This window comes from Streptomyces sp. HmicA12, assembly GCF_000373565.1.
Taxonomy (GTDB): domain Bacteria; phylum Actinomycetota; class Actinomycetes; order Streptomycetales; family Streptomycetaceae; genus Streptomyces.
Genome location: NZ_KB891850.1, coordinates 285,980 through 384,528, shown reverse-complemented (window position 1 = coordinate 384,528; position 98,549 = coordinate 285,980). Strand labels below are relative to the sequence as shown.

The following is a 98,549-nucleotide window of genomic DNA, read 5'->3' as shown; positions in this document are numbered from 1 at the left end:
ATGCTGGAGACGGGGTATCAACATATCTGGCGTTGATTTTTGGCACGCTGTTGAGTTCTCAAGGAACGGACGCTTCCTTTGTACTCACCCTCTCGGGCTTTCCTCCGGGCGCTTCCCTTCGGTCTTGCTTTCTTGCGTTTCCGACTCTATCAGACCGTTTTACCGGCCGATTTCCTCGGGGTCTTGCTTCGCTTTCCGGCCTTTCGGCTTTCCGGCGAGTCCGACTCTATCAGATCCTTTCGGGCCTGATTCCCAGTCAGCGGGGCTTGTCTTCCCGGCTGTTGGGCCGTTCCGACGTCCCAAACTTTAGCGGATCTGCGGGGCAGTTCCTAATCGGCCTCTTCGAATTGAATTCGGGCACGCCGAATTCAGTCCCGTGAAGAGATCTTGCTGTGGCTTGGGTGCCGCGTCAGCGGCGGAAGGTGCCGCCCCGGAACCTTGCGGCTCCGTGACAACTCGAAGGACCCTACGCCACCGGCGTCGGTAGTACAAAAGCGGGGTCCGGTGCAGGTGCACCGGACCCCGCTTCCTGGGGTGTTCAGGCTCCGACGGGCTCCTTCGTGCCGCCGTCGCGCGGCGCAGGCACGTCCTTGTCGTCGTCGGCCGAGTCGAGGAGCGTGCGCTCGTCGAAGGGGAGATCTCCGGCGAGGACGCGCTGTACGCGGTCGCGGTCGACCTCTCCGGTCCAGGTGCCGATGAGCAGCGTGGCCACCGCGTTGCCGGCGAAGTTCGTCAGGGCGCGGGCCTCGCTCATGAAGCGGTCGATGCCGATGATGAGGCCGACTCCGTCGACCAGGGCGGGCTTGTGGGACTGGAGGCCGCTGGCGAGGACCGCGATACCGGAGCCGGAGACGCCTGCCGCCCCCTTCGACGCGATCATCATGAAGAGGAGCAGGCCGATCTGCTGGCCGATGTTCATCGGCTGGTCCATGGCGTCGGCGATGAAGAGGGACGCCATGGTCAGGTAGATCATGGTGCCGTCGAGGTTGAAGGAGTAGCCCGTCGGGACGGTGATGCCGACGACCGGCCGGGAGACGCCGAGGTGCTCCATCTTCGCGATCAGGCGCGGGAGCGCCGACTCCGACGAGGACGTAGAGAGGATGAGGAGGAACTCGCGGCCCAGGTACTTCAGCAGCGAGAAGATGTTGAAGCCCGTCGCCAGGCGCAGGATCGCCGCCAGGACGATGCCCACGAACAGGGCGCAGGTGACGTAGAAGCCGACCATGATGGTGGCCAGGGCCTTGAGCGCGTCGACGCCCGTTTCGCCGATGACGGCCGCCATCGCGCCGAACGCACCGACCGGAGCGGCCCACATGATCATGCCGAGGACCCGGAAGACCAGCTTCTGGATGTGCTCGACGCCGCGCAGGACCGGCTCGCCGGAGCGGCCCATCGCCTGGAGTGCGAAGCCGACCAGCAGTGCCACCAGGAGGGTCTGGAGGACCTCGCCCTGCGTGAAGGCGGACACCAGGGTGGTGGGGATGACGCCCAGGACGAAGTCGACCGGGCCTTCGGCGGCGTCCTCTGCCGCCGTGTGGCCGACGTCCTTCGTGGCGTCGGTCAGGTGCATACCGGTGCCGGGGTCGAGGATGTTGCCGACGATCAGGCCGATGGCGAGCGCGACCATCGACATCACGATGAAGTAGGCGAGGGCGAGACCGCCCACCTTGCCGATCTTGGCGGCCTTGCGGACCGAACCGACGCCCAGGACGATCGTGCAGAAGATGATGGGCGAGATCATCATCTTGATCAGGTTCACGAAGCCCGTGCCGATGGGCTTGAGCTCCTTGGCGAAGTCCGGCCAGATGAAGCCGACCGCGATGCCCAGGAGCACCGCCACGATGACGGCGATGTAGAGGTAGTGGGTGCGGTCCCGCTTCGCGGCGGGCTGCGGGGGTTGCTCGGTGGTCGCGGTCCCGTTCTCGGCCACGGTGTCCTCCTGGCTGCTGACGACGGCGTCGGCGTACTGGAATCTCCGGACAGCGCAGGGGGTGCGGCTCACGTCCTGCGGCTGCGGATCCCGGTGACTATCTCCCAGGCCGTGAGCACCGTCACCCTTCCGTTCATTGAGTTCCCACCGGTTACTTCCCGCCCGGAGCGGCGGGCAGACTGGCGGCATGCGCCCCCTGCGTCTCCCCCGCCCCCGCAGCCTGGCCGGCCAGCTCTTCGCCATGCAGGTCGTGCTGGTCGCCGTCGTCGTCGCCGGGTGCGCGCTGTTCACTTACCTCAGTGACCGGGGGCAGGCGGAGGCGTCGGCGCGACGGCAGGCGACCGCCGCGGCGACCGCGGTCGCCGACGCCGACTCCGTGCGGGAGGCGATCACCGAGGACGCCGATCCGACGGTGCGGCTGCAGCCGTACGCGAGGAACGTGCAGACGCACACCGGGGTCGACTTCGTGACGATCATGGACACGCACGGGATCCGCTGGACACACCCCGAGCCGCGGCGTATCGGCGAACGGTTCCTCGGGCACATAGGGCCCGCGCTGAAGGGCGGGACGTTCTCGGAGACGTACACGGGCACGCTCGGCCCGTCGGTACGGGTGGTCACTCCGGTCTACGACGACGGGCACCGGGTCGTCGGGCTCGTCAGTGCCGGGATCACCATCGACGAGATCACCGCGCAGGCGCGCGGGCAGGTGCTCGCCGTGGCCGGGGTCGCGGGCGCCGCGCTCGTGCTCGGCGGCATCGGGACGTACGTGATCAACGCGCGGCTGCGCCGGCACACGCACGGCATGAACGCCGGTGAGCTGAGCCGCATGCACGCGTATCACCAGGCCGCGCTGCACGCCGTACGCGAGGGGCTGCTGATGCTCGACGGGCAGCGGCGGGTCGCGCTGATGAACGACGGGGCGCGGATGCTGCTCGGGGTCGGGCGAGATGGTGACGGGGACGTGGTCGGGCGGTCGGTGGCCGAGCTGGGGCTGCCGGCGCCGCTGACCGGGGCGCTGCTCGCCACCGAGCCGCGGGTCGACGAGGTGCATCTGACGGCCGACCGGGTCGTGGTCGTGAATACGTCGCCGGTCGCCAGTGGGGAGCGGCGCGGCACCGTCGTCACCCTGCGGGATCACACCGAACTGCAGGCGGTGATGGGCGAGTTGGACTCGGAGCGCGGGTTCACGCAGGCGCTGCGGTCGCAGGCGCACGAGGCCGCCAACCGGCTGCACACCGTGGTGTCGCTGATCGAGCTGGGGCGGGCCGACGAGGCCGTCGAGTTCGCGACCGCCGAGCTGGAGCTGGCGCAGGCCCTGACCGACCAGGTGGTGGGCGCGGTGAGCGAGCCGGTCCTTGCCGCGCTGCTCCTCGGCAAGGCCGCGCAGGCCAATGAGCGGGGCGTCGAGCTCGTCGTCTCCGGGGACACCCGGGTCGAGGAGAGCGAGGTCGGGCTGCTCGCGCGGGTGCTGCCCGCGCGGGATCTGGTCACGGTGCTCGGCAATCTCGTCGACAACGCCGTCGACGCCGCGCAGGGTTCGCCGCGCGCCCGCGTCACCGTCACCGCCCGCACGGAGGGGGACGCCCTGCTGCTGCGGGTGGCGGACTCGGGGCCGGGCGTCGACCCGGAGCACGCCGACGCGGTGTTCGAGCGCGGCTGGTCGACGAAGCCGGCCGGTCCCGGCGGGCGGGGTCTCGGCCTCGCGCTGGTGCGGCAGGCCGTGACGCGTCACGATGGGGCGCTCGCGCTCGACCGGGACCCGGACGGGGGCGCCGCGTTCACCGTCCGGCTGCCGCTGACGGTCGGGGGCGCCGCGATCCCGGGTCCGCGCGGCCCCCTGACCATCACCCCGACCACCGTGGAAGGCAGCACCTCATGAGCGACGACACCGCCCCGCGCATCCGGGTCCTGGTCGTCGAGGACGATCCGGTGGCCGCCGACGCCCACGCGCTCTACGTCGACCGGGTGCCCGGCTTCGCGACCGTCGCCCGGGCGCACTCCGCCGCCGAGGCGCGCCGCGCCCTGGACCGGATGCCGGTGGACCTGATCCTGCTCGATCTGCACCTGCCCGACGGGCACGGTCTGGCCCTGGCCCGGACGCTGCGCGCCGCCGGGCACCAGGCCGACGTCATCGCGGTGACATCGGCGCGGGACCTGACGGTCGTACGGGAAGGGGTGTCGCTCGGGGTCGTGCAGTACGTCCTGAAGCCGTTCACCTTCGCGACGCTGCGGGACCGGCTCGCGCGTTACGCCGAGTACCGGACGTCCAGCGGGGAGGCGGCCGGGCAGGACGAGGTCGACCGGGCGCTCGCCAATCTGCGCTCGCCCGCGCCGGCCGCGCTGCCGAAGGGGTTGAGCGCGCCGACCCTGGAGCGGGTCACGCACACGCTGCGGGAGGCCGCGCCGGAAGGGGTGACGGCGGCGTCCGCCGCCGAGACGGTGGGCATCTCGCGGATCACGGCGCGGCGCTATCTGGAGCATCTGGTCGACGCGGGGCGCGCAGCGCGCAGTCCGCAGTACGGGCAGGTGGGCCGGCCCGAGCTGATCTACACCTGGAACTGACGGCCGGCGGGTTACGCGCGGTCCGGTGGGGGCTGGCCGCGCAGTTCCCCGCGCCCTTGAAGGCATGCGCTCCGCGCAGCCTTTCCCTGGGCGAGCGGAGCTCGCATCCAGGGGCGCGGGGAACTGCGCGAGAAGCCCCACCGGGCCGCACCCGACGGACAGCCGAACCCCGCAGGGCGCCTACCGCACCCTGAACCGCGTCACCTGGTCCTCCCCGGAGGGCCCCGTGCCCGACTTGTCGGCGACGTACGCCGTGCCGTGCGTGATCTCGACATGGTTGGGGTTGGCCCCGGTCGCGACCGTGGTGACGACCGCGCCCTTGCGCGGGTCGACCACCGTCGCCGTCGCCGCCGTGCGGTTCACCGCGACGACCTTCCCGGAGCGGTGGTCGGCCGCCACGGAGAGGGTCCCCGCGCCGGTCGGCACGGACTTGGTGACGACTCCCTTGTCGAGGTCGATGATGTCGACGGCGCCGGTCGGAATTAGGCGCGGGGTCGCCGACTTCCTCGCGACCTCGATGAGTTGATTGTTCGTCAGGTCTGTGGCATAGACCGTACCGGTGCGTTCGTTCACGGCGAGGCCGGTCGGGCCCGCGCCCTCGACGGTGACGCGCTTCTACTCCTTGTACGTACGGCTGTCGAAGCCGACGACGCTGCCGTCCCCGAAGCCGGACGCCCACACCGTGTCGTGCCGTTCGTCGACGACGATCTCGCGGGCGTGCGCGACGTTCGGGAGGGTGGCGAGGTGCGCGCCATTGCGCTGGCCGTAGACGGCCACGCTGTTGTTGCGGGTGTTGGTGACCCAGACGGTGTTGTGCTCGTCGTCGAGGGCGATGCCGTAGACCGCCTCGACGGCGCCGGTGTCGGTGTCGGTGGCGGTGTCGGTGTCGGTGACGGGCGGCGTGTACGTCGCCTCGACCGCGAGGGTGCCCTGGTCGAGCCGGGTGAGCGCGGAGGTCGTCACCGGCGGGCGGCCCACCGCCGACGCGGTCCACAGGGCGTGGTTCCGCTCGGAGTACGTCGACTGGTAGAGGCCTTTGGTGGCGGGGACGGAGGTGGCGGCGGCCGCGGCGGCACCGCTGTCGGCCTGGGCGGCAGGGGCCAGTGCGCCGCCCGCGACGAGGGCCACCGCGAGGGCGGCGGTACGACGGATCCTGGGCGTGATTCGAGGCATGCCGCGCCAATCTCCTTTGCGGGTGGGCCCGTTGTGGCACCACTCGAAGATTCGCTTAGGTTAGCCTTACTTAAGTTGCTAGCTGGCCCCGGGATCGGCATCTGTCCGGATAGCAACGTTGTCACGGCCCCCGCTCGGGCCCCTGCACACCCATTGACCCTGCTCCGAGCCGGAACGTACGTTCACGTCCAGCCACGCGCGGCAACGCAGCCCGCGACGGTCCGTAGGAGGTCGTGCCCGTGCGCCCCACCGCCCCGCTCCTCACCGCCACCGCCCTGCTCCTGGCCGCCGGAACCCTCACCGCGTGCGGCGGTGGCTCCGGCAGCGACGCGAACACGGTCAAGGTTTCGTACAAGCAGTCCACGGACAACAAGAGCAAGGTCCCGGACACCTACCTGGCCGCCATGAAGAAGCAGTTCGAGAAGGACCACCCGGGCAAGAAGGTCGAGCTCGTCCCGATCAAGGCCCCGGACGCCGAGTACTACACGAAGCTCCAGCAGATGCTGCGCTCGCCGAAGACCGCGCCCGACCTGGTCTACGAGGACACGTTCCTCGTCAACTCCGACATCACCAGCGGGTACTTGAGACCCCTGGACAAGTACCTCGCCAAGTGGGCGGACTGGGACCAGTTCATCGACGCCGCCAAGGCGGCCGCGCAGGGGCAGGACGGGAAGACGTACGGTGTGCCCGACGGCACCGACACCCGCGGGCTCTGGTACGACAAGGCCGTCCTGAAGAAGGCGGGCATCAAGACCCCCTGGCAGCCGAAGAGTTGGGACGAACTGCTCGACGCGGCCCGCTCCATCAAGGAGAAGGTCCCCGGCGTCACCCCGCTGAACGTCTACACCGGAAAGCCGGGCGGCGAGCAGTCCACGATGCAGGGCTTCGAGATGCTGTTGTACGGCACCGGCGACGGCACGGCCGATCCGCTCTACGACCAGTCGAGCCGCAAGTGGGTGTCCGGCTCGCGGGCCTTCAAGGACAGCCTGAAATTCGTCGAGACGGTCTACAAGGAGAAGCTCGGCCCCGACGTCTCCGACGCCCTCGACCCGAACATCGGCACCACCATCCGCGGCGACCGCCTGCCCAAGGGCAAGGTCGGCATCGACCTCGACGGCTCCTGGCTCCCGCAGGACTGGATCGAGGGCGCGGGCCACGAATGGCCCGAGTGGTCGCAGAAGCTGGGCCTCGCCCACATGCCGACGCAGAACGGCCAGGCGCCCGGCAAGGTCTCCATGTCCGGCGGCTGGACCTGGGCGATCCCGGCCAAGTCGGCCAACCCCGACCTCGCCTTCGAGTTCATCAAGACGATGCAGACGAAGGAGAACGCCCAGCGCTGGTACATCGCCAACTCCGGCATCTCCGTCCGCAAGGACGTGGCGGCCGACCCGGAGTACATCAAGGCGCAGCCCGGCATCAAGTTCTTCACGGACCTGGTGAGTTCGACTCACTACCGGCCCGCGTACCCCGCGTACCCGAAGGTGTCGACGGCGATCCAGGAGGCGATGGAGTCGGTGACCACCGGGGACGCCTCGGTGGACAAGGCGGCGTCCACGTACGACGAGCAGCTGAAGACGGCGGCGGACGGTGACGTTGTCGACAAGCCTTGAGCCGACGTCCGGAGTCGGCGCGCCGGCCGGCCGGAAGAGTGCCTCGGGGGCCCGGGGACTGCTCCGCGCGCTCCCCCTCGCCCCCGCCACGATCATCATGGCCCTCTTCCTGGCCGGGCCCATCGCCTACTGCGTCTACATCGCCTTCACCGACCTCCAGCTGACCGGCCAGGCGAAGTCGTCCTTCGTCGGCTTCGACAACTTCAGGACCGCATTCCGGGACGAGGCCTTCCTGAACGCGGTCCGGCTCACCCTCGTCTTCACGTTCCTGTCGTCGATCGTGGGCCAGAACACCCTGGGCCTCGCCCTCGCGGCGCTCATGAAGCGCGCCTCGAAGCCGGTCAGGACCGTCACGGGCGCCGTCGTCGTCACGGCGTGGGTGCTGCCGGAGGTCGTCGCGGGATTCCTGCTGTACGCGTTCTTCCGCCGCGAGGGCACCTTGAACGCGATCCTCGACTGGCTCGGACTCCCGTCCCAGAACTGGCTGTTCACGCTACCGATCCTCGCGGTGTCGTTCGCGAACGTGTGGCGCGGGACCGCCTTCTCGATGCTCGTGTACTCGGCGGCGCTCGACGAGATCCCGAAGGAGATCACGGAGGCCGCCGAGGTCGACGGCGCGAACGGGTGGCAGCGTCTGTGGCGCGTCACGCTGCCGATGATCCGCCGCTCCATCGGCACGAACCTGATGCTGAACACGCTGCAGACCCTGTCCGTCTTCGGCCTGATCTGGGTGATGACCCGGGGCGGCCCGGGCAATCACAGCCAGACGCTGCCGCTCTTCATGTACGAGCAGGCCTTCCAGAAGAGCATGATCGGCTACGGCACCGCGGTCGCCCTGCTCCTGCTGGTGGTCGGCTCCCTGTTCTCGGTGGTCTACATGCGCCTGCTGCGCACAGAGGCATGACGGAGGCACACGTGACCACCGACCGCACCACCCCCACGCGTCGCACCACACCCCTGCGCCGTGCCACCCCCACGCGTCGCACCACACCCCTGCGCCGTGCCACCCGCAATCGGCTCACCGCCGACGCGACGCTGACCCTCGTCCTCGTCGCCTTCGCGCTGCCACTCGCCTGGGTGGTCCTGTCCTCCCTCGACGCCGACGCGAACCTGAGGGTGAAGTGGCCCTCGCACGCCACGCTCGACAACTTCGACGCGGTGCTGAAGCCGGACATCACCTTCACCCCGCTGCTCAACTCGCTGATCCTGTGCGGCGGCGCGACGGCGCTCACGGTGGCCTGCGCCGCGCTCGCCGCGTACCCGCTCTCGCGCTACCGCTCGCGCCTGAACAACCCGTACCTGACGACGATCCTGTTCGCGACGTGCCTGCCGATCACGGCGGTCATGGTCCCGGTGTACGCGCTGTTCGTGCAGGTGGACCTGATCGACACGATGGCGGGCACGATCTACTTCTTCGCGGCGTCCCAACTCCCTTTCGCCATATGGCTGATGAAGAACTTCATGGACGGCGTGCCGAAGGAACTGGAGGAGGCGGCCTGGACGGACGGCGCGGGCACCTTCCAGTCGCTGCTGCGGATCGTGCTGCCGCTGATGGGCCCCGGGATCGCCGTCGTCACGGTGTTCTGCTTCGCCATGATGTGGGGGAACTTCTTCGTCCCGTTCATGCTGCTGCTCTCCCCCGACCAGATGCCGGCGTCGGTCAGCATCAACGACTTCTTCGGCAACCGCGGGACGGTCGTGTACGGGCAGCTGGCGGCGTTCTCGATCATCTACTCGACGCCCGTGATCCTGCTGTACGTCCTGGTTTCGCGGCGGTTCGGCGGCGGCTTCGCGCTCGGCGGCGCGGTGAAGGGCTGACGCCGCCGGCACCTGTACGTTCCTACGACATGTCACGGAGGACGAACACACCGTAGCCAAGCGGCCCGTCGCCCCCTACTTTGTGCCCGTGCAGCACATGGCCGCAGCGAACCAGCCCACCCCGCCCTTCAACGCCCCCGCCGCCCGCCGCCTCCGCGAGGCGCTCGGGATGGCGCCGGGGCACGTCGCGTACGGCATGCGTGCCTCGTACGGGCTCGCCCACGTCACACCGGACATCGTCATCGCCTGGGAACGCGGTGACGCGACCCCCACGGCGGCTGAACTCACCGCGCTGGCAGGTGCGTTGTGGTGCTCACCGGGTGAACTCATCGGCGCGCCGAGGACGTTGCGTGAGCACCGGCTCGCGCTCGGGCTCGCCCCGGAGGACGTGGCGCGGTTCGTGGGCCTGGAGATCCAGTCGTATCTGCGCATGGAGGAGACGGGTGTGTGGCGGGCCGGCGAGCGGCAGTCGTCGGCGCTCGCCGAGGTGCTGCGGCTGACCCCGCGCGCGTTCGCGACGGTGACCGGCCGGGACGGGCAGCTGGCGGAGCTGCTGCGCAACGCGGCGACGACCCGCTGGCAGGGGTACGCGAAGCCGATCAGCCGGCTGGTCCCGGTGCAGCGGCGGGAGCTGGAGGACGTGCTCCACGAGATGCACCTGGAGTACCAGGCGCTGATGGCCGCGACGCTGAGCTGGGGCGGCGGCTCGTCGCCCGGGTCCGGGGACGCCGGGCGGGAGTTCCTGGAGCGGATCCTGGACGAGTTCTGGTCCAGGATCCGCAATCCGTGACGGGCGACGGGTCTGCGTGACGGCGGCCGGGTCTGCGTGACGGCGGCCGGGTCTAGAAGACCGACTCCGCCTCGTCCATCCGGTCCTTGGGGACCGTCTTCAGCTCGGTGACCGCCTCCGCGAGGGGCACCATCGAGATGTCGGTGCCACGCAGCGCCGTCATCTTGCCGAACTCGCCCTGGTGCACGGCCTCCACCGCGTACCAGCCGAACCGGGTGGCGAGCACGCGGTCGTACGCGGTGGGGGTGCCGCCGCGCTGCACGTGACCGAGGATGACCGGCCGGGCCTCCTTGCCGAGGCGGCTCTCCAGCTCGTAGGCGAGAGCGGTGCCGATGCCCTGGAAGCGCTCGTGGCCGAACTGGTCGATGGCGCCCGTGCCGTAGTCCATGGTGCCCTCGGCGGGGTGCGCGCCCTCGGCGACGCAGATGACGGCGAACTTCTTGCCGCGCGAGAACCGCTCCTCGACCATCTTGACCAGGTCGGCCGGGTCGAAGGGCCGCTCGGGCAGGCAGATGCCGTGGGCGCCGCCGGCCATGCCGGACTCCAGGGCGATCCAGCCCGCGTGCCGGCCCATGACCTCGACGACCATCACCCGCTGGTGGGACTCGGCGGTGGTCTTGAGGCGGTCCATCGCCTCCGTCGCGACGCCGACGGCCGTGTCGAAGCCGAAGGTGCGGTCGGTGGAGGAGATGTCGTTGTCGATCGTCTTGGGGACGCCGACCACGGGGACGCCGGCGTCGGACAGCATCCGGGCGGCGGTCAGGGTGCCCTCGCCGCCGATCGGGATGAGCGCGTCGAAGCCGCTCTTGTCGATGAGGTCCTTGGCGTTGTCGCAGGCCGCGCGAAACTTGTCTCGCTCCAGGCGGGACGAGCCGAGGATCGTGCCGCCGCGGGCGAGGATGCCGCTGACCGCGTTCAGGTCGAGGGAGCGGAAGCGGCCGTCCAGCAGGCCCGCGTAACCGTCCTCGAAGCCGATGACCTCGTCCCCGTAGTGCGTGACCGCTCGGTGCACGACCGACCGGATCACTGCGTTCAGACCAGGACAGTCGCCGCCTGCGGTGAGAACTCCGATGCGCATCGTGCTGTGTCTCCTGCTCGCTTCTGATTCGTCTGAGCCACCGCAATTCTTCCACGCTCCGCGGGGCGACGCGTTCGCGCGGAGGCACAAGAGGCGCTTGGTCATGCCGCGAGGGGGCTTTGAGACCCTGCTGTACAGGCCCTTTGTCCGGCGGGCGACTTAGCCAGGCCCGGAGGTATTGTCAAGAGGGCACAGCTTTCGATACGGCCATATTTTTCGGCCCCACGAGCCCCGCGGCAGCCCCGTGACCAGGGACGCGACAGGGGTACGGCAGGGGCCCCACGGAGGAAACGGAGAGCACGCGTGACGCGCAGCGTGTACGTGACCGGGATCGACCGGGGCGACGGCCGGCAGGTCGTCGAACTGGGGGTCATGGAACTTCTGACCCGCCAGGTCGACCGGGTGGGTGTCTTCCGCCCGCTCGTCCACGACGGCCCCGACCGGCTCTTCGACCTCCTGCGGGCGCGCTACCGCCTGTCGCAGGACCCGGCGAGCGTCTACGGCCTCGACTATCACGAGGCGTCCACGGTCCAGGCCGAGCAGGGCACGGACGAACTGGTCTCGCTGCTCGTCGACCGGTTCCACGCGGTGGCCCGTGACTACGACGTCGTCCTGGTGCTCGGCACGGACTTCGCGGACACCCAGCTGCCCGACGAGCTGGCGCTCAACGCCCGCCTCGCGAACGAGTTCGGCGCTTCTGTCCTCCCGGTCGTCGGCGGCAAGAAGCAGACCGAGGAATCGGTGCGCGCCGAGGTCCGCAACGCCTATCGGGCCTACGACGGCCTGGGCTGCGACGTCCTCGCGATGGTCGTCAACCGGGTGCGGCCGAGCGACCGCGACGAGATCCACGAGCGGCTGAGCAATCGGCTGCCCGTCCCCTGTTACGTCCTGCCCGACGACGGCGCCCTCTCCGCGCCGACCGTCGCCCAGATCACCCACGCCCTCGGCGGCACGGTACTGCTCGGCGACGACTCGGGCCTCGCGCGCGACGCCCTGGACTTCGTCTTCGGCGGCGCCATGCTGCCGAACTTCCTCAACGCCCTGACCCCGGGCTGCATGGTCGTCACCCCCGGCGACCGCGCGGACCTGGTCGTCGGCTCGCTCGCCGCGCACAGCGCCGGTACCCCGCCGATCGCGGGCGTGCTCCTCACGCTGAACGAGCGGCCCGGGGAGGCGATCCTCACGCTCGCCGACCGGCTGGCACCCGGCACCCCCGTCGTCGCCGTCTCCGGCGGCTCCTTCCCCACCGCGGCCGAACTCTTCGCCCTGGAGGGCAAGTTGAACGCCGCGACACCGCGCAAGGCGGAGACGGCACTCGGCCTCTTCGAGCGCTACGTCGACACGGCGGGCCTGCTGCGGACCATCCAGGCCCCCTCGTCCGACCGCGTCACGCCGATGATGTTCGAGCACAAGCTGCTGGAGCAGGCCCGCTCGGACAAGCGTCGCGTCGTGCTGCCCGAGGGCACGGAGGAGCGCGTGCTGCGCGCCGCCGACGTGCTGCTGCGCCGCGGCGTCTGCGACCTGACCCTCCTCGGCCCGGTCGAGCAGATCCGCAAGAAGGCCGCCGACCTCGGGGTGGACCTCGCCGACAGCGAGCTGATCGACCCGGCCACCTCCGAGCTGCGGGACCGTTTCGCCGCCGCGTACGCGCAGATGCGTGCCCACAAGGGCGTCACCGTCGAGCTCGCGCACGACGTCGTGGCCGACGTGAACTACTTCGGCACGCTGATGGTCCAGGAGGGCCTGGCCGACGGCATGGTCTCCGGCTCCGTGCACTCCACGGCCGCCACCATCCGCCCCGCCTTCGAGATCATCAAGACCAAGCCGGACGCCGCGATCGTGTCGTCCGTCTTCTTCATGTGCCTGGCCGACAAGGTCCTCGTGTACGGCGACTGCGCCGTGAACCCGGACCCGAACGCCCAGCAGCTCGCCGACATCGCCGTCCAGTCCGCGGGCACCGCGTCCCAGTTCGGCGTGGAGCCGCGGATCGCGATGCTGTCGTACTCGACCGGCACCTCCGGCTCCGGCGCCGACGTCGACAAGGTCCGCGAGGCCACCGATCTCGTACGGGAGCACCGCTCCGACCTGAAGATCGAGGGGCCGATCCAGTACGACGCCGCCGTGGAGCCCTCGGTCGCGGCCACCAAGCTGCCCGGCTCCGAGGTCGCGGGCCAGGCGAGCGTGCTGATCTTCCCCGACCTCAACACCGGCAACAACACGTACAAGGCCGTGCAGCGCTCGGCCGGCGCGATCGCCGTCGGCCCGGTCCTGCAGGGGCTGCGCAAGCCGGTCAACGACCTGTCCCGCGGCGCGCTCGTCCAGGACATCGTCAACACGGTCGCCATCACGGCGATCCAGGCCCAGTCCCCCACCGAAAAGGCTTCCGACCTGTGAGCGCCACCCGCATCCTCGTCCTGAACTCCGGCTCCTCGTCGGTGAAGTACCAGCTCCTCGACATGGCGGACACGCAGTCGACCAGCGGCTCCGCCGCGGGGCGCCTCGCGGTCGGCCTGGTCGAGCGCATCGGCGAGGAGACCTCGCGTCTCAAGCACACGCCGCTGGCCACCGGCGGGGACGCCCGTGAGCAGAACCGGCCGATCGCCGACCACGAGGAGGCCCTCAAGGCGGTCGCCGACGAGCTGGCCGAGGACGGGCTCGGCCTGGACTCCCCCGAGCTGGCCGCGATCGGCCACCGGGTGGTGCACGGCGGCCTGCGGTTCACCGAGCCGACCGTGATCGACGACGCCGTGCTCACCGAGATCGAGCGGCTCATCCCGGTCGCGCCGCTGCACAACCCGGCGAACCTGACCGGCATCCGCACGGCCCAGGCGCTCCGCCCCGACCTGCCGCAGGTCGCCGTCTTCGACACCGCGTTCCACACGACGATGCCGGAGTCGGCCGCGCGCTACGCGATCGACGTCGCCACCGCCGACGAGCACCGCATCCGCCGCTACGGCTTCCACGGCACGTCGCACGCGTACGTGTCCCGCAAGACGGCCGAGCTGCTCGGCAAGGACCCGTCCGAGGTCAACGTCATCGTGCTGCACCTGGGCAACGGTGCCTCCGCGTCGGCCGTGCGCGGCGGCGAGTGCGTGGACACCTCGATGGGTCTCACGCCGCTTGAGGGGCTCGTGATGGGTACCCGTTCAGGAGACGTCGACCCGGCCGTCATCTTCCATCTGATGCGGGTGGGCAAGATGTCCGCGGACGAGATCGACGTCCTGCTCAACAAGAAGTCCGGCCTGATCGGCCTGTGCGGCGACAACGACATGCGCGAGATCCGCCGCCGGATCGACGAGGGCGACGAGCGGGCGCGGCTCGCCTTCGACATCTACATCCACCGCCTGAAGAAGTACATCGGCTCGTACTACGCGGTGCTCGGCCGGGTGGACGCGATCGCGTTCACGGCCGGCGTCGGCGAGAACGCGGCTCCGGTGCGCGAGGCTGCGGTGGCCGGTCTGGAGGAGCTGGGTCTGGCGGTCGACGGGGAGCTCAATTCCGTACGTTCCGACGAGGCCCGGATCATCTCGCCGGAGTACGCCCGGGTGGCCGTCGCCGTGGTGCCCACCGACGAGGAGCTGGAGATCGCCCAGCAGACGTACGCGCTGGTCGAGCACAGTGACAGCCGTCACGCCTGAGCGCACATCCGCCCATTTGTAGATTCCACCAGACGGAATATTCCGTAGCGAAACAAACCGATAGGATCGCCCCCATGCGCCGTTCCAAAATCGTCTGCACGCTGGGCCCCGCCGTCGACTCCGAAGAGCAGCTCGTCTCGCTGATCGAGGCCGGCATGAATGTGGCCCGCTTCAACTTCAGCCACGGCACGCACGCCGAACACCAGGGTCGCTACGACCGTGTTCGCGCCGCCGCCGAGAAGACGGGCCGCGCGGTGGGCGTGCTCGCCGACCTCCAGGGCCCCAAGATCCGCCTGGAGACCTTCGCCGAGGGCCCCGTCGAGCTGGTGCGCGGTGACGAGTTCACCATCACCACCGAGGACGTCCAGGGCGACAAGTCGATCTGTGGCACGACGTACAAGGGTCTGCCCGGCGACGTCTCGCGCGGCGACCAGGTCCTGATCAACGACGGCAACGTCGAGCTCAAGGTGATGGACGTCGAGGGCCCCCGGGTCAAGACGATCGTCATCGAGGGCGGTGTCATCTCCGACCACAAGGGCATCAACCTGCCCGGCGCGGCCGTCAACGTGCCGGCGCTGTCCGAGAAGGACATCGATGACCTGCGCTTCGCCCTGAGGATGGGCTGCGACATGGTCGCCCTGTCCTTCGTGCGCGACGCCAACGACGTGAAGGACGTCCACAAGGTGATGGACGAGGAGGGCCGTCGGGTCCCCGTCATCGCCAAGGTGGAGAAGCCGCAGGCCGTCGCCAACATGGAGGGCGTCGTCGCGGCGTTCGACGCGGTGATGGTGGCCCGTGGCGACCTCGCCGTGGAGTACCCGCTCGAGAAGGTCCCGATGGTGCAGAAGCGCCTCGTGGAGATGTGCCGCCGCAACGCCAAGCCGGTGATCGTCGCGACCCAGATGATGGAGTCGATGATCACCAACTCGCGCCCGACGCGCGCCGAGGCGTCCGACGTCGCGAACGCGATCCTGGACGGTGCCGACGCGGTCATGCTGTCCGCCGAGTCGTCGGTCGGCGCCTACCCGATCGAGACCGTCAAGACGATGTCGAAGATCGTCCAGGCGGCCGAGGAGGAGCTGCTCTCCAAGGGCCTGCAGCCGCTCGTCCCGGGCAAGAAGCCGCGTACGCAGGGTGGTTCGGTCGCCCGCGCCGCGTGCGAGATCGCGGACTTCCTGGACGGCAAGGCGCTGGTCGCCTTCACGCAGTCCGGCGACACCGCGCGCCGCCTGTCGCGCTACCGCGCCTGCCAGCCGATCCTCGCCTTCACCACCGACGAGGCCACCCGCAACCAGCTCTCGCTGACCTGGGGCGTCGAGACGTACGTCGTCCCGCACGTGGACTCCACCGACGCGATGGTCGACCTGGTCGACGCCGAGCTGCAGAAGCTCTCCCGCTTCAACGACGGCGACACCGTGGTCATCACGGCCGGTTCGCCCCCCGGTGTCCCCGGCACCACCAACATGGTCCGGGTGCACCAGCTGGGCGGCGCCAACTAGCCGGTCCCGCACGCACACGCACCGAGGGCGCCTCCTGTACGAGACAGGGGGCGCCCTCGGTTCTTTGCGGTGTTGCGGCTCCCGGAGAGGTCTTCGGCGACCGAGGTCAGCTGTCCTCGATCGTGGTGTGCAGCCCGGGCACGTGCAGGTTGCCGCCGAACTGCGCGGCCTGCGTGACCTTCACGTTGGTGAAGTAGAGCAGCGGCAGGTTGATCGGCGGCGGGTTCTTGGCGTTGAACGTCAAGGGGATGAGCCCGAGCAGATTGCCCGAGAGCTCCTCCGTGTACATGATCGTCTTCCCGCCGCGAATGGTGGACGTGGAGCCCTTGTCCGAGCGGATGTGGAAGTACTTGCCGTTCGGCCCCGGCGCGATCTGGTGCAGATCACCGATGTCGGTGCCGTCGGAAATGATGTACTTCATGACCCGCTTGGTGGTGCCGTCGGCCATCCGGACGTCGACCAGGCCCTTGTAGTCCGCACCCTTGAGCAGGAGCGAACTGGCCTGCAGCTTCCAGGACTTGTCCGGGAGCTGAGCCGGGGTGTCCTCGTTGGCACCCGCCGCGTCCGTCGCCGCCTCGCAGTTGTCCGGCAGCTCGGTCGAGCTCGGCGACGGGGTGGCCGTCGCGGCGTCCTCCAGAGCCTTGGCGGCCTTGTCGGTCGCCTTGTCGGCCTCGCTCTCGGCGCCCTTGACCGCGTCGCCGGCCTTGTCGGTCGTGTCCTTGACCGTGTCGCCCAGCTTGTCGGTCGTGTCCTTCACCGCGTCGCCGACGCCGTCGGTGGCCTTGGTCGCCGAGGCGGACGGGCTCGGGGTCGGGGTGGCCGACTCCTTGTCGTCCGGGGTGAAGAGATCCTTGAGCGCGTCACCGACGCCCAGCGGGTCGAGCGGGTTCTTGGTCTCCGAAGCGGAGGGCGACGGCGTGGCCGCGTCCTTGCTGTCGGTTTCCGAACCGCCCGAAGACGCGGACGGCGACGGAGTCGGCTCGGCCTTGTCGCCGCCGGCCTCGTCCTTGGACTTGTCCGTGTTCTCGGAGTCCTTGGAGTCCTTGGAGTCCGCGGAGTCCTCGGAATCCTTGGACGCCGAGGCGGACGGCGACGGCGTCGGGGACGCCGTCGTGTCCTTGCCGTCCTTGGCATCCTGCTGCGCCTCGACCGCGTCCGCGCACGCCTTGTAGTCGTCCGCGGAGAACCCGGTCGGGTTGTCCTTGGCCGACGCCAGCGTGGGCGTCATACCGAGACCCATCAGCACGGCCGTGGGCATGGCCGCGATGGCTATCGCCTTGCCCGCGGGCATGTGCAGCCTGGTGAACAGATGCTTCCTAGGTGCTGCATGCCGCGGCCCGGTTCTCGCACGGGACTCCGGTGCGGAGTCCTCGTGGTGCACCTCGTCAGCCGGCACGGTGCCTCCCGTTCGTCCCGTTGTTCGGGCTCGTCCCTGACTCGTCGTCGATTGCGCCCGAGACCTGGTAGGTGGCACCCGCGACCGGCGGCACGACGCCCAGATCCTGCGTACCGGCGCCGTCACCACCCTGCGCCGCCGTGTTGCCGGTCCCCTGATCGGTCGCGCCGGCCTGCTTGCCCGGTGCCCAGGAGACGCCGAGGGCGCCGCCGACGAGCGAGAGCAGGAAGCCGATGACGAAGCCACCGAAGTTGGAGACCACCAGAGAGACAAGGGCGAGGAGAATCGCCGCCACACCCGCGAAGACCCGGGAGTGCGGCTGGAACCACATCGTCAGACCGAGCACGACCAGCAGTACGCCGATGATGAGCGACCCCGCGCCCGCTGTCGTCGCCATGCGGATCGTCATGGTGCCGAGCGTCAGGTTCGCGTACGGGAAGTACATGATCGGGATGCCGCCGAGGATGGCCAGCAGACCACCCCAGAACGGGCGCTGACCGCGCCACCCTCGGAACGATTGGCGCATGTGACCAAGCTTGGGGCCCAGCCCTGCGTGCGCTTCGGCGCTCATGTCGTACAGCTCCTCGGGAATGGCGTTGTTCTGTGGTGATGATGGCTGTCCGGATACGGGCACGGGGACGGCCCGGAGCGATCCCCCGCGCGTCCCCGCGCCCGGCCGTTCAGCGCATCAAGTGCCGGACCCCGGACCCGAGTTCGGGCCCTTGCGGCCTAGTAGCACTCGTGCTTGCCCTTCTTGACGCTCATCTTGAGGCCCGAGAGCTTGAAGGTGCCGGCCGTGGTGGCCCACGCACGCTGCTGGACGTTCTCGAAGTGCACCGAGTCGGCCTGCTGGGCGAACGAGTTCGGGTCGGCCTTGTCGCCCTGGTGGATACCGGGGCCCTTGCTGGCGTCACCTGCCGCCACACCGATGTCGATGTTCTCGAAGGTCGCGTCGGCCTTCAGGTCATCGGCGTCGATGTAGAGGGTCTTGGCCTCGACCGGGTTGTTCTTGTCCGCGCCGGCCGACAGCTTCATCGACACGTCGCCGAAGACCGGGACCGGAACGACCACGGACTGGCACAGGTTGTTGATCGTCGCCGTCTTCATGCCGACGACGGCAACCGGGTGGGCACCCGTCTTACCCGTGTCGATGGCTCCGTACTGGACGAAGTTCTTGCCATCGAGAGAGTCCGCCGTCACCTTGAACGACTGACCCGAAACACTGAACGACGCCGCGAGCGCACCCTGGGACAGGGCCACGCCTATCGCGGCAGTCGCCGCGACGCTGGGCACCATGACGACGGCGAACCGCTTCCATCTGGTACCGCCACGAGTCACGGACTTCATGACTTTCCTCCTTCTCGGACGTACATCTCCGGCCCTGACTGCCCCTTGCGGCGGCTCAGCCGGGCAGGGATGGGAGAAGTGCTACGTCCTCGGGAAGGAGAGCGCCCGCATCGGAGGCGCGAGTCCGCACCCTGATCACCGGCGATCACCCCCGAGCGACAACCACTGGTCGCACCTGAGCCATCACGCGCAACCTGCCGGACAGGCTCAGCCGAAATGGCCGAGACCCCCCTGCCCTGAGACCGACGGCGCTCCCCTTGGTTCACCGCCGACCTGCCCGGTGGGGACCCAGATCCCCGCGTTCCGAATGGCTGTCGGACGAGTGGGGAGTGGACCGAGCGTGCCCGATCGTGGTGCATTCCCGGCGCTCGCACAAGGGGGTTCGTTACTCACGGGTAACGGACGGATAACCGAACCACGACCGCCCGGCATCGACCGACAACGCAGGGTGCTGTCAAGGGAGTTACCAAAGGGGTTGAATCCAGAAGGAAACCGGACAGAGGTACGACCCCGACTTACTCCAAGTAACAGCGGCCGCGTTTACCAAGTTTTGGTAAAGCGCGACCGCTGTGTACCTCTGGGGACCGAATTTTCACCTCGGCACCACAAGCCGTGGCGTTTAGGAACTGGTCACGGATGGCTCAGAAGAGAACCCGGGCCAGAGCCGTACGCGCCGTGGTCACCCGGGGGTCGTCGCCCCCGACGACCTCGAACAATTCGAGCAGACGTACCCGTGCCGCGTCCCGGTCGTCGCCGGCCGAGCGGGCCACCGCGTCGACGAGGCGGCCGAAAGCGTCCTCGACGTGCCCACCGACCAGGTCCAGGTCGGCCGCGGCGATCTGTGCCGGTACGTCCCCGGGGTTCTGGGCGGCCTCCGCGCGCACCTTCTGCGGGTCCATGCCCTGGACCCGCTGGAGCAGTTCGGCCTGGCCGAGCCCGAGCTTGGCCTCGGTGTTGCCGGGGTCGTCGGAGAGCACGTTCTTGTACGCCTGGACCGCGCCCGCCAGGTCACCGGCGTCAAGGGCCTGCACGGCCGCTTCGAGGAGTGCGTCGTAGGGACCGGCCGGGGTCTCCACGACCGGGGCGGCGCCTTCCGCATCCGACGCGTCCGGGTCGACGACGATGCCGGTGAGCCCGAAGCGCTCCTCGCCGACCTGGATCAGCTGGTCGAGGGTGCCCCGGATCTGGGCCTCGGGGGCGGCTCCCTGGAAGAGCGGCAGCGCCTGACCGGCGACCACCGCGAAGACGGCCGGGATCCCCTGGACCCCGAACTGCTGCATCAACATCTGGTTCGCGTCGACATCGATCTTGGCGAGCACGAAGCGGCCGTTGTACTCGGTGGCGAGGCGCTCGAGAAGCGGGCTCAACTGCTTGCAGGGCTCGCACCACTCGGCCCAGAAGTCGATGACGACGGGCACCTCGGTGGAGCGCTGCAGTACGTCCCGCTCAAAAGCGGCCTCGTCCACGTCGATGACGAGGCTGGCGGGCGGCACGGCGCCGCCGCCGCCCTGACGGGCCGCTTCGGCGCGCGCCTGCTCCGCCTTGGCCTTGGCCTCCTGGGCCGCCTTCACCGCGGCGAGATCGACGACTCCGCTCATGGACATGTTCCGTGGCTGCATGCGTACAGTCTCCCCCCTCCGCGGACAGTTGTGGGCCGGGTCCGCCGCCGTGACCTCCCGCCGGATTGCGAGGTGCGCGACGCGGACTCGGCCGCGGTGTGCGGCGCCGGGTCCCCACCCGGCACCAGTGGTTGCCGCTCGTCGTGGCCGGCCCGGGGTGCAGATCCGGAGCGGTCGTACGAGTTCGAGCTTTCGCTACGGGTCGTAGCGTAACTGTCATGGGTGACGCGTGGGGCACCCCCTCCGGTGATCTGGCTCACCCGGAACGGTCGATCCGGTTTTGTCCTACCGGCCGGTATGGTCATCGACCATGCAGAGCCGTACGCCGTCGTCGCCCCGCACCGGACGTCCCCGATCCGCCGCCGCGGACGAGGCGATCCTGGAGGCCACCCGGGCGGCGCTGGTGGAGCTCGGCTGGTCGAAGCTGACGCTCGGTGACGTGGCGACGCGGGCCGGTGTCGCGAAGACCACGCTGTACCGCCGGTGGGCCGGCAAGAACGAGCTCGTGGTCGACGCGGTCGCCGTCCTCTTCGATGAACTCGAACTGCCCGACAGAGGTTCCCTCGCGGCCGACATCGAGGGCGTGGTGCTGCAGTTCGCCGCGCTGCTCGACCGGCCCGAGACCAAGACGGCGCTGATGGCGGTGGTCGCCGAGTCGACCCGGGACGAGCCGCTGCGGGAGCGGATCCGTACCTCGATCGTGGACCGGCAGAAACGGTTGGTCCTGGAGGGACGCGCTCGGGCCGAGCGCCGCGGGGAGCTTCCCGCGGCGCCGGACCCGGGCACCGCGGCGGCGACGGCGGACCTCATCTTCGATGTCGCGGCCGGGGCGGTGGTGCACCGGACGCTGGTGAGCGCGGAGCCGGTGGACGGGGAGTGGGTCCGTCGGTTCACGGCGCTGCTCCTGGGGGGCCTGGCAGCCGCGGCCGACTAGGAGCTCGGTACGGGGCGGCTCGTCGCCGGGCGCGGGTTGCGTCGTGGCTGGTCGCGCAGTTCCCCGCGCTCCTGTAAGGCCGGCTTCGGCGTCGGCTGACGGCCGATGGGACATCTCGCGCTCCGCGGCGCAGCCGCCGACCGACACAGCCCCGCGCCCCCGAAGCATGCGCTGCGCGCGCTTCCCCTGGGGCGAGCGGAGCTCGCTTCCAGGGGCGCGGGGAACTGCGCGAGCAACCCACCACCACCCGCAGTCGCGAACGATCGCCTCCCGGCAGACGCTCAGGCGGACAGGGGCGCGGGGCTGTATCGATCAGCGGCTCCGCCGCGGGGCGCGAGACGCCCCCCACGCGCCCGCGGGCGGAGATCAGACCTGGTAGCGGCCCGGGGCGAAGAGGCTGAGGTTGGCGGCGACCCAGGCCGACGTGTGCTTCAGGCCCTCCGTGAGGGAGACCTCGGGCTCCCAGCCGGCCCACTCCCGCGCCCGGCGATTGTCCGACAGCAGGCGATGGACCTCGCTCCCCGACGGACGGAGCCGCGCCGGGTCGGAGACGACGCGGGCGTCGCGGCCCGACGCCACGATCAGCGCCTGCGCGAGGTCCCCGATCGAGATCTCCCGCCCGGTACCGAGGTTGACCACCTGCCCCAGCGCCCGCTCGCACTCGGCGACCGCGAGGAACCCGCGCGCGGTGTCCGTGACGTACGTGAAGTCGCGGGTCGGGGTGAGCGACCCGAGCCTGATCTCCCGCGCGCCGGAGTGCAGTTGGGCCAGGATCGCCGGGATCACGGCCCGCGCGGACTGCCGGGGCCCGTACGTGTTGAAGGGGCGGACCACCGTCACCGGCAGCTCGAACGCGTGCCAGTGCGACAGCGCCATCATGTCCGCGCCGATCTTCGACGCGGAGTAGGGGGATTGCGGCTGAAGAGGGTGGTCCTCGGCGATCGGGGCCGTCAGCGCGGTGCCGTAGACCTCGCTCGTGGAGGTGTGGACGAGCCGGCGCACGGAGTGCCGGCGGCAGGCCTCCGCGATGTTCTCGGTGCCGACCACGTTCGTCTGGACGTACGCGCCGGGCGAGTCGTACGAGTACGGGATGCCGATCAGCGCGGCCAGGTGGAACACGGTGTCGCAGCCCGCGACGGCCTCGGACACGCGGCCCGGGTCGCGGACGTCGCCCGCGAGCATCTCGACGCGGGGGTCGTCGAGCAGGTGCGACAGGTGCCCCTTCTCGGCGTACGGCTTGTAGTGGACGAAGGCGCGGACGTGCGCGCCCCGCTCCAGGAGGAGGTCCACCAGCGTCGAGCCGATGAAGCCCTCGGCTCCGGTGACGAGGACGGTGCGTCCGGCCCAGGGGGTGGTGTTCATGTGTACTGCAACTCCCTTTGCTGTGCTGCGAGTTCGATGACGTGGTCCGCCAGGAGGTCGGCCGCCCTGGCGTGCGGCCCGGCGGGCGCGGCCGCCGACATGGCGGCGAGGCGCGCGGGGTCGGCGAGCAGCGGCTCGACGAGCGCCGCGAGGGCTTCGGGGGTGGCCTGTCCGTCCGGGAGCAGGAGGCCCGCCCCGGCGTCGGAGAGGACCCGCGCGTTGTGGGTCTGGTGGTCGCCGGGCGCGTGCGGGTACGGGACGAGGACGGCGGGGACGCGGGTCGTGGCGAGTTCGGCGACGGTCGCCGAGCCCGCCCGGCACACGACGAGGTCGGCGGCGGCGTAGGCGAGGTCCATGCGGTCGAGGTAGGGGACGGCGACGGCGGAGGTGCCGAGCAGGCGGCGGCGCGTCTCCTCCAGGGCGGCCGGTCCTGTCTTGATCAGGAGGTGTACGTCGTCGCGTCCGCGCCACCGCTCGGCGAGGCCCACCGACGCCTCCGTCAGACGCGCCGCGCCCAGGCTGCCGCCGTTGACGAGGACGAGCCGGGCGCCGTCCGGGACGCCGAGTTCCCGGCGCGCGGTGGTCCGCAGCGCGGCCCGGTCGAGGCCGGCGAGGGACGCGGCGATCGGCATGCCGGTGGTCAACGCCCTTGTGCCGCCCGGCAGATGGGCTCTGCTGCGGTCGAAGGCGACGGCGATGTGCGGGGTGAGGCGGGCGGCGAAGCGGTTGGCGCGGCCCGGGACCGCGTTGGACTCGTGGATGAGGCTGGGCAGGCCGGACATGCGGGCGCCGACGATCACCGGCGCGCTCGGGTAGCCGCCCATGCCGACGGCGACCTGGGCGCGCTGCTCGCGCAGGACGGCCCGGCACTGGGCGCCGGACTTCAGCAGGGCCGCGGGCAGCAGGTAGCGGCGGGCGCCGAGCGCCGGGTCGAAGGGGATCATGTCGACGGTGTGCAGCCGGTACCCGGCGTCCGGGATGAGCCGGGTCTCCAGGCCGCGTTCCGTGCCGACGAACGAGATCGCGGCGTCCGGGGCGGCCCGGCGCAGCGCGTCCGCGAGGGCGAGCCCCGGGTAGATGTGGCCCCCGGTGCCGCCCGCGCCGATGACGACGGAGAGAGGTGTTCGCATGACGGTCGAGCGTCACGGAGCGGTCTAAGAGGGTTTTAAGAGCCGCTTTTGACACCTTTGTTCCATGACGACAGGGAACACACCCGCGCCGGCCCGGATCCTGGTCGTGGACGACGACCCGGAGGTCCGTTCGGCCGTCGAGGACGCGCTGACCGTGGAGGGCTACCGGGTCACGGCCGTGGCCGACGGGCAGCGGGCGCTGTCCGCGCTGGCCCGCTCCGAGCCGGACGCGGTCGTCCTCGACGTGATGATGCCGGTCCTCGACGGGCTCGCGGTGTGCCGCCGGATGCGCGCCATAGGGGACCGCACCCCGGTGCTCGTCCTCACCGCGCTCGACTCGGTGAGTGAGCGGGTGGACGGGCTGGACGCGGGCGCCGACGACTATCTGGTCAAGCCGTTCGCGCTCGACGAACTGACCGCGCGGGTGCGGGCGTTGCTGCGCCGGGCCGCTCCCGAACCGGAGCCGGACGACCCTCTCTCCTACGGTGACCTGGTCCTGGACCCGGCGACCCGGACGGGTCGGCGCGGCGGGCGGACCATCGACTTCAGCCGCACCGAGTTCGCCCTCCTGGAGGTCCTGGTGCGCAATGCCGGGCAGGTGCTGCCGCGCGAGGTCGTGCAGGAGGCGGTGTGGGGGCGGGACTTCGGCCCCGACTCCAACTCGCTGGCCGTGTACGTGGGTTATCTGCGGCGCAAGCTGGAGACGGCCGGAGAGTCCCGCCTCCTGCACACGGTCCACGGCGTCGGCTACCGGCTGGGCACGCCGTGACCCGCCCGGCCGGTCGCCCGGCCACGGGTCCGGCCCACCTGCCGCTGCGCACCCGCCTCGCGCTGCTGGCCTGCGCCACGGTCGCGCTCATCACGGTGGGCGTGTGCACGGCCGCGTACGCCGTCATCCGCTACGAGCTCGGCCACCAGCTCGATCTGCAGCTCACCCAGGCGGCGACCCTGGCCACCCAGCAGAACCGGGGTGAGCCGCCCGGGGTGCTGTCCGGCGAGTGCCGCTATCTGGCCGCCCCGGCCTGCGCCCAGCTGGTCCCGGCGGACGCGGCGGACGACCCGTCCGGCGCCTACCTGCTGCCCGTCTCCGACACGGCCCGCGAGGTGGCGGCGGGCACGCACGCGCCCTATTACACGGATCTCACGCTGCACGGGCATCCGGTTCGGATGCTGACCACCCCGTACACGGCCGGCGAGGACAAGGCGCTCCAGGTGGCGCTGCGCTCGGACACGACGGCGAAAGGGGTGCGGCAGGCGACCTGGCTGTTCGCGGCGATCAGCGTGGCGGGCGTCGCGCTCGCGGCGCTCGGCGGCAACTGGATGGCGCGGCGCGGCCTGGCCCCCGTGGCCCGGCTGACGGCGACGGCGGAGCGGATCGCGGCGACCCGCGACGCCCGTACCCGGATCGACCTGCCATCGGGCCGCAGGGACGAAGTCACGCGCCTGGCGGCCTCGTTCAACACGATGCTGGCCGAACTGGAGGACTCGGTGGCGGCCCGCCGACGCCTCGTCGCCGACGCCTCCCACGAACTGCGCACCCCGCTGACCGCGCTCCGCACCAACGCCGAACTCCTGGCCCGCGCGGACCGCCTGACACCGGCTCAGCGGGACCGTGCGTCCACCGCGCTCGGCCGCCAGATCCACGAAGTCACGTCCCTGGTCAACGACTTGATCGAGCTGGCCCGCGACGAGGAGCCGACCCCGCTCGTCGAGGAGGTGCCGCTCGCGCCGCTCGTCGCGCACGCGGTGGAGACGGCGCGGGCACACTGGCCCGGCGTTCCCTTCACCCTGACGGTCACCCCCGAGGCAACCTCGACAACCCTCCCCGGAGTCCCGTCCCGCCTCTCCCGCCTCCTGGCGAACCTGCTCGGCAACGCGGCGAAGTTCAGCCCACCGGGTTCAACGGTCGAGATCACCTTGCTGGTCGGCGAGTTGACGGTACGGGACCACGGCCCGGGCATCGCCCCCGAGGACCTCCCCCACGTCTTCGACCGCTTCTACCGCGCGGAGGCGTCACGGGCGCTGCCCGGTTCGGGGCTGGGCCTGGCGATGGCCCGCCAGATCGCCGAGGCGCACGGCGCGCGACTCTCCGCCGAGCGGGCTCCGGGGGGCGGGGCGCTGTTCCGGCTCGTCTTCGCCGTGACCGGTCCGGACGCGTAGCCGCTGCGACCAGCCCCCACGCACCCGCAGACGACCACGCGCCCCCTAGAACCCGGCAGGCTCCGTGTACACCCCCCACTCGTCCCGCAGCACCCCGCAGATCTCCCCGAGCGTCGCCTCCGCCCGGACCGCGTCGAGCATCGGTCCGATCATGTTCGACCCGTCCCGCGCGGCGGCGAGCATCGTGTCGAGAGCGGCCCGCACCGCCGTGTCGTCCCGGGTCTCCTTGCGCCCGGCGAGGTCCCGCACCTGGTCGCGCTCCACCTCGTGGCTGACCCGCAGGATCTCCAGGTCGCCGGTGACGGAGCCGTGGTGGGCGTTCACGCCGACGACCCGCTTGTCGCCCTTCTCCAGCGACTGCTGGTACTGGAAGGCCGACTCGGCGATCTCGCCGGTGAACCAGCCGTCCTCGATGCCGCGCAGGATCCCGGACGTGATCGGGCCGATCGGGTGCTGCCCGTCGGGGTGCGCCCGCTGCCCGCGCTCCTTGATCTGCTCGAAGATCTTCTCCGCGTCGGCCTCGATGCGGTCGGTCAGCTGCTCGACGTACCAGGAACCGCCCAGCGGGTCCGCGACGTTGGCGACGCCGGTCTCCTCCATGAGCACCTGCTGCGTGCGCAGCGCGATCTCGGCGGCCTGCTCGGACGGGAGCGCCAGGGTCTCGTCCAGCGCGTTCGTGTGCAGGGAGTTGGTGCCGCCGAGGACCGCGGCCAGCGCCTCGACCGCCGTGCGGACGACGTTGTTGTACGGCTGCTGGGCGGTGAGCGAGACACCGGCCGTCTGCGTGTGGAAGCGCAGCCACTGCGCCTTCTCGCTCGACGCCCCGTACACGTCCCGCATCCAGCGGGCCCAAATGCGCCGGGCCGCGCGGAACTTGGCGATCTCCTCGAAGAAGTCGACGTGCGCGTCGAAGAAGAAGGAGAGGCCGGGCGCGAAGACGTCCACGTCCAGGCCGCGGCTCAATCCCAGCTCCACGTAACCGAATCCGTCGGCCAGCGTGTACGCCAGCTCCTGCGCGGCCGTGGAGCCCGCCTCGCGGATGTGGTAGCCGGAGACCGACAGCGGCTTGTACGCGGGGATGGACCGCGCGCAGTGCTCCATCAGGTCGCCGATCAGGCGCAGATGGGGCTCGGGCTGGAAGAGCCACTCCTTCTGCGCGATGTACTCCTTGAAGATGTCGGTCTGGAGCGTGCCGTTGAGGACTGCCGGGTCCACGCCCTGCCGCTCGGCCGCCACCAGGTACATGCAGAAGACGGGCACGGCGGGCCCGCTGATCGTCATCGACGTGGTGACGTCGCCCAGCGGGATGTCCTGGAAGAGGACCTCCATGTCGGCGGCCGAGTCGATGGCGACCCCGCAGTGCCCGACCTCGCCGAGCGAGCGCGGGTCGTCGGAGTCGCGCCCCATCAGCGTGGGCATGTCGAAGGCGACGGAGAGGCCGCCGCCGCCCGCCGCGAGGATCATCTTGTAGCGCTCGTTGGTCTGCTGCGCGTTCCCGAACCCCGCGAACTGGCGGATGGTCCAGGTCCGGCCGCGGTAGCCGGTCGGGTACAGGCCGCGGGTGAACGGGTACTCACCGGGCCAGCCGATCCGCTCGAACCCGTCGTACGTGTCCCCGGGCCGCGGCCCGTAGACCGGGTCGACCGGGTCGCCCGAGAGCGTGGTGAAGTCCGCGTCCCGCTTGCGGGCGGCGTCGAAACGGGCCTGCCAGCGACGGCGGCCCTCGGCAACGGCATCAGCGTCCATGCTTCCCATGCCTTCGAATTTACTAGGACGTCCTAGTAAATGTCGATGGCTGGCGGCCATCGGTACAAGAAGGAACGGGATCTCAGGCCCGCAGCGCCGCCAGATGCGCACCGCGCACCTCGGCCGTCTGCCCCTGGACGACCAGGAACAGCCCTTCGCGGGCGAGTCGCTGCGCGGGCGCCGAAAGGCTGAAGGCGCGGCCGCCGCCGGCCGCGATCGCCGCCGTCGTGGCGGCCCTCATCAGGTCGTACGCGCGGGTCTTCGCGGCGAGCCGGGCGTCGAGCTCCTGCGCCGCGGGCACCTCGTCGACCAGCGCGTAGGCCTCCTTGCGCACCGCGTCGAGGCGGGCGCGCAGCACGCCCGCGGTCTCCACGGCCTCGCCGTCGCCCGCCGCGTCGAGCAGGTCGAGGGCCGCGCGGGCGACGCCGAAGACGGCCGGGTTGGTGTTGGTGTTCTTGGGCCGGTCGGCCTCGGCCCACTCCGCGTACGGCCGGCGTACGACGACGGCGTCGGCCGGGACGACGAGGCCGTCGAGGACCAGGCCGACCGTGCGGGCCCCGGTCAGGGCGGCCATGTGGAGCGGGGCGGTGGGCGTCAGGCCGGGCTGTTCGCGGGGCTCGGCGACCGCGAAGACGACATGGCCGTCCCGCGTCGCGCCGCCCAGCAGGAACACGTCGTTGAGGCCCCAGCCCGTGTACCAGGGCACGCGCCCGTCGAAGCGGACGCCGCCGCCGGGCAGTTCGGTCGCCCGCACCGGCAGCTCCGGGAAGGCCCGCAGGTGCGAGAAGGCGATGCCGGCGAGGGACTCCCCCGAGGCCAGGGCGCGCAGCCACCGCTCACGGGGGGCCTGCGCGCCGGTGGCGAGGTCACGTACGGGCGTGTGGTGCTGCGCCTGCACGAAGAAGGTGGAGCAGCAGGCGCCCGCGAGGATCTCGGCGATCTCCCGGCCGACGGCGGCCGGGGCCCCGGCGCCCCCGTAAGCGGCCGGAGCGTGCACGCCGAGGACGCCCGACGCCTTGACCGCGGCGATCGCCCCGGGCGTGACGCCCTCGCGGTCGTGGGTCTCGGCGGCGGGCGCGAGAACGTCGTCGGCGAGCCGCCGCGCGGCGTCGACGAGCGGGTGCCGGACGGTGCTCAGGTCAGGCCTTGGCGAGGTTCGTGCCGTCGTCGGCGACCTTCGGCTCCAGCTCGGCGGAGATCTTGCGCTCGACGAAGAAGGCGGCGGTGGGGATCGTGCCCGCGATCAGCACCCACAGCTGCTTGCCGACCGGCCACTTCGCCTTGGACCCCAGGTCGAAGGCGAAGACCAGGTAGATCACGTACAGCCAGCCGTGCGCGATGGCGATGACGCGCGTGGCGTCCGCGGCGCCGTCCACGTCGAAGACGTACTTGGCGATCATGCCGAGGCAGAGGAGGACCAGAAGCACGCCGGTGACATAGGCCATGATCCGGTAGCGGGTCAGCACGGATTTCTTCATGGGACGAGCGTAACCGCCTGATTTGCGCGATCTTCAGCCGGGCCCGGGGACGACCGGAACCCGCGGTTCACTCGTCGTCGAAGTCGTTCGCCGCCACCCGCAGGGGCCGCAGCATCGCGAAGAGCTCGCCGCACTCCTCGGCGTCGTAGACCCCGAGCCCGAAGTCCATCGCCATCAGGTCGCGGGTGGCCGACTCGACGACCTCGCGGCCCTTCCCGGTGATGGAGGCGAGGGTGCCGCGGCCGTCGTTCGGGTTGGGGCGCTTGTCGACGAGGCCGGACTTCACGAGCCGGTCGACCGTGTTCGTCACCGAGGTCGGGTGGACCATGAGCCGCTCGCCGATCTTCGACATCGGCAGCTCGCCCTCCTTGGAGAAGGTGAGCAGGACCAGGGCCTCGTAGCGCGCGAAGGTGAGTCCGTACGGCTTGACGACGGCGTCGACCTCGGCGAGCAGGATCTGGTGCGCGCGCATGATCGAGGTGATCGCGGCCATGGACGGCACGGACCCCCAGCGCTGCTTCCAGAGTTCGTCGGCGCGGGCGATCGGATCGAAGGCAAGACTGAGCGGCTTCGGCACGCCCTCGACCTTACCGGCCGGTCACATGGTGGTCAGCCCCGTCTCGCCCATTGGCCGGTTCGCCGCCCCGCAGGCCCGTGCCTCCAGGGCCAGCAGCGCGCAGCACACCGCTCCGAGCGCGCCCACCCCGGCGACCGTGGCACCGACCCCGAAGGCCTCGGCGGCCGCTCCGCCGAGCGCGGCGCCGACGCCCTGGACCGTCATCAGGCCGGCGTTGTGCAGGGTCATGGCGCGGCCGCGCAGGTCCTCGGGGATCGCCTCCACGAACCAGCGGTCGACGCCGAGCGTGTACGCGGATCCGGCCCCGGCGAGCAGCAGGAGCAGCAGGGCCGGTACGAGGCCGGGGGTGACCGCGTACCCGATCAGGGGCAGCAGGGTGACGCAGGCGAGCGGCAGCGCGATGCGGGAACGGGTCGCGGGGGTCAGCACGGACCCGGCGAACAGCTCACTCCCGATGGTGCCCACGGCCATGGCGCACATCAGCAGGCCGACGCCCGCCGTGCCCACCCCGATCTCGTCGGCGTACGCGGCGGCGAGGACCTCCGGGACCACCGAGAACATCGGCGGCACCCAGAGCAGCAGCATCAGCACGCGGACCCGGCGGTGCGCGAACAGGCGCCGGGCCCCGGACAGGGAGGTGCGCAGCAGTGCCCCCTGTCCGCGGGCGCGCGCCGGGCGGCGCCGGGTGCCGAGCCGGAGCAGCGCGGCCGAACCGAGGAAGGTGACGACGGTGATGACGAGCGCACCCCGCGGGGTCACGACGGTGAGGAGCACGCCGCCGAGCGCGAGCCCGCCGAGGACGGAGCTCTGCGAGACGATCCGCAGCAGGGACCTGCCGAGGACGAACAGGTCGCCGTCGCCGAGGACGTCGGTGAGGGTCGCCATGCGGGTGCCGTTGAAGACGGGCGAGACCAGCGCGATGGCGCAGCGCAGGGCGAGCAGCGCGGCGACCGGCGTCAGGGGCAGCGCCATCAGTGCCGCGCAGGCGGCGCAGAGCAGATCGCAGCCGACGAGCACCCGGCGCGGCGGGTACCGGTCGGCGATCCCCGACAGCAGGGTCCCGCCGACCGCGTACGGGAGGAAGCCGAGGGCGAAGGTGAGCGCGCTCAGCAACGGCGACCCGGACAGCCGGTAGACGAGCACGCTGAGCGAGATCTCGGCGACGACCACCCCGAACAGGGACGCGGCGTGCGCGACGAACACGAAGCGGAACTCGCGGACGCGGAAGAGCCGGAGGTAGCCGGCCGGGCCGTCGGACGCGGGTGTCGTGGTGGCGGGCCCGGGGTCCGGCCGCGCGTCGGAGGGGAGGTCGGTCGTCATGGACGCACCCTGGCCCGGCGGGCCGCGGAGTCGTACTGTTTCGGCTCCAGCCGAATGTTCCGGAGAGTACGGGAGCCGTCGATCCATGCCGCTGCACCTTCGCTTCGGGCAGAGCGACCTGGCGCGCTGCCGGTTCGCCCTCTCGCCCCTGTGGGAGACGCAGGAGGCGATCCGGACGCTCAAGCGGCCCGAACGGCACGGGTATCACCTGCCGTGGCTGCGCCGGATCCGCGCCGCGGCCGATGAGCTCGATCTGGCGCGGTTGTGGCTGCTGATGCCGCAGCGCGGCCATACGCCGGACTTCCTCGGGCCGCCGCCGATCGGCCCGGCGGCGACGTTCGACGAGGAGATCGCGCTGGTGCGGGCGACGGATCCGGAGGTCGCGCGGCGGGACTTCGCGCACTCGCTCGCCTGCACCCCGGGCGCCGCCGACTCCCCGGCGGGCCGCGCCCTGCTGGCCGAACCCGCGCGCGCCGTCCGGGAGTTGGCGGACACCATGGAGCGGGCCTGGCACGTCCTGGTGGAGCCCGAGTGGCCGCGCCTGCGCGCCCTGCTGGAGGCCGACGTGGCGTACCACTCCCGGCGCCTGGCCCAGGTCGGCCTGGAAGGGCTGCTCGCCGAGCTGCATCCGCGGATCGGCTGGGACCCGGCGACGCTCACGCTCACCGCCCGCGCCGCCGGCCACCGCCGCAGCCTGGACGGACAGGGCCTGGTGCTGCTGCCCAGCGTGTTCTCCTGGCCGGACGTGGTGAGCGGCTTCGAGGCGCCCTGGCAGCCGACCGTCGCGTACCCGGCGCGCGGTGTGGGCGGCCTGTGGACCCGGGCGGCCGGGACGACGCCCGAAGCGCTCGCCGGTGTCCTCGGCCGCGGTCGCGCCGACGTCCTGTGCGCGCTCGACGCCCCGATGTCGACCAGCGCCCTCGCCCACACGCTGGGCCGCGCCCCGTCCTCCGTCTCCGCGCATCTGACGGCGCTGCGGGACGCGGGCCTGCTCACCGCCCACCGCTATGGCCATCAGGTGCTCTACGAGCGCACCGCGCTGGGCGGCGCGCTCCTGACGGGCGGCAGGGACACCTGACAGGGCGTCTAATACACTGCAACAGCTGACCCTTATGTCACGATTGTCGGAATCGTACGCGCTCCGACCCAGGGGGCAGGATGCCCGTCCCGACCATCCGCACACCGGCCCGAGCCCTCGCGCTCGCCGCCGCCGCACTCCTCGTCTCCGCCCTCGCCACGGGCTGCTCCGGCGATCCCCGGCAGTCCACCGGCGAGGCCGCCGGGCAGACCGCCCCCTCCCCCGACACCGCCGACACCTCCCCGTTCTGGGTCGACCCCGCCTCCGCCGCCGCGGTCCAGGCGGACCGGTGGGAGAAGCAGGGCCGGTCCTCGGACGCCGCGGTGATCCGGCGCATCGCGCAGCACCCGCAGGGCATGTGGGCGCCGGGCGACTACCCGCGCCCGGCGATCGCCGAGGCCGGGGCCAAGGCCAAGAAGGCCGACAAGACGCTGGTCCTGGTCGCGTACAACATTCCGCACCGCGACTGCGGCCAGCACTCGGCGGGCGGCGCGCACAGCGCGGACTTCTACCACCAGTGGGTCGACGCGTTCGCGACGGGCATCGCCGACGCGAAGGCGCTCGTCGTCCTCGAACCCGACGCGCTCGGGCACATCGTCGACGGCTGCACCCCGGCCGAGTACCAGGAGGAGCGCTACGCGCTGATCTCCTCGGCGATCGACCGCCTGAAGCAGCAGCCGAACACCAAGGTCTACGTCGACGCGGGCAACCCCGCCTGGATCCCGGACGCCGCGAAACTCGTCGAGCCGCTGCGCCGGGCCGGTGTCGCGAAGGCCGACGGCTTCTCCCTGAACGTCTCCAACTTCCAGACGGACCAGGAGAGTTCGGCGTACGGCAGCCGCCTGTCCCAGCTGCTCGGCGGCGCCCACTTCGTGGTGGACACCAGCCGCAACGGCTCGGGCCCCTACTCCCCGGGCAGCGCCGACGCCTGGTGCAACCCGCCGGGCCGCGCCCTCGGCTCCGCCCCGACCACCGAGACCGGTGATCCGCTGGTCGACGCGTATCTGTGGGTCAAGCGGCCCGGGGAGTCGGACGGCACCTGCCGCGGCGGACCCGCGGCAGGCACCTGGTGGGCGGAGTACGCGCTGGGCCTGGCCCGTAACGCGCACACCTGACCCGGCCCGGCGCGGACCCCGGACCTCAGTCCTGGCCGTCGCCCACCTTGACCCACTTGGCCTCGGACGAGACGCCGTCCGCGTCCGTGGCGAACAGCATGTACCAGCCCGGCGGGACCAGGGCCGAGTCCTTCGGCACGTCCACCGTGACCTCGCCCTTGCCCTTGGTCAGGCCGAGCTCGATCGACCGCTGCTCCACGTCCGTCGTGTGCGTCACGGACGACGGCCGCATCAGGCGCGCCTTGACGATCCGGTCGGCGTCGGCCGTCCTGTAGGTCGCCTTGTGGTCGTCGGGGAGGGACTCGGGGCCGGTACCGAGCACCGGGCGCTTCTCCCCGCCCTTGTGCAGCGCGGGCGGCGTGAAGATCTCCATGCGTTGCTCGAAGTGACCGAGCTTGGTGTTCTGCTCGTTGTCGTAGAGCGGGTCGGAGCCGAAGGTGGCCACCCGCCCGTCGGGCAGCAGCAGCGCCTCCGAGTGGTAGTTGCGGCCGACCCGGGGGGACGCCGCGTCGTGGAAGGCGTTCTGCTGGGGGTCGTAGAACTGCGCCGCGAGGATGTTGCTCGCGCTGCGTCCGCGGTAGTCGGTGGAACCGTTGGACGTGAAGACCGAGTCGTCGGGCATGATCACGCTGTTCAAGTAGCGCGTCCCCTGCGGGAGTCGGGGCCCGGTCCTGAACTTCGGGCTGTCCTCCTTCAGGTCGACGACCGCGGTGCGCGACGTGGCCTTCTCCGACTCGCCGACACCACCGCCGCCCATGATCATGACCTTCTGGTCCTGCGCCGGGGGCAGCAGCAGGGACGCAGACGTCTCCGTCTGGTCCGTGTCGGTGAGGCCCGGGACCCGCTCGAACTTGTTGGTCTTCAGGTCCCACAGGCCCGGCACGCGCCCCTTGTCGGCGGGGCCGTAACCGGCGTTGGAGGCCGGGTAGAAGAGCTTGCCGCCCTTGGTGAGGAAGAGGGCCGGGTACGTCGGGAAGTACCGCTTCGGGCCCATCTCCCACTTCTTGGTCTTCGGGTCGTAGATCTCGTTGTCGCCGGGGTCGATGACACCGACGTCGTCGAGCCCGGAGACCGCGAGCACCTTGCCGTCCTCCAGGCCGACGAGCGTCGGGTACCAGCGCGCCTTCGCCATCGGGTCGACCGGCACGTACTTCTCGGCGACCGGGTCGAACTCGTAGGCCGCCCTGATCCCCTGGAAGTCCTGCTTGTCCATGGTGATCTTCTCGGAGAGCCCGTACGTGTTGTCGGCGTCCTCGCCCTTGAGGCCCTCGATCTCGTACTGGGCCTGCTTCGACGTCTCGTACTGCTTGCCGTCCGCGGCGGCCTCGACGAAGACGCGGGCCTCGCTCGACTTCACCTTGGTCTTCCACGGCTGCATGACGCCGGCCGCGCTGTAGGAGATGTCGAAGGAGCGCTTGGCCTTCGGCACGGTCACGTCGAACTTCGACACGTACTCGACGCCCGCGGGCGAGCGGAACTTCGTCCCCTTCTTCAGCACGATCGGCTTGTCGGGGTTCTCGTTCTTGACGCGCATGCCGCCGCCGGCCCGGGTCACCTCGCCGTCGAGCTGCTCGTAGCGCGCGGTGCCGCCCGCCACCAGGAGCCGCCCGTCCGGGAGTTGGGCGTGGCCCGAGCAGAAGAAGTCCTCCGGCGTGGAGATCTTCTTGAAGGTGTTGGCCTTCGGGTCCCACAGGACGGTGTCGAAGGACCCGGCGTCGAACTTCTTCTGCTCGTTGCCCGAGCCCGCCACGATCAGCACCTTGCCGGTGTGCAGGAGCGCCGCGTGGATGGCGTTGGTACGGAACTCCTCGGGGATGTCGACCGAGCTCCACGAGCCGTATTTGGCCTTGTAGCCGGGCTGGGCGATCTTCCACTCGTAGTACCGCTCGGACGCGAAGTTCCAGGCGGCCGGCGCGTTGAGGCCGACGAGGAGGGCGATGCCACCCACTCCGAGAACCGTCTTCTTCGTCCGCTGGGAAGGCCGGTAGTTCATGGCAGCCATCGGGTCAGTTCCCTCCTGTGCTCGTGCTGGAGACCGGCGATACGGACGACCCTGAGGACACGGGCGACCCTGACGACACCGCGAGCGCCGCTTCGCGTTCGGCGGCCGGGGCCCGGCCCCGGGCCGGTGCCTGTGCCTGGCGGCGCCGCGTGACGGCCCACACCACGACGGGCGCGACCGAGATGCACAGGGCGAGCACCGCCCAGGTCCGCATGGCCACGTGGGTGTGGTCCAGGACGACGGACGCGACGAGCGACGCGGTCAGCACGGCCGCCCAGAAGAGGTGGATCCGGAAGGTCAGCAGCCGGTCCGCGGTCGCGTCGCCGCCCTTGGGCGTGACGACGAAGCGGGACGGGCGGCGCAGCAGGGCCGCGCCCAGCGACTTCAGGTAGATCGGCGCGGAGATCGCCGACATGCCCATGCCCGCGAGGCCTCCCGACCCCTCCGGTTCGTGCGGCGAGACGTTGTGCCGCCGGTTCCACAGGTACAGCCCGATCTGGAGGGCCGCGGCGTCGCTGTACAGCATCAGCCACACGGACGCCGACACCTGGGTCCCGGACGCGCCGAACCACAGGAACAGCACGCAACTCACCACGCCGAGCAGCCAGTTGACGGCCGTCATCGGGTAGTAGACGAGCATCATCGTGTACGAGAAGAGACGGCCGGGCGGCATCGAGAACGGTGCCTTCCAGTACTGCTTGAACAGCGTCTCGTACGTCCCTCGCGACCAGCGCAGCTGCTGTGTGAAGAAGTCCGTCCAGGAGGCGGGCCCCTCACCGACGGCGAGCACGTCGGGGGTGTAGACGGAGCGCCAGCCGACGCCCGTCTCGGGGTTCTTGTGCCGGTGGATCTCGAACCCGGTCGCCATGTCCTCGGTGATCGAGTCGACGAGTCCGCCGATCTGCTTGAGCGCGGAGATCCGTACGACGTTGTTGGTGCCGACGAACATGGGCGCCCGATAGCGGTTGCCGGCCCGCTGGATCAGCGCGTGGAAGAGGAACTGCTGGGACTCGGCGGCCTTGGTGACCGGCGAGACGTAGTTGCCGTAGACCTGCGGTCCGACGACGAAGGCGACGTCCGGGTCCCGGAAGTACCCCATCATCCGCTCCAGGAACTCCGGCAGCGGTACGTGGTCGGTGTCGACGGACGCGAAGAAGTCGTAGTCGGCGTGGTGCACGGCGAGCCAGGCGTTGTAATTGCCGTGCTTGGTGCGGGTCTTGTGGGCGCCCTTCCTCTGGTTCCACTCCTCGACGCCGAAGCGCGTGAAGTGGCGGACGCCGAGTTCCTCGCACAGGGCCCTGGCCGTGGCGTCGTTGCCCTCGTCGAGCAGCCACACGTCGAACGGCCCGTCGTGCGTGATGCGCACGGCGCCCTCGAGGGTGGCCCGCACCATCGAGAGGGGTTCCTTGCCGGGGACGTACGTCGTCAGGAACGCGACCCGGGTGCCGGGTTCGGGGCGGACCGGGACCGGGTCCCTCGCCACCATCGTCGCGTGGGCGATGGATATGACGTTGACGAGCATGAACAGTTCGATCAGCCCGATGGAGACCAGCATCACGATGTCGAGGTCGACCAGCCAGGCTTCGCCGCCCTCGCGCTCCACCCAGTGACTGGGCCACACGAGATAGACGAGCAGGATCCCGGTCAGGACCGGGGCGAGCGTCATCAGGAGGACGGCTCGTATTCGGTGCGGCTCACGGGAGAGGAGTGAGGTGTACTGCACCCGGTAGCCGTCGTCGCCAGGGGGCTCGGTGAGCGGCCCCGCGAGCCTGCTGTAGGTGTCGTAGTCATAGCCCTCAGGCCGCACAGCGCCCTCCAGGTTCTGGCAGCTCGACCGCGGTGGCCGAGCGTGTCGATACCCTCACAAAAGGTGACTTTCGTCGGCGTGTCGAACCGAAGGAGGCGTACGAGTGAGGTATGGGGGGCGGGTTCCACCTATTGGGGGCAGACGGCCCGGCGCCCCCGAGCGGGCGGAGCTCGCTTCAGGGGCGCCGGGCCGTGTACCGGGAACTACTCGGCGAGATGCCGTTCCACCGTCTCGACCTTGGAGGTCAGGCCGTCGGTCACCCCGGGACGGATGTCGGCCTTCAGGACGACCGAGACGCGGGGAGCCCGCTCCTCGACCACGGCGACGGCACGCTTGACGACGTCCATCACCTCGTCCCACTCTCCCTCGATCGACGTGAACATCGCGTCGGTCCGGTGGGGCAGCCCCGAGGCGCGGACGACCCGCACCGCGTCGGCGACGTACTCCCCCACGTCCTCACCGACGCCGAGCGGCGTCACGGAGAAGGCGACGATCATGCGTTGACGATCCCTTCCTGGCGGGCCCGCGCGGCGATGGCCGCGTCGACGGCGCTCTCGGCCTCGCGCTTCAGCTTCCGCTCGGCGAAGAAGCCGCCGGTGGGCAGCACGGAGAGGACGAAGAAGAGCGCGGCCCGGCCGAGGCTCCACTTCGCGCGGTTCCAGGCGTCCAGCCAGAAGAGCACGTACAGGACGAACAGCACGCCGTGGACCATGCCCATCACGGGCACCGCGTTGAAGTCCGTCGTCCGCTTCAGCACCGAGCAGACGAGCAGCAGGATGAAGGAGACGGCCTCAGGGGCGGAGACCAGGCGGAGTCGGCGGATGGCGGAGGCGGTCTTGATGTCCACGAGGCACCTTCGGCTGAAGTGGGCGGCGAGCTGGAACGGTCCGTTTGATCTTGTGAATACGCGCACAAGCGTTCTCCATTGTGGCATCGCCCCGCTCCCGCCCTGTCGGCGGGCTCCCCCACCCCGCTACCTTCGACCTCGTGGCAACGTTCCGGCTGCAGGGCAGCAAGATGCTCGCCGTCGACATGACGGGCGACGGCGTCAAGGCGAAGAACGGTTCGATGGTCGCGTACGACGGCCGCATGGCGTTCAAGAAGCTGAGCGGGGGTGGCGAGGGGATACGGGGGATGGTGACCCGCCGCATCACGGGTGAGCAGATGACCGTGATGGAGGTGAAGGGTCAGGGGACGTGCTGGTTCGCGGACCGGGCCAGCGAGATCAACCTGGTGGATCTGCGCGGGGACAAGCTGTACGTCGAGGCCAGCAATCTGCTGTGCACGGACGCGGGGCTGCGCACCGGCACCAGTTTCACGGGGATGCGCGGAGCGTCCCAGGGCAACGGTCTGTTCACGACCACGGTCGAGGGGCACGGCCAGGCGGCACTCATGAGCGACGGGCCGGCGGTGGTGCTGCGGGTGAGCCGCGACTACCCGCTGACGGTCGACCCGGGCGCGTACGTCGCGCACCAGGGGAACCTGCGGCAGTCGTTCCAGTCGGGGGTCACCTTCCGTACGTTCCTGGGGGAAGGCGGCGGCGAGGCGTTCCAGATCCTCTTCGAGGGCGACGGCCTGGTCTACGTACAGCCCAGTGAGCGCAACACGATCGCGGGGGATGTCTGAGATGGCGGCGAGCTTCCGCGAGATCAACTCGAAGATGATCGAGGCGACCGTCGTGCCCGGGCAGCGGCTCTACAGCCAGCGCGGCGCGATGCTCGCGTACAAGGGGGACGTCTCCTTCACACCCAACATGCAGGGCGGGCAAGGGGGATTGATGTCGATGCTCGGGCGGCGGGTGGCGGGCGAGGCGACACCGCTGATGACCATCGAGGGCAGCGGCACCGTGCTGTTCGGGCACGGCGGCCACCACGTGCAGGTGATCACCCTGTCCGGCGACACGCTGTACGTGGAGGCGGACCGGCTGCTCGCCTTCGACGGGGCGCTGCAGCAGGGGACCATGTTCATGGGCTCCCAGGGCGGGGTCATGGGCATGGTGCGCGGGCAGGTGAGCGGGCAGGGGCTGTTCACGACCACGCTCAAGGGGCAGGGCGCGGTGGCCGTCATGGCGCACGGCGGTGTCATCGAGGTCCCCATCACCCCGAACAACCCGGTGCACGTCGACCCGCAGGCGTACGTCGCCCACCACGGCGACGTACGCAACAAGCTGTCCACGGCGCTCGGCTGGCGGGACATGGTGGGCCGCGGCAGCGGCGAGGCGTTCCAGCTGGAGCTCAGCGGGAGCGGTGCGGTGTACGTCCAGGCCTCGGAGGAGAAGCTGTGAGCGGCCCGATCGTGTTCGACCCCATGACGCTGCCGGTCGACGACAACGTCAACGCGTACACCTTCTGCGTGGAGCTCAAGAGCAGCCAGTGGTTCCTGCAGAAGGGGAAGATGATCGCCTACTACGGGCGGATCGACTTCAACGGCATCGGGCACGGGCGCCTCGACCGTCTCGTCCGGACCTCCTTCCACTCCCCGCTGCACGCGAGCGACTGGGTGGTGGCGGAGGGCAGCGGCAAGATGCTCCTCGCCGACCGGGCCTTCGACGTGAACTCCTACGACCTGGATGACGGCAACCTGACGATCCGCGCGGGGAATCTGCTCGCTTTTCAGCCAACTCTCGCGCTGAAGCAGTCCATCGTGCCCGGCTTCCTCACACTCATTGGCACCGGCAAATTCGTGGCGGCCTCGAACGGCCCGGTCGTGTTCATGGAACCGCCTATCCGCGTAGATCCGCAGGCGCTCGTCGGCTGGGCTGACTGCCCGTCACCTTGCCACCATTACGACCATGGCTACCTGACAGGTGTCATCGGCGGTCTACGTGCGATGACGGGGATCGGCGGGGTCAGCGGCGAGGAGCACCAGTTCGAGTTCGTCGGCGCGGGGACGGTTCTGCTGCAGTCGAGCGAGGCGCTGATGCAGGAGCTCGCCACGGGTGACGTACCTCACCAGGCGGGCGTACCGGGCGGTAGCCCGGGACCCGGCGCAGGTCAGCCACAGGCGCCGCGCCTTCCCGGACAGCTCGGGGACCTCCAGCGTCGCTTCGGGCTGTGAGCGGTAGTCTGCGGAGTGTGACGTCGAACGCGTGACCCCATTCCTGCACCGCTTTTCGCACACCGGGGTGTGAGGCGTCGCATCCCCCACGTTCGTTCGCCTTTCAACTTCTTAGGTAGAATCGATTTCATGGAGACCGAGACGGCCACACAGTGGCTGACCGACGAGGAACAGTGCGCCTGGCGCACCCACCTGGAGGTCAACAAGCTGCTGAACTACCAGCTGGAGAAAGATCTCCAGCCCTTCGGCCTGACGATGAACGACTACGAGATCCTGGTGAACCTCTCCGAGTCGGAGGACCACCGGATGCGGATGAGCGACCTTGCTGCGGCGACCCTGCAGTCCAAGAGCCGGCTCTCGCACCAGATCACCCGCATGGAGAACGCGGGTCTGGTGCGCCGCGAGAACTGCGAGTCGGACCGGCGCGGCCTGTACACCGTCCTCACCGACTTCGGTCTGGAGACGATGCAGAAGGTCGCCCCGCACCATGTGGCGTCCGTACGGCAGCACTTCATGGACCTCGTCTCGCCGCAGGATCTGAGCGAGCTCCACAAGGCGCTCACGCCCATCGCCGAGCACTTGCGTTCGCAGCGCGGCAAACCGTGACACCTGCGAACACATGAGGGTCCGCGGAGGACCGCCGACCTCCCCCGTGGACGTCCGTGTGGATGTCCGTAACTAGCCTGCGGGCAGCCTGAGCTCGAAGAGGGCCCCGCCCTGCGGAGCGGTGCGCACGGTGAGCGTGCCGCCGTGCCGCGCGGCCACGTCCCGGGCGATGGCGAGGCCGAGTCCGGCCCCGCCGCCGTCCCGGGAGCGTGCGTCGTCGAGCCGTACGAAGCGCTCGAAGATCCGCTCCCGCTCCCGCTCCGGCACCCCGTCGCCGTCGTCGGCGACGGTGAGCACCACGCCGCCCGCGCCCGCGTCCACGTCCACGTCCACGGTGACCCGGACCGCGGTGCGGGCGTGCCGCTGCGCGTTGTCCACGAGGTTGCCGAGGACCCGGGCCAACTGGCCGCGGGATCCGGCGACCTGGGCGGGTCCCGTCGCCGCCACGGTGACGGGGTGCGGGTCGCCGGTGCGCTGCGACAGCTCCTCACGGACCAGCGCCGTGAGGTCCACCCGCGCGCCGCCGGGCTTCTCCCCGGCGTCCAGGCGGGCGAGCAGCAGCAGGTCGGCGGCGAGCTCCTGGAGCCGCACGGTGTCCTCGACGGCGCCGTCCACGTCGAGCAACTCCGGGTGGGCGGCGCCGACTTCGAGCTGGGTGCGCAGCGAGGCGATCGGGCTGCGCAGTTCGTGCGAGGCGTCGGCGACGAAGCGCCGCTGCCGCTCGACCGAGTCCTGGAGCGCGGCCAGGGTCTCGTTGGTGGTGGCGGCCAGGCGGGCCACCTCGTCATGGGTGTCCGGCCGCGGCACCCGGCGGCCCAGGTCCTGGGACGCGGTGATGGCGGCCATCTCGGCGCGAATGCCCTCGACGGGCCGCAGCGCACGCCGGGTGACGAGGTACGTGACACCGCCGACGACCACGAGCAGCACCGGGAATCCGATCAGCATCGCCGTCAACGCCGTTCCGACGGCGCCTTGTTCGGCCGACAGCGAGCCGCCGGCGTAGACCGTCAGATCCCCGTACGCGGTGTCGTCGACCTCGACCGCCGCGAACCGGTAGTCGGCGCTGTCGCCGTCGACGGTGGCGCTGCCGTTCGTGTGGTCGGTGTCGTCGGAGACCGTGCCGCCGCGCTTGCTGTCGTCGCCCCGGTCGTGATCTCCGTCGTCGTCGTCGTCCGTCTGCGGGGCGACGGGCTTGACGGCGGCGGTGCCGGTGCCGCTGATCCGCTCCAGGTCCTCGGAGGCGGCCAGCAGCCTCCCGTCGTCGTCCACGACCTGGACCGGATGATCGTCGTCGTCCAGGTCGAGGTCGGCGGGTGCGGTGCCGCTGACCAGGGACGAGGCGACCCGGCGCGCGGCCGAGTCGGCTCCGGCGCCGGCCTGCTCGCCGAGGTTGGCGCGCAGGGCGAGCAGCACGGCGGCCCCGGCCGCGACCAGGGCGACGGCGACCACGAGGGTCGCGGCGAGAGCGGCACGGGCGCGTACGGAGCTGAAGCGCCTGCGCACCGGGCTCATCGGGGGATCTCCAGCCGGTACCCGGCGCCGCGCACGGTCCGGATCAGGGACGCGTCGAGCTTGCGCCGCAGAGCGCTGATGTACACCTCGACGATGTTCGGGTCGCCCTCGTAGGCGAAGTCCCACACGTGCTCGAGGATGTCGGCCTTCGACACCACCTCACCGGCGCGCGTGACGAGCTGTTCCAGCACCGCGAACTCCTTTGCGGTGAGCGGCACTTCACCGTTCTCGGCGTGGGTGACCCGGTGTGCGGCGGTGTCCACGGCGTACGGCCCGACGGTGTGCACGGGGTTGGCACTGCCCGCGCTCCCCCGCCGCCGCAGCAGCGCCTTGACCCGCGCGACGAGCACGACGTACGAGAACGGCTTGGTCAGGTAGTCGTCGGCGCCCGTGTCGAGCCCCTCGGCCTCGTCGTACTCGCCGTCCTTCGCGGTGAGCATCAGGATCGGCACGTCGTTGCCCGCGGCACGCAGGGCGGCGCAGACCCGGTAGCCGTTCATGCCGGGCAGCATGATGTCGAGGACGATCAGGTCGTACGGGGACTCGCTCGCCCGGTGCAGCCCTTCGAGGCCGTCGTGGACCACGTCGACGGCGTACCCCTCGGCGGTGAGTCCCTTGGCGAGCGACAGGGCGAGCCGCTTCTCGTCCTCCACGATCAACAGGCGCATGTGTCTCAGGGTCGCAGGTGGTTCCTGAAGGCTTCTTCAGGTTCCTTCAGCGGGGCTTCAGGATCACTCGGGCAGATTGATTCCCGTCGGACAACGAACCGCTCAGAACCTGCGAACGGGAGAACCTCATGAAGCGCCGTACGACCGTCATCTCCGCCATCGCCGCCGTCGCGCTGATCGGCGGGGGCACCGCCACGGCGGTCGCCGTCTCCGACGACAGCGGATCGAGCACCGCGTCGAGGTCGAGCGTCCGGGTCGAGGACGACGGCGTCAGTGACGCGCAGGAGAACGCCGCCGAGGCCAAGGGCGCCACGATCAAGGCCGAGGACGCGATCGCCGCCGCCCTGCGGCACACTCCGGGCCTCGCGGTCGGCGCGGACCTCGACTCCGACGACGGCCGGCTGGTCTGGGACGTCGACGTGATCGGCTCCGGCAACACCGCCTGGCACCACGTCGAGGTCGACCCCGGCACGGGCAAGGTGCTGGGCGCGCACGTCGAGAAGGACGACGACGATGACCCGGCGCGGGTCGCCTCCGCGCTGAGGAACGCGTCGACGTCGGCCGAGGACGCGGCGCGGGCCGCTGCCGCGAAGGGGACGGTGACCTCGGTGGACGCCGACGACGACGGCTCGGTGAAGGTCTGGGAGGTCGAGACGACGTCGGCGAACGGGACGCAGCGGGACTGGCACGTGGATCTCGGGTCCAGCACGGTGTCCCCCGACCGGACGTCGGACGACGACGGCAACGACGACTGACCCCCTGTTTGTCTCCGGCTGCGGGCCGTGGGGCTTCTCGCGCAGTTCCCCGCGCCCCTGGAAGGCCTGCGGCCTTCAGGGGCGCGGGGAACTGCGCGACCAGCCACGACGAGACCCGCACTCGCGAGACGAACGCGGCTCGGCAGACGCGAAGGCGAAAGGGGCGCGGGGAACTGCGCGAGAAGCCCCACCGGCCCGCACCCGCGCAGCAGGCGCACCCGGCAGACGAGAAGGCGCGTCAGCCCTGGGTGAGACCCTCGACCAGCTCGTCAGCAGCGCGGTAAGGATCAAGATCCCCGGCCACGATTCGCTCGGCCAGAACCGTGAGACGCCGGTCCCCCCGAAGGTCACCGATCCGCTCCCGCAGCGCGGTCACCGCGATCGTCTCGACCTCCCGGGCCGCCCGCGCCGCCCGCCGCTCGGAGAGCACCCCGTGCTCCTCCATCCACGCCCGGTGCTTCTCCAGCGCCTCGACGACCTCGTCGATGCCCTCGCCCCGCGCCGCGACGGTCTTCACGATCGGCGGCCGCCAGTCACCGGGGCCCCTGGACTCCCCGAGACCCAGCATGTGGTTGAGCTCGCGGGCCGTGGCGTCGGCCCCGTCCCGGTCGGCCTTGTTGACCACGTACACGTCGCCGATCTCCAGGATCCCGGCCTTGGCCGCCTGGATCCCGTCGCCCATGCCGGGCGCGAGCAGCACCACACTCGTGTCGGCCTGCGAGGCGATCTCCACCTCGGACTGCCCGACGCCCACGGTCTCGACGAGGACGACGTCGCACCCGGCCGCGTCCAGCACCCGGATCGCCTGCGGCGCGGCCCACGCCAGCCCGCCGAGGTGCCCGCGCGTGGCCATGGAGCGGATGTACACCCCGGGGTCGGACGCGTGCTCCGACATCCGGACCCGGTCGCCGAGCAGCGCGCCCCCGCTGAACGGCGACGACGGGTCGACGGCGAGGACGCCCACCCGCTTCCCGGCCCGCCGGTACGCGCTCACCAGCGCCGACGTCGATGTCGACTTACCGACACCCGGCGATCCGGTGAGCCCGACCACGTACGCGTTCCCGGTCAGCGGGGCGAGCGCGGCCATGACTTCGCGCAGCTGCGGGGACGCCCCCTCCACCAGCGAGATCAGCCGGGCCACGGCCCGCGGCCTGCCCTCCCTCGCCTGGGCGACCAGCGTGGGGACGTCCTGCATCAACAGCTCCGTTCACTCATGCCCGTACGAAACAAAAGACGGTTATGCCTTGGGTACCCGCACGATGAGCGCGTCACCCTGACCACCGCCGCCGCACAGCGCGGCCGCGCCCGTTCCGCCGCCGCGCCGCTTCAGCTCCAGGGCGAGGTGCAGCACGATGCGGGCGCCGGACATCCCGATCGGGTGACCCAGGGCGATGGCTCCGCCGTTGACGTTCACCTTTTCCGAGGACACCCCGAGGTCCTTCATTGACTGCACGGCGACCGCCGCGAAGGCCTCGTTGATCTCGATGAGGTCGAGGTCCTCGACGCCGATGCCCTCCTTCTTCAGGGCGTGCTGGATCGCGTTCGACGGCTGCGACTGAAGCGAGTTGTCCGGGCCCGCCACGTTGCCGTGCGCGCCGATCTCGGCGATCCAGTCCAGGCCCAGCTCCTCGGCCTTGGCGCGGCTCATGACGACGACCGCGGCGGCGCCGTCCGAGATCTGCGAGGCCGAACCGGCCGTGATCGTGCCGTCCTTGGCGAAGGCGGGGCGCAGCTTGCCCAGCGACTCCGCCGTGGTCTCGCCGCGGATGCCCTCGTCCTTGCTGAACAGGACCGGGTCACCCTTGCGCTGCGGGATCTCGACGGGCGTGATCTCGGCCTCGAACAGGCCGTTCTTCTGCGCGGCGGCGGCCCGCTGGTGCGAGAGCGCCGAGATCTCGTCCTGCTCGGGGCGGGCGATGCCGAGACGGGTGTTGTGCTTCTCCGTCGAGGCGCCCATCGGGATGTTCTCGAAGGAGTCGGTCAGGCCGTCGTACGCCATCGCGTCGAGCATCTCGACGGCGCCGTACTTGTAGCCCTCGCGGGACTTCGGGAGGAGGTGCGGGGCGTTGGTCATGGACTCCTGGCCGCCGGCCACCACAACGTCGAACTCACCCGCGCGGATCAGCTGGTCGGCGAGCGCGATGGCGTCGAGACCGGACAGGCACACCTTGTTGATGGTGAGCGCCGGGACGTTCATCGGGATGCCCGCCTTGACCGCGGCCTGGCGTGCCGGGATCTGCCCTGCCCCGGCCTGCAGCACCTGGCCCATGATCACGTACTGCACCTGGTCGCCACCGATTCCCGCACGGTCGATGGCGGCCTTGATCGCGAAGCCGCCGAGGTCGGCTCCGGAGAAGGACTTGAGGGACCCCAGCAGACGGCCCATGGGCGTCCGAGCGCCCGCGACGATCACTGAGGTGGTACCGGTCGTTCCAGACATGAGGCACGGCCCCTTGGAGATGAGGAGTGAACGAGGGTTTACTCGAATGTACTGAGCAGTACGGCGCACGTCATCGGCCAGTGAATGTGATCGCGCGCACGTTGCGTAACCACCTCGAACCGCGCTGCACTGACAGCATGCTGACGCGAATCGACCACATCGGGATCGCCTGCCATGACCTCGACACGACTGTCGAGTTCTACCGGGCCACGTACGGCTTCGAGGTGTTCCACACCGAGGTCAACGAGGAGCAGGGCGTACGCGAGGCCATGCTCAAGATCAATGAGACGAGCGACGGGGGCGCCTCCTATCTCCAGCTGCTCGAACCGACCCGGGAGGACTCCGCCGTCGGGAAGTGGCTGGCCAAGAACGGCGAGGGTGTGCACCACATCGCCTTCGGTACGGCCGATGTCGACACCGACGCCGACGCCATCAGGGGCAAGGGTGTACGCGTCCTGTACGACGAGCCCCGGATCGGCTCGATGGGGTCCCGCATCACGTTCCTGCACCCCAAGGACTGTCACGGTGTACTGACGGAACTCGTCACCTCCGCACCCCAGGAGTCGACGGAGCACTGACCTCCACATACTCGGGCCGGTAGGGTTGGGGGGCGACTCCCGCCTCGGGCGGGCAGTCGTGGGCCGGGGTCCGGGTATCGGGGGACGAGGGTCGGGGCTGCAGGGCTGAAGTGGGTGAGCCCGAAGCGCCGACTGCGCACTCGCTGTCGATCTGACACCATTCCCCGGGGGCCCCGTTCGGCGGATGGACGGGGCTCGTAAGGAAGAACTTGCGACCAGGGGACGGATGGGACCGCGCAGTGCGGGGCTACGAGAGCCAGGACGGCCGTCGGCCGGCTGAGACCGACCATCTCTCGCGGTTCGAAGCCGAGATGGAGCGGCTGAAGACCGAGCGGGAGAAGGCCGTCCAGCACGCCGAGGACCTGGGCTACCAGGTGGAGGTGTTGCGCGCCAAGCTGCACGAGGCGCGCCGCAGCCTCGCGTCCCGGCCTGCCTATGACGGGGCGGACATCGGCTACCAGGCCGAGCAGTTGCTCCGTAATGCCCAGATCCAGGCCGATCAGCTGCGCGCCGACGCCGAGCGCGAGCTGCGCGAGGCCCGTGCCCAGACGCAGCGGATCCTCCAGGAGCACGCCGAGCAGCAGTCGCGGCTCCAGTCCGAGCTGCACACCGAGGCGGTCAACCGCCGGCAGCAGCTCGACCAGGAACTGGCCGAGCGCCGCCGCACCGTAGAGACGCACGTCAACGAGAACGTGCAGTGGGCCGAGCAGCTGCGCGCCCGCAGCGAGCAGCAGGCCCGCCGCCTCCTCGACGAGTCGCGCGCCGAGGCCGACCAGGCGCTCGCCGCCGCCCGCGCGGAGGCCGAGCGGGTCGCCGCCGAGGCTCGCCAGCGGCTGACCAGCGAGGCCGAGACCGCGCGCAGCGAGGCCCAGGCGATCCTGGCCCGCGCGCGGCAGGACGCCGAGCGCCTGCTGAACGCCGCGTCCACCCAGGCGCAGGAAGCGACCGACCACGCCGAGCAGCTGCGCACGTCCACGACCGCCGAGTCGGACGCCGCGCGCCGCCAGGCCGGCGAGCTGAGCCGGGCCGCCGAGCAGAAGATCGCCGAGGCGGACACCGCGCTGCGCGAGGCCCGCGCCGAGGCCGAGAAGGTCCTCACCGAGGCGAAGGAAGCCGCGGCCAAGCAGCTGTCGAGCGCCGAGTCCGCCAACGAGCAGCGCACGCGTACGGCCAAGGAGCAGGTGGCCCGCCTCGTCCAGGAGGCCACCAAGGAAGCCGAGGTCACCAAGTCGGAGGCCGAGCAGGTCGTCGCCGACGCGAAGGCCGAGGCCGAGAAGCTCATCGCGGACGCCAAGGAGAAGGCCCGCACGGTCACCGCCGAGGAGACCGCGGGCGAGCTCGCGAAGGCCGCCCGTACCGCCGAGGACGTCCTCAACAAGGCGTCTCAGGAAGCCAAGACGACGACGAAGGCCGCCGCCGAGGAGGCCGAGCGGATCCGCACCGAGGCCGAGGCCGAGGCGGACCGGCTGCGCGCCGAGGCGCACGACATCTCCGAGCAGCTCAAGGGCGCGGCCAAGGACGACACCAAGGAGTACCGGGCCAAGACCGTCGAGCTGCAGGAGGAGGCCCGCCGCCTGCGCGGCGAGGCCGAGCAGCTGCGCGCCGAGGCCGTCGAGGAGGGCGAGCGGATCCGGGCCGAGGCCCGCCGCGAGGCCGTCCAGCAGATCGAGGAGGCGGCCCGCACCGCCGAGCAGCTGCTCGGCAAGGCCAGGGCCGACGCGGACGAGCTGCGCCGCGGTGCCACCACCGAGGCCGAGCGGGTGCGCACCGAGGCCATCGAGCGCGCCACCTCCCTGCGCAAGCAGGCCGAGGAGACCCTGGAGCGCACCCGCGCCGAGGCCGACCGGCATCGTGCCGATGCCGAGGAGGCGGCCGAGGCCACCAAGGCCGAGGCGGAGCGCGCGGCGCAGGCCCTCAAGGACGAGGCCGAGCAGGCCATAAAGAACCGGCAGGACGAGGCGGCCCGTGAGCTGACCCGGCTGCACACGGAGGCCGAGGAGCGCCTCACGTCGTCCGAGACGACGCTGAACGACGCCCGCGCGGAGTCCGAGCGACTGCGCCGCGAGGCGGCCGACGAGAGCGAGCGGCTGCGCACCGAGGCCGCCGAGCGGGTCCGGACGCTGCAGGCGCAGGCCGAGACGGAGGCCGAGCGGCTGCGCACGGAGGCCGCCGCCGACGCCTCGACGACGCGTTCCGAGGCCGAGAACATCGCCGTACGACTGCGGTCCGAGGCCGCGTCGGAGGCCGAGCGGCTCAAGGCCGAGGCGCAGGACTCCGCCGACCGGCTGCGCGCCGAGGCGCAGACCTCCGCCGAGCGGATCTCCACCGAGGCCGCCGAGACGCTGGCCGCCGCGCAGGAGGAGGCCGCCCGTCGGCGCCGCGAGGCCGAGGAGACGCTCGGCAGCGCCCGCCAGGAGGCCGACCAGGAGCGCGAGCGGGCCCGCGAGCAGAGCGAGGAGCTGCTCGCCGTCGCCCGCGCCCGGGTCGAGGAGGCGCAGACCGAGGCGGCGCGGCTGGTCGAGGAGGCGGACCAGCGGGCGACCGAGATGGTGAGCACCGCCGAGCAGACCGCACAGCAGGTGCGCGACGCCGTGGCCGGGCTCCAGGAGCAGGCCCAGGAGGAGATCGCGGGCCTGCGCTCGACCGCCGAGCACGTCGCCGACCGTACGAAGCGGGAGGCGCAGGAGGAGGCCGACCGGGTCCGCTCCGACGCCTACGCGGAGCGCGAGCGGGCGGCCGAGGACGCGAACCGCGTCCGCTCCGAGGCCGCCACCGAGTCGGAGGCCGCCAAGTCCCTCGCCGAGCGCACGGTCTCGGAGGCGATCGCCGAGGCCGAGCGGCTGCGCACCGAGGCGTCCGAGCAGGCCCAGCGGGTCCGCACCGAGGTATCCGACCTGCGGCAGTCCGCCGACCAGGACGCCTCGCGCACCCGCGCCGAGGCCCGCGAGGACGCCAACCGCATCCGGACCGACGCGGCGACGCAGGCCGACACCCTGATCGGCGAGGCGCGCTCCGAGGCCGAGCGCCTGACGACGGAGACGAACGCCGAGGCCGAGCGGGTCCGCGCCGAGTCCACCGCGGCGGCCGAGAAGCGCGTCGCCGACGCCGCGGCCGAGGCGGAGCGGCTGACCACCGAGGCGCTCACCGCGGCCGAGCAGCTGACGACGGAGACGAACGCCGAGGCCGAGCGGGTCAGGACCGAGTCCGTCGCCAAGGCGGAGAAGCTGATCGCGGACGCGTCCGGCGACGCCGAGCGGCTGCGCGCCGAGGCCGCCGAGACGGTCGGCTCCGCGCAGCAGCACGCCGAGCGGATCCGCACCGAGTCCGAGCGCGTCAAGGCGGAGGCCGCGGCGGAGGCGGAGCGCATCACGAGCGCCGCACGCGACGAGGCCGAGAGCACCCTGGACGAGGCCCGCAAGGACGCCAACAAGCGCCGTACGGAAGCCGCGGAACAGGTCGACACGCTCATCACGGAGTCCGCCGTCGAGGCCGACAAGCTGACGCGCGAGGCGCAGGAGACGGCGCAGAAGACGACCGCCGAAGCGGAGGCGCAGGCCGACACCATGGTCGGCGCGGCCCGCAAGGAAGCCGAGCGGCTGGTCTCCGAGGCCACCGTCGAGGGCAACTCGACGGTGGAGAAGGCCCGCACGGACGCGGACGAGCTGCTCGTCGGCGCCCGCCGGGACGCGACCCAGATAAGGGAGCGGGCCGAGGAGCTGCGGGACCGCATCACGGGTGAGATCGAGGAGCTGCACGAGCGGGCGCGCCGCGAGTCGTCGGAGGCCATGCGGAACGCGGGCGAGCGCTGCGACGCCCTGGTCAAGGCCGCCGAGGAGCAGCTCTCCGAGGCGCGGGCCAAGGCCAAGGAGCTGCTCAACGACGCCAATTCGGAGGCCGGCAAGGTCCGTATCGCCGCCGTGAAGAAGGCCGAGGGCCTGCTCAAGGAGGCCGAGCAGAAAAAGGCCGAGCTCACGCGCGAGGCGCAGAAGATCAAGGCCGACGCGGAGGAGGAGTCCGCCGCCATGATCGAAAAGGGTCAGCGCGATCTGGACGTCCTGGTCCGGCGCCGCGAGGACATCAATGCCGAGATTTCCCGTGTCCAGGACGTACTGGAGGCGTTGGAATCTTTTGAGGCTCCGTCCGGCTCGGGCAAGGACGGTGGCGTCAAGGCTGGCGCCGCGGCAGGGTCTACACGTTCGGGTGGCAAGGGGTCCGAGGGCTAGCCAGGAGGCCAAGTGACGTGCTTGATAAGGACCTTTGGCCCTCCTCCTGGCAAGAGCTCCGCCGCTACGCCACTCAAAAGGGGTGTCATTCTCCAGATCAAACGGGCATCTGCTCGATGACACGCCGCTTGGACCCCTAGGATTCCCTCTATCACCTCACCGGTCTCATTCGACAGGAACCCCATGAGCGACACTTCCCCCTACGGCTTCGAGCTTGTGCGGCGTGGGTACGACCGCGCTCAGGTGGACGAACGAATCTCCAAGCTCGTCTCCGACCGTGACAGCGCTCTTGCTCGAATCACTGCTCTGGAAAAGCGCATCGAGGAACTCCACCTCGAGACGCAGAACGCCCAGGCGCAGGTGAACGACGCGGAGCCGTCGTACGCCGGCCTCGGCGCTCGCGTCGAGAAGATCCTCCGCCTCGCCGAGGAGGAGGCCAAGGACCTGCGCGAGGAGGCCCGCCGGGCCGCCGAGCAGCACCGCGAGCTCGCCGAGTCGGCGGCCCAGCAGGTGCGCAACGACGCGGAGTCGTTCGCGGCCGAGCGCAAGTCCAAGGCCGAGGACGAGGGCGTCCGGATCGTCGAGAAGGCCAAGGGCGAGGCCACCGCGCTGCGGACCGAGGCGCAGAAGGACGCGCAGTCCAAGCGCGAGGAGGCGGACGCCCTCTTCGAGGAGACCCGCGCCAAGGCCGCCCAGGCCGCCGCCGACTTCGAGACGAACCTGGCCAAGCGCCGCGAGCAGTCCGAGCGCGACCTGGCCTCGCGTCAGGCCAAGGCCGAGAAGCGTCTCGCGGAGATCGAGCACCGCGCGGAGCAGCTCCGCCTGGAGGCCGAGAAGCTGCGCACGGACGCCGAGCGCCGCGCCCGTCAGACGGTGGAGACGGCCCAGCGCCAGGCCGAGGACATCGTGGCCGACGCGAACGCCAAGGCCGATCGCATCCGCTCGGAATCGGAGCGCGAGCTGGCGGCGCTGACGAACCGTCGCGACTCGATCAACGCCCAGCTGACCAACGTCCGCGAGATGCTGGCCACGCTGACCGGTGCCGCTGTCGCTGCCGCCGGTGCGCCCGCCGAGGACGAGCCGATCTCTCGCGGTGTGCCCGCGCAGCAGTCCCGCTGACGCCCGGCGAAAGCCCCCTGCCACCTCTAAGTGGCAGGGGGCTTTCGCCCGTTTTAGCGTGACTTCATGATCGAGCTCGAGGGGCTGACCAAGCGCTACGGCGCCAAGACAGCCGTGAACAACCTGACCTTCAGCGTCAGACCCGGCATCGTCACGGGCTTCCTCGGCCCGAACGGCGCGGGCAAGTCGACCACGATGCGCATGATGCTCGGCCTCGACAACCCGACCGCCGGCACGGCCCACATCGACGGCAAGCGGTACGCGCAGTTGAAGGACCCCCTCAGGTACATCGGCGCGCTCCTCGACGCGAAGGCCATGCACGGCGGCCGCAGCGCCTACAACCACCTCCTGTGCCTGGCGCAGTCCAACGGCATCCCCAAGAGCCGCGTGACCGAGGTCCTGGACACGGTCGGCCTCACCGCGGTGGCGAAGAAGAAGGCCAAGGGCTTCTCGCTCGGCATGGGCCAGCGGCTCGGCATCGCGGGCGCGCTCCTCGGCGACCCGCAGATCCTGATGTTCGACGAGCCGGTCAACGGGCTCGACCCCGAGGGCATCCACTGGATCCGGAATCTGATGAAGTCCCTCGCGGCGGCCGGCCGCACCGTCTTCGTCTCCTCGCACCTGATGAGCGAGATGGCGCTCACCGCCGACCACTTGGTGGTCATCGGCCAGGGCCGGCTGCTCGCCGACACCTCCATGGCGGACTTCATCCGCCAGAACTCACGCAGTTACGTGCGTCTGCGCTCCCCGCAGCGCGAGCGCCTCCTCGACGTACTGCACGAGGCGGGCATCACGGTCGTCGAGTCCGGCAACGGCACCCTCGAGGTGGACGGCGGCTCCACCGAGCAGCTCGGCGAGCTGGCCGCGAGCCACCAGCTCGTCCTGCACGAGCTGAGCCCGCAGCAGGCGTCCCTGGAAGAGGCCTTCATGCAGCTGACGGCGGAGTCCGTCGAGTACCACGCGCACTCGGGCCGGCCGACGCAGCCGCAGCCGCAGCCGCAGAGCTGGGGTTCGTCGTGGAACGGCGGCACGAACGACGAGAAGGGGGCCTGACATGGCCGCGGCCCAGGTCCTCCGGTCCGAGTGGACCAAGATCAAGTCGGTCAACTCGACGGCCCTCACGCTCAGCCTCGCCGTCATCGTCTCGGTCGGGCTCGGCATGCTGATCAGCGCCCTGTCCAAGAACGAGTTCAAGGACCTCTCCACCGAGAACAAGCTGACCTTCGACCCCACCTTCGTCTCCTTCGCCGGCCTCACCCTCGGGCAGCTGGCGATGGTGGTCTTCGGGGTCCTGGTCGTGGCGAGCGAGTACAGCACGGGCATGATCCGCACCTCGCTGGCGGCGGTTCCGCAGCGCGGCAGGTTCCTGTTCAGCAAGATCGCGGTCGCCTCGGCGCTGGTCCTGGTCGTCGCGCTGGTCACCAGCTTCGCCTCGTTCTTCCTCGGCCAGATGATGCTGGGCGAGTACAGCACGGACCTCGGCGCCCCGAACGTGCTGCGCGCGGTGCTCGGCGCCGCCGTCTACATGACGCTGATGGCGATGTTCTCCATGGGCATCGCGTCGATGCTCCGCTCCCCCATGCTGGCGCTCGGCATCCTCATGCCGTTCTTCTTCCTGGTCTCCCCGATTCTCGGCAGCGTCTCGGCGACGAAGAAGGTCGCCCAGTACTTCCCCGACCAGGCGGGCTCCCGGATCATGCAGGTCGTCACCCCGGCGAACGACGTCCCGTACGGCCCGTGGGGCGGGCTGGCGATCCTGCTGGTGTGGGTGGCCGTGGCACTGATGGTGGGCTACGCGCTCTTGAAGAAGAGGGATGCGTAGCGCGGGGCTGTATCGATGTGCGGCTCCGCCGCGTGGGCGCGACCAGCCCCGCACGACCGCCGCGACCCCCTAACCTGCGCCCTTATGGCGCTGAAGAAACCAACCCGCACCCTCAAGGCCCTCGGCCTCGACACGGTCCCGGCCCTGGCCCCGCTCACCTATCCGGGCCGCCCGGTCACCGCCCCCGCCCTCCTCGTCGCCGACGAGCTCCACGACCTCGACCTCGAAACCCCGGGCCTCCTGGACGACGTACTCAGGGACCGCACCCCGGTCCTGGCCGTGGGCTCCAACGCCACCCCCGCCCAGATCGCGTACAAACTGTCCCGCCTGAACCTCCCGGCGACGGTCCCGATGATCCCGGTCGAGACGCACGGCATCGGGATCGGCTGCTCCGCCCACATCGGCCGCAACGGCTATGTCGCGGCGGCCCCCTACGAGGCCCCCGGTGAGCGGCGCACCCTCGTCGTCACCTGGCTCGACGAAGTCCAGCTCAAGGCCGTCGACGCGACCGAGCTGCCGAACTACCGCAGGGTCCCCGTGCCGGGCGCCCCGGTCCCCGGCCTCCAGATCTACGTCAGTGAGTACGGGGTGCTGACCGACCCGGCCACCGGTGCCCCGCGCCCGGTCGGCGACCAGGCGGGCCTGCTCACCGCGCTCATGGACCACTCCCCCGCGCTGCACGCGCTGCTCGGCCCGACCCCGCGGGACTGGGTGCGGCGGGCCGCCGCGTCCCCGGCCGTCCGCGAGCGGGGCACGCTTCTCCTCCAGGAGACCGGACGACGGTCCACTCCTTGGCACCTCTGATCCCTTTACGCACTCTTGGCCGGAACCGTCAGCGCTCGGATACGCTCCTAACCCTTACGGGGGCCTGTGCCCCGACGTCCTGAACCTTGTCGAACCGTTCAGAACTTCCGATTGGGTGCGGAGAATGATCGAGGCAGTCGGCCTGACGAAGCGCTACGGCGCCAAGACAGCCGTGTACAACCTTTCCTTCCAGGTACGGCCGGGAACCGTGACCGGCTTCCTCGGACCGAACGGCTCCGGCAAGTCGACGACGATGCGCATGATCCTCGGCCTCGACCAGCCGACCCAGGGCCGGGTGACCATCGGTGGCCACCCGTACAACCAGCTGCCGAACGCGCCGCGCCAGGTCGGCGCGCTGCTCGACGCGAAGGCCGTGCACGGCGGCCGGACCGCCCGCAGCCATCTGCTGAGCCTGGCGCAGCTCTCCGGCATCCCGGCCCGCAGGGTCGACGAGGTGCTGGGCGTCGTCGGCCTCCAGGAGGTCGCCAGGCAGCGCTCCAAGGGGTTCTCCCTCGGCATGGGCCAGCGGCTCGGCATCGCGGCCGCGCTCCTCGGCGACCCGCAGGTACTACTCTTCGACGAGCCGGTCAACGGCCTCGACCCCGAGGGCATCCTCTGGGTCCGCAACCTGATGAAGTCCCTCGCGGCCGAGGGACGTACGGTCTTCGTCTCCTCGCACCTGATGAGCGAGATGGCGCTCACCGCCGAGCACTTGATCGTGATCGGGCGCGGGCAGCTGCTCGCCGACATGAGCGTCAGGGACTTCATCGCGCACAACTCGGCCGGATTCGCGCGCGTGCGCACCCCGGACACCGAGCCGGAGCAGCGCGAGAAGCTGGGCGCCGCGCTCACCGAGGCGGGCGGCCAGGTGCTGCCCGAGCCGGACGGGGCGCTGCGCGTGACGGGCCTGCTGCTGCCGCGGATCAGCGATCTGGCGCACGAGGCGGACGTGCGGCTGTGGGAGCTCTCCCCGCACCAGGCGTCCCTCGAGGAGGCGTACATGCGGATGACGCAGGGCGCCGTGGACTACCGCTCGACCGCCGACCAGCGGGCGGGGCTCCAGGAGCCGCTCGCGCCGGGCATGATGCCGCCGCCGCAGATGCCGGTGCCGGGCCAGGGGCAGCCGGGCTGGTACGCCCCGCCGCCGCCCCAGGCACAGCCGCAGCAGCCGCCGGCCCCGGCAGAGAATCCTTACGCCACCCCGTCGGCGCCGCCCCAGGCACCCGCGCCTGCGCCCGCTCCTGCGCCTGCACCCACGCCTGCACCCGCGCTCCCGCCCGCGCCGCCCGCACCCGCGCCCGCACCGGCGTCCATGGACAAGACAGAGAAGGACGACGCCCGATGAGCACGCCGCCCCCGCCCTACGCCGCGCCTCAGCAGCAGCCACCGCTGCCGTCGGGCCCCGGGTACGCCTCTCCGATCCCGATCCGGCGCGCGCACCTCGGCGACGCGCTCGCCTCGGAGTGGACGAAGATCCGTTCCGTGCGCTCCACGATGTGGACGCTCGGCGTGATGCTGGTGCTGATGATCGGCATCGGTCTCGCGTCGGCCGCGGTCGTCGCCTCCGCCGACACCAGCTCGATGGAGGGCAACGAGGTGCTCGGCCTCGGCTTCTTCGGCGTGCTGCTCGGCACCATCTGCGTGATCACGCTCGGCGTCCTGACCATCGCGTCGGAGTACGGCACCGGCATGATCCGTACGACGATGACGGCCTGCTCCAGCCGCAGCCGGGTGCTCGCGGCGAAGGCGATCGTGTTCTTCGCGCTGGTCTTCGGGCTGACCACGGTGGTCGCGGCGCTGGTCGGCGCGCTCCAGGTGGGCATCGTGGGCGGCGAGTCGCCGGACGGCGGCATGTGGTTCAAGTCGACCGTCGGCGTGGGCCTGTTCGTCGGCCTGCTCGGCCTGCTGGGGCTCGCGGTCGGCACGCTGGTGCGGCACTCGGCGGGCGCGATCACCATCATGATCGGCGTGGTGCTGCTGCCGCTGGTCCTCGCGATGTTCATGTTCGCGCAGTCGCTGGCGAAGCTGCAGGAGTTCCTGCTCCAGTACTCGATCCCCAGCCAGCTCGCCGTGATCTACGACAACTCGGTGACCGCCGGCTCGGGACCGACCGGCTGGGACCCGCTGTGGATCATGATCGCGGTGACGGCGGTCGCGCTGGGCGGCGCGTTCTACTCGCTCAACAACCGCGACGTGTGAGGGACTTGTCCCCGCCGCGGGGATCGTCCTAGAACCGCGGCGCGTTCCTGGACCGCTGCACCTTCGTGGTGCGGCGGTCCTTCGCGTTCCAGCACGCCTTGTGCCAGTGCCGCCGGTCGTCCACGCCCGCGTACTGCGGCCAGGCCACGACATGTGCGACCCCGGAGGGGATCTCCTGGTCGCAGCCCGGGCAGCGGTACGTCTTCCCGGCCGCGCTCGCGCCCGCCACGTGGCGCACGCTCCACTCCTCGCCCCGCCAGCTCTCGGTGGACTGGAATCCGCCGTAGCGCCGCCCCTCGTCGTCGCTGCTGCCTGACGATCCGCCGGCCTTGGGGCGGTTGCGACGCGGGGACACGGATCACCTCACGGGTGCTGGTACGGAGCAGGGGCCTCGCCCAGCGTACGCCGACGGAACAGGGGTATTCGGCCGTCACGCCTCCCCGCACCGGCCCCTCGCCCGCCGGTGCTTCGCAGAAAATCTGCCAATCTTCATGCCAGGCCGTGTCTTTGGCACTTGCCAACCGTTAATGCCTGCAAGGGGAGTGCCCGCGTCGGTGCCAAGGAGGCAGGAGCGCGATGCGCGTAGGAACGTTTGTACTGGCGGCCCAGTTCCCGGGTCAGGGGCAGGGGGAGGCGCTGCACCGTGCGGTGCGGTCGGCCGAGGTCGCCGAGGAGGCGGGGCTCGAATCCGTATGGCTCGCCGAGCACCATTTCGTGCCGTACGGGACATGCCCGTCGGCGATCACACTGGCCGCGCTGCTGCTCGGCCGCACGCAGACACTGCGGGTCGGCACGGCCGTGAGCGTGCTGCCGACCACGCACCCGGTGGCCCTCGGCGAGCAGGCGGCACTGTTGCATCTGACGTCGGGCGGACGCTTTTCGCTGGGGGTAGGACGGGGCGGCCCCTGGGTCGACCTGGAGGTCTTCGGCGCCGGACTCAAGGCGTACGAAGAGGGGTTCCCGGAATCACTCGATCTGCTGCTGCGCTGGCTGCGCGAGGCGCACGTCGCGAGCGAGGGGGACCGTTTCGCCTTCCGCGAGGTGCCGGTGGTACCTCGCCCCGCCGAGGCGATAGGCGCGACCGACCCGGCCGGACCCGAGGTGGTCGTGGCCTGTACGTCGCCGAAGAGCGTGCGGCTCGCCGCCGAGCGGGGACTGCCGATGCTGCTCGGCATGCACTGCGGGGACAAGGACAAGGCGGAGATGGTCGCCCTGTGGCGGCGCTGCGCCCGCGAGGCCGGGCGGCCCGCCGAGGAGATCCTCTCGGCGCCCCATGTCTCCGCCGGTGTCGCCCAGATCGGTGACGGCAGAGCGGAGGCCGCGGAGACACTCCTGAAGGCGATGCCAGGCTGGCTGAAACAGGGCCTGGACGCCCATGTGACGGTCGACGGCCGGGTACGGGCGATGAGGGACCCGCGCGCCTACACGGAGCTGCTGTGCGGCCTCCACCCGGTCGGCACACCACAGTTGTGCGCGGACCGGCTCGCCGCCACGTCGGAGCGGACCGGCATCACGCGCTTCGCGCTGCTCGTCGAGGGCTCCGGGGATCTCGCGGCGACCGAGGAGAACGTACGCCGTCTGGGAGCCGAGGTACTCCCGCAACTCGGCTGATCCTGACCGGAGTCGAGGCCACGACCAGGGGCCCGGTGCCTGCCGCCCGTACAGATGCACCTCCCGCGCACGGGACGGCAGGCAGACCGAACCAAAGGCGTCAGCTGTCAGCAGTCACGCAACTCCGGTGACTGGTTGAGCAGCTGATTGCGAGCCGAGGTGAAGCGGGCCAGCGTCCCGTCGACCGCGGGGTCCTGCGGAAACACCGCGACCCGGTGGCAGTTCTGGAACGCGAGCCGGACACCGAAGTGCCGCTGCAGTGCGCCACGTATCGCGTCACTCGCGAGCGCACGCAGCAGCTGCCCACGTGCCTGCTCGTCCGGCGGCGGCGTCTGGTTGTCGGCGAAATCTCCGCCGTCGACCTTCAACTGGGCCACCAGGGAGCTGATCATCTCCCATGCGTAAGGCAGGGAGGTCCGGACGCAGTCGACGAAGTCCGCTTCGTCAACCTCGCCTCGCTCGGCCTGTTCCAACAGCGCCGGTGAGACGTCGAGCGACATGGGTTCTCCTCTCGCACCCCCAGGGAGCAGGGGTTCACGGACAGGCCAGGAGTCCACGGCGCACACAGCCCATCGACACGCAGCGTGCACGCGCCACGACCTCCTGCTTCTACGGTAAGCAACGCTTCCGGAGCGCAACAGGGCGTACGGCGCCCTGTTCGCACACAACCGGCCAATAACGAACGACCTTCTTTCGGGGCGAATCGCGTGGACCAGTGCCGGTCGAGTAGCGTTGCCCACCATGCGTCTCGTCATCGCCCGCTGCTCCGTGGACTACGCGGGCAGGCTCACCGCCCATCTTCCGTCGGCTCCCCGCCTCATCCTCGTGAAGGCGGACGGCAGCGTCTCCATCCACGCGGACGACCGGGCCTACAAGCCCCTCAACTGGATGTCGCCGCCCTGCACCTTGAAGGAGGGCACGGGTGACGACGAGGGCACCTGGACCGTCATCAACAAGGCGGGCGAGAAACTCATCATCACGATGGAGGAGATCCTCCACGACTCCTCGCACGAACTCGGCGTCGATCCCGGCCTCATCAAGGACGGCGTGGAAGCACACCTTCAGGAGCTGCTCGCCGACCGCATCGAGACGCTCGGCGAGGGCTACACGCTCATCCGCCGCGAGTACATGACGGCGATCGGCCCCGTCGACATCCTGTGCCGCGACGCCGACGGCGGGACCGTGGCCGTCGAGATCAAGCGCCGCGGTGAGATCGACGGCGTGGAGCAGCTCACGCGCTACCTGGAACTGCTGAACCGGGACCCGCACCTCGCCCCCGTCCGGGGAGTCTTCGCGGCCCAGGAGATCAAGCCGCAGGCGCGCGTCCTGGCGACCGACCGGGGCATCGGCTGCACCGTGCTCGACTACAACGCGATGCGCGGCATCGAGGACGACAAACTGCGGCTGTTCTAGCCGCGCGAGCGACCGGCGAAAAGCCGCGGTCGCGTCCGCTCGTCGACCGAGCGGACGCGACCGCGGCTTTTCTCGTCACCGGCCTCGCATGCCTCACATGACGGAACCGGAACCGCTCGGGGTGCCGGCGTCCGTACTGGTCACCGGGGCGGTGGTCACGGGCCTGCTCGCCGTGTCGGAGGTGTCCGGCGTCGTCGGGTCGTCGGTCGGGTCCGTCGGATCCGGGGTCGTCGGCTCGTCGGTCGGATCCGGGCTCGTCGGATCGTCGCTCGGCGTCGGGGACTTGGTCGGCGGCTTCGTGGGCGACTTGGTCGGGGACTTCGTCGGCTTCTTGGTCGGCGACTTCGTCGGGTCGTCCGGCGACTTGGTGCCGCTCGGCTCGTCCGACGGTTCGTCGGTGCCGCCCGACGACGGCGTCGGGTCGTCCGCCGTGCCCGGGATCCCGTCCTTGCCGGGGTCGGTCGGCTCCGCCGTGGACGCGGAGTCGTCGCCGCCCTTGTCGCCGCCCTGGTCGGCCTTGTCCGCGCCGAGGTCGCCGCCGCTCTCCCCCGCCGTGGCCGACGGGTTGGTGTTCACCTTGTCGGACGGCGGCTGGTCGTTGTTGGACGTGGCGCCGAGGGTGACGACCGTGCCGAGCACCGCCGCGAGCAGCGCGCCCGCGCCGGCCGCGACCAGGTTGCGCCGGGTGCCGGTGACGACCGACTTGCGCGAGGGCGCCGCACCGCCGCCGATGACGGTCGGGGCGGGCGGGGCGGGCGTCGGCGGGACCTGCCGGGTCAGCGACGCGTCCGGCTCGCGCGGCGGTTCGGGCTGCGCGTACGCGGCGGGCACCCCGCCGGGCGGCGACTGCGACTCCTCGTACATCGCGTCCGGGACTTCCTCACCGGCCGCCGTACGCCCACCGGGCAGCGCGCCGCCGGAGCGGTCCGCCACCAGGGCGAGGGCGCGCCGGCCCGCGATCGTGCCGCGCTTGTCGGCGAGGGCGCCGCGCAGGCCGATGGAGGCCTCCAGCTCGGCGCGGGCCCGGTCGAGCTGCCCGCCGAGGAGGGCGAGTATCCCCAACTCGTGGTGGAAATAGGCCTCTTCGTGCACGAGTCCGGCGAGCCGTGCCGCCTCCTGCCCGGAGCGCAGCGCCCGCTCCCAGGCGCTCCAGGCGAGCCCCGCGGCGAACGCGGGCGCGGCCGCGCGGGCCAGCTCCACGGACGCGGGCGGCTCCTCCTCGGCCGGTACGGGCGTCGTCGACGGTACGAGGGCGAGGAGCGCGGCGAGCAGTGCGTCGCCCTCGGCGGCGACCCGCTCGGGCCCGACCGACGGGTGCCCGGCCCACCAGGCGTAGTGCCGGGCCGCGGTGTCGGCCCGCTCGACGGTGTCGTCCCCGTATCCGGCGGCCTCCAGCTGCACCTGCACGCCGGTCGCGAGGCGGTAGCGCCCGCCGACCGTGGTGACGAGCGCGCAGGAGACGAGCTCGGCGAGGGCGGCGTCCGCGTGCTGGTCGCCGACGAGCGCGGGCAGATGCGCCTGGTGCGGGATCTCGCCGCCGAGCGTGACGGCGAACCGCAGGGTGGCACGGGCCGATCCGCTCAGCCGGGAGGCGAGCAGCGCGGCGGGCGCGGCGCCCTCGGCGAGCGAGGGCAGCGGTACGTCGTGTCCGTCGTCGGAGTCGAAGGGGGCGTCCACCGGGGCGGCCCCCGGTCCCTCGTAGTAGCCGAACGCGTCGAAGGTGTCCGGGTCGGCGCGCAGTTGGTCGCGCTGCCGCAGCAGGGCACCGGCCTGCGCGAACCGCAACGGCAGCCCTTCGGACTCGAACCACAGGTCGCCGGCCCACTGGGCCTCTTCGTCGGTCAGGACGCGGCCGACGGCCCGCTCGAGCAGCTCCAGGCTGCTGCCGCGGCCGAGCCCGCCGAGGAAGACCTCCTCCACGTGGGAGTCGGCGGACGGCGCGGCCACGTCGGGCGTCGCGGCGAGCAGGAAGGCGCACTCGGGGGTGGCTTCGAGGAGTTCGTCGAGCTGGGCGCCGCCGAACTCCAGGTCGTCGAGGACGACGACGGCGCCGACCTCGTGGACGAGTTCGAGCAGCAGGGCGCGGTCGGGGCGGTGCAGCGGCGCGTTGTACACGGCGCCGAACAGGTCGTGCAGCAGGTCGTCGGCGGAGCGCCGGTGCCCGGACAGGCGGACGACGCCGTCGGGCGCTATGTCGAGGCAGTCCTCGGCGACCTGGTCGAGCAGCGCGGTACGCCCGGATCCCGAAGGGCCGGTGAGGCGGACGGAGCGTCCGCGGGCGAGCAGCCGCACCAGCCGCTCACGGTCCTCCTGGCGCTCCAGGAGCGGCAGCCGGGGCAGCGCGGGCCCGGGCGGCAGCGGCGGGCGCGTGGCGCGGGCGAGCTCGATGCGCTCCTGGGCGTCGTACTTGACGGGCCGGCCGGGGCGCTCGCCCGGCGGGCAGGGTTCGATCTCGCTGCCGTCGACGGGATTGACGGTGAGGAGATAGTCGCCGGACACGAGCTGCGAGGTGCGCGCGAGCGCCGGCGACGGCTGGCCGAAATCGGGTGTGAGCGGATCGCGTGGCGGACGCTGGCGCCCCCCGCGCCCGCCCGTGCTGTCGTCGCGCCGGTCCTGGCTGAAATCTTCCGGTCCCCGGTTCATCGGGTCCATGGTCAAAGCCCCCCAAAAGCGTGGTGTGCCGCTTGCCCCTCCCGGCCTGTGCACACTGCGCTGTCGCTTCTGGTCCGGTGCCCGCGAGGCGGGTACGTCATACCGCGGGCGACCGAACCCTAGACCTTTGCTCAGTATCTATGAACAGTCGGGGTGCCGGGCCGTCCGAGACGTCACAGTCTCGTGAGGATTGTGGGCGCTTCCCACAGGAATGACTGATTCACGCCTTCGGAAGTCATTCGCGCCTCAGACGCGCGGCAGCGACTCGACGCCGATGCCGCCCTCGATGGCCAGGATCCGGTGCAGCCGGGTCGCGACCAGCAGGCGCTGCATCTGGGGCGGCACCCCGCGCAGCACGAGCCGTCGTCCACAGCGGCCGGCGCGCCGGTGGGCGCCCATGATGACGCCGAGTCCGGTCGCGTCCCACGAGTCCAGTTCGGACAGGTCGAGCACCAGGTCGCCGATTCCGTCGTCGACGGCGGTGTGCAGGACCGTACGGGCGTCCGCCGCGCTGCGGACGTCGAGGCGGCCCCCGACGACCAGCTCGGCGTGGTCGCCCCTGATGTGCATATGCGCTCCCCGTGCGATCAGTTAACGAGAGGTATCCATGTGATCTGGGTATGTCACTGCAACTGACTGGCTCAAGGCGCCAGAAGTTGCCGTCTGTAAGCGAACCGATACCGAATTCACTCCGAGGAGTGACGTCGTGTCAGGCGTGCTCGATTCAGCCGTACTTGTAGAAGCCTTGCCCGCTCTTACGTCCGATGTCACCGGCGTCCACCATCCGGCGCATCAGCTCCGGCGGCGCGAACTTCTCGTCCTGGGACTCGGTGTAGATGTTCCCGGCCGCGTGGAGCAGGATGTCGACGCCGGTCAGGTCGGCGGTGGCCAGCGGGCCCATCGCGTGTCCGAAGCCCAGCTTGCAGGCGACATCGATGTCCTCGGCGGTGGCGACGCCCGACTCGTACAGCTTCGCGGCCTCGACGACGAGGGCGGAGATGAGGCGGGTGGTCACGAAGCCCGCCACGTCGCGGTTGACGACGATGCAGGTCTTGCCGACGGACTCGGCGAACTCCCGTGCGGTGGCGAGGGTTTCGTCGCTCGTCTTGTAGCCGCGGACCAGCTCGCACAGCTGCATCATCGGCACCGGCGAGAAGAAGTGCACCCCGACGACGCGCTCGGGGCGCTCCGTCGCCGCCGCGATCTTGGTGATCGGGATGGCGGAGGTGTTGGACGCGAGGACGGTGTCGTCCCGCACGATCTTGTCGAGCGCGCGGAAGATCTCGTGCTTGACCTCGAGCTTCTCGAAGACGGCCTCGACGACGAGATCGGCGTCGGCGACCGCGTCCAGATCGGTGGTCGTGGTGATGCGGGCGAGCGCCGCCTCCGCGTCCGCGGCGTCCAGCTTGCCCTTGCTCACGAACTTCTCGTACGACGCCTCGATGCCGCCGGTGCCGCGCGCGAGGGCTTCGTCGGTGACGTCGCGCAGGACGACGTCCCAGCCCGCCTGGGCGGAGACCTGGGCGATGCCGGACCCCATCAGGCCGGCTCCGATGACGGCGAGCTTCCGTGCCACGTGCGACTCCCCTAACCGCGTACCCGCGTACCGCTTAACCACTGTTTACGTTGCTCTCCGGCGGACGATAGCGCCCGTGAGCGGACGTGTGGCGGTTAAGAGATGCGCGTCACGTCTCGAATGACGGACATCACACCGGCGGGGTCCATCAGACGTCGCGTACCGCGTAGTTGAGCACCTTCTCGCTCAGGAGTTCGTCGATCTCGTCGAGGACGTCGAGCATCTCGCGGGAGACCTCGGCGGGTCTGCCGCCGGCGAGCATGCGGCGGCCGATGCCCGCCATGACCGTCTGGTGCACCCAGCCGATCTGGCCGGCGATCAGGTCGGGCAGCACGTCGTCGTCGGCCGCGCCGGTCTCCTGGCGCAGGGTCTCGGTCAGGTTGTCATGGACCTCCTGCTGGATGGCCCACAGGCGGGAGCGCAGGGCGGGAGCGCCGTGCACCACCCTCATGAAGTCGCTGTAGCCGTCCATCAGCCCGACGCGGGGCGAGACCGACTCGATCTCCTCGCGCAGTTCGCGCAGCACGGCGGTGGCCGCGGACTCCCCCGGGCCGCGTCCGCGCACCCAGCGCGACATCCGGTCGACGACGCCCTTGGAGCGGTCGAGGAACAGGTCCTCCTTGGCCGGGAAGTAGTTGTAGACCGTGTTCACGGAGACGTTCGCGGCGTCCGCGATCTCCGCGATGGTCACCGCGTCGAAACCGCGCTCCAGGAACAGCCCGGTCGCCACGTCCGAGATGAACTGCCTGGTCTGCCGCTTCTTCCGCTCCCTGAGCCCTTCTGCCATGGGTCGAGTGTACGAGTTAGCTGGCCTCACTGAAATTTTGGGTGCATTGCAAAATTACAGTGACTCTGTTTTTCTTGCCCGCATGGCAGTCATCAGCACGTCCGGGCTCGCCCGGACCTTCACCACCAAACGGGGGCCCGTCGAGGCCGTCCGCGGCATCGACCTGCACGTCGAGCCCGGCGAGATCCTCGGCTTCCTCGGCCCGAACGGCGCGGGCAAGACCACGACCCTGCGCATGCTCACGACACTGCTCCCGCCCACCGGGGGCGCGGCCACCGTCGCGGGCCGCGACCTGGTGTCCGACCCGGCCGGGGTGCGGCGCGCGGTCGGTTACGTCGCCCAGTCCGGCGGCGTCGACCCGAACATCTCGGTCCGCGAGGAGCTGGTCACGCAGGGCCGCCTGTATCGCCTGACGAAAACTCAGGCGGTCGAGCGGGCCGAGGAGTTGGCGGCCGACCTCGGCCTCACCGAGCTCCTGGAGCGCAGGACCGCCGCGCTCTCCGGCGGGCAGCGGCGCCGCCTCGACATCGCGATGGGCCTCACCCACCGCCCGAAGGTCCTCTTCCTCGACGAGCCGACGACCGGGCTCGACCCGGGCAGCCGCGCCGACCTCTGGGACCTGGTGCGGCGGCTGCGCGCCGAGCACGGCACGACCGTCTTCCTCACCACGCACTACCTGGACGAGGCGGACGCGCTGGCCGACCGGATCGTCGTGGTGGACCAGGGCGTCGTGGCGGCCGAGGGCACGCCGAGCGCCCTCAAGCTGGAGCACGGCGGGTCGATCGACGCGTCGCTCCAGGAGACCTTCCTGGCGATCACCGGGCGCGGTCCCGCGCCCGTGGACCCGACCCCGGTGGCGGTGTGAGCGACATGAGGACCCTCGCCGCGGACACCGCGCTGATCTTCGGGCGGTACGCCCGCCAGACCGTCTCCTCCAAGTTCCAGATGCTGTTCGGCATCCTGATGCCGCTGCTGTACCTGGTCTTCTTCGGCCCCCTGCTCACCAGCCTGCCGCTCGCCTCGTCCGGCAGCTCGTGGCAGGTTCTCGTACCGGGGCTGCTGCTCCAACTCGGCCTGTTCGGAGCCGCGTTCTGCGGTTTCGGGATCATCCTGGAGAAGCACTCCGGCGTCGTGGAGCGGATGCGGGTCACGCCCGTCAGCCGGCTCGCGCTGCTGCTCGGCCGGGTGCTGCGCGACACCCTCCTCTTCCTCTTCCAGGCGGTGCTGCTCGTGCTCACCGCGGTGGCGATGGGCCTGCGGGCGCCGCTCGCCGGGATCCTGATCGGCTTCGCCTTCGTGGCGCTCCTGACGATCTCGCTCGCGTCGCTGTCGTACGCGCTCGCGTTCCGGGTCGGCACGCCGCAGGAGTTCGGTCCCGTCGTCAACGCGGTGACGATGCCCTCGATGCTGCTCTCCGGCCTGATGCTGCCGATGGCGCTCGGCCCCGCCTGGCTGAACGTCCTCTCGCACGTCATGCCGCTGCGCTATCTCGTCGACGCCATCCGGGACGCGTACGTCGGCGAGTACGCGACGGCGCGGATGCTCTACGGCGTCCTCGTGGCGCTCGCCTTCGCGGCCGGCGCCGTGACGGTGGGCACACGCGTGTTCCGCCGGGCCGGTCCATAACTAGGCTGGTCGCATGGTCAATCTGACGCGCATCTACACCCGTACCGGAGACAAGGGCAGCACCGCCCTCGGTGACATGAGCCGCACCGCCAAGACGGATCTGCGGATCTCGGCCTACGCGGACGCCAACGAGGCCAACGCCGTCATCGGCACGGCGATCGCCCTGGGCGGCCTGGACGGGGAGGTCGTGAAGGTCCTGACCCGCGTCCAGAACGACCTCTTCGACGTCGGCGCCGACCTCTCGACCCCGGTCGTCGCCGAACCGGAGTTCCCGCCGCTGCGCGTCGAGCAGTTCTACGTCGACAAGCTGGAGGCCGACTGCGACCGCTTCAACGCGGAGCTGGAGAAGCTGCGCTCGTTCATCCTGCCCGGCGGCACCGCGGGCGCGGCCCTGCTGCACCAGGCGTGCACCGTGGTGCGCCGGGCCGAACGCTCGACCTGGGCGGCGCTGGAGGTGCACGGCGAGACGATGAACCCCCTGACCGCGACGTACCTCAACCGCCTCTCGGACCTGCTCTTCATCCTCGCCCGCACGGCGAACAAGGAGGTCGGGGACGTGCTCTGGGTGCCGGGCGGGGAGCGCTAGCCCTTGTACGTCGTCACTGTCGGCACCTTCTTCGGGAACACCGTGTAGCTCGCCGCGATGACCACGTTGATGCCGATCAGGAACAGCATCCGCTGCTGCCACTGCGTGAGGGACGCGGTCGACCCGTCGGGACCGACGTACCAGATCGCGGCCTGCAGCAGCCCCATGGCGATCAGCGCGGCGACCACCCAGCGGGCGGCGATCTTCCACTCGTGGATCGCCCGGGGCACCCCGTACTTGGGCGTGGACGGCGGCGGGCCGCCCGCGAACCGGTGGGCGACGCGGACGTCGACCCACCTGACGGTGTAGTGGCCGAGCGCGATCGAGTAGCCGATGTAGACCGCGGCCAGACCGTGCTTCCAGTCCGGTTCGGCGCCGTTCTTCAGGTCGATCGCGGTGACGACGAGCAGGAGCACCTCCAGCAGCGGTTCGCACAGCAGTACGGCGACGCTCGCGCGCGGCATCTTCGCCCCGTAGCGCAGGGCCAGACCTGCGGCGAGCAGCACCCAGAAGGCGACTTCGCAGATGACGACGAGTACGGCCATCACGACGGGCTCCTCTCGTTCCCCTGCTTCCAGGCTCTCTGCCGCGGGGCGCGAGATCGTCGTCGTACGTGACGAAGCGGGACTGCATCTTTCGATGTACTGACGGCCCGCCCGGCTTCGTCCCGCGGCACCACGCCCGCCGCGCCCCGGCCGTGTTGGATGGGGGCATGCAGCTCACGCTCCCCCGCCCGCCGCACCGCGACGACGTCCGGATCGCCGTGGCGGGGCTCCTCGGCGGGCTCCTGCTGTGGGGCATCGGGCTCCGGATGAACACCGGGCGGCTGCTCGACGGGGCCTGGGTGATCGTGCCGCTCGTGGCGATGGCGGGCCTGGAGCTGGTGCGGCGGACGCTGCCGTGGTGCGCGGTGGCGGCGGGCACCCTCGTGCTGGTCGCCGACCAGTTCACCCAGGGCAGTCTGGCCACCGTCCTGATGTACACGGACCTCGTCTACGCGGCCGTCCTGTACGGGTCCCCGGCCGCGGCCCGGCGCATCCCCGTGGCGAGCGGGCTGCTCACGGTCGCGGCGACGCTGGGCGCTCTCGCCGGGCTGCGGCGCCCCGAGGCGCTGCTGATCGGGGTCGCCGTCGGGCTGCTCACCCTCGCGCCCGCGACGACCGGTGTCCTGGTCCGCAACCACCGCGAGACGGCGGCCGCCGAACGGCTGCGCGCCGAGCAGACCGCGCTGCTCGCCGAGATGGACCGCACCCAGGCGGTGACGGCCGAGCGCGCCCGGATGGCCCGCGAGCTGCACGACATGGTGGCGAACCACCTCTCGGCGATCGCGATCCACTCCACGGCCGCGCTGTCCATCGACGATCCGGCGACCACCCGTACGGCGTTGGAGACGATCCGCGAGAACAGCGTCGACGGGCTGGCCGAGATGCGCCGGCTCATCGGCATCCTGCGGGACGCGGGCGGCGACACCGAGCCGGCCGCCGCGCCGACCCTGGACGGTCTCGGCGCGCTCGTCGAGCAGTCCCGCGCGAACGGGCTCGACGCCGCACTCACCGTCACCGGGGCCACCGAAGGACTGCCCGCGCCGGTCGGCCTCGCCGCGTACCGCATCGTCCAGGAGTCCCTCACCAACGCCCTCAAGCACGCCTCCCCCGGCCGCGTCACGGTCGACGTCGAGCGCACCGCCGACCGGATCGAGGTGCGGGTGAGCAGCCCGTACGGCGACCGGGACGGGCCGCGCGCGCCCGGCTCGGGCGCCGGGCTCGTCGGCATGCGGGAGCGGACCGCGCTGCTGGCCGGGACGTTCGACGCGGGTCCCGAGGAGGCCCCGGACGCGGCGGGCGGCAAGGTGTGGCGGGTGCGCGCGACGCTGCCCCTGGACATCCCCGTGACCGAAGGAGACCCCGCGTGATCCGCGTACTCGTCGCCGAGGACCAGGCCGCCGTGCGGTCCGGCCTCGTCCTCATCCTGAACAGCGCGCCCGACATCGAGGTCGTCGGCGAGGCGCGGGACGGCGAACAGGCGGTGGCGCTGGCCCGCGAGCTGAGCCCCGACCTGGTCCTGATGGACGTACAGATGCCGCGTCTGGACGGAGTTTCGGCCACGCGCGCGGTGGTCGGCGAGGGGCTCGCGGACGTCCTCGTGCTGACCACCTTCGACCTCGACACGTACGTCTTCGGGGCGCTGCGCGCGGGCGCGTCCGGCTTTCTGCTCAAGAACACCGACGCCAGGGACCTGATCGAGGGCGTCCGGACGGTCGCGCGCGGCGAGGGGCTGATCGCGCCCGCCGTGACCCGCCGGCTCATCGCGGAGTTCGCGTCGGGACCCCAACCCCGCGCGGTTCCAGAGGAGTTGGAGACGCTCACCCGACGCGAGCGCGAAGTGCTGTCGTGCCTCGGCGAAGGGCTCTCCAACGCGGAGATCGCGGTACGCCTCGACATGGCGGAGGCCACCGTGAAGACGCACGTCAGCCGGCTCCTCGGCAAGCTGTCGCTGCGCAGCCGGGTGCAAGCCGCCGTACTGGCCCAGGAGTTGGGCGTCTGACCGGCCGCGGCAAGTTGGCCGAAATCCGTAATTGGTTTAGACCTTGACCGATGGTCCAGACCTTTCTATTCTCACCGCACTGCGTTGAGCACACCCCCCACCCCGGTGCTCATGGGCGTCGCAGGGATCCACCCCCTACACGGACCCCGAACACCCGAGGAGCACTGCATGCGCTCAACCGACGTCCCCAGACAGCGACTTCGGCACAGAACGACCGCCGCTCTCGCCACGCTCGTACTCCCCGCGGCCGCCCTGGTCGGCCTGGCCACCCCCTCCCACGCGGCCGCCGAGGCCACCGCCGTCACGGCGACGTACGCCAAGACCCAGGACTGGGGCAGCGGCTTCGAGGGCAAGTGGACGATCAAGAACTCCGGTACCACGAGCGTCAGTTCGTGGACCGTCGAGTGGGACTACCCCTCCGGCACCAAGGTGACCTCCGCCTGGGACGCCACCGTCACCAACTCGGCGAACCACTGGACCGGCAAGAACCTCTCCTGGAACGGGACGCTCGCCCCCGGCGCCTCGATCTCCTTCGGCTTCAACGGCTCGGGCTCCGGCGCCCCCACCGGCTGCAAGATCAACGGTGCCTCCTGCGACGGCGGTGACGTCCCCGGCGACGCGGCCCCCTCCGCGCCCGGCACCCCCACCGCCTCCGCCATCACCGACACCTCGGCGAAGATCTCCTGGTCGGCCGCCACGGACGACAAGGGCGTCAAGAACTACGACGTCCTGCGCGACGGCGCCAAGGTCGCCACGGTGACCGGCACCTCGTACTCCGACTCCGGCCTCACCGCCGGCACGGACTACTCCTACACGGTCCAGGCGCGCGACACCGCCGACCAGACCGGCCCGGTCTCCGGCTCGGTGAAGGTCCACACCACTGGCGGTGGCGGCACCGACCCGGGCACCGGCGGCGACAAGGTCAAGCTGGGCTACTTCACGGACTGGGGCGTCTACGGCCGCCAGTACTACCCGAAGAACCTGGAGACCTCCGGCTCGGCCGCGAAGGTCACGCACATCAACTACGCCTTCGGCAACGTCCAGGGCGGCAAGTGCACCATGGGCGACTCCTACGCCGACACGGACATGGCCTACACGGCCGCCAACTCCGTCTCCGGCCAGGCCGACACCTGGGACCAGCCGCTGCGCGGCGCCTTCAACCAGCTCCGCCAGCTGAAGGCCAAGCACCCGAACCTCAAGATCCTCTGGTCGTTCGGCGGCTGGACCTGGTCCGGCGGCTTCGGTGAGGCCGCGAAGAACCCGGCCGCGTTCGCCGAGTCCTGCTACAACCTGGTCGAGGACCCGCGCTGGGCCGATGTCTTCGACGGCATCGACATCGACTGGGAGTACCCGAACGCCTGCGGCCTGACCTGCGACACCTCGGGCCCCGCCGCGCTGAAGGGCCTCACCTCGGCCCTGCGCACCAAGTTCGGCGCCAACAACCTGGTCACCGCCGCGATCACCGCCGACGGCTCGGCGGGCGGCAAGATCGAGAAGACCGACTACGCGGGCGCGGCCCAGTCCCTCGACTGGTACAACGTCATGACGTACGACTTCTTCGGCGCCTGGGAGGCCAAGGGTCCGACGGCCCCGCACTCCCCGCTCACCTCGTACACCGGCATTCCGCAGGCGGGCTTCAACTCCGCCGACGCCATCGCCAAGCTGAAGGCTCAGGGCGTCCCGGCGAAGAAGCTCCTCCTGGGCATCGGCTTCTACGGCCGCGGCTGGACGGGCGTCACGCAGAAGGAGCCGGGCGGCACCGCGACGGGCCCGGCGGCCGGAACGTACGAGCAGGGCATCGAGGACTACAAGGTCCTGAAGACGAAGTGCCCCGCGAACGGCACGGTGGCCGGCACGGCGTACGCCTTCTGCGGCTCCGACTGGTGGTCCTACGACACCCCCGCGACGATCAACTCCAAGATGAGCTGGGCGAAGTCGCAGGGTCTGGGCGGCGCGTTCTTCTGGGAGTTCTCGGGAGACACGTCCAACGGTGAGCTGGTGACCGCGATCGACTCCGGCCTGAAGTAACCCCGGGCCCCTTCAAAGCGAAGCCGGGTTGGTGGGAACGCCCCCCACCAACCCGGCTTCTTCATGTCGTTCCGGGGCTGACGGCCGGTGGGGCTCCTCGCGCAGTTCCCCGCGCCCCTGAAAGGCCTGCGGCCTTCAGGGGAAGCTGCGCGCAGCGCACGCTTCAGGGGCGCGGGGAACTGCGCGACCAGCCACCCACCACCCGCAGCCGACGACGATCAAGCCACATTGACCCGCTGGCCTGGAGGCGCCGCCTCCAGCCAGGCCAGGAAACCCGTCAACGCGTCCTCGCTCATCGCAAGTTCGAGCCGAGAGCCCCGATGCGTACAGGCGAGCACGATGGCGTCGGACAGCAACGCCAACTCCTCCTCGCCCTCGGGCGCGCGGCGCCCGGTGACCTCGATGGCCGCCCGCTCCAGAATCCGCTTCGGCCGCGGCGCGTACGAGAAGACCCGGAACCACTCGATCCGGTCACCGTTGTAGCGCGCGATGCCGTACCCCCAGCCCTTGCCGGCCAAGTCCACGGCGTCCGGCGCGGGCGCGTCCCACCGCAGCGAGCAGTCGAAGGTGCCACCCGAGCGCTGGACCAGCCGGCGCCGCAGTCCGAAGACGAACAACCCCAGCAGTACGAGTACGACGACCGCGACTACGCACAGCACGAGAACGAGGACCATCCGCACCGACCTCCTCGCTTCTCCACGGAACTATTCGCCACGAAACTATTCGACGATCCGAACGCCTGATAACGGAACAGCAAAAACAGTTATAGATCGCCTCAGCCGCGACCCGGTCCGGAGGGCTACTCCGGCCTGGGCCGCGGCTGAGGAACGTCAGAGGCTCGCTGGGGTCAGCGGGCCGCCACCGCACGCAGACGGACGTCGGCACGACGCTCGGCGGACGCGTCGGCGTCCGACTGCGCGCGCTCCAGCGCCCGCTCCGCCCGCTGGACATCGATCTCGTCCGAAAGCTCGGCGATCTCGGCCAGCAGCGACAGCTTGTTGTCCGCGAACGAGATGAAGCCGCCGTGGACAGCCGCCACGACCGTTCCACCGTCGCTCGTACGGATCGTCACCGGGCCCGACTCCAGCACACCGAGCAGCGGCTGGTGACCGGGCATGACGCCGATGTCGCCGGACGTGGTACGCGCGACGACCAGGGTGGCCTCGCCGGACCAGACACTGCGGTCCGCGGCGACGAGCTCGACGTGCAGCTCAGCAGCCAAGGTGGGCTCCTCGGGTCACCACCCGGCGGCACTCGCTGCCGGGTGTTGGGTCAAAGTCTAGTGGGCGTACGACGGGGGGCGGGGCACCCGCCCCCCGTCAAGAAGTCGACGCACGTCACAGACGTACGTCAGTGACTTCAGGAGACGCCGAGCTCCTTGGCGTTGGCCTTGAGGTCCTCAATGCCACCGCAGAGGAAGAACGCCTGCTCCGGGAAGTGGTCGTAGTCGCCGTCGATGATCGCGTTGAAGGCCACGATCGACTCGTCCAGCGGCACGTCCGACCCGTCGACGCCGGTGAACTGCTTGGCGACGTGGGTGTTCTGGGACAGGAAGCGCTCCACGCGACGGGCGCGGTGGACAGTGAGCTTGTCCTCCTCGCCGAGCTCGTCGATACCGAGGATCGCGATGATGTCCTGGAGGTCCTTGTACTTCTGCAGCACCGTCTTGACGCGCATGGCGGTGTTGTAGTGGTCCGCCGCGATGTAGCGCGGGTCCAGGATGCGGGACGTGGAGTCCAGCGGGTCCACGGCCGGGTAGATGCCCTTCTCGGAGATCGGACGGGAGAGAACCGTCGTCGCGTCGAGGTGGGCGAACGTGGTGGCCGGGGCCGGGTCGGTCAGGTCGTCCGCGGGGACGTAGATCGCCTGCATCGAGGTGATCGAGTGACCACGGGTCGACGTGATGCGCTCCTGGAGGAGACCCATCTCGTCGGCCAGGTTCGGCTGGTAACCCACGGCGGAGGGCATACGACCCAGAAGGGTCGAGACCTCGGAACCGGCCTGCGTGAAGCGGAAGATGTTGTCGATGAAGAACAGCACGTCCTGCTTCTGCACATCGCGGAAGTACTCCGCCATGGTCAGACCCGCGAGGGCCACGCGCAGACGGGTGCCCGGCGGCTCGTCCATCTGACCGAAGACCAGCGCGGTCTTGTCGATGACGCCCGAGTCGGCCATTTCCTCGATGAGGTCGTTGCCCTCACGGGTGCGCTCACCGACACCGGCGAACACGGAGACACCGTCGTGGTTGTTGGCGACGCGGTAGATCATCTCCTGGATGAGCACCGTCTTGCCGACGCCGGCACCGCCGAACAGGCCGATCTTTCCACCCTTGACGTACGGGGTGAGAAGGTCGACGACCTTGATGCCGGTCTCGAACATCTCGGTCTTCGACTCGAGCTCGTCGAAGTTCGGAGCCTTGCGGTGGATGCCCCAGCGCTCGCCCGTGTACTGCTCGTCGACGTTCAGGACCTCGCCGAGGGTGTTGAACACCTTGCCCTTGGTGAAGTCACCGACGGGGACGGTGATGGAGGCACCGGTGTCGGTCACCGGGGCCTGGCGGACCAGACCGTCGGTGGGCTGCATCGAGATGGCGCGGACCAGGCCGTCACCGAGGTGCTGGGCGACCTCGAGCGTCAGGGTCTTGCGCTTGCCGTCCTCAGCCGGGTCGTTGACCTCGACGTGCAGGGCGTTGTAGATGTCCGGCATCGCGTCGACGGGGAACTCCACGTCGACGACCGGGCCGATGACCCGGGCGACGCGGCCCGTGGCCGTCGCGGTCTCAACAGTGGTCGTCATTACTTGTCACTCCCCGCGTTCGCGTCGGCCAGGGCGCTGGCGCCACCGACGATCTCGCTGATTTCCTGGGTGATTTCGGCCTGGCGGGCCGCGTTGGCAAGTCGGGAGAGCGTGTTGATCAGCTCTCCCGCGTTGTCGGTCGCCGACTTCATCGCGCGGCGCGTGGCGGCGTGCTTGGAAGCAGCCGACTGGAGCATCGCGTTGTAGATACGGCTCTCGACGTAGCGCGGCAGAAGGGCGTCGAGGACGTCCTCCGCCGACGGCTCGAACTCGTACAGCGGAAGGATCTCGTCGCTCTTGGACGACGTCTCCTCCACGACCTCGTCGAGGCTGAGCGGCAGCAGCCGGCTGTCGACCGCCGCCTGCGTCATCATCGAGACGAACTCGGTGTAGACGATGTGGAGTTCATCCACGCCGCCCTCGGCCGTGTCCTTCTCGATGGCCTCGATCAACGGGCCCGCGACCTTCTTGGCGTCCGCGTACGTGGGCTCGTCGGTGAAGCCCGACCACGACTCCGCGACCTTGCGCTCGCGGAAGTTGTAGTGGGCCAGACCACGGCGGCCGACGATGTACGTGTCGACCTCCTTGCCCTCGGCCTGGAGCCGCTCGGTGAGCTGCTCGGCGGCCTTGATGGCGTTCGAGTTGAAGGCGCCGGCCAGGCCGCGGTCGCTGGTGAGCAGCAGAACCGCGACACGGGTCGCCGTCTCGGCCTCGGTCGTCAGCGGGTGCTTGGTGTTCGACCCCGTCCCCACCGCCGTGACCGCGCGCGTGAGCTCGGTCGCGTACGGCGCGGAGGCCGCCACCTTGCGCTGCGCCTTGACGACACGCGAGGCGGCGATCATCTCCATCGCCTTGGTGATCTTCTTGGTCGCGGTGACGGATCGGATGCGACGCTTGTAGACCCGGAGCTGGGCTCCCATGAGTCAGGTCCCTTCCTTACGTCACTTGGAGACGTTGACGGCCGGAGCGTCCTCGCCGAGAAGCTTGCCGTCCGAGGTCTCGAACTGCTTCTTGAACTCCGCGATGGCGTCGGCGACGGCGGTGAGCGTGTCGTCCGACATCTTGCCGCCCTCCTTGATGGAGGTCATCAGGCCCTGCTCCTTGCGGTGCAGGTGCTCCAGGAGCTCCTTCTCGAAGCGGCGGATGTCGGCGACCGGGACGTCGTCCATCTTGCCGGTGGTGCCGGCCCAGACGGAGACGACCTGGTCCTCGGTCGGCATCGGCTGGTACTGAGCCTGCTTCAGCAGCTCGACCAGACGCTGACCGCGCTCCAGCTGGGCCTTCGAGGCGGCGTCCAGGTCGGAACCGAAGGCGGCGAACGCCTCCAGCTCGCGGTACTGGGCCAGGTCCAGACGGAGACGGCCGGAGACCTGCTTCATGGCCTTGTGCTGGGCGGAACCACCCACACGGGAGACCGAGATACCGACGTTCAGCGCGGGGCGCTGACCGGCGTTGAAGAGGTCCGACTCGAGGAAGCACTGACCGTCGGTGATGGAGATGACGTTGGTCGGGATGAACGCCGAGACGTCGTTGGCCTTCGTCTCGACGATCGGCAGACCCGTCATCGAACCGGCGCCCAGCTCGTCGGAGAGCTTCGCGCAGCGCTCGAGCAGACGCGAGTGCAGGTAGAAGACGTCACCCGGGTAGGCCTCGCGCCCCGGCGGGCGGCGCAGCAGCAGGGACACGGCGCGGTAGGCGTCGGCCTGCTTCGAGAGGTCGTCGAAGATGATGAGGACGTGCTTGCCCTCGTACATCCACTGCTGGCCGATGGCCGAACCGGTGTACGGCGCCAGGTACTTGAAGCCGGCCGGGTCGGACGCCGGAGCGGCGACGATGGTCGTGTACTCCAGGGCACCGGCCTCTTCGAGCGCACCACGCACGGAGGCGATGGTGGAGCCCTTCTGGCCGATGGCGACGTAGACGCAGCGGACCTGCTTCGACGGGTCGCCGGTGCGCCAGTTGTCGCGCTGGTTGATGATCGTGTCGACGGCCAGGGCGGTCTTGCCGGTCTGGCGGTCACCGATGATCAGCTGACGCTGACCACGGCCGACGGGGGTCATCGCGTCGACGGCCTTGTAGCCGGTCTCCATCGGCTCGTGCACCGACTTACGGGCCATGACGCCCGGGGCCTGCAGCTCAAGGGCGCGTCGGCCGCTGGTCTCGATCTCGCCGAGGCCGTCGATCGGGTTGCCGAGCGGGTCGACGACGCGGCCGAGGTAGCCCTCGCCGACACCGACGGACAGGACCTCACCGGTACGGGTGACCGGCTGGCCCTCCTCGACGCCGCTGAACTCGCCGAGGACGATGGCGCCGATCTCGCGCTCTTCCAGGTTGAGCGCGAGGCCGAGGGTGCCGTCCTCGAACTTCAGCAGTTCGTTGGCCATGGCCGAGGGGAGACCCTCGACCTTCGCGATGCCGTCGCCGGCAAGGGTGACCGTACCGACCTCCTCGCGCGAGGCCGCGTCCGGCTTGTACGCCTGGACAAAGTTCTCCAGCGCGTCCCGGATCTCCTCCGGCCGGATCGTGAGCTCCGCCATCTGGGTTCCCTGCTCTCCTTGTTGGGCCCGAAGTGTTCTTGGGGGTCTGGGGTTCGCCCCCAGGAATCCTCTGCACGGCCCAACTAGGGCCGTCCGTACTACGTGTTCTGCGGGTGCTGCGGGTACGTCAGCCGGCCATGCGGCGGCTGGCGTCCTCGATGCGGTCCGCGATGGAGCCGTTGATGACCTCGTCGCCCACCTGCACCTTGATCCCGCCGAGGACCTCGGGGTCCACGTCGAGGTTCAGGTGCATCTGACGCCCGTAGAGCTTCGCCAGGGACGCACCCAGGCGCTGCTTCTGCGAGTCGCTCAGCGGCACCGCCGTCGTGACGACGGCCACCATGCGCTCCCGGCGCTCGGCGGCGAGCTTGGAGAGGGATTCGAGTCCCGCTTCCAGGCTACGTCCACGCGGCGCGATCACAAGACGCTCGACGAGCCGCTCGGTGGTGGGCCGGGCCCGGCCGCCGAGCAGGTTCTTCACGAGGTCGCCGCGGATCGAGGCCGAAGCGCCCTTGTCCGTCAGCGCGGCGCGCAGCTCGGTGTTGGAGGAGACGATCCGGTCGAACCGGAACAGCTCGTCCTCGACGTCGTCGAGCTCACCGCTCTTCTGCGCCGCGGTCAGGTCCGCGGTATCGGCCAGCTCCTCGAGGGAGTCGACCAGGTCGCGCGAGGACGACCACCGGGAGCGGACCAGACCGGACACCAGGTCGACGGCCTCGCCGCTGACCTGGCCGCCGAGCAGCCGGCCCGCGAGCTCGGCCTTGGCGTCACCGGCCTGCGCCGGGTCGGTGAGGACCCGACGCAGCGAGACCTCGCGGTCGAGCAGCGCGGTCACCGCGGCCAGGTCGCCGGCGAGCGTCTTGGCGTCGACCGACGTGTTGTCGGTCAGCGCGTCCAGACGCTCGCGCGCGGCGGCGAGGGCCTCGCGGCTCGCTCCGTGGGCGGTCATCGTGCAGCCTCTGCCTTCGTCGCGGTCTCGTCGAGGCCATCGAGGAAGCGGTCGATCGTGCGCGACTGGCGGGCGTGGTCCTCGAGGGACTCACCGACCAGCTTGCCGGCCAGGTCGGTGGCCAGCTGGCCGACGTCCTGACGCAGCGCCTGAGCGGCTGCCTTGCGGTCGGCCTCGATCTGGGCGTGACCGGCGGTGACGATCTCCTCGCGCTGCCGCTGGCCTTCCGCGCGCATCTCCGCGATGAGCGTGGCGCCCTGCTCCTGCGCCTCCTGGCGCAGCCGCGCGGCCTCGTGCCGGGCCTCGGCGAGCTGAGCCTTGTACTGCTCAAGAACGCTCTGGGCCTCGGTCTGAGCGGCCTCGGCCTTTTCGATACCGCCTTCGATGGCCTCGCGGCGCTCTTCCAGAACCTTGTTGATGTTCGGGAGGAGCTTCTTGGCGAGGAAGCCGAAGACGATGACGAAGGCGATGAAGCCGATCACGAGCTCTGGGATCGGCGGGATGAGGGGGTTCTCGGACTCCTCAACCGCCAGCTGAACCAGGGGGCTCATTTAACTGCCTTTCGTCGAAAGGGTGCTGTCCGACGGATGGTCAGGAGGTCGGGTAGACGAACGGCATGACCAGACCGATCAGGGCGAGCGCCTCACAGAAGGCGAAGCCCAGGATCTGGTTGGCGCGGATCAGACCGGCAGCCTCGGGCTGACGGGCGAGCGCCTGGGTGCCGTTACCGAAGATGATGCCGACGCCGACGCCCGGGCCGATGGCCGCGAGGCCGTAACCGATCGAGCCGAGGTTGCCCTTGATTTCGACGCCAGCGGCGAGGGTCTGCGCGAGAGCGGACATGCCGGTTCTTCCTTCTCTTTCAAGTACCGGTGGGGGTTGGCCACCGGATGTCTATGGGGGTGGTGCGAGATGCGGGCTCAGTGGCCTTCGGCCAGCGCGCCCTGGATGAAGCTGCAGGCGAGGAGCACGAACACGTAGGCCTGGACGGCCTGGATGAACAGCTCGAAGGCGGTCATGACGATGACCATCACAAACGAGACGGCCGAGTACGCGATGCCGATGCCGTTGAGCATGTACCAGCTGGCGATCGTGAAGAGCAGCAGCAGGGTGTGGCCGGCGAACATGTTCGCGAAGAGTCGGACCGTGTGCGTGAACGGACGGACGAGCAGGTTCGAGAAGAGCTCGATCGTCATCGAGAGGGGGAGCACCCCGCCCAGCGACTTGTCGTAGCCGGAGAAGTTCTTGAAGGCTCCGACGAAGCCGTGACGCTTGAAGGTCAGGCTGACCCAGAGGACGTAGACGATGGCCGCGAGGGCCGCCGGGTACGAAATGATCGCCGTCACGGGGAACTGGGCGAGCGGGATGATCGACCAGAGGTTCATCATCCACACGAAGAAGAACAGCGAGACCATCAGCGGGACGTACTTCTCGCCCTCACGCTTACCGATCGTCTCGTAGACGATGCCGCGCCGGACGAAGTCGTAACCCGCCTCCGCGACCATCTGCAGCTTGCCCGGGACCAGCTTCGGCTTGGCGAAGGCGGCCCAGAAGAAGACCACGATGATGACCGAGCCGAGCAGCGCCAGGAGCATCGTCTTGTCGAAGTACAAGTTGCTCGTTCCGTCGCCCCACAGGGGCTCGAACAGGAACGAGTGCAGGCCGGGAGCCGGGAAGCCACATCCATCAAAAAGGTGGCAGTCGGTCTCGAAGGCGAGCACCTGCGTCGGGTCAGCACTCACCGCGGGCTCCTTCAGCGTGGCGCATAGGTACGGCAACCTCGTTGTGTCGGCGCGGCGCGCAGCCGCAGTTCGGCACGGGACTGGTGTTACGGATGTGGGGGCGGCAGTTGGGCATCGAGCCTCGCGTTACAGCAGGCGTCAGCTCAGATGCCCGCGCCCGCGATGCCGCAGTTGGCACCGGACGATAGCAGGGTCGTGAAGCTCCACTTATCCCGCCCCTACGCTTCACGACTTCGATCCCGCCTTCTCGGGCTTCTCGCCCTTCTGCGAGGCGGAATCGGGTTCGACGTAGAGGATCTTCGCCTTCATGTGGGCGCGCGTCTGCGCGGCGATCCACGCGAGGGTCGAGACCACGAGCGCGATCGCGAAGGCCCTCGGGTTGAAGAGCGTCGTGTCCTTGAAGAGGGCCATGAAGATGACCATGAGCAGCAACTGGGCCGCGTAGAGCATCAGGCCCATCATCTGGAACAGGTGCGGAAGCGATTTGGCAGTGCGCTCGAGGACCAGCAGGCCCAGCCCCATGAAGAAGATCGCGACTACCGCGCCGACCGCAGCACCGAGGGCCCCTTTCCCGCCGGCGACCGCAGCACTGATCACGACGGCGATCGCGCCGACGGCGGCTGTGGGCACAGCAGTGTGAACAAGGGTCCGTGCGTCATTGGACGGCATGGCGGCAACTCCGCTTACTGGATGGGGGCAGGGTGTCGTCATGGACGAGCGTAGTCCGGGGCCGAGAGAGGAAATCGGGCCAAGGGACCGTCGCACTACGGTCTTTCGGCTCTATCCCCGGGTTTCGTGAACGGTATCACAAACTATTTGATGCGGTCTTTACCTAGATGGTGTGCTTGCTGTCACACATGAGAGTGACAGTGCGCGCCTGTGCGCCCGAGGCATCAACTTGTCTGGTAATGGAGCGATTTGGGTCGCCGCGTCAGCGCGACGAGCTCGCCTTCCGCCGATCGGAGAAGCGCGAACGGGCGCCAATTGCCGTCGCCCCGTTGACCCCTGCGGGAATCGGCGTCTGCTCCCCTTCTTCCTTTTCTTCCTTTTCTGCCTTCTCTGCCTTTTCTTCCCCTCCGTCGCTTTCGCCGTCCGTGCCCTCACCCGTCTCGTACGCGGATGCGGCGGACGCCTCGTCGGCGGCGGTCCGGCGACGGCGGTAGCGCGGCGGCACCAGGCCCTCCGCCCAGCGCGGGGTGCGCGGCGTGAAGCGCGGCAGCAGGAGCAGGACGAGGCCCACGAAGCTCAGCGCGACGATGGTGAGCATGACCCACATCCCGGACGCGGAGTGCACCGAGTAGGCGACCGCGCCGAAGGCGATGAGCGCCGACCAGAAGTACATGATCAGCACCGCGCGGGAGTGCGAGTGGCCGATCTCCAGGAGCCGGTGGTGCAGGTGGCCACGGTCGGCGGCGAACGGCGACTGCCCGTTCCAGGTCCGCCGCACGATCGCGAGGACCAGGTCGGCGAACGGGATCGCGATGATGGTCAGCGGCATCAGCAGCGGGATGAAGACGGGGAGCATCGCGTGCGTGGTGTCCCGCGTGGAGCCGCCCAGGTTGAGCTCGAGGGCGTCCGGGTCGACCTGCCCCGTGATGGAGATCGCGCCGGCGGCGAGCACCAGCCCGATGAGCATCGAGCCCGAGTCGCCCATGAAGATGCGCGCCGGATGCATGTTGTGCGGCAGGAAGCCCAGGCACATGCCCATCAGGATCGCCGCGAAGAGCGTCGCGGGGGCCGCCGACTCGATGCCGTAGCCGTACCAGATCCGGTACGCGTACAGGAAGAACGCCGCGGCGGCGATGCACACCATGCCCGCCGCGAGCCCGTCGAGTCCGTCGACGAAGTTCACCGCGTTGATCGTGATCACGACCAGGGCGACGGTCAGCAGGGTCCCCTGCCACTGCGTCAGCGACACGGTCCCCACGCCGGGGATCGGCAGCCACAGGATCGTCAGACCCTGCATCACCATCACGCCCGCGGCGATCATCTGGCCGCCCAGCTTGATCAGGGCATCGATCTCGAACTTGTCGTCCAGAACGCCGATCAGCCAGATCAGCGCGGCACCCGACAGCAGAGCTCTCGGCTCGTTCGACGACTCGTAGACCTGATCCAGGTTGGTCAGGTGATCGGCGACCAAAAGGCCCGCGCACAGGCCGAAGAACATGGCGATACCGCCGAGCCGCGGCGTGGGCTCCCGGTGCACGTCTCGTGCCCGGATCTCCGGCATCGCGCCGGCCACGATCGCGAACTTCCGCACAGGGCCTGTCAGCAGATAAGTCACCGCGGCCGTGATGCAGAGCGTCAGCAGGTATTCACGCACGGGCTTCCCCACAGATATCGCTGGCCATCTCAGCCCCACACCCTAGCTTCGTGTGCTTAGGGTCGAGGACTTCCGGGTAGCGACGATGGTTGCACGAGTGACGGTTCCGGTACGCGCAGCGAGTGTCCTGCCGGTGCGTCTACCCGTTATCCGGCCGGGTACGGGGGGAATCTCCCGGCCAGATCACGGACCTCCTCGCGGACCGCGCGTACGTCGAGTGCGTCACGTACGACACCCGACAGGAGCACCCCGATACGGGCCATCTCGGCCTCTCCCATGCCCTGCGTCGTCACCGCGGCGGTTCCCAGGCGCAGGCCGCGGCCGACGCCGTGGGGCAGCGCGCAGGTGTCCAGGACCAGGCCCGCGGAGGCCAGACGGCCGCGGGCCGTTCGGCCCTCGGTACCGCCGAGCGGAGCAGGGTCGACGGTCACGAGGTGGGTGTCGGTGCCGCCGGTGGTGACGGCGAAGCCCTCCGCCTCCAGGGTGTGGGCGAGGACCCGGGCGTTGGCGACGACCTGATGCGCGTACGCGGTGAAGGCCGGCGTCGACGCCTCGCCGAACGCGACGGCCTTGGCGGCGATGGTGTGCATCTGGGCGCCGCCCTGCGTGAACGGGAAGACCGCCCGGTCGACGCGGTCCGCGAGCTCGGCGCCGCACAGCAGCATGCCGCCGCGCGGCCCGCGCAGCACCTTGTGCGTGGTCGCGCAGACGATGTCGGCGTACGGGACCGGGTTCGGGGCCGCTCCCCCGGCGACGAGCCCCATGGGGTGCGCGGCGTCCGCGATGAGGTGCGCGCCCACGTCGTCGGCGATGTCGCGGAAGCCCGCGTAGTCGAGGTGGCGGGGGTAGGAGATCGATCCGCAGACGATCGCCTTGGGGCGGTGGGCGCGGGCCAGGGCGCGGACCTCGTCGAGGTCGACGAGCCCGGTCCCGGGGTCGACGCCGTAGGCCACGAAGTCGAACCAGCGGCCCGAGAAGTTGGCCGGTGAGCCGTGGGTGAGGTGGCCGCCGGAGGGCAGGCCCATCGCCAGGACGGTGTCGCCGGGACGCAGCAGGACGGCGTATGCGGCGAGGACGGCGGAGGAACCGGAGTGGGCCTGCACGTTGACGTGTTCGGCGCCGTAGAGGGCCTTGGCGCGCTCCACAGCGATACGTTCCGCGACGTCGACGAGTTCGCAGCCGCCGTGGTGGCGGGCGCCGGGATAGCCCTCCGCGTACTTGTTGGCGAGCGGTGAGCCGAGGGCCGCGAGGACCGCGGGTGAGCAGAAGTTCTCGGCCGCGATCAGCTGGAGACAGTCCGCCTGCCGGGCCGTCTCACCGAGGACGACCTCGGCCAGCTCGGGATCCTGGCGGCGCAGTACGTCGAGCGCGGCGGTTTCGGTGAACACCGGCATGTTCGGCTCCGGGCCTCGCGGAGAGAGTGGGTGTCTAACAGCCTAGATCCGAGCTCCGAAAGGGGCGCGGGGAAGTCATCACCGCGAGCGGCACCTACTTGGGCACACCCGTGAGCGCGGAGACGACCGGATCCAGCGCCTCGCTGATCTCCGACCCCACCGACCGGAAGAACGGCAGCGGCGCCCCGTACGGGTCGTACACCTCGTCCGCCTCGACGCTCGGCGCCAGAAGCCACCCGCGTAGAGCGGCGGCGGCACGCACCAGGGAGCGCGCGCGCTCGACCACGCCGGCCTCCAGCGGGTCCGGCAGGGTCGCCGGGTCTATGGCCCGCACGAGCCGCGTGAACTCCTTGAGCGTGAACGTGCGCAGTCCCGCGCTGTGCCCCATGGAGATGACCTGCGCACGGTGATCACGGGTGGCGGTCAGCACCAGGTCGGCTCTTATGACGTGGTCGTCCAGGAGCTCGCGTCCGACGAAGCCGGAGGCGTCCGCGCCGAAGTCCTCCAGGACCGTTTCGGCATTGGCCTCCATGGGGGCGCCCTCGTGCCCCCAGGTGCCGGCGCTCTCCACGACGAGGCCGCCGGCCAGCGGGTCGCCGAGCCGGTCCGAGAGGGCATGCCGGGTCAGCCGCTCGGTGATCGGCGAGCGGCAGACGTTGCCGGTGCTGACGTGGAGGATCCGGAAGGAGTCGCCGGGGAAGAGCAGGGGTGCCCCGTACTCGAAGGACTCGGTGCCTATGCCACGCCCCGTCTCAGGGGCTGTCAATTCGCCACCTCGAGGTCGGGTACCACCTTGCGCAGCTCGTCGGCGGTCAGGGCGCCCTCGCGGAGCAGCACCGGCACCTTGCCGGTCACGTCGACGATGGAGGAGGGGACGATGCCGGGGGTCGGGCCGCCGTCGAGGTACACGGAGACGGAGTCGCCGAGCATGCCCTGCGCGGCGTCGCAGTCCTCGGGCGACGGGTGCCCGGTGAGGTTCGCGGACGACACCGCCATCGGGCCGACCTCGGTGAGGAGTTCGATGGCGACGGGGTGCAGCGGCATGCGCACGGCGACGGTGCCGCGGGTCTCCCCCAGGTCCCACTGGAGCGACGGCTGGTGCTTGGCGACGATCGTCAGGGCGCCGGGCCAGAACGCGTCGACGAGCTCCCAGGCCATCTCGGAGAAGTCCGTGACGAGACCGTGCAGCGTGTTCGGGGAGCCGATCAGGACGGGGCTCGGCATGTTGCGGCCGCGGCCCTTGGCCTCCAGGAGGTCACCGACCGCCTCGGCCGTGAACGCGTCCGCGCCGATGCCGTACACGGTGTCGGTGGGCAGCACGACCAGCTCGCCGCGGCGGACGGCGGACGCGGCCTCACGCAGACCGGTCGCGCGGTCGGTCGCGTCATTGGTGTCGTAACGCCGTGCCATTTAGCGGGCCTCCTGCTCAGGTACGTACTCGTCTACGAAGAAGTGGGTCACGGCATCGCCTTGCGGGCGGTCGCGAACCGCGGCCGGTTGTTGAGGTCGGGGTGATCGGCGGCGTCCGCCCAGCCCCGCTCCTCGGTGAAGATCCACGGCACCTGGCCGCCCTGGGTGTCGGCGTGCTCGATGACGACGACGCCGCCGGGGCGCAGGAGACGGTGGGCGGTGCGCTCGATGCCGCGGATCAGGTCCAGGCCGTCCTCGCCGGAGAAGAGGGCGAGGTCGGGGTCGTGGTCGCGGGCCTCGGGAGCCACGTACTCCCACTCGGTGAGCGGGATGTACGGCGGGTTGGAGACGACGAGGTCGACCTGGCCGTCGAGGTCGGGGAAGGCCTCCAGGGCGTCTCCCTGACGCAGGTCGACCCTGGACCCCTCGACGTTCTTGCGCGTCCACTTGAGGGCGTCCTCGGACAGCTCCACGGCGTGCACGCGCGAGCGCGGGACCTCCTGGGCGAGGGCGAGCGCGATGGCGCCCGATCCGGTGCACAGGTCGACGATCAGCGGCTCGACGACGTCCATGGCGCGCACGGCGTCTATGGCCCACCCGACGACCGACTCGGTCTCGGGGCGCGGCACGAAGACACCGGGGCCGACCTGGAGCTCCAGGTAGCGGAAGTAGGCGAGCCCGGTGATGTGCTGGAGCGGTTCGCGCGCTTCGCGGCGGGCGATGGTCTCCCAGTACCGGGCGTCGAAGTCCGCGTCCTTGACGGTGTGCAGCTCACCCCGCTTGACGCCGTGCACGAACGCGGCGAGCTCCTCCGCGTCGTTGCGCGGCGAGGGCACGCCGGCGTCGGCCAGCCGCTGGGTGGCCTGGGCCACTTCCGCGAGCAGCACGCTGCGGGGGTTCGGGGGTCGCCCCCCAATATGTTGCTGCACGCTGGTCCTCCGGGGCTTCGCTCAGAACATTCAGACGTACGAGGGTTACGCGGCGGCCAGTTTGGCGGCCGAGTCCGCGTCGACGCACGCCTGGATCACGGCGTCGAGGTCGCCGTCGAGCACCTGGTCCAGGTTGTACGCCTTGAAGCCGACGCGGTGGTCCGAGATGCGGTTCTCCGGGAAGTTGTACGTGCGGATCTTCTCGGAGCGGTCGACGGTGCGGACCTGGCTGCGACGGGCGTCGGCCGCCTCGGCCTCGGCCTTCTCCTGCGCCGCGGCAAGGAGCCTGGAGCGCAGGATACGCATCGCCTGCTCCTTGTTCTGCAGCTGGCTCTTCTCGTTCTGGCAGGAAGCCACGACGCCGGTGGGGAGGTGCGTGATGCGGACGGCGGAGTCCGTCGTGTTGACGGACTGCCCGCCGGGGCCCGAGGAGCGGTACACGTCGATGCGCAGGTCGTTCGCGTGGATCTCGACGTCGACCTCCTCGGCCTCGGGCGTCACGAGCACGCCGGCGGCGGAGGTGTGGATGCGGCCCTGCGACTCGGTCGAGGGCACGCGCTGCACACGGTGCACGCCGCCCTCGTACTTCAGGCGGGCCCAGACGCCCTGGCCGGGCTCGGTCGCGCCGTTGCCGCCCTTGGTCTTCACGGCGACCTGGACGTCCTTGTAGCCGCCCAGCTCGGACTCGGTGGCGTCGATGATCTCGGTCTTCCAGCCGACGCGCTCGGCGTACCGCAGGTACATGCGCAGCAGGTCACCGGCGAACAGCGCGGACTCGTCGCCACCGGCGCCGGCCTTGACCTCGAGGATCACGTCCTTGTCGTCGGACGGGTCGCGGGGCACCAGCAGAAGCCGCAGCTTCTCGGTGATCTCCTCGCGCGACTTCTCGAGCTCCTTGACCTCGGCGGCGAAGTCCGGGTCGTCCGCGGCGAACTCCTTCGCCGTCTCGATGTCGTCGCCGGTCTGCTTCCAGGAGCGGTACGTCGCGACGATCGGGGTGAGCTCGGCGTAGCGCTTGTTCAGCTTGCGCGCGTTGGCCTGGTCGGCGTGGACCGACGGGTCAGCGAGCTTCTTCTCCAGATCGGCGTGCTCACCGATCAGGTCCTCGACGGCCTCGAACATCTCCGGCTCCTGCTTGTACGTGTACGGAAAGGGGCTGCACCGCAAAGCGCCGGTCCCGGTGCCCCCGCGGAAACAGGGACACCGGAGACCGGCGCTTGAGCCTCGCTACTTCTTGGCAGCGGCAGCCTTGCCGAAGCGGGCCTCGAAGCGGGCCACACGGCCACCGGTGTCGAGGATCTTCTGCTTGCCCGTGTAGAACGGGTGGCACTCGGAGCAGACCTCGGCACGGATGGTGCCGGAGTCGATGGTGCTCCGCGTGGTGAACGACGCGCCACAGGTGCAGCTGACCTGCGTCTCGACGTACTCGGGGTGGATGTCGCGCTTCAAGGTGTCTCCTAGGTTCGGGAGGGCGCCGGGTCGCAGACGCGGATTTGCGGGAGCGTGAACCGGAGCCGACGTACCAGTCTGCCAGGACCGGCCGTATCTCCCAAAACCGGGGTGGGCCCGGAACTATTCCCCGGCCCCCGCACACCGCCTCGGCGGCTACTTCACGACGCCGTCGGCCTGGCCGGTGGCGGTGCCCTTCTTGGCCGACTTCGGGATGTCCTTGTCGGCCTTGAGCGCCTTCCAGACCTGGTCGGCCTTGGTCTTGTCGACGAGGACGCGGTTGGCGTCGGCGGTGTCGTACTGCACCGGCAGCGTGACCATGTCCATGTCGTTCGAGCCGATGCCCTTGAGCCCGTTCGCGAACGAGGCCAGGTCCTTCACGGACGCCAGCTCCGAGTCGGTGGTCACGGACTTGGTGGCGGTGTTCGCGAGGTCGTACAGCTTGGACGGGCTGGTGAAGACGCCGACGTCCTTCAGCTGGTCCATCAGGGCCTTCATGAACGCCTGCTGGAGCTGGATGCGGCCCAGGTCGCTGCCGTCGCCGACACCGTGCCGGGTGCGGACGAGGCCGAGGGCCTGCTTGCCGGTGAGCGTGTGGGTGCCCGCGTCGAGTTCCAGGTGGCTGTCGGGGTCGTCGATCGCCTTGGTGGTGGTGACGTCGACGCCGCCCAGGTCGTCGATGAGCTGCTCGAAGCCGCTGAAGTCGACCTCGACGTAGTGGTCCATGCGGATACCGGTCATGGACTCGGCGGTCTTCACCGCGCAGGCCGCGCCGCCCGTGGAGTAGGCGGAGTTGAACATGACGCCGTTGGAGGCCGGGTGCTCGGTGCCGTCGCTGTCCGTGCACTCCGGCCTGTCTATGAGCGTGTCCCTGGGTATGGAGACGACGCTGGCCTTCTTGTGGCCCTTGTAGATGTGGACGATCATCGCGGTGTCGGAGCGTGCCGAACCGTCGTCCGTGCCGCCGCCGGCCTTCTTGTTGGCACCGGCGCGGCTGTCGGAGCCGAGGACCAGGATGTCCTCCGAGCCGTTGTCGACGTTGTCCGGGCGGTCGGTGCCGAGGGCCGCGTTGATGTCGACGCTCTTGATGTTGCCGTCGAGCTTGAAGTAGACGTACCCGAGCCCGGTGCCGCCGAGGACGACGACGCCCGCCGCGCTCCACGCCGCGATGCGCAGCGCCTTGCCGCTTCCGCCGCGCGGCTTGCGGCGGCGGCCCTTGGCGCGATGACGCCCGGGGTTGCTGTCACGGTCCGGCATGTGCTCCTCGCTGGGTCTGTCCGCCTTGGGTCCGCTCTGCTCTTCACTCGGTGTGACGGCGAACCGCCAAGAAGGGTTGCACAGCGGGCTGTGTCCACAGCGAATACCCACAACCACACAATGTAACGGGACCAACGTCCCACACCGCCCCCACCTGCACTTTTGTCCTCTCGGACCACATGCTTCACATAGCCGCCGAATTCTTATGCATGTGGTGAAGGTCTCCGGGCCGGCGCCCGGAAAGGGCTGAGCCCCGCCGCACGAGGCGACGGGGCTCAGCTCATGAAGGACCGACGTCAGTCGTTGCCGTTGCCCGGGCCCGGCGTCGTCTTCTGGATCTGCAGCAGGAACTCCGCGTTGGACTTCGTCTGCTTCATCTTGTCGAGCAGCAGCTCGATCGCCTGCTGCTGGTCGAGCGCGTGCAGCACGCGACGCAGCTTCCAGGTGACCGCGAGCTCGTCGCTGCCGAGCAGGATCTCTTCCTTACGGGTACCGGACGCGTCGACGTCCACCGCCGGGAAGATGCGCTTGTCGGCGAGCTTGCGGTCGAGCTTGAGCTCGGCGTTGCCGGTGCCCTTGAACTCCTCGAAAATGACCTCGTCCATGCGGGACCCGGTGTCGACAAGAGCCGTCGCGAGGATGGTCAGCGAGCCGCCGTCCTCGATGTTGCGGGCCGCACCGAAGAAGCGCTTCGGCGGGTACAGGGCGGTCGAGTCGACACCACCGGACAGGATGCGGCCGGAGGCCGGCGCCGCCAGGTTGTAGGCGCGGCCCAGACGCGTGATCGAGTCGAGCAGCACGACGACGTCGTGGCCCAGCTCGACGAGACGCTTGGCGCGCTCGATGGCGAGCTCGGCGACCGTCGTGTGGTCCTCGGCCGGACGGTCGAAGGTCGAGGAGATGACCTCGCCCTTCACCGACCGCTGCATGTCGGTGACCTCTTCCGGACGCTCGTCGACCAGGACGACCATCAGGTGGCACTCGGGGTTGTTGTGCGTGATCGCGTTGGCGATCGCCTGCATGATCATGGTCTTGCCGGTCTTCGGCGGGGCCACGATCAGACCGCGCTGGCCCTTACCGATCGGCGCGACGAGGTCGATGATGCGGGTCGTGAGCACACCCGGGTCGGTCTCCAGGCGGAGCCGGTCCTGCGGGTAAAGGGGCGTCAGCTTGTTGAACTCCGGGCGCCCGCGGCCGGATTCGGCCGCCATGCCGTTCGCCGAGTCGAGGCGGACGAGCGCGTTGAACTTCTCGCGGCGCTCGCCTTCCTTCGGCTGACGCACGGCACCGGTGACGTGGTCGCCCTTGCGCAGGCCGTTCTTGCGGACCTGGGCGAGGGAGACATAGACGTCGTTGGGACCGGGGAGGTAGCCCGACGTACGGATGAAGGCGTAGTTGTCGAGGATGTCGAGGATGCCCGCGACGGGGATCAGGACGTCGTCGTCGGAGACCTGCGGCTCGTTGCCGAAGCCGCCCTCGTCGCGCCCGCGGCGCCCACGGCGGTCGCGGTAACGGCCCCGGCGGCCGCGACGGCCACCCTCGAAGTCGTCGTCGTCCTGCGGACCGTTGTTACGGTCCTGGCGGCCGCCCTGCTGCTGGCGGTTGCCGCCACCCTGCTGGTCCTTGTTGCCCTGGTCGTCGCCCTTGCCGCCACGACGGTCACGGCCACCACGGTCGCCCCGGTCACCACGCTCAGCGCGGTCGCCACGCTCACCGCGGTCACGACGGTCGCGGCGCTCACGACGGCCTTCGTTGCCGCCGTTGTCCTGGTCGCCCTTGTTCTCGGCGCCGCCCTGGCTGTCCTGCTTGGCCTCGGCGGTGACGGTCTCCGGGCTGCCCGCCTCGGCGGTGGCACGGCGACGACGGCGCTCGCCGGCCGGCTGCTCGTCCCCGGCGCCCTGGCCCGGGATCTCGATCTGCTGCTGGGCGACGGCCTTCTTCGCCTTGGCGGCGCCGGACTCGGCCTTCTCCGCCTTCGCCTCGGACTTCACGTCCGCCTTGCTGTCGGCCGCGACGGCGTCGTCGCCGGTACGGGCCTTCGAGGTGGCCCGGCGCTTCGGCTTGGTCTCAGCGGCATCAGAAGCGGCGGCAGCGCTCTTCGCCGGGGCACCGCCGCCGGCCTGCGCCTCCTTGATGACCTCGATCAGCTGGCTCTTGCGCATCCGCGCGGTGCCCTTGATACCGAGGCCCGATGCGACCTGCTGCAGCTCGGCCAGCACCATGCCGTCGAGGCCGGTACCGCGGCGCCGCCGGGCAGGCGTAGCAGAGGCGTCCCCTGCAGACGCGGCGGGCGCGGCAGCGGAGCTGTCGGCAGTCACGCCCATCAGATCGGTGGTGTCGCTCACGAAGGGTCCTTCCCTGGAGCGGACGTCGGCCTGTCTGGCTCGGCGACCGGTTGTGCTGTCCGGCGGTGGTCCTCTCGGTACGGACCGTGCCGGGGCGGTTGTCCGCCGATGAGGCGGAAGAATTCATTGGTGACAGCGATTCCGGATTCCGCGGGTGCACTGGATTTCTGTGTCACGCGGCTCGGTCACGCCGGTTCCGGAGCATGCTCGACAACATTCAGCACCGCATATCGACAGGCGATGGCGCGGCGATGAACTGCTGGGGAGGCTCCCGGAAGAATGGTTGTCCCGGACGGGGACACACAGCACCTCGCCATGGTGAGGTCGGGTGCAGACTTGAGGTTAACACTACCGGATCCAACAAACATTCCCCCTCTCTCAATCCGGCAACCGGACGCTTTTGATCAGACGCTCTGGGAGCCGAGCGGCAGAACGCTCGCCCCGTCCGCGTCCAGGGCCAGGCGGTTGGCCGCCCATCCCTCTCCGGCCAGCCGGGCGACCTTGTCGGCCGTTCCGTCCTCCACCAGAGCGAGGACCGTGGGTCCCGCTCCGGAGATCATCGCGGGCACGCCGTCGGCCCGCAGCCGCTCCACGAGGGCGGCGCTCTCCGGCATGGCCGGGGCGCGGTACTCCTGGTGGAGACGGTCCTCCGTGGCCGGCAGCAGCAGCTCGGGGCGCCTGGTCAGGGCCTCGACGAGCAGGGCCGCCCGGCCCGCGTTGGCCGCCGCGTCCACATGGGGGACGCTGCGCGGCAGGAGTCCTCGGGCCATCTCGGTGAGGACGGGTTTCCCGGGGACGAAAACCACCGGAACGACGGAATCGGCGGCGTCCAGGCGGATCGCCCGGCCCGCTCCGCTCTCCGTCCAGGCGATGGTGAAGCCGCCGAGCAGGCAGGGCGCCACATTGTCCGGGTGGCCCTCGATCTCGGTGGCGAGTTCGAGCAGCGCGGCGTCGTCGAGCCGGGCGTCGCCGCCTATGGTCACGGCGCGCGCGGCGACGACCGCCGCGACGATGGCGGCGGAGGAGGAGCCGAGGCCGCGGCCGTGCGGGATGCGGTTGGCGCAGACGATCTCGAGGCCGCGCGGCTGCCCGCCGAGGGCGTCGAAGGCGGTGCGCAGGGCGCGTACGAGAAGGTGCGACTCGTCGCGCGGCAGGGTCTCGGAGCCCTCACCTGCGATGTCGATGTTCAGCCCGGAGTCGGCGACCCTGACGACCACGTCGTCGTAGAGCCCCAGCGACAGGCCGAGGCTGTCGAAGCCCGGGCCGAGATTGGCGCTGGTGGCGGGGACGCGCACCCTGACGGCGGCGGCGCGGAACGCGGGACCGGCCATCGCTCGATGACTCTCCTTGAGCTGCGGGATGTTTCGAGAACTTCCGAAGACGATCGAGAACGGACGAGGCTTTCGAGGACTTCCGGGACTTCCGAGACTTCCGATGTTTTTGTGCTGCGTACGGCGACACCTGGGTCACCCGGGCCGCGAACGACGGAATCAGAAGAGAAAACGACGGAACGGCGGCGGCACCGCTGCATATGCGGTGGGCGGGTTCGGTACAGCCTATCGAAGGAAGGTTCTGTGGCGACATAGGGCGCACAGGAGGCGCACGATGCGTGTCGTAAGCCCCCTGTGCACCTCGTGTGCGGATACGCGCAGTTGACGGCGTATCAGCAGCGGTGACGCGGGATCAGGCGAGGCCGAGGCGCTCGGCGGCGGCGGCCGCGTCGACCGGGACGGTGACGGGCTGCGGGGCGCCGGCGACGGCCCAGTCCGGGTCCTTCAGACCGTTTCCGGTGACGGTGCAGACGATCTTCTGGCCCTTGTCGACCTTGCCCTGCTCGGCGGCCTTCAGCAGACCGGCGACCGACGCGGCGGACGCGGGCTCGACGAAGACACCCTCCTGGGACGCCAACAGCTTGTAGGCGCGCAGGATCTCACGGTCCGTCACCTCGTCGATGAAGCCGCCGGACTCGTCGCGCGCGGCGATCGCGTGCTGCCACGAGGCGGGGTTCCCGATGCGGATCGCGGTCGCAATCGTCGAGGGGTCCTTGACGACCTCGCCGCGCACGATCGGCGCGGAACCGGAGGCCTGGAATCCCCACATGCGCGGGGTGCGGGACGAGACCTTGTCGGCCGCGTACTCCTTGTAGCCCTTCCAGTAGGCCGTGATGTTGCCCGCGTTGCCGACCGGCAGGACGTGGATGTCGGGGGCGTCGCCGAGCGCGTCCACGATCTCGAACGAGCCGGTCTTCTGGCCCTCGATGCGGAACGGGTTCACCGAGTTGACCAGCGCCACCGGGTAGTTCTCGGAGAGGGCGCGGGCCAGGTTCAGGCAGTCGTCGAAGTTGCCGTCGACCTGGAGGATCTTCGAGCCGTAGACGAGCGCCTGGCCCATCTTGCCGAGCGCGATCTTGCCCTGCGGGACGAGCACGGCGCAGACCATGCCGGCGCGCACGGCGTACGCGGCGGCGCTCGCCGACGTGTTGCCGGTGGAGGCGCAGATGACGGCCTGCGCGCCCTCCTCCTTGGCCTTGGTGATGGCCATGGTCATGCCGCGGTCCTTGAAGGAGCCGGTGGGGTTCGCGCCCTCGACCTTCAGGTGGACCTCGCAGCCGAGGCGCTCGGAGAGGACCTGCGCGGGCACGAGCGGCGTGCCGCCCTCGCGCAGCGTCACCACCGGCGTGGTGTCGGTCACCGGGAGCCGGTCCCGGTACTCCTCGATGATTCCGCGCCACTGGTGGGTCATTCCGGTCATCCCTGCTACTCCCCTTCAACACGCATGATGCTGGCGACACCGCGCACGGTGTCGAGCTGACGCAGCGCGTCCACGGTCCCGGTGAGGGCCGCGTCCGCCGCGCGATGGGTGACGACGACCAGACTGGCCTCGCCGTCCTTCCCCGACTGCCGCACGGTGTCGATGGAGACGCCGTGCTCGGCGAAGACCGTCGCCACCTGGGCGAGAACGCCCGGCTTGTCGGCCACGTCGAGGCTGATGTGGTACCGCGTCACGGAGTCGCCCATCGGGGAGACGGGCAGCTGTGTGTACGCGGAGTCGCCGGGTCCCGTCGCGCCGTTGAGGCGGTTGCGGCAGACGGCGACGAGGTCGCCGAGCACTGCGGACGCGGTCGGCGAACCGCCGGCACCGGGCCCGTAGAACATCAACTGGCCCGCGGCCTCGGCCTCGACGAACACGGCGTTGTACGCGCCGCGCACGGAGGCCAGCGGGTGGTCGAGGGGGATCATCGCGGGGTGGACGCGCGCGGTGACGGAGCCGCCGTCGGCGGCCCGCTCGCAGATCGCGAGGAGCTTGATGGTGCAGCCCATCTCCTTCGCGGACGCGAAGTCGGCCGCGGTGACCTCGGTCATGCCCTCGCGGTACACGTCGTCGAGGCGTACGCGCGTGTGGAAGGCGATCCCGGCGAGGATGGCGGCCTTCGCGGCGGCGTCGAAGCCCTCGACGTCGGCGGTCGGGTCGGCCTCGGCGTACCCGAGGGCGGTGGCCTCGTCCAGGGACTCCTGATAGCCGGCGCCCGTCGAGTCCATCTTGTCGAGGATGAAGTTCGTCGTGCCGTTCACGATGCCGAGGACGCGGTTGACCTTGTCCCCCGCGAGGGACTCGCGCAGCGGCCGGATCAGCGGGATGGCGCCCGCGACGGCTGCTTCGTAGTACAGGTCGCGCCCCTGCTCGACGGCGGCCGCGTGCAGGGCCTCGCCGTCCTGGGCGAGCAGCGCCTTGTTGGCGGAGACGACGGAGGCGCCGTGCTCGAAGGCTGTGGTGATGAGGGTGCGGGCGGGCTCGATCCCTCCGATGACTTCGACCACCACGTCGATGTCGCCGCGTTTGACGAGCGCGGTGGCGTCGGTGGTGACGAGCGCGGGGTCGATGCCCTCGCGCACCTTGGAGGGGCGGCGGACGGCGACACCGGCGAGCTCGACCGGGGCGCCGATGCGGGCGGCGAGGTCGTCGGCGTGCGTCGTCATGATGCGCGCCACCTCTGAGCCGACAACCCCACAGCCCAGCAGCGCCACCTTCAGCGGACGCGTACGCATCATCCGACCTCGTTTCCTCTCCTACTGCGACGTGGTACTACGCACCACGTCCCTACGGTGGGTCCAGTCTCACCCACCGGACCGGGGATTCTGCCCCCGGTCCGGATGATGAGACAGATATTTCATTTATCCGACGTCGAGACGCAGGAGATCTTCCTCCGTCTCGCGCCGGACGATCACCCGGGCCTCGCCGTCGCGCACGGCGACGACGGGCGGGCGAAGTGCGTGGTTGTAGTTGCTGGCCATGGAACGGCAGTACGCGCCGGTGGCCGGCACGGCGATGAGGTCGCCGGGGGCGATGTCCGCAGGGAGGAAGGCGTCCTTCACGACGATGTCGCCGCTCTCACAGTGCTTGCCGACGACGCGGACCAGCACCGGCTCGGCGTCGGAGCGACGGGAGACCAGGGCGACGGTGTACTCGGCGTCGTACAGCGCGGTGCGGATGTTGTCCGACATGCCGCCGTCCACGGACACGTAGGTCCGCAGTCCTTCGAGCGGCTTGACGGTGCCGACGGTGTAGAGCGTGAAGGCGGTGGGGCCGACGATGGCGCGGCCCGGCTCGACGGAGATGCGCGGGGTCCGCAGGGAGGCGGCCTCGCACTCGCGGGTGACGATCTCGCCGAGCGCCTTGGCGATCTCCTGCGGCTCGCGCGGGTCGTCGTCGCTGGTGTACGCGATGCCGAGGCCGCCGCCGAGGTCGATCTCGGGCAGCTCGACGCCGTGCTCGTCGCGGATCTCGGCGAGGAGTCCGACGACGCGGCGCGCGGCGACCTCGAAGCCCGCCATGTCGAAGATCTGCGACCCGATGTGCGAGTGGATCCCGATGAGCTCGAGCCCGTCGAGCTTGAGGGCACGGCGCACGGCCTCGGCGGCCTGCCCGCCCGCGAGCGCGATGCCGAACTTCTGGTCCTCGTGCGCGGTGGCGATGAACTCGTGGGTGTGCGCCTCGACGCCCACCGTCACCCGGATCTGTACGCGCTGCCGCTTGCCGAGCCGGTCGGCGATGTGGGCGACGCGGGCGATCTCCTGGAAGGAGTCGAGAACGATGCGCCCGACGCCGACGGAGACGGCCCGCTCGATCTCCTCCTCCGTCTTGTTGTTGCCGTGGAAGGCGATGCGCTCGGCGGGCATCCCGGCGGAGAGCGCGGTGCTGAGCTCCCCTCCGGAGCACACGTCCAGATTGAGCCCTTCCTCGTGCAGCCACCGTACGACGGCGCGGCTGAGGAACGCCTTGCCCGCGTAGAAGACATCGGCGTCCGACCCGAAGGCGTCGCGCCACGCGGCGCACCGGGCGCGGAAGTCGGCCTCGTCGAGGAAGTAGGCCGGGGTGCCGAACTCCTCGGCGAGCCGGGCGACTTCGATGCCGCCGACGGTGACCTGACCGTCCTCGGTACGGGCCACGGTCTGCGCCCACACCTTCGGGTCGAGGGCGTTGAGGTCGGTGGGCGGCGCGGCGTAGTGCCCCTCGGGCATGACGTCGGCGTGCCGGGGACCGGCGGGGTGTGCGGAACGGCTCATGGCTGTGGCGCTCTCTTCGTGATGCTCATACGTGTTCGGGTGCGTCGATGCCGAGCAGGGTCAGGCCGCCGGCCAGCACCGTCCCGGCGGCTTCGGCGAGTGCGAGCCGGGCACGGTGGGCGGCCGAGGGTTTCTCCCCTCCCATGGGGAGTACGTCGCCGAGGGCGGGCAGCAGCGCGTCGGCGACGCCGACGAGGTGCCGGGCCAGCCGGTCGGGGGCGTGGTGCCGGGCGGCGGCGAGCAGGATGCGGGGGTACTCGGCGAGGGCGGCGACGAGTTCTTCGCGGCCGGCCACGTCTGCGGGGCCCGCGGTGAATCCGAGGTCCGCGGCGTTCCGGGTCAGGGCGCGGGTGCGGGCGTGCGCGTACCGGACGCGGAAGAGCGGGTTCGCCTCGCGCTGGGCGAGATGGGCCGCGCGGTCCTCGGCGCTGGCGGTGCGCGGGTGGTCGTGCGGGGCGGGGTGGAGCAGGGCCCAGCGGGCGGCGTCCTGGCCGAGCAGGGTGCGGAGGTCCTGGCCGGGGGCGACCGGGACGGGCCGGAGGGTGACGTCGCCGGGCTCGGCGGCATGGTCGACGCGCACGTCGGCTCCCTGGCTGCGGCCGATGCGCCCGAGTGCCTCGGCGACGACCTCGGCGCGGAGCTCGTGCGGGATGCGCAGGTCGAGGCGGCTGCCGTGCAGGGCGTCACTGTGCCCGTAGGCGGGCCCCAGGCGCCGGATGTCCTCGACGAGGGCCTGGCCCGGGGCGGCCGACGGGGCGAGCGTGAGGTTGAGGAACCCCGGCCCGGTGATGTCGACGGCGGCGATGCCCGGGCTGCCGGCGAGCCGCTGGGAGAGGACCTCGGCGATCTGGCGCGGAGGCCGGCCGGTGGGCTTGGCGATCTGCAGGGCGGCGTTCGTGGCGTAGTCCCCGCGCCCGCCGGGCCGCGGCCGCTCGACGACGATCCGCTCGACGGCCTGGTCCACTCCCCCGACCGCGACCACACCGAACGCACCGTCGTCGACCGCGCGACGGACGACGCGCAGGACGGTGCGGGAGAGCTCGGCGGGGGTCACAGGGCAAGCGTAGGGGAGGAGGGGGGTGGGTAGGCGACTCGGTTTCCCGGATGGTCCGGGATGCGGACGGGGCGGGTGGGTCGGGACGGCTGTGCGGAGACGTGCGAACGCAGACGTACGAGGGGAGACGTACGAGGGGACGCTCAGGCGTCCGCGGTACGCGCGCTGCGCTCGGCACGATCCGTGTGTCCCGTGCGGTCGGTCACTCCGTCCGCTGGGTCGGCCTCCGCTTGCGGGTCCGCGGCGGCGTCTCCCCCACTACTGCCACCGGCGTCACGGCCACCCCGACCGCCACCGCCACCGGTCGTCCGGCCCCGCTCACTCAACCGCTCTACGACACGGACCAGTTCACCCGGCTCGAAGGGCTTGGCCAGGAAGGCGTCGACCCCGACGTCGAGCCCGCTCTCCACCTCGTACTGGGTGCAGGCACTCACGATGACGATGGGCAACTCACTGGTCCGCGCGTCGGCCCGGAGCCGGGCGGCGGTGCGCAGACCGTCAAGGCGCGGCATCACCACGTCGAGCGTGATGACATCGGGCCGCACCTGGTGCACGACGTCCAGGCATTCGGCACCATCGGCCGCGGTCACGACCTCGAAGCCCTCCAGCTCGAGATTGACCCTGATCAACTGCCGGATCACCTTGTTGTCGTCCACGACAAGGACCCGGCCGGACGCGCCTGGCACAACTCGAGAGTAGGTCCGCACCGGCCACCGCGTCCGGGTTTTCCCCACTTCCGCCCCGTACAGGGGACCTGGCGCCCGGCTCGACCCCGGAAATACCTGTTCATGAAGACCCCGCGGGAGCTGGTAGTGTTCAACCCGTCGCCGCGCACAGCGCAGCGCACGCCCCCGTAGCTCAGGGGATAGAGCAACGGCCTCCGGAGCCGTGTGCGCAGGTTCGAATCCTGCCGGGGGCACCTTGTGTGAGGTGCCCGAAGACCCCGTCATCAGCGGAGACGCTGACGCCGGGGTCTTCTTGCGTCTGTGGGCCGGGCGGGTCCGGCGATATCCCGGGGATAA

At 70.4% G+C, this 98,549-nt stretch carries 88 protein-coding genes, 1 tRNA gene and 1 pseudogene; 36 read left to right on the top strand and 54 right to left on the bottom strand.

The features are described 5' to 3' along the window. Nucleotides 1-538 precede the first annotated feature (538 nt). Nucleotides 539-1,930, bottom strand: a complete 1,392-nt coding sequence (locus tag B072_RS0139055) for a cation:dicarboxylate symporter family transporter (RefSeq protein WP_051127393.1) — start codon at nucleotides 1,928-1,930, stop codon at nucleotides 539-541. A gap of 187 nt (nucleotides 1,931-2,117) precedes the next feature. Between B072_RS0139055 and B072_RS0139050 the strand changes: the two genes are divergently transcribed. After that, the gene (locus B072_RS0139050; RefSeq protein ID WP_018535438.1) at nucleotides 2,118-3,812 is read left to right on the top strand and encodes a sensor histidine kinase; all 1,695 of its coding nucleotides are present in this window, start codon (nucleotides 2,118-2,120) and stop codon (nucleotides 3,810-3,812) included. Further along, nucleotides 3,809-4,495 carry a response regulator gene (locus B072_RS0139045; RefSeq protein WP_018535437.1) on the top strand — a complete coding sequence of 229 codons (687 nt, stop codon included), beginning with the start codon at nucleotides 3,809-3,811 and terminating at the stop codon, nucleotides 4,493-4,495. The genes B072_RS0139050 and B072_RS0139045 overlap by 4 nt, the downstream gene beginning before the upstream one ends. A gap of 180 nt (nucleotides 4,496-4,675) precedes the next feature. Here the strand turns inward: B072_RS0139045 and B072_RS45035 are convergent. Next, nucleotides 4,676-5,668 (bottom strand): annotated as a pseudogene (locus tag B072_RS45035) (YncE family protein). A gap of 239 nt (nucleotides 5,669-5,907) precedes the next feature. On the opposite strand from B072_RS45035, the gene B072_RS0139035 reads away from it, so the two are divergent. The 4 genes from B072_RS0139035 (at nucleotide 5,908) to B072_RS0139020 (ending at nucleotide 9,886) form a co-directional block, all read left to right on the top strand. Continuing rightward, nucleotides 5,908-7,278, top strand: a complete 1,371-nt coding sequence (locus B072_RS0139035; protein WP_018535434.1) for an extracellular solute-binding protein — start codon at nucleotides 5,908-5,910, stop codon at nucleotides 7,276-7,278. 97 nt (nucleotides 7,279-7,375) lie between these two features. Next, on the top strand, nucleotides 7,376-8,182 hold the full coding sequence (locus B072_RS0139030) for a carbohydrate ABC transporter permease (protein WP_018535433.1): 807 nt from the start codon (nucleotides 7,376-7,378) through the stop codon (nucleotides 8,180-8,182). A 53-nt stretch (nucleotides 8,183-8,235) separates the two neighbouring features. Further along, the gene (locus tag B072_RS0139025) at nucleotides 8,236-9,096 is read left to right on the top strand and encodes a carbohydrate ABC transporter permease (RefSeq protein WP_043245544.1); all 861 of its coding nucleotides are present in this window, start codon (nucleotides 8,236-8,238) and stop codon (nucleotides 9,094-9,096) included. A 97-nt stretch (nucleotides 9,097-9,193) separates the two neighbouring features. Next, a complete protein-coding gene (locus B072_RS0139020) occupies nucleotides 9,194-9,886 on the top strand; it encodes a helix-turn-helix domain-containing protein (RefSeq protein ID WP_018535431.1) in 693 nt (230 codons plus the stop codon). Nucleotides 9,887-9,938: 52 nt separating this feature from the next. On the opposite strand, the gene B072_RS0139015 is transcribed toward B072_RS0139020, so the two are convergent. Then, complete coding sequence (locus tag B072_RS0139015; protein ID WP_026246767.1) at nucleotides 9,939-10,964, bottom strand: ATP-dependent 6-phosphofructokinase; 1,026 nt, start codon at nucleotides 10,962-10,964, stop codon at nucleotides 9,939-9,941. A gap of 303 nt (nucleotides 10,965-11,267) precedes the next feature. Here B072_RS0139015 and pta point away from each other — a divergent pair, with 303 nt between their 5' ends. The 3 genes from pta (at nucleotide 11,268) to pyk (ending at nucleotide 16,101) form a co-directional block, all read left to right on the top strand. Next, nucleotides 11,268-13,358, top strand: a complete 2,091-nt coding sequence (gene pta, locus B072_RS0139010; RefSeq protein WP_018535428.1) for a phosphate acetyltransferase — start codon at nucleotides 11,268-11,270, stop codon at nucleotides 13,356-13,358. After that, a complete protein-coding gene (locus B072_RS0139005; protein ID WP_018535427.1) occupies nucleotides 13,355-14,602 on the top strand; it encodes an acetate kinase in 1,248 nt (415 codons plus the stop codon). Before pta ends, B072_RS0139005 begins: the two co-directional genes overlap by 4 nt. A 74-nt stretch (nucleotides 14,603-14,676) precedes the next feature. Next, a complete protein-coding gene (gene pyk, locus B072_RS0139000; RefSeq protein ID WP_018535426.1) occupies nucleotides 14,677-16,101 on the top strand; it encodes a pyruvate kinase in 1,425 nt (474 codons plus the stop codon). A 106-nt stretch (nucleotides 16,102-16,207) separates the two neighbouring features. Here pyk and B072_RS0138995 read toward each other — a convergent pair whose 3' ends face one another. The 4 genes from B072_RS0138995 to B072_RS0138980 form a co-directional block, all read right to left on the bottom strand. Continuing rightward, nucleotides 16,208-17,392, bottom strand: coding sequence for a hypothetical protein (locus tag B072_RS0138995; RefSeq protein ID WP_018535425.1), 1,185 nt, complete (start codon nucleotides 17,390-17,392; stop codon nucleotides 16,208-16,210). A 94-nt stretch (nucleotides 17,393-17,486) separates the two neighbouring features. Continuing rightward, nucleotides 17,487-18,068: a DUF6114 domain-containing protein gene (locus B072_RS0138990; protein ID WP_018535424.1), complete on the bottom strand. Its 582-nt coding sequence runs from the start codon at nucleotides 18,066-18,068 to the stop codon at nucleotides 17,487-17,489. A gap of 158 nt (nucleotides 18,069-18,226) precedes the next feature. Beyond that, nucleotides 18,227-18,844, bottom strand: a complete 618-nt coding sequence (locus tag B072_RS0138985) for a DUF6230 family protein (RefSeq protein ID WP_018535423.1) — start codon at nucleotides 18,842-18,844, stop codon at nucleotides 18,227-18,229. 641 nt (nucleotides 18,845-19,485) lie between these two features. Continuing rightward, complete coding sequence (locus B072_RS0138980) at nucleotides 19,486-20,463, bottom strand: tetratricopeptide repeat protein (RefSeq protein ID WP_026246765.1); 978 nt, start codon at nucleotides 20,461-20,463, stop codon at nucleotides 19,486-19,488. Between the two features lie 310 nt (nucleotides 20,464-20,773). On the opposite strand from B072_RS0138980, the gene B072_RS0138975 reads away from it, so the two are divergent. Then, entirely contained in the window at nucleotides 20,774-21,397 is a 624-nt protein-coding gene (locus B072_RS0138975) for a TetR/AcrR family transcriptional regulator (protein WP_018535421.1), read from the top strand. A gap of 366 nt (nucleotides 21,398-21,763) precedes the next feature. Here B072_RS0138975 and B072_RS0138970 read toward each other — a convergent pair whose 3' ends face one another. Together B072_RS0138970 and B072_RS0138965 are read right to left on the bottom strand one after the other, a co-directional pair. Then, on the bottom strand, nucleotides 21,764-22,759 hold the full coding sequence (locus B072_RS0138970) for an SDR family NAD(P)-dependent oxidoreductase (protein WP_018535420.1): 996 nt from the start codon (nucleotides 22,757-22,759) through the stop codon (nucleotides 21,764-21,766). Next, entirely contained in the window at nucleotides 22,756-23,889 is a 1,134-nt protein-coding gene (locus tag B072_RS0138965; RefSeq protein WP_018535419.1) for a UDP-N-acetylglucosamine--N-acetylmuramyl-(pentapeptide) pyrophosphoryl-undecaprenol N-acetylglucosamine transferase, read from the bottom strand. The genes B072_RS0138970 and B072_RS0138965 overlap by 4 nt, the downstream gene beginning before the upstream one ends. Nucleotides 23,890-23,953: 64 nt before the next feature. On the opposite strand from B072_RS0138965, the gene B072_RS0138960 reads away from it, so the two are divergent. Both B072_RS0138960 and B072_RS0138955 read left to right on the top strand, forming a co-directional pair. Next, nucleotides 23,954-24,658 (top strand): response regulator transcription factor, encoded by a 705-nt coding sequence (locus B072_RS0138960; protein WP_018535418.1) that lies wholly within the window; start codon nucleotides 23,954-23,956, stop codon nucleotides 24,656-24,658. Next, entirely contained in the window at nucleotides 24,655-26,049 is a 1,395-nt protein-coding gene (locus B072_RS0138955; RefSeq protein ID WP_018535417.1) for a sensor histidine kinase, read from the top strand. The genes B072_RS0138960 and B072_RS0138955 overlap by 4 nt, the downstream gene beginning before the upstream one ends. A gap of 45 nt (nucleotides 26,050-26,094) precedes the next feature. On the opposite strand, the gene B072_RS0138950 is transcribed toward B072_RS0138955, so the two are convergent. The 5 genes from B072_RS0138950 to B072_RS0138930 all read right to left on the bottom strand — a co-directional run bounded on the left by B072_RS0138950 (nucleotide 26,095) and on the right by B072_RS0138930 (nucleotide 31,170). Further along, on the bottom strand, nucleotides 26,095-27,795 hold the full coding sequence (locus B072_RS0138950; protein WP_026246764.1) for an acyl-CoA mutase large subunit family protein: 1,701 nt from the start codon (nucleotides 27,793-27,795) through the stop codon (nucleotides 26,095-26,097). An 82-nt stretch (nucleotides 27,796-27,877) separates the two neighbouring features. Then, complete coding sequence (locus B072_RS0138945) at nucleotides 27,878-28,933, bottom strand: acyl-CoA dehydrogenase family protein (protein ID WP_026246763.1); 1,056 nt, start codon at nucleotides 28,931-28,933, stop codon at nucleotides 27,878-27,880. A gap of 1 nt (nucleotide 28,934) precedes the next feature. Beyond that, nucleotides 28,935-29,273, bottom strand: a complete 339-nt coding sequence (locus B072_RS0138940) for a DUF3817 domain-containing protein (protein ID WP_018535414.1) — start codon at nucleotides 29,271-29,273, stop codon at nucleotides 28,935-28,937. Between the two features lie 67 nt (nucleotides 29,274-29,340). After that, nucleotides 29,341-29,850 (bottom strand): MarR family winged helix-turn-helix transcriptional regulator, encoded by a 510-nt coding sequence (locus tag B072_RS0138935; RefSeq protein WP_018535413.1) that lies wholly within the window; start codon nucleotides 29,848-29,850, stop codon nucleotides 29,341-29,343. 21 nt (nucleotides 29,851-29,871) lie between these two features. Next, nucleotides 29,872-31,170 carry an MFS transporter gene (locus B072_RS0138930; RefSeq protein WP_018535412.1) on the bottom strand — a complete coding sequence of 433 codons (1,299 nt, stop codon included), beginning with the start codon at nucleotides 31,168-31,170 and terminating at the stop codon, nucleotides 29,872-29,874. Nucleotides 31,171-31,255: 85 nt separating this feature from the next. Here B072_RS0138930 and B072_RS0138925 point away from each other — a divergent pair, with 85 nt between their 5' ends. Together B072_RS0138925 and B072_RS0138920 are read left to right on the top strand one after the other, a co-directional pair. Beyond that, nucleotides 31,256-32,248, top strand: a complete 993-nt coding sequence (locus B072_RS0138925) for an ArsR/SmtB family transcription factor (RefSeq protein ID WP_018535411.1) — start codon at nucleotides 31,256-31,258, stop codon at nucleotides 32,246-32,248. An 80-nt stretch (nucleotides 32,249-32,328) separates the two neighbouring features. Further along, nucleotides 32,329-33,363, top strand: a complete 1,035-nt coding sequence (locus tag B072_RS0138920; RefSeq protein WP_018535410.1) for a glycoside hydrolase family 6 protein — start codon at nucleotides 32,329-32,331, stop codon at nucleotides 33,361-33,363. A gap of 25 nt (nucleotides 33,364-33,388) precedes the next feature. Here the strand turns inward: B072_RS0138920 and B072_RS0138915 are convergent, their stop codons facing one another. From B072_RS0138915 to B072_RS0138900, 4 genes are all read right to left on the bottom strand, one after another. Next, entirely contained in the window at nucleotides 33,389-35,356 is a 1,968-nt protein-coding gene (locus B072_RS0138915) for a kelch motif-containing protein (RefSeq protein ID WP_018535409.1), read from the bottom strand. Between the two features lie 13 nt (nucleotides 35,357-35,369). Beyond that, a complete protein-coding gene (locus tag B072_RS0138910) occupies nucleotides 35,370-37,172 on the bottom strand; it encodes a glycosyltransferase family 2 protein (RefSeq protein ID WP_018535408.1) in 1,803 nt (600 codons plus the stop codon). Nucleotides 37,173-37,375: 203 nt separating this feature from the next. Continuing rightward, nucleotides 37,376-37,669: an MTH1187 family thiamine-binding protein gene (locus tag B072_RS0138905; RefSeq protein WP_018535407.1), complete on the bottom strand. Its 294-nt coding sequence runs from the start codon at nucleotides 37,667-37,669 to the stop codon at nucleotides 37,376-37,378. After that, nucleotides 37,666-38,019 (bottom strand): DUF3817 domain-containing protein, encoded by a 354-nt coding sequence (locus B072_RS0138900; protein ID WP_018535406.1) that lies wholly within the window; start codon nucleotides 38,017-38,019, stop codon nucleotides 37,666-37,668. Before B072_RS0138900 ends, B072_RS0138905 begins: the two co-directional genes overlap by 4 nt. Before the next feature lie 140 nt (nucleotides 38,020-38,159). Between B072_RS0138900 and B072_RS0138895 the strand changes: the two genes are divergently transcribed. The 4 genes from B072_RS0138895 to B072_RS0138880 all read left to right on the top strand — a co-directional run bounded on the left by B072_RS0138895 (nucleotide 38,160) and on the right by B072_RS0138880 (nucleotide 40,835). Next, nucleotides 38,160-38,798: an AIM24 family protein gene (locus B072_RS0138895; RefSeq protein WP_018535405.1), complete on the top strand. Its 639-nt coding sequence runs from the start codon at nucleotides 38,160-38,162 to the stop codon at nucleotides 38,796-38,798. A gap of 1 nt (nucleotide 38,799) precedes the next feature. Then, complete coding sequence (locus B072_RS0138890; protein ID WP_018535404.1) at nucleotides 38,800-39,456, top strand: AIM24 family protein; 657 nt, start codon at nucleotides 38,800-38,802, stop codon at nucleotides 39,454-39,456. 23 nt (nucleotides 39,457-39,479) lie between these two features. Then, nucleotides 39,480-40,229, top strand: a complete 750-nt coding sequence (locus tag B072_RS0138885; RefSeq protein ID WP_051127392.1) for an AIM24 family protein — start codon at nucleotides 39,480-39,482, stop codon at nucleotides 40,227-40,229. Between the two features lie 129 nt (nucleotides 40,230-40,358). After that, nucleotides 40,359-40,835 carry a MarR family winged helix-turn-helix transcriptional regulator gene (locus B072_RS0138880; protein WP_018535402.1) on the top strand — a complete coding sequence of 159 codons (477 nt, stop codon included), beginning with the start codon at nucleotides 40,359-40,361 and terminating at the stop codon, nucleotides 40,833-40,835. A 72-nt stretch (nucleotides 40,836-40,907) separates the two neighbouring features. Here B072_RS0138880 and B072_RS0138875 read toward each other — a convergent pair whose 3' ends face one another. Both B072_RS0138875 and B072_RS0138870 read right to left on the bottom strand, forming a co-directional pair. Then, on the bottom strand, nucleotides 40,908-42,338 hold the full coding sequence (locus B072_RS0138875) for a sensor histidine kinase (protein ID WP_026246761.1): 1,431 nt from the start codon (nucleotides 42,336-42,338) through the stop codon (nucleotides 40,908-40,910). Nucleotides 42,339-42,343: 5 nt separating this feature from the next. Continuing rightward, a complete protein-coding gene (locus tag B072_RS0138870; protein WP_018535400.1) occupies nucleotides 42,344-43,015 on the bottom strand; it encodes a response regulator transcription factor in 672 nt (223 codons plus the stop codon). A 128-nt stretch (nucleotides 43,016-43,143) separates the two neighbouring features. Here B072_RS0138870 and B072_RS0138865 point away from each other — a divergent pair, with 128 nt between their 5' ends. Next, the gene (locus B072_RS0138865; RefSeq protein ID WP_018535399.1) at nucleotides 43,144-43,770 is read left to right on the top strand and encodes a PepSY domain-containing protein; all 627 of its coding nucleotides are present in this window, start codon (nucleotides 43,144-43,146) and stop codon (nucleotides 43,768-43,770) included. 238 nt (nucleotides 43,771-44,008) lie between these two features. On the opposite strand, the gene meaB is transcribed toward B072_RS0138865, so the two are convergent. After that, entirely contained in the window at nucleotides 44,009-44,965 is a 957-nt protein-coding gene (gene meaB / locus B072_RS0138860; RefSeq protein ID WP_018535398.1) for a methylmalonyl Co-A mutase-associated GTPase MeaB, read from the bottom strand. Between the two features lie 42 nt (nucleotides 44,966-45,007). Further along, a complete protein-coding gene (locus tag B072_RS0138855; protein ID WP_043245491.1) occupies nucleotides 45,008-46,210 on the bottom strand; it encodes an acetyl-CoA C-acetyltransferase in 1,203 nt (400 codons plus the stop codon). Nucleotides 46,211-46,347: 137 nt separating this feature from the next. On the opposite strand from B072_RS0138855, the gene mce reads away from it, so the two are divergent. The 8 genes from mce (at nucleotide 46,348) to B072_RS0138815 (ending at nucleotide 56,955) form a co-directional block, all read left to right on the top strand. Then, complete coding sequence (gene mce, locus B072_RS0138850) at nucleotides 46,348-46,788, top strand: methylmalonyl-CoA epimerase (RefSeq protein WP_026246759.1); 441 nt, start codon at nucleotides 46,348-46,350, stop codon at nucleotides 46,786-46,788. A gap of 239 nt (nucleotides 46,789-47,027) precedes the next feature. Beyond that, on the top strand, nucleotides 47,028-51,011 hold the full coding sequence (scy, locus tag B072_RS0138845; protein ID WP_018535395.1) for a polarized growth protein Scy: 3,984 nt from the start codon (nucleotides 47,028-47,030) through the stop codon (nucleotides 51,009-51,011). 183 nt (nucleotides 51,012-51,194) lie between these two features. Further along, a complete protein-coding gene (locus tag B072_RS0138840; RefSeq protein ID WP_018535394.1) occupies nucleotides 51,195-52,130 on the top strand; it encodes a cellulose-binding protein in 936 nt (311 codons plus the stop codon). A gap of 66 nt (nucleotides 52,131-52,196) precedes the next feature. Continuing rightward, entirely contained in the window at nucleotides 52,197-53,183 is a 987-nt protein-coding gene (locus tag B072_RS0138835; protein ID WP_018535393.1) for an ABC transporter ATP-binding protein, read from the top strand. A 1-nt stretch (nucleotide 53,184) separates the two neighbouring features. Further along, nucleotides 53,185-53,952, top strand: a complete 768-nt coding sequence (locus tag B072_RS0138830; RefSeq protein WP_018535392.1) for an ABC transporter permease subunit — start codon at nucleotides 53,185-53,187, stop codon at nucleotides 53,950-53,952. Between the two features lie 84 nt (nucleotides 53,953-54,036). Continuing rightward, the gene (locus tag B072_RS45030; RefSeq protein WP_018535391.1) at nucleotides 54,037-54,756 is read left to right on the top strand and encodes a hypothetical protein; all 720 of its coding nucleotides are present in this window, start codon (nucleotides 54,037-54,039) and stop codon (nucleotides 54,754-54,756) included. Between the two features lie 124 nt (nucleotides 54,757-54,880). Continuing rightward, nucleotides 54,881-56,101, top strand: a complete 1,221-nt coding sequence (locus tag B072_RS0138820; RefSeq protein ID WP_018535390.1) for an ATP-binding cassette domain-containing protein — start codon at nucleotides 54,881-54,883, stop codon at nucleotides 56,099-56,101. Beyond that, entirely contained in the window at nucleotides 56,098-56,955 is an 858-nt protein-coding gene (locus B072_RS0138815) for an ABC transporter permease subunit (RefSeq protein WP_018535389.1), read from the top strand. Before B072_RS0138820 ends, B072_RS0138815 begins: the two co-directional genes overlap by 4 nt. 28 nt (nucleotides 56,956-56,983) lie before the next feature. Here B072_RS0138815 and B072_RS0138810 read toward each other — a convergent pair whose 3' ends face one another. Further along, the gene (locus tag B072_RS0138810; protein ID WP_018535388.1) at nucleotides 56,984-57,310 is read right to left on the bottom strand and encodes a hypothetical protein; all 327 of its coding nucleotides are present in this window, start codon (nucleotides 57,308-57,310) and stop codon (nucleotides 56,984-56,986) included. A 221-nt stretch (nucleotides 57,311-57,531) separates the two neighbouring features. Between B072_RS0138810 and B072_RS0138805 the strand changes: the two genes are divergently transcribed. Beyond that, the gene (locus tag B072_RS0138805) at nucleotides 57,532-58,566 is read left to right on the top strand and encodes an LLM class flavin-dependent oxidoreductase (protein WP_018535387.1); all 1,035 of its coding nucleotides are present in this window, start codon (nucleotides 57,532-57,534) and stop codon (nucleotides 58,564-58,566) included. Nucleotides 58,567-58,673: 107 nt separating this feature from the next. On the opposite strand, the gene B072_RS0138800 is transcribed toward B072_RS0138805, so the two are convergent. Further along, nucleotides 58,674-59,066 (bottom strand): SCO5389 family protein, encoded by a 393-nt coding sequence (locus tag B072_RS0138800; protein ID WP_018535386.1) that lies wholly within the window; start codon nucleotides 59,064-59,066, stop codon nucleotides 58,674-58,676. A 241-nt stretch (nucleotides 59,067-59,307) separates the two neighbouring features. Between B072_RS0138800 and nucS the strand changes: the two genes are divergently transcribed. Continuing rightward, nucleotides 59,308-59,979, top strand: coding sequence for an endonuclease NucS (gene nucS, locus B072_RS0138795; RefSeq protein WP_018535385.1), 672 nt, complete (start codon nucleotides 59,308-59,310; stop codon nucleotides 59,977-59,979). Between the two features lie 93 nt (nucleotides 59,980-60,072). Here the strand turns inward: nucS and B072_RS0138790 are convergent, their stop codons facing one another. From B072_RS0138790 to B072_RS0138775, 4 genes are all read right to left on the bottom strand, one after another. Further along, entirely contained in the window at nucleotides 60,073-62,631 is a 2,559-nt protein-coding gene (locus B072_RS0138790; protein ID WP_026246758.1) for an ATP-binding protein, read from the bottom strand. A gap of 246 nt (nucleotides 62,632-62,877) precedes the next feature. Beyond that, nucleotides 62,878-63,201, bottom strand: a complete 324-nt coding sequence (locus tag B072_RS0138785) for an STAS domain-containing protein (protein WP_018535383.1) — start codon at nucleotides 63,199-63,201, stop codon at nucleotides 62,878-62,880. Between the two features lie 154 nt (nucleotides 63,202-63,355). Continuing rightward, complete coding sequence (locus B072_RS0138780; RefSeq protein WP_018535382.1) at nucleotides 63,356-64,207, bottom strand: 3-hydroxyacyl-CoA dehydrogenase family protein; 852 nt, start codon at nucleotides 64,205-64,207, stop codon at nucleotides 63,356-63,358. Between the two features lie 148 nt (nucleotides 64,208-64,355). Beyond that, nucleotides 64,356-64,994, bottom strand: coding sequence for a TetR/AcrR family transcriptional regulator (locus tag B072_RS0138775; RefSeq protein ID WP_018535381.1), 639 nt, complete (start codon nucleotides 64,992-64,994; stop codon nucleotides 64,356-64,358). Nucleotides 64,995-65,076: 82 nt separating this feature from the next. Here B072_RS0138775 and B072_RS0138770 point away from each other — a divergent pair, with 82 nt between their 5' ends. From B072_RS0138770 to B072_RS0138760, 3 genes are read left to right on the top strand one after another with little or no spacing between them, the layout of a single operon-like run. Then, nucleotides 65,077-65,859 (top strand): ABC transporter ATP-binding protein, encoded by a 783-nt coding sequence (locus B072_RS0138770; RefSeq protein WP_018535380.1) that lies wholly within the window; start codon nucleotides 65,077-65,079, stop codon nucleotides 65,857-65,859. A 5-nt stretch (nucleotides 65,860-65,864) separates the two neighbouring features. Beyond that, the gene (locus tag B072_RS0138765) at nucleotides 65,865-66,620 is read left to right on the top strand and encodes an ABC transporter permease (RefSeq protein ID WP_026246757.1); all 756 of its coding nucleotides are present in this window, start codon (nucleotides 65,865-65,867) and stop codon (nucleotides 66,618-66,620) included. Nucleotides 66,621-66,633: 13 nt separating this feature from the next. Continuing rightward, a complete protein-coding gene (locus tag B072_RS0138760) occupies nucleotides 66,634-67,206 on the top strand; it encodes a cob(I)yrinic acid a,c-diamide adenosyltransferase (protein WP_018535378.1) in 573 nt (190 codons plus the stop codon). Here B072_RS0138760 and B072_RS0138755 read toward each other — a convergent pair. Then, nucleotides 67,203-67,751 (bottom strand): hypothetical protein, encoded by a 549-nt coding sequence (locus tag B072_RS0138755; RefSeq protein ID WP_018535377.1) that lies wholly within the window; start codon nucleotides 67,749-67,751, stop codon nucleotides 67,203-67,205. The two genes, B072_RS0138760 and B072_RS0138755, sit on opposite strands and share 4 nt — an antisense overlap. A 167-nt stretch (nucleotides 67,752-67,918) precedes the next feature. Here B072_RS0138755 and B072_RS0138750 point away from each other — a divergent pair, with 167 nt between their 5' ends. The 3 genes from B072_RS0138750 (at nucleotide 67,919) to B072_RS0138740 (ending at nucleotide 71,778) form a co-directional block, all read left to right on the top strand. Continuing rightward, nucleotides 67,919-69,118 carry a sensor histidine kinase gene (locus B072_RS0138750; protein ID WP_018535376.1) on the top strand — a complete coding sequence of 400 codons (1,200 nt, stop codon included), beginning with the start codon at nucleotides 67,919-67,921 and terminating at the stop codon, nucleotides 69,116-69,118. Further along, complete coding sequence (locus B072_RS0138745) at nucleotides 69,115-69,750, top strand: response regulator (RefSeq protein WP_018535375.1); 636 nt, start codon at nucleotides 69,115-69,117, stop codon at nucleotides 69,748-69,750. Before B072_RS0138750 ends, B072_RS0138745 begins: the two co-directional genes overlap by 4 nt. Nucleotides 69,751-69,918: 168 nt before the next feature. After that, nucleotides 69,919-71,778, top strand: coding sequence for a glycoside hydrolase family 18 chitinase (locus B072_RS0138740; RefSeq protein WP_018535374.1), 1,860 nt, complete (start codon nucleotides 69,919-69,921; stop codon nucleotides 71,776-71,778). A 218-nt stretch (nucleotides 71,779-71,996) separates the two neighbouring features. Here B072_RS0138740 and B072_RS0138735 read toward each other — a convergent pair whose 3' ends face one another. From B072_RS0138735 to B072_RS45025, 25 genes are all read right to left on the bottom strand, one after another. Beyond that, on the bottom strand, nucleotides 71,997-72,452 hold the full coding sequence (locus B072_RS0138735) for a DUF2550 domain-containing protein (protein ID WP_018535373.1): 456 nt from the start codon (nucleotides 72,450-72,452) through the stop codon (nucleotides 71,997-71,999). Between the two features lie 173 nt (nucleotides 72,453-72,625). Continuing rightward, on the bottom strand, nucleotides 72,626-73,000 hold the full coding sequence (locus tag B072_RS0138730; RefSeq protein WP_018535372.1) for a F0F1 ATP synthase subunit epsilon: 375 nt from the start codon (nucleotides 72,998-73,000) through the stop codon (nucleotides 72,626-72,628). Between the two features lie 137 nt (nucleotides 73,001-73,137). Then, the gene (gene atpD, locus B072_RS0138725) at nucleotides 73,138-74,574 is read right to left on the bottom strand and encodes a F0F1 ATP synthase subunit beta (protein ID WP_018535371.1); all 1,437 of its coding nucleotides are present in this window, start codon (nucleotides 74,572-74,574) and stop codon (nucleotides 73,138-73,140) included. Further along, nucleotides 74,574-75,494: a F0F1 ATP synthase subunit gamma gene (locus tag B072_RS0138720; RefSeq protein WP_018535370.1), complete on the bottom strand. Its 921-nt coding sequence runs from the start codon at nucleotides 75,492-75,494 to the stop codon at nucleotides 74,574-74,576. Before B072_RS0138720 ends, atpD begins: the two co-directional genes overlap by 1 nt. A gap of 21 nt (nucleotides 75,495-75,515) precedes the next feature. Next, nucleotides 75,516-77,111, bottom strand: a complete 1,596-nt coding sequence (atpA, locus tag B072_RS0138715; protein WP_018535369.1) for a F0F1 ATP synthase subunit alpha — start codon at nucleotides 77,109-77,111, stop codon at nucleotides 75,516-75,518. Nucleotides 77,112-77,238: 127 nt separating this feature from the next. Further along, nucleotides 77,239-78,060 carry a F0F1 ATP synthase subunit delta gene (locus B072_RS0138710; protein WP_018535368.1) on the bottom strand — a complete coding sequence of 274 codons (822 nt, stop codon included), beginning with the start codon at nucleotides 78,058-78,060 and terminating at the stop codon, nucleotides 77,239-77,241. Next, nucleotides 78,057-78,611 (bottom strand): F0F1 ATP synthase subunit B, encoded by a 555-nt coding sequence (locus B072_RS0138705; protein WP_018535367.1) that lies wholly within the window; start codon nucleotides 78,609-78,611, stop codon nucleotides 78,057-78,059. The genes B072_RS0138710 and B072_RS0138705 overlap by 4 nt, the downstream gene beginning before the upstream one ends. 40 nt (nucleotides 78,612-78,651) lie before the next feature. Continuing rightward, a complete protein-coding gene (locus B072_RS0138700; protein WP_018535366.1) occupies nucleotides 78,652-78,903 on the bottom strand; it encodes an ATP synthase subunit C in 252 nt (83 codons plus the stop codon). A 77-nt stretch (nucleotides 78,904-78,980) separates the two neighbouring features. Further along, nucleotides 78,981-79,802: a F0F1 ATP synthase subunit A gene (gene atpB / locus B072_RS0138695; RefSeq protein WP_026246755.1), complete on the bottom strand. Its 822-nt coding sequence runs from the start codon at nucleotides 79,800-79,802 to the stop codon at nucleotides 78,981-78,983. Nucleotides 79,803-80,027: 225 nt separating this feature from the next. Continuing rightward, nucleotides 80,028-80,471 (bottom strand): hypothetical protein, encoded by a 444-nt coding sequence (locus tag B072_RS0138690; RefSeq protein ID WP_026246754.1) that lies wholly within the window; start codon nucleotides 80,469-80,471, stop codon nucleotides 80,028-80,030. 262 nt (nucleotides 80,472-80,733) lie between these two features. After that, complete coding sequence (locus B072_RS0138685) at nucleotides 80,734-82,125, bottom strand: MraY family glycosyltransferase (RefSeq protein WP_018535363.1); 1,392 nt, start codon at nucleotides 82,123-82,125, stop codon at nucleotides 80,734-80,736. Between the two features lie 146 nt (nucleotides 82,126-82,271). Beyond that, nucleotides 82,272-83,519: a serine hydroxymethyltransferase gene (gene glyA, locus B072_RS0138680; RefSeq protein WP_018535362.1), complete on the bottom strand. Its 1,248-nt coding sequence runs from the start codon at nucleotides 83,517-83,519 to the stop codon at nucleotides 82,272-82,274. Between the two features lie 94 nt (nucleotides 83,520-83,613). Continuing rightward, nucleotides 83,614-84,285, bottom strand: coding sequence for a low molecular weight phosphatase family protein (locus tag B072_RS0138675; protein WP_018535361.1), 672 nt, complete (start codon nucleotides 84,283-84,285; stop codon nucleotides 83,614-83,616). Further along, entirely contained in the window at nucleotides 84,282-84,929 is a 648-nt protein-coding gene (locus B072_RS0138670) for an L-threonylcarbamoyladenylate synthase (RefSeq protein ID WP_018535360.1), read from the bottom strand. Before B072_RS0138670 ends, B072_RS0138675 begins: the two co-directional genes overlap by 4 nt. A gap of 47 nt (nucleotides 84,930-84,976) precedes the next feature. Beyond that, on the bottom strand, nucleotides 84,977-85,816 hold the full coding sequence (prmC, locus tag B072_RS0138665; protein ID WP_018535359.1) for a peptide chain release factor N(5)-glutamine methyltransferase: 840 nt from the start codon (nucleotides 85,814-85,816) through the stop codon (nucleotides 84,977-84,979). A gap of 87 nt (nucleotides 85,817-85,903) precedes the next feature. After that, nucleotides 85,904-86,980: a peptide chain release factor 1 gene (prfA, locus tag B072_RS0138660; RefSeq protein ID WP_018535358.1), complete on the bottom strand. Its 1,077-nt coding sequence runs from the start codon at nucleotides 86,978-86,980 to the stop codon at nucleotides 85,904-85,906. Nucleotides 86,981-87,085: 105 nt separating this feature from the next. Continuing rightward, complete coding sequence (gene rpmE / locus B072_RS0138655) at nucleotides 87,086-87,307, bottom strand: 50S ribosomal protein L31 (protein WP_018535357.1); 222 nt, start codon at nucleotides 87,305-87,307, stop codon at nucleotides 87,086-87,088. A 156-nt stretch (nucleotides 87,308-87,463) separates the two neighbouring features. Beyond that, on the bottom strand, nucleotides 87,464-88,564 hold the full coding sequence (locus tag B072_RS0138650; protein WP_018535356.1) for an LCP family protein: 1,101 nt from the start codon (nucleotides 88,562-88,564) through the stop codon (nucleotides 87,464-87,466). A gap of 296 nt (nucleotides 88,565-88,860) precedes the next feature. After that, entirely contained in the window at nucleotides 88,861-90,909 is a 2,049-nt protein-coding gene (gene rho, locus B072_RS0138645) for a transcription termination factor Rho (protein WP_026246753.1), read from the bottom strand. 404 nt (nucleotides 90,910-91,313) lie between these two features. After that, the gene (gene thrB / locus B072_RS0138640) at nucleotides 91,314-92,240 is read right to left on the bottom strand and encodes a homoserine kinase (RefSeq protein ID WP_018535354.1); all 927 of its coding nucleotides are present in this window, start codon (nucleotides 92,238-92,240) and stop codon (nucleotides 91,314-91,316) included. A 352-nt stretch (nucleotides 92,241-92,592) separates the two neighbouring features. Further along, on the bottom strand, nucleotides 92,593-93,651 hold the full coding sequence (gene thrC, locus B072_RS0138635) for a threonine synthase (protein WP_018535353.1): 1,059 nt from the start codon (nucleotides 93,649-93,651) through the stop codon (nucleotides 92,593-92,595). Between the two features lie 14 nt (nucleotides 93,652-93,665). Continuing rightward, a complete protein-coding gene (locus B072_RS0138630) occupies nucleotides 93,666-94,958 on the bottom strand; it encodes a homoserine dehydrogenase (protein ID WP_018535352.1) in 1,293 nt (430 codons plus the stop codon). Between the two features lie 123 nt (nucleotides 94,959-95,081). Continuing rightward, nucleotides 95,082-96,473, bottom strand: a complete 1,392-nt coding sequence (gene lysA, locus B072_RS0138625) for a diaminopimelate decarboxylase (RefSeq protein WP_018535351.1) — start codon at nucleotides 96,471-96,473, stop codon at nucleotides 95,082-95,084. A 25-nt stretch (nucleotides 96,474-96,498) separates the two neighbouring features. Next, a complete protein-coding gene (gene nrtL, locus B072_RS0138620) occupies nucleotides 96,499-97,527 on the bottom strand; it encodes an ArgS-related anticodon-binding protein NrtL (RefSeq protein WP_018535350.1) in 1,029 nt (342 codons plus the stop codon). A 143-nt stretch (nucleotides 97,528-97,670) separates the two neighbouring features. Then, nucleotides 97,671-98,261 (bottom strand): response regulator, encoded by a 591-nt coding sequence (locus B072_RS45025; protein ID WP_078506729.1) that lies wholly within the window; start codon nucleotides 98,259-98,261, stop codon nucleotides 97,671-97,673. 113 nt (nucleotides 98,262-98,374) lie between these two features. Here B072_RS45025 and B072_RS0138610 point away from each other — a divergent pair. Further along, a tRNA-Arg gene (locus B072_RS0138610) sits at nucleotides 98,375-98,446 on the top strand. The last annotated feature ends 103 nt before the right edge of the window (nucleotides 98,447-98,549 follow it).

Bases quoted from the DNA above. Each gene is read 5' to 3' on its own strand.
- mce (WP_026246759.1), top strand. From the start codon at position 46,348: ATGCTGACGCGAATCGACCACATCGGGATCGCCTGCCATGACCTCGAC.
- B072_RS0138785 (WP_018535383.1), bottom strand. From the start codon at position 63,201: ATGCACATCAGGGGCGACCACGCCGAGCTGGTCGTCGGGGGCCGCCTC.
- B072_RS0139045 (WP_018535437.1), top strand. From the start codon at position 3,809: ATGAGCGACGACACCGCCCCGCGCATCCGGGTCCTGGTCGTCGAGGAC.
- B072_RS0138760 (WP_018535378.1), top strand. From the start codon at position 66,634: ATGGTCAATCTGACGCGCATCTACACCCGTACCGGAGACAAGGGCAGC.
- B072_RS0138775 (WP_018535381.1), bottom strand. From the start codon at position 64,994: ATGGCAGAAGGGCTCAGGGAGCGGAAGAAGCGGCAGACCAGGCAGTTC.
- B072_RS0138765 (WP_026246757.1), top strand. From the start codon at position 65,865: ATGAGGACCCTCGCCGCGGACACCGCGCTGATCTTCGGGCGGTACGCC.
- B072_RS45030 (WP_018535391.1), top strand. From the start codon at position 54,037: ATGGCGCTGAAGAAACCAACCCGCACCCTCAAGGCCCTCGGCCTCGAC.
- B072_RS0138855 (WP_043245491.1), bottom strand. From the start codon at position 46,210: ATGTCTGGAACGACCGGTACCACCTCAGTGATCGTCGCGGGCGCTCGG.
- B072_RS0138630 (WP_018535352.1), bottom strand. From the start codon at position 94,958: ATGATGCGTACGCGTCCGCTGAAGGTGGCGCTGCTGGGCTGTGGGGTT.
- B072_RS0138940 (WP_018535414.1), bottom strand. From the start codon at position 29,273: ATGAAGAAATCCGTGCTGACCCGCTACCGGATCATGGCCTATGTCACC.
- B072_RS0138770 (WP_018535380.1), top strand. From the start codon at position 65,077: ATGGCAGTCATCAGCACGTCCGGGCTCGCCCGGACCTTCACCACCAAA.
- B072_RS0138995 (WP_018535425.1), bottom strand. From the start codon at position 17,392: ATGCCCGCGGGCAAGGCGATAGCCATCGCGGCCATGCCCACGGCCGTG.
- thrB (WP_018535354.1), bottom strand. From the start codon at position 92,240: ATGGCCGGTCCCGCGTTCCGCGCCGCCGCCGTCAGGGTGCGCGTCCCC.
- B072_RS0138835 (WP_018535393.1), top strand. From the start codon at position 52,197: ATGATCGAGCTCGAGGGGCTGACCAAGCGCTACGGCGCCAAGACAGCC.
- B072_RS0139030 (WP_018535433.1), top strand. From the start codon at position 7,376: ATGGCCCTCTTCCTGGCCGGGCCCATCGCCTACTGCGTCTACATCGCC.
- B072_RS0138705 (WP_018535367.1), bottom strand. From the start codon at position 78,611: ATGAGCCCCCTGGTTCAGCTGGCGGTTGAGGAGTCCGAGAACCCCCTC.
- B072_RS0138865 (WP_018535399.1), top strand. From the start codon at position 43,144: ATGAAGCGCCGTACGACCGTCATCTCCGCCATCGCCGCCGTCGCGCTG.
- thrC (WP_018535353.1), bottom strand. From the start codon at position 93,651: ATGACCCACCAGTGGCGCGGAATCATCGAGGAGTACCGGGACCGGCTC.
- B072_RS0138805 (WP_018535387.1), top strand. From the start codon at position 57,532: ATGCGCGTAGGAACGTTTGTACTGGCGGCCCAGTTCCCGGGTCAGGGG.
- B072_RS0138970 (WP_018535420.1), bottom strand. From the start codon at position 22,759: ATGAACACCACCCCCTGGGCCGGACGCACCGTCCTCGTCACCGGAGCC.
- B072_RS0138755 (WP_018535377.1), bottom strand. From the start codon at position 67,751: ATGGCCGTACTCGTCGTCATCTGCGAAGTCGCCTTCTGGGTGCTGCTC.
- B072_RS0138950 (WP_026246764.1), bottom strand. From the start codon at position 27,795: ATGGACGCTGATGCCGTTGCCGAGGGCCGCCGTCGCTGGCAGGCCCGT.
- B072_RS0138965 (WP_018535419.1), bottom strand. From the start codon at position 23,889: ATGCGAACACCTCTCTCCGTCGTCATCGGCGCGGGCGGCACCGGGGGC.
- B072_RS0138790 (WP_026246758.1), bottom strand. From the start codon at position 62,631: ATGGACCCGATGAACCGGGGACCGGAAGATTTCAGCCAGGACCGGCGC.
- lysA (WP_018535351.1), bottom strand. From the start codon at position 96,473: ATGAGCCGTTCCGCACACCCCGCCGGTCCCCGGCACGCCGACGTCATG.
- B072_RS0138740 (WP_018535374.1), top strand. From the start codon at position 69,919: ATGCGCTCAACCGACGTCCCCAGACAGCGACTTCGGCACAGAACGACC.
- meaB (WP_018535398.1), bottom strand. From the start codon at position 44,965: ATGCAGGACGTCCCCACGCTGGTCGCCCAGGCGAGGGAGGGCAGGCCG.
- B072_RS0138710 (WP_018535368.1), bottom strand. From the start codon at position 78,060: ATGACCGCCCACGGAGCGAGCCGCGAGGCCCTCGCCGCCGCGCGCGAG.
- B072_RS0138985 (WP_018535423.1), bottom strand. From the start codon at position 18,844: ATGAAGTCCGTGACTCGTGGCGGTACCAGATGGAAGCGGTTCGCCGTC.
- B072_RS0138700 (WP_018535366.1), bottom strand. From the start codon at position 78,903: ATGTCCGCTCTCGCGCAGACCCTCGCCGCTGGCGTCGAAATCAAGGGC.
- B072_RS0138670 (WP_018535360.1), bottom strand. From the start codon at position 84,929: ATGGCACGGCGTTACGACACCAATGACGCGACCGACCGCGCGACCGGT.
- B072_RS0138980 (WP_026246765.1), bottom strand. From the start codon at position 20,463: ATGCAGCCACGGAACATGTCCATGAGCGGAGTCGTCGATCTCGCCGCG.
- B072_RS0139015 (WP_026246767.1), bottom strand. From the start codon at position 10,964: ATGCGCATCGGAGTTCTCACCGCAGGCGGCGACTGTCCTGGTCTGAAC.
- B072_RS0138690 (WP_026246754.1), bottom strand. From the start codon at position 80,471: ATGCCGTCCAATGACGCACGGACCCTTGTTCACACTGCTGTGCCCACA.
- B072_RS0138890 (WP_018535404.1), top strand. From the start codon at position 38,800: ATGGCGGCGAGCTTCCGCGAGATCAACTCGAAGATGATCGAGGCGACC.
- B072_RS0138830 (WP_018535392.1), top strand. From the start codon at position 53,185: ATGGCCGCGGCCCAGGTCCTCCGGTCCGAGTGGACCAAGATCAAGTCG.
- B072_RS0139020 (WP_018535431.1), top strand. From the start codon at position 9,194: ATGGCCGCAGCGAACCAGCCCACCCCGCCCTTCAACGCCCCCGCCGCC.
- glyA (WP_018535362.1), bottom strand. From the start codon at position 83,519: ATGCCGGTGTTCACCGAAACCGCCGCGCTCGACGTACTGCGCCGCCAG.
- B072_RS0138870 (WP_018535400.1), bottom strand. From the start codon at position 43,015: ATGCGCCTGTTGATCGTGGAGGACGAGAAGCGGCTCGCCCTGTCGCTC.
- B072_RS0138880 (WP_018535402.1), top strand. From the start codon at position 40,359: ATGGAGACCGAGACGGCCACACAGTGGCTGACCGACGAGGAACAGTGC.
- B072_RS0138915 (WP_018535409.1), bottom strand. From the start codon at position 35,356: ATGAACTACCGGCCTTCCCAGCGGACGAAGAAGACGGTTCTCGGAGTG.
- B072_RS0138920 (WP_018535410.1), top strand. From the start codon at position 32,329: ATGCCCGTCCCGACCATCCGCACACCGGCCCGAGCCCTCGCGCTCGCC.
- B072_RS0138975 (WP_018535421.1), top strand. From the start codon at position 20,774: ATGCAGAGCCGTACGCCGTCGTCGCCCCGCACCGGACGTCCCCGATCC.
- B072_RS0138925 (WP_018535411.1), top strand. From the start codon at position 31,256: ATGCCGCTGCACCTTCGCTTCGGGCAGAGCGACCTGGCGCGCTGCCGG.
- B072_RS0138990 (WP_018535424.1), bottom strand. From the start codon at position 18,068: ATGAGCGCCGAAGCGCACGCAGGGCTGGGCCCCAAGCTTGGTCACATG.
- atpA (WP_018535369.1), bottom strand. From the start codon at position 77,111: ATGGCGGAGCTCACGATCCGGCCGGAGGAGATCCGGGACGCGCTGGAG.
- B072_RS0138930 (WP_018535412.1), bottom strand. From the start codon at position 31,170: ATGACGACCGACCTCCCCTCCGACGCGCGGCCGGACCCCGGGCCCGCC.
- B072_RS0138735 (WP_018535373.1), bottom strand. From the start codon at position 72,452: ATGGTCCTCGTTCTCGTGCTGTGCGTAGTCGCGGTCGTCGTACTCGTA.
- nucS (WP_018535385.1), top strand. From the start codon at position 59,308: ATGCGTCTCGTCATCGCCCGCTGCTCCGTGGACTACGCGGGCAGGCTC.
- B072_RS0138840 (WP_018535394.1), top strand. From the start codon at position 51,195: ATGAGCGACACTTCCCCCTACGGCTTCGAGCTTGTGCGGCGTGGGTAC.
- B072_RS0138905 (WP_018535407.1), bottom strand. From the start codon at position 37,669: ATGATCGTCGCCTTCTCCGTGACGCCGCTCGGCGTCGGTGAGGACGTG.
- B072_RS0138815 (WP_018535389.1), top strand. From the start codon at position 56,098: ATGAGCACGCCGCCCCCGCCCTACGCCGCGCCTCAGCAGCAGCCACCG.
- prfA (WP_018535358.1), bottom strand. From the start codon at position 86,980: ATGTTCGAGGCCGTCGAGGACCTGATCGGTGAGCACGCCGATCTGGAG.
- B072_RS0138750 (WP_018535376.1), top strand. From the start codon at position 67,919: ATGCAGCTCACGCTCCCCCGCCCGCCGCACCGCGACGACGTCCGGATC.
- B072_RS0138650 (WP_018535356.1), bottom strand. From the start codon at position 88,564: ATGCCGGACCGTGACAGCAACCCCGGGCGTCATCGCGCCAAGGGCCGC.
- B072_RS0138720 (WP_018535370.1), bottom strand. From the start codon at position 75,494: ATGGGAGCCCAGCTCCGGGTCTACAAGCGTCGCATCCGATCCGTCACC.
- B072_RS0138800 (WP_018535386.1), bottom strand. From the start codon at position 59,066: ATGTCGCTCGACGTCTCACCGGCGCTGTTGGAACAGGCCGAGCGAGGC.
- B072_RS0138885 (WP_051127392.1), top strand. From the start codon at position 39,480: ATGACGCTGCCGGTCGACGACAACGTCAACGCGTACACCTTCTGCGTG.
- B072_RS0138960 (WP_018535418.1), top strand. From the start codon at position 23,954: ATGACGACAGGGAACACACCCGCGCCGGCCCGGATCCTGGTCGTGGAC.
- pyk (WP_018535426.1), top strand. From the start codon at position 14,677: ATGCGCCGTTCCAAAATCGTCTGCACGCTGGGCCCCGCCGTCGACTCC.
- B072_RS0139050 (WP_018535438.1), top strand. From the start codon at position 2,118: ATGCGCCCCCTGCGTCTCCCCCGCCCCCGCAGCCTGGCCGGCCAGCTC.
- B072_RS0138820 (WP_018535390.1), top strand. From the start codon at position 54,881: ATGATCGAGGCAGTCGGCCTGACGAAGCGCTACGGCGCCAAGACAGCC.
- atpD (WP_018535371.1), bottom strand. From the start codon at position 74,574: ATGACGACCACTGTTGAGACCGCGACGGCCACGGGCCGCGTCGCCCGG.